The sequence below is a fragment of the Methylibium rhizosphaerae genome (assembly GCF_006386545.1).
Taxonomy (GTDB): domain Bacteria; phylum Pseudomonadota; class Gammaproteobacteria; order Burkholderiales; family Burkholderiaceae_C; genus Pseudorivibacter; species Pseudorivibacter rhizosphaerae.
The window spans coordinates 228,683-338,028 of sequence record NZ_SWAR01000004.1 but is presented as its reverse complement, the minus strand read 5'-3'; the positions used below and the strand labels follow the sequence as shown (position 1 = coordinate 338,028).

Below are 109,346 nucleotides of genomic sequence, written 5' to 3'. Positions count from 1 at the left end.
TCCAGCCCTGGCGTTTCAAGGCCCCGATCCGGCTGGCCGACGGCGACGGGCAGCCGGTGGAGGCTTCGGGCATCACGCTGGGCCCTTCGCAGCGTGCGGTCCAGGTCAACTTCGCGCTGCTCGACTACTCGGCCCCGGAGCGCACCCGCTACGCCTACCGGCTGGTGGGCCTGGAAGAGTCATGGACGGCGTCGAGCGCCGAATTGCGGGCGGCGCGCTACACCAACGTGCCGCCCGGCGAATACACGCTGGAAGTGAAGGCGGCGAACCGCTCCGGTGAATGGACCACTGCCCGCTGGCCGCTGCACGTGCAGCCGGCCTGGTTCGAGACCACGGCCTTCCGGGCCGCCATGCTGGCGCTGGCGCTGTTGCTGGTGGGCTCGCTCGTCCGCTTGCGCACGCGACTGCTGCAGCAGCGAGCCGCCGAGCTGCGCGAGCAGGTGTCGCGACGCACGCAGGAACTCGAATTGCGCACCGAGGAGCTCGATGCCTCGCGCAAGGCGCTGCGGGAGTTCGGTGCGCACAACGCCCGATCGCTCGAGGAGGAGCGCAAGCGGGTGGCGCGCGAACTGCACGACGAGCTGGGCCAGCAGCTCGCTGCCCTGCGCATGGAGGTGTCGGTGCTGCGCATCCGCACCGGTTCGGGGGAGGCACTGGCGCCGCAAAGCTGGCAGCAAATGCAGGAGCGGGTCGACCGGCTGGTGGCCACCGTGCGGGGCCTGGTGTCCGACCTCAGGCCGCCGGCGCTGGATGGCGGCCTCTCTGCCGCCATCGACTGGCTGGCCGCCGAGTTCACCCGCAGCACCGGCCTGCCGTGCGAGGTCGACGTCGACCCAGCGGCCAACGACTTGTGCCCCGACGTGGGCATCATGCTGTTCCGCATCACGCAGGAGTCGCTCACCAACGTGCGCAGGCATGCGCAGGCCACGCGTGCGAGCGTTGCCTTGCACGCGGAGGGTGACGAGTGGTGCCTCAGCGTGACTGACGACGGCGTGGGCTTCGATGCCAGCAGCCCGCGCACGGGCTACGGCCTGCTCGGGATGGAAGAGCGCGCCGGCCTGCTCGGCGGCACGCTGGACATCGACAGCGCGCCGGGCCGCGGCACGCGGGTGCGGGTGCGGGTGGGGCCGGCGGCAGGGCCGGCCGTCAGCCGGCCGCGGTGATCGCGCGCAGGCCGTCGACCAGCCGGTCCAGTTCGGCCAGCGTGGTGTGCAAGGCCGGCGTCACCCGCACGCACTGGCCGGCTGCCGGCCCTTCGCGCCGCACGGTGAGCACGCCGTGCTCGTCGCGCAGCCGTCGCACGAGGGCTTCGTTGTCGGTTTCCGACGTGCGCCCTGCCAGGCGGAACGAGGTGATGCCGCCGCAGGAGAGTGCGTCATCGGGCGTGAGGACCTGGACGCCCGGCAGCGTGCGGGCCCGCTGCACCCAGTGGTGGCGCAACGCGCGCAGCCGGGCTTCCTTGGTGGCTGCGCCGATGTGCCGGTGCAGCTGCAGCGCCGCCGGCAGTGTGAGCCAGGCGGCGAAGCTGGGCGAACCGGTGTGCATGCGGGAGCGCACGTCGTCTTCACCCCAGTCGCGGTCGCCGAACCAGCGGTCGATGCCGGCGACCGCCCCCCGCTTCACGTACAGGCAGCCGTTGCCCAGCGGCGCACCGGCCCACTTGTGCAGGTTGAAGCCCGCATACGGCGCGCCCAGGTCGGGCGCGTCGAAGTCGAGCTGGCCCCACGAGTGCGCCGCATCCACGATCACTTGCGCGCCCGCTTCGTGCGCGAGTGCAGACAGCTCCCGCACCGGCATCACGAGGCCGGTGCTGTGCGACAGGTGGGTGAGCAGCACGAGGCGGGTGCGCGGGTGCTGCGCCAGGGCCTGCGCATAGGCGGCGATGACCCCTTCGCGGCTGGCCGGCTCGGGCATGGTGATCTGCACCGGCACCACCCCGCGCCGCTCGCGCAGCCATGCCATCGCGTTGCGGGTGGCCGGGTAGTCGAGGTCGCAATACAGCACCGTGTCGCCCGGCGCCAGGCGGTTGAAGCCGCCGATCAGCGCGAACATCGCCTCCGAGGCACCGCGGGTGAGGGCGACCTCTTCCGTGGCGCAGCCCAGCGCCTGGGCCACCTGCTGCCGCACGCCTTCCTGCAGGGCGGGCCAGCGATCGCGCACGAGCAGCGTGTTCTCGCGGTTCACGCGATCCGTCCAGTGATGGAACATCGCCTTCACCGGTTCGGCCATCACGCCCCAGTAGCCTTGCTCCAGGTTGGCCGGCTCGCGCGCCACGTCGTACAGGCGGCGCACGAGGTCCCAGTAGTGCTCGTCATGGGCCACGGCCGCGCCCGGGGAGGGCGGCAGCTCGGCGAGGGCGGATTCGAAGGCGGGCAGGCGGAAGTCGAGGTCTTGCATGGCCGCCGACTTTAGCCGCCCCGCAGGCAGCCTCAGAACCGATAGCTGGCGTAGAGCAGCCCGCTCGTCTGCGACTTGTCGAACACCAGCGGGCTGTCGCCCGCGTCGCCCTGCAGGCGGCCGAACGACAGCCGCGCACCGAGGTTCCAGTGGGCGTCGAGCTGGTAGTTGAGCGTGCCGGACAGACGGACCAGGCCCACGCCGGCGCCCGGGTCGTACACCGCGCGGCCAGAGCGGGCCGACTGCTGCGCGTCGATCCCGAACACGGTGCGCATGTAGCGCTGGTTGCCCCAGGTGAGGCCCGGCCCCACGGCGAGCGACCAGCGGTCGGCCGGCTGGAACATCGCCTCGGCTTCCAGCGACACCAGCGTGCCGAGGTCCTTTCCGCCGATGTCGGGTGCCACGCCGGCGCTGAGCTTGTAGCGGCCGAAGCCGTAGCTGGCGAACAGGTGCGCCCGCTGCGTGCGTTCGATGTCGCCGAGCCCTGCCAGGCGCGGGTCGTCGTTTTCCTCGCGCAGCTTGCCGATGTCGGAGCTGATGGCGGCGCCCAGACGCAGGCCGCCGGCTTCGTAGAGCGTGGCACCGATGCCCAGCGGGCCGCCGCCAGGCACCGGACCGAGGAAGTAGCGGCCGTAGCTCGCGCTGAAGATCGGCACGGCGCGCGTCTTCTGCTGGTCGCTGCCGGGGAACTCGGGCACGCTGGCGACGGCGGCGCCGAGGCTGAAGCGCCATTCGTTCGAAGCCGGCTCCTGGGCCTGGACGGCGGGCGACACGGCGGCCGCAGCCAGCAGCAGGCGCGACAGGGTGGTAGCACGAGGCATGGGTGTTCTCTCCAATGGGTTGGATGCGGATGCGCTTGAGGGGGCAGCGCCCGCGAGCCGCGGACGCCGGCGCGCATGCTGGCCCGCGGTCGTTAAGCCGTCTTTAACGCCGCATCGAGGTCGAGCACCAGCGCCGGGTCGAACGCGCGGTTCTCCACTTCGCCATGCAGCACGTAGCCGCGCGGGTTGGCCACGACGCGGGTGCGGCCGATGCGGTAGTCGAAGCTGTCGTGGGTATGGCCGTGCAGCCACAGCACCGGCTGCCAGCGCAGGATCTGCGCCTCGAGATCGGACACGAAGCAGGTGTTGATGGGCGAGCCGGCAAAGCGCGGCGCAATGCTCCGGCGCGACGGCGCGAAATGCGTGACCACGACGGTGGGCCCGTCGTGCGGCTGCGCGAAGCGGGTCTCGAGCCAGGCCACCGAGCGGTCGAACAGCAATTGCGCCACCGCGGGCGAGAAGGGCTCCGGAAAGTCCGGTGCGATGCGGATGCGCGAGAAGTCGCGCATCAGCCGCATCGACATCGCCAGGCCCTCGTCGCGCTGCTGCGCCGATTCGAACAGGCGATGGTCCGACCACAAGGTGCAGCCGAGGAAGCGCACGCCCGCGTGATGCCACTCGTCCTGCTCCAGCACCCGCACCGGGCTGCCCTGCGCCAGATCGCGCAGCCGGTGCATCGCGCTCGCGAGGTCGCTGCCGTAGAACTCGTGGTTGCCGGCGACGAACAGCACCGGCCGGGCGCCATGCTGCTGCGCGCACTCGCGCGCCCAGGCGACGGCCGTGTCGGGGCGGCCCAGGTCGCCTGCCAGCACGACCACGTCGGCCGGCGTGGGCGCAAGTTCCAGCGGCTGCAGGGACAGGTGCAGGTCCGACAGCAGGGCGATCTTCATCGACGGCCACTTCTCCTGCTCGGTGCGACTCGCGCATTCTGGACCCGCCGGGGCCGCAAGCAGCAAGCCGCAAGGCATGGAGCTTGCCGAATCCCGGCATGCGACCCGATGCTTCTGATGTGGCGGTACCGGGCCGCGCAGCATGGCTGCGGGCTTTGGTGTGCGTGTGGTGCGCGGCAGTGCCGCTCCGCGCGCATGCGCAACAGGAGGCAGCCGGCGATGTGCCCGGCTGGATGCCTTCCACCGGCTTCGTGCAGTACGGCGAAACCGACACCGACACGCGCGCGTTCACCGCCGGCGTGACCTGGCCATGGCAGCGGCGCTGGTCGCTCTGGGGCGGTGAAGTGGGCGGCTACTGGGAGCTGGCCCTGGGCCACTGGAGCGCACCGGCGGCGCTGAACGGGCGCGAGTCGGCCGTCGTCACGCAGGTGGCGCTCACGCCGACCTTCCGCTGGCGTCCGAGCGGCGGCGCATCGCCCTGGTTCGCCGAAGCCGCCATCGGTCTCACTTTCACGATGCCGGTCTATGAAAGCCGCGACAAACGTTTCAGCACGGCTTTCAACTTTGCCGACCACATCGCCGTCGGCCGCAACTTCGGCCCGCAGGGGCGGCATGAACTGGCGCTGCGCTTCGAGCACTTCTCGAACGGCGGCATCAGCCACCCGAACCCCGGCGAGAACTTCCTGCAGCTGCGGTACTCGTTGCGCTGGCGCTGAAGCCCGCCGCCTCAGACGGCGCAGCCTGCCTCGATCGCATCGCCAGGGCCCACCGGCTCGGGGATGCTGTAGCCATACCGCACTGCGATCATCTCCGCGAGGATGGACACCGCGATCTCCGGTGGCGTGCGGGCGCCGTTCTTCAGGCCGATGGGGCCGTGCAGCCGTGCGAGCTGCTCATCGGTCACGTCGAAGTGTTCCTTCAGCCGAGCACGCCGCTTGGACTGGTTGACCCGCGAGCCGATGGCGCCGACGTAGAAGGCTTCGGACTTCAGCGCCTCCATCAGCGCCAGGTCGTCGAGCTTCGGGTCATGCGTCAGCGCCACGATGGCGGTGTGGCCGTCGGGCTTGAGTTCGGCCACGGTGTCGTCGGGCATGCTGCGCACGAGGCGGGCGCCGGGCACCGTCCAGCCGCTCGCGTATTCATCGCGCGGGTCGTTGATGATCACTTCGTAGTCGAGCGCCTGCGCCATCTGCGCGAGGTAGTGGGTCATCTGCCCTGCGCCGATGATGAGCAGGCGCCAGCGCGGCCCATGCGTGGTGATGAGCTGCGTCTCGCCGAGACGCACCAGGTCGCCGCCGTCCGGGGCGTCGAGCCGGACCGCGCCGGTCTTCAGGTCGAGCGTGCGCTTCACCAGCTCGCCCTGAGTGAGCCGCTCGAGCAGCGCCGGTACCAGCGACGATGCGGACAAGGGCTCCAGCACCAGCTCGAGCGTTCCGCCGCAGGGCAGCCCGAAACGGGTGGCCTCCTCGGCGCCCACGCCGTACACCACCACCTGGGGCGCAGCCAGCTGCAGGGCGCCGGCGCGCACCTTGGCGATGAGGTCGTCCTCGATGCAGCCGCCCGATACCGAACCCGCCACCTGGCCGTCGTCGCGGATCGCCATCACCGAGCCCACCGGCCGCGGCGCCGAGCCCCAGGTGCGGGTGATGGTGCCCAGCACCACGCGGTGCCCGGCGGCTTGCCACTGCACCACCTGGCGCAGGATGTTCAGATCGACGTTGTCCATGACGACAGGTGCCCCTCGCAGGCATGCGGCCGGTGCGCCAAAACGGAACAGGTGAGGCTGCAATGCCGGCCGAATTGTGGCCGCGCCTCGTCCAACCGGCGCCCGGGTAGGGGTTTTTGCGCGGCAGAACGGCGCAAGGCGGCGTCCTAGGATGGCTCGCGCTTCTCTTTCTTCTTGCGATCCGCTCCACAGCCAACAAGGCCGCGGTGAAACACGCTGCGGCCACAGCCACAGGAGACAAAGGCCATGGCCCTCACGCTCACGCTGCAGGTCAACGGCAAGACCGTCACCCGACAGGTCGAACCGCAGACCCTCTTGGTCACCTTCCTGCGCGAAGACCTGCGATTGACCGGCACCCACGTCGGCTGCGACACCGCGCAGTGCGGCGCCTGCACCGTGCACCTCGACGGCCATGCGGTGAAGTCCTGCAACATGCTCGCGGTGCAGGCGCAAGGCGCGCAGGTCACCACCATCGAAGGTCTGGCCGCCAACGGCGAGCTGCATCCGATGCAGGCCGCCTTCAAGGAGTGCCACGGGCTGCAGTGCGGCTTCTGCACGCCCGGCATGGTGATGAGCGCGGTGGACCTCGTGCAGCACCACCCGCATGCCACCGAGCAGCAGATCCGCGAAGGGCTGGACGGCAACTTCTGCCGTTGCACCGGCTACCAGAACATCGTCAAGGCGGTCCAGCAGGGCGCCCGGATGATGAAGTGACGACACCCCGACCGCCGGCGCGGCGATCGAGATGAGAGGACTTCCACCATGAACGCACCTCAACAAGGCCTCATCGGCCAGAGCGTCAAGCGCAAGGAAGATGCGCGCTTCCTGACCGGCCGCGGCCAGTACACCGACGACATCGTGCTGCCGGGGCAGACCCATGCCTGCTTCGTGCGCTCGCCCTATGCGCATGCGCGCATCAAGGGCGTGGACACGCAGGCCGCCGGCGCATTGCCCGGCGTGCTGGGCATCTACACCGGCGAGCATTTCCGCAGCGTGGGCGGGCTGCCGTGCGGCTGGCTCATCACCAGCACCGACAACACGCCGATGAAGGAGCCGAAGCACCCCATCCTGGCCGACGGCAAGGTGCGCTACGTGGGCGACCCGGTGGCGCTGGTGGTGGCCGAGACGCTCGACCAGGCGCGGGCCGCGGCCGCGCTGGTGGACGTGCACTACGACGAGCTGCCCGCGGTGGCCGACACGGCCGCCGCCAAGGGCGCGAAGGGTGCGGTGCATGACGAGGCGCCCGACAACGTCTGCTACACCTGGGCCATCGGCGACAAGGCCGGCGCCGATGCCGCCTTCGCCGCCGCGCCGCACGTCACGCGGCTCTCGTTCCGGAACAACCGGCTCATCCCGAATGCCATCGAGCCGCGCGCCGCCAACGCCAGCTACAACCCGGGCGACGACAGCTACACCCTCTACGTGGCCAACCAGAACCCGCACGTCGAGCGGCTGCTGATGTGCGCCTTCGTGCTGGGCATCCCCGAGCACAAGATGCGGGTGGTGGCGCCCGACGTCGGGGGCGGCTTCGGCTCGAAGATCTTTCTCTATGCCGAGGAAACCGCGATCACCTGGGCGAGCCGCCAGCTCGCGCGGCCGATCAAGTGGACCGCCGACCGCAGCGAAGCCTTCCTGGCCGACGCACATGGCCGCGACCACGTGACCACTGCCGAACTCGCATGCGGCGAGGACGGCAAGTTCCTCGCGATGCGGGTGCACACCACCGCCAACCTCGGCGCCTATCTCTCGACCTTCGCGTCCAGCGTGCCGACCATCCTGTACGCCACGCTGCTGGCCGGGCAGTACACCACGCCGAAGATCTTCTGCGAGGTGACCGGCGTCTTCACCAACACCGCGCCGGTGGATGCCTATCGCGGTGCCGGCCGGCCCGAGGCCACTTACGTGGTGGAGCGCCTGGTGGAAACCGCGGCGCACGAGCTCGGCATCGACCCGGCCGAGATCCGCCGCCGCAACTTCATCCACGAGTTCCCGTATGCGTCGCCGGTGGGCCTGACCTACGACACCGGCAACTACGAAGCCACGATGAGCCGCGCGATCGAGCTGGCCGACGTGAAGGGCTTCGCGGCCCGGCAGAAGGCCAGCGAAGGGAAGGGGCTCAGGCGCGGCATCGGCTATTCGGCCTACATCGAGGCCTGCGGGCTGGCGCCGAGCAACATCGCCGGGGCGCTGGGCGCTCGCGCGGGCCTGTTCGAGGCGGGCGAAGTGCGGGTGCACCCCACAGGCAAGGTGACCATCTTCACCGGCAGCCACAGCCACGGGCAGGGCCACGAAACCACCTTTGCCCAGGTCGTGGCCGACAAGCTGGGCATCGGCATCGACGACGTCGACATCCAGCACGGCGACACCGGCAAGATCCTGTTCGGCATGGGCACCTATGGCTCGCGCTCGCTGGCGGTGGGCGGCACCGCGATCGTGAAGGCGGTCGACAAGGTGATCGCCAAGGGCAAGAAGATCGCCGCCCACCTGATGGAAGCGGCCGACACCGACATCGAGTTCTCCGGCGGCGAGTTCAAGGTGGCGGGCACCGACAAGAAGGTGCCGTTCGCGCAGGTGGCGCTCACCGCCTACGTGCCGCACAACTACCCGCTCGACAAGCTGGAGCCGGGGCTGAACGAGAACGCCTTCTACGACCCCACCAATTTCACCTACCCGGCCGGCACCTACGTCTGCGAGGTGGAGGTGGACCCGGCCACCGGCGCGGTGAGGGTGGACCGCTTCACCGCCTGCGACGACTTCGGCAACGTGATCAACCCGATGATCGTGGAGGGCCAGGTGCACGGCGGGCTGGCGCAGGGCATCGGCCAGGCGCTGCTCGAGCACGGCGTGTACGACGGCGACACCGGCCAGCTGCTGAGCGGCAGCTACATGGACTACGCGATGCCGCGCGCCGACGATCTGCCGAGCTTCACCGTCGAGACGGTGAAGGGCACGCCGTGCACGCACAACCCGCTGGGCGTGAAGGGCTGCGGAGAGGCCGGAGCCATCGGTTCGCCGGCTGCGCTGATCAACGCGGTGTGCAACGCCATCGGCGTGAAGGACCTGCCGATGCCCGCGTCGCCGTACAACGTGTGGCGCGCCATCCAGGCATCCCGTTAAAGGAGGCTCGACATGCAAACCTTCGCCTATCAGACCCCCGCCAGCGTGGCGGATGCCGTGCGCCTGGCGCAGGGCGCCGATGCCAGGCTGATCGCCGGCGGCCAGTCGCTGCTGGGCTCGATGAAGCTGGGCCTCATCGAGCCGGCGTCGCTGGTGGACCTGGGCCGGATCGCCGAGCTCAAGGGCATCCGGCGCGACGGCGCCGCTCTGGTGATCGGCGCCATGACCACCCATGCCGAGGTGGCCGCGTCGAAGGACGTGATGCAGGCCGTGCCGGCGCTGGTGGCGGTCGCCGAAGGCATCGGCGACCGCCAGGTGCGCAACCGCGGCACCCTGGGCGGCAGCCTGGCCAACAGCGACCCGGCGGCCGACTGGCCGGCCGCCGCGCTGGGCCTGGGCGCCACCATCCAGACTGACCACCGCAGCATCGCGGCCGACGACTTCTTCAAGGGGCTGTACGAGACGGCGCTGCAGGAGGGCGAGGTGATCACCGCGGTACGCTTCCCGGCGGCCGACAAGGCGGCCTACGTCAAGTTCGCGCAGCCGGCCTCGCGTTTTGCGCTGGTGGGTGTGTTCGTGAGCAAGGGTCCGGCCGGCGTTCGGGTGGCGGTCACCGGCGCCGGGGCCTGCGTGTTCCGGGTGAAGGCGCTCGAAGACAAGCTGGCGGCGAAGTGGGCGCCCGAGTCGTGCGACGCGGTGGCCGTGCCGTCCAAGGACCTGAACAGCGACCTGCACGGCTCGGCGGATTACCGGGCTGCGCTGATTCCGGTGCTGGCGCGGCGCGCGGTCATCGCCGCAGGCTGACGCCGCAGCATGCTGCCGCCAGGAGCGCTGCCCGCCAGCATCGACGAAACGTCGCAGGCGCTGCTCGACCACGACTACGTGGCCGAGCGGTCGCTCGCGACGGCCCTGTTCCTGGCGCTCGAGCTGGCCCGTCCGCTGTTCCTCGAAGGCGAGCCCGGCACCGGCAAGACCGAGATCGCCAAGACGGTGGCCACGATGCTCGGCCGGCCGCTGATCCGCCTGCAATGCCACGAAGGGCTCGACCAGAGCGGCGCCGCCTACGAGTGGAACTACGCGCGGCAGATGATGGAAATTCGCCTGGCCGAGCGCGAGGGCCTGTCGCGCGAGGCGCTGGGCGAGCAGCTGTTCTCCGGGCGCTTCCTCATCAAGCGGGCGCTGCTGCAGGCCATCGATCCGGCGCAGCCGGTGCCGCCGGTGCTGCTGATCGACGAGCTCGACCGTGCCGACGAGCCGTTCGAGGCCTACCTGCTCGAAGTGCTGTCGGACTTCCAGATCACCATTCCCGAGTTCGGCACGGTGGCTGCGGCGCAGCCGCCGATCGTGGTGCTCACCTCCAACCGCACCCGCGAGATCCACGACGCCGTGAAGCGGCGCTGCCTCTACCACTGGGTGGGGTTCCCGGACGCCGCGCGCGAGCTGGCCATCCTGGGCCGCCGCGTGCCGGGAGCGGGAGCGGCGCTTTCGCGGCAGGTGGTGGCCTTCGTGCAGGGCCTGCGCCGCATGGAGCTCTACAAGCTGCCGGGCATCGCCGAGTCCATCGAATGGACGCGTGCGCTGCTGGCCCTGGATGCGCTGGTGCTGGACCCGGCGGTGGTGAACGACACCCTCGGCGTGCTGCTGAAGTACCAGGACGACATCGCCCGGGTGCAGGGCGGCGAGGCCGCGAGGCTGCTCGAAGAGGTGAGGCAGGCGATGGGCGCCTGACCAAGGGGGACGATGCACCAGCCGCCACAGCCCCCGGGCCGCCTGGCCGAGAACGTCCTCCATTTCGCGAGGGTGCTCAGGACCGCCGGCCTTCCGATCGGCACCGACCGCATCCAGCTCGCGCTGCAGGCGCTGCAGGTGGCCGGGCTGGAAAGCCGCCGCGACTTCCACGATGCCTTGCTGGCCTGCCTCATCGCCCGGGCCGAGCACCGCGCCCTGTTCGACCAGGCCTTCCACATCTTCTGGCGCGACCCGGACCTGCTGGGCCGCATGATGGCCATGCTGCTGCCGCGCGTCGAGGGCCGCGCCGCCGCCGCAAGGCCACCGCCCGAGAACCGCCGCCTGGCCGACGCCCTGTTCCCGCCGCGGCCGTCGCCGGCCGGCGCGCCGCCGCCACGACATGAACAGCTCGATCTCCAGGCCGAGATGACCTGGAGCGACCGCGAGGTGCTGCGCCATGCCGACTTCGAAACCATGAGCGCGGCCGAATGGCAGCAGGCCAAGAGAGCCGTCGCGCAGCTGCGGCCGTTCTTCGAGCGGCTGCCCACACGGCGCATGCGCCCGGCCGCGCAGGCGCGGCGCCCCGACTGGCGGGCCACGCTGCAGGCGATGGCGCGGCACGGCGGCGAGCTGTGGGACGTGCGTTGGCGTGCGCCGCGCGAACGCCACGCGCCGCTGGTGGTGCTGGCCGACATCTCCGGTTCGATGAGCCGCTACTCGCGTCTGCTGCTGCACTTCGCGCACGCGCTCGCGCTCCAGGGGCCGGCCGCCGACGTGCGGGTGTTCAGCTTCGTGTTCGGCACCCGCCTCACCCACACCACCCGCCTGCTGCGCACGCGCGACCCGGACGTGGCAGTGGCTCAGGTGACGCAGGCGGTGCCGGACTGGTCGGGCGGCACGCGCATCACCGAATGCCTGCGGGAGTTCAACCGGGTGTGGGCGCGGCGGGTGCTATCGGCAGGGCGCAGCACCGTGCTGCTGGTCACCGACGGCCTCGAACACGGCGACACCGCGCCGCTGCGCTTCGAGATGGAGCGCCTGCACAAGAGCTGCCGGCAGCTGGTGTGGCTCAACCCGCTGCTGCGTTATGCGGGTTTCGAGCCCCGCGCCGCGGGCATCCGGGCCATGCTGCCCCATGTCGACCAATTCGTGCCCGCGCACAACCTCGCCAGCCTGGAGCAGCTCGCGCGGCTGCTGGGCGGCCACGGCATCGCGAAGCCGCTTCGTTGAAGACTCTCCTGCACTCCAACCCACACCACCATGCAGATCACCAGCCAGCAAGTGCTCCCGGTCTCACAGCAACAGGCCTGGGACGCGCTCAACGACACCACGCTGCTGCAGACCGCCATTCCGGGCTGCGAATCGATCACGCCCGACGGGCAGGACGAATACGCGCTCGCGCTCACCGCGGCCATCGGGCCGGTGAAGGCGCGCTTCAAGGGCCGGCTCAAGCTGGCCGACCAGCAGCCGCCCGAGTCGTACACGCTGCAGTTCGAAGGGCAGGGCGGCGCCGCCGGCTTCGGCAAGGGCAAGGCCGCGGTACGTCTCGAACCGAGGGGCCCGCGCGAGACGGTGCTGCACTACGACGCCGACGCGCAGGTGGGCGGGCGGATCGCGCAGGTCGGCTCGCGGCTGGTGGACATGGCGGCACAGAAGATGGCCGCCGACTTCTTCGATGCGTTCAACGCGGCGTTGCGGGAGCGATACGCAGGGCCCCCCCCGAACGCGGGGGGCGCCGAACCCCCCGGTGAGGCCGGGGCCTGGGCCCGGCTGGCGCGGTGGTGGCGGTCGCTGTGGGCACGATGAGTGCCGCTATGCAACGCGCAGCCGCACTTTCCGGGACACCCGCGACCCGCCCGGGCCACGAGGTGGAAAAAGCTGCTGTAGGACTTATCCGACACCAAGCAACGTTGGCCACCGATCGCCAAGCATTCGCCCGCCATCTACGATTCAGGCGAGTGATGGAGCCTTGGGCGAAAGAGTCGGTGTGGTGGACGGGACAGCTGCTAAAGAAGGTTTGCGCGTCGTGCTGGTCGAGGATTCACTCGCCATCCGGGCTCGCCTCATTGCCATGATCGAAGCGGTGGACGACTGCCGCGTGGTGGCCTGCTACGACAGCGAACTCGATGCGCTGGCCTGGATGCAGGACCAACCCTTCGACCTGGCCGTCATCGACCTGGACCTGCGCGAAGGCTCGGGCTTCGGCATCCTGAAGGCGCTGCAGTCGCAGCCGGCGTCCCGCATGAACGGCACGCGACGCGTGGTGCTCACCAACCACGGGTCGCCGCGCGTTCGTGCCATCTGCCTGGGCCTGGGTGCCGACGCCTTCTTCGACAAGTCGTCCCAGATCGAGGAGCTGCTCGACTACATCGCCGAGCAGCCGAAGCACACCACCCAGTGAAGGACCGCCGGCGACCGGACCGGACTATTGAATGAGTCCGTGCTGCAGCGCGTAGTAGGTCAGGTCGCTGTTGGTGCGCAGGTTGAGCTTCTCGAGCACGCGAGCCCGGTAGGTGCTCACCGTCTTGATGCTCACGAACAGCGCCTCGGCGATCTCCGACACCGTCTCGCCCTTGGCCAGCCGCAGGAACACCTGCAGCTCCCGGTCCGACAGGCCTTCATGCGGCGGCGCATCGCCCACCTTGTTGAGCCCGCGGGCCAGCAGCTCGCCCACCTGGGGGCTGATGTAGCTGCGCCCGCGCGACACCACGCGAATGGCGTCGATCAGCTCGTCGGGCTCGCAGTCTTTCGACAGGTAGCCGTTGGCGCCCATCTTCAGGATGGTGGTGGCGTACTTGTCGGCCGGGAAGCTCGAAAGCATGAGCACCGGCAGGTCCGGCTGCGCCAGCCGGATGGCCCGCAGGATGTCGATGCCGTTCTGGTCGGGCATCGAGATGTCGAGCAGCAGCACATCGCACGCCTGCTTGCGGGCGAGGTCGAGCGCCTCGCGGCCGCTGGCGGCCTCGGCCACCACCCGCATGTCGACCTGCGCCGATATGAACTGCTTGAAGCCGGCTCGCACGATGCCGTGGTCGTCGGCGATGGCTACGTTGATCATCTTGCTGCGCGCTCAACAACGAACAAAAAGAAAAAAGCGGTGCCCGGAATCACCCGCTGCACCGCCGCGATTGTGTGCCCAGGGGGCTCGTCAAACCAGCAGGCTCGACAACTCCTCGGCGTGTTCCTCTTCCTGGGCCAGGATCTCTTCCATCATGCGCCGCGTGGTCGGATCGCGGTCGGCCAGGTAGCGGATCATTTCGGTGTAGCTCTCGATCGCAATGCGCTCGGCGATCAGATCTTCCTTGATCATCGTCTTGAGGTCCGGCCCCACCGCGTAGTCGGCATGCGAGCGCTTGGCCAGGCCGTCGGGCGCCAGCTCCGGTACGCCGCCCAGCTGCACGATGCGCTCGGCGATCCGGTCGGCGTGGGCTTCCTCTTCGAGCGCGTGCTGCTTGAACTCGGCCTTCACCGCCTCGGCATCGATGCCTTGCGCGACGAAGTAGTGCGCCTTGTAGCGCAGCACGCAGACCCACTCGGTGGCCAGCGCGTCGTTCAGCAGATGCAGCACCGTCTCGCGGTCGGCCTGGTAGCTGGATGTCATGGCACCTTCTTCGACATGGCGGCGGGCCCTGTCCCGTATCGCCTGCAAGTCCATGACGAACTGGCTCGGCTTTTCGACGGCCAATGTTGAAGAGGGGGTGTTCATGAATTGATCTCGTCGTGGAGCGGAGTGCCGGTCCGGGCCACCCTGGGGGGAGGGGCGGAGCGCAGGGCTTGCGGCCCGGACCGGTCACAACCTTTCTTTATTTCTTGGCGTCCTGGGCGGCGCCCTGGACCTTCTCCCCGACCTTCTCGACGTCCTTGCCCGCGCCTTCGATCGTGTTGCAGCCTGTCAGCGCCCCGAAGGCAAAGCAGGTCAGCAAGAGGACCAGACAGCGTTCCATGGCAACTCCTTGTCTTGTGGCCTTTCGCATTCGCGATCTCGTGGGCTAACTGTAGGGAGCGCAAGGGTCCGGCGCTGCCAGAGAAGGAGGCGGGTTCTTGTAAGACCACTCCGACAACGCACGGCATTTGCCTTGTAGAGGAGCAGCGCACGGTGCAGACTGTGGCCGCCGCACCTGCTCCCTGGTGCCGGAAGAGGAGAGTCCCCCGGATGATCAAAGGCTTGTTCCGCGACGTGCGCCGTCTGCCGCTGTTCCACTCCAAGCAGTCACTGGGCGCGTTCATCTGCGCCGTGGTGTCGCTGCTGGTGCTCGCTGTCTCGGAGATGGGGTACAGCGAACTCAAGCAGAGCTTCACCGCGGTGGAGGTGAACGACAAGCAGAAGGCCAACCTGCAGCAACTGCTCACGTTGCTGGTCGACGCCGAGACCGGCTCGCGGGGGTACCTGCTGACCGGCGATGCCAAATACCTCGACCCGTACCGCAAGGCGATGGAGTCGATCCCCAGGCTGCTCGATTCACTGCGCGACAACTACCACGCCGACCCGCAAATGGTGAAGGTGATCTCGGCGCTGGGCCGCAACGTCAACGCGAAGATCACTGAAATGGACATCACCGTGAGGTTGCGGCGCGACGGCATGATCGACGCCACCCGGGCGGTGGTGGAGTCCGACATCGGCCGCCAGCGCATGGAGCAGATCCGCAAGACGGTCGCCGATCTGAGCGAGCTCCAGCGCAGCGAGGACACAGGCACCCGCAACCAGTGGCTGCGCCAGGCGCTGTGGGTGCGCCTGGGCGTGGCGGTGACCACCGCGCTCAGCCTGCTCACGTTCTTCTACTACGCCCAGTACTACGGCCGCATGGCCGCCGAGAAGGAGCATGAGGCCAAGCTCATCGAGCTGGAGCGCGCCAAGCTCGAAAGCGAGGTGGAGCGCCGCACCGCCGACCTCACCGAGCTGGCCATCCACCTGCAGCGCGTGCGCGAGGACGAACGTGCCAAGCTCGCCCGCGAACTGCATGACGAGCTGGGCGCATTGCTCACGGCCGCCAAGCTCGACCTCACCGCGCTGCGCATGGAGCTGAAGCAGGCTCCGCCGTCCAGCCAGGAACGCATCAAGCAGCTGGCCGACACGCTCACCCAGGGGATCCAGCTCAAGCGCCGCATCATCGAGGACCTGCGTCCGTCGATCCTGAACCACTTGGGCCTGGTGGCCGCGCTGCAGAACCTGGCCGACGACTTTGCCGAGCGCAGCGGGCTCGACGTCGAGGCGCGGCTCGACCCGGCCGTGCGGGTGGATCCGCAGGCCGGCATTGCGCTGTACCGCATCGTGCAGGAGGCGCTCACCAACGTCGAGAAGTACTCGAAGGCGAAGCACATCCATATCGAGCTCGATGCGCGGCCGACCGACACGGTGCTGCGCGTGCACGACGACGGTGTGGGCTTCGATCCGGCCACGGCGGTGCGCAGCGGCGCCCATGGCCTGGCCGGCATGCGCCATCGCGCGCTGGCCCTGCGCGGCCAGTTGAGCATCCGCAGCCGGCCCGGCCGCGGGACGCTGGTCGAGGTGATACTTCCCGCCACCGACGCGGAGGTCGGCCAGGCCGGCAACCCGCCGGCGGCGTGGGGCGTGGCGCCACGCGAACCCGCCACCGACGCTCCGAAGCCGCAGCAGCCTGCGCCGCTGCTGGGGTGAAAGCAGGAAAGGGCCCGCAGGGCCCTTTCCTTTCTTTGGAGCGGTGGAGCCGCTCAATGCAGGGTTTTCAGCCAGTCGTCGACGTCGCGCTCTGCTTCGTCACGCTGCTTGCCGTAGCGCTCCTGGATCTTCCCCTGCAGCTGCTCGCGACGGCCATCGATGACGTCGATGTCGTCGTCGGTCAGCTCGCCCCACTTCTCGCGGAGCTTGCCCTTGAACTGCTGCCAGTTGCCTTCGACACGATCCCAGTTCATGGTTAATCCTTTCATCCGTTGACACGAGTTGTCTGCAGCGCGACCCTTCGCGTTCGCGAAAGGTGTCTCCTGCGCTGACGCACAAAGCCTAGGCTCCCACGCAGCCGGGCGGCGTCGGACGGCATGCAGATGCCCGAGCGGGCTGCTTCCCGATGCCGCGTCGGCTTGCGCTGACACGCGAGGCAAAGGCAGGGTTGTCAGCCGGCGCTGACAACGCTGTCAGCCGCTCACTACGCGCGGCTGAGGCAATGGCTTAAGGACTGCGATGAGCGATCTGCCTAGATTGATGCTGTCGGCCCAACCGAGCCGTGCTGACTTCAAGGAGTTCGCCATGCTGCATTACGCCGTTGTGTTCTTTGTGATTGCGCTGATCGCCGCCGTGTTCGGCTTCGGCGGCATTGCCGCCGGTGCTGCCGGTATCGCTCAGATCCTGTTCTTCATCTTCGTGGTCATGGCCGTCGTGACCTTCGTCCTGAGCCTCATCAAGAAGGGCTAGCTGCGGCGGCCGGTGACGGCCGCCTTCCCTGCGGGGCCGATCGTCAACGGCCCGCATGTCGTTACTCAACAACCTTGGTAGGAGTGCCACATGAACCCGACAACATCCACCGCCGCCGGCAATGGCGCCACGGCTGCCACCGGCAGCAACGTCCGCGGCCTGGTCGACGAGGCCCGTAGCACGATGCAGGACGTTTCTGCCGCCGCCAGCCGCGGCGCCCAGGGCGTGGCCGAGCAGACGCGCGTGTCGGCGAGCGAGATCGCTCACGACATCGAAGCGCTGGTGCGCAAGATCGGCCCTGCGGCCTCGGCCGAGGTGAAGGACCTCCTGGCCACCCTGAAGGAGCGCGCCTCCAACCTGACGCACTCGGTGCAGGACGTGGGCCTGCGCGCGCGCGACCAGGCCATGCACGGCGCCGAGAAGGCCCGCGACGTGGTGCGCGACCGGCCGCTGCAGTCGGTGGTGGCGGCGCTGCTGGCCGGCGCCGCGATCGGCATCCTGCTGTCGCGCAGCTATCACAACCACCACACCGACCAGTGAGTCCGTCCGCGCTCGACCCCGCCAAGAACAAGCACAAGGAGCGCGCATGGGCGAGATCCTCGGCTCGCTGAAGGAGTTGCTGGCCGCCGTGGTCGGGCATGCCGCCCTCTACGGCGACGCGGCCGCCCAGGCCGTGCAGGAGTGGAAGGTCCATTGGCTGCGGCGCGCCTTGTGGGCAGCCGCCGGCCTGCTGCTGCTGCATGCCGGGCTGATCGCCGGCGTGGGCCTGGCCGTGTTGTCGGCATGGCACCAGGCATGGCCCAGCGGATGGGCGTGGTTGTTGTTCGTGCTGCCTGCGTTCGCCGGAGCCGGCGCACTGTGGCATGCCTGGCGGCAGGAAACGCCGCGCAGCCTGCTCGCGGAAGTCGCAAGCGAAGACATGCTGTGGCTGCGTGCCATGGTCGAGCCGCCTGCAGCTGCCGCTGAGGGGCCTGCAGCGGTCGAAGGCCAGCAGCAGCGCAACGGCCACGACGGCCCGCCGCCGCACGTCACGACCGAGCCCCCAAGGGAGCCCGCCTATGACCCACGCCATTGACCTTCGCGGCGAGCCCGGCGACCTGGAGTTGAAGCGCGAGCTGCTGCGGCTGCGATTCGCGGTGTCGCGGCTGCGCGTGCAGACGGCGCTGGCCGACCTGCAGGGGGACGCCATGCATTCGGCGCCGGCACGGGCCATGGCCTGGGTGCGGGCGCCGTGGGTACGGCGCATCGCCTTCGCGGCGGCGGCCTGCCTGCTGATCGGGACCTTGTGGCGGTTCGGCTGGCGACGGCCGGTGCGGTGGGTGGCGCAGGGCTTGTCGCTCTGGCAGCTTGCCCGGCCGCTGCTGCACGACCTCGGCTTCGGCGCGGGTCAGGCCTCTTCGGGCCCGGCCGAAGGCGCCCCGGCGGCGGCCGGGCACGAAGCACAGCCGGCCGCGCCTTAGCGCCGCTTCAGGCGGCCTGGGCCAGCGCCTGCGTGCCGTACACCTGGCCGAACCGGTTGGCCAGGAAGGTGTCGAGCGACACCTCCTCCTGCCGCACGAAGCCCTGCTGCGGCAGCTGGCCCTGCGCGAGCAGGTCCAGCATCGCCGCGAGGCTCGAGGCGGTGGTGATCTGGATGGCGCTGCGCATCGTGCCGTGCAGCGTGTGGCTGTAGATCTTGCGGGCGTAGGTGTCCTGCAGGAAGCGCGGCTGGCCGCTTTCGTCCGCGCGGGTGCCGCTCACCGTCACGAAGACGATCACCACGTCCTGCATCGTCGCGGGCACGGCGTTCTCGAGGATGTCCTTGAGGAGCGCGCGGCGGTCGCGCAGGCGCAGGTCGTTCAGCAGCGCCTTCATGATCGCGGCGTGGCCGGGGTAGCGGATGGTGCGGTAGTTCAGCGTGCGAACCCGGCCCTCGAGGGTTTCGCACAGGGTGCCCAGGCCGCCCGAGGTGTTGAAGGCCTCGTACAGCACGCCGTCCAGCGAAAACTCCTCGCGCTCCTCGAGCGCCGGCACTTCGGTGGGCCGGCCATCGACGATGGCTTCGCAGGGCTCGCAGTATTCGTTGATGACGCCCTCGGTGCTCCACGTCAGGTTGTAGTTCAGCGCGTTGCTGGGGTAGGCGGGCAGGGCGCCGACGCGCATGCGCACCGAGTCGAGCGAATCGAAGCGCCGGGCGAGGTCGTGCGCCACGATCGAGATGAAGCCCGGGGCCAGGCCGCATTGCGGGATGAACGCCGTGCCGGCGCCTTCGGCCAGCTCGCGGATGCCCCGGGTGGCGGCCACGTCCTCGGTGAGGTCGAGGTAGTGGACGCCCAGCTCGCGTGCGGCGCGGGCCACCTGCAGCGTCAGCATGTAGGGCAGCGCAGAGAGCACCGCAAAGCGGCCGCGCAATGCGGTGCGCAGCAGCGCCGCATCGTTGACGTCGAGCACCAGGGTGTTGAGCTGGGGATGCCGGGGCAGCCCGGCCAGCAGCGCCTCCGAGCGGTCGGCCACCGTCACCTGGTAGTCGGGCCGGCCGCCCGTGGTCGCATGGGCCAGCAGGTCACCGACCACCGAGCCGATCTTGCCGCCGCCGAGCAGGAGGATGGATTTCATGTGCGTCTCCGAGCAGTTGTTGTCCGCCGCATGGCGAATGGGGCAAATTCTGTGCGTAGGTTGTGCAGAACGCAGCTCGACATTCGACGAAAGCACGGGGATACTTCGGCAAACTGCCGAAGTGTTTTCAACAGAATGACGAATTCGCTGGATGACACCGACCGGGCGCTGCTCGGCCTCCTGCGCGAGAACGCCCGCAGCCCCACCGCCGAGCTGGCGCGCCGGCTGGGGCTGTCGCGCACCACGGTGCAAAGCCGCATCGAGCGGCTGGAGCGTGCCCGGGTGATCACCGGCTACACCGTCAAGGTGGCCGACGAGATCGAGGCTGCGCTGGTGCGGGCCCACGTGATGATCACCGTGGCGCCCAAGCAGGCCGGCGCCATCGAGGCGGCCTTGCGCAAGATCGTCGCAGTGCGCAGCCTGCATTCGGTGAGCGGTGCCTTCGACCTGCTGGCGGTGGTGGCCGAACCTTCCATCGGCGAGCTCGACTCGCTGATCGACCACATCGGCGCGCTCGAGGGGGTGGAGCGCACCACCTCGGCCATCGTGCTGTCCACCCGGATCGAACGCTAGCTGCACGACATTTGGACGCCAATCGCAACGATTGGGAACGGAACGCTGCTTGCTTGGCGCTCTTTCGGTAGAGTTGCTCACCCACCGTTGGCGTTCGAGGAGGCCCTGCTCCATGTCGGCTCTCAATGCGATCGTGACGTCCAAGCTGTCGGCACTGCCGGTGCCGGCGGCGCTGGTCCTGCCGGGAGGGCAGCGGCTCGGGCATGCACAACCGCGGCTCACCCTGTCGGTACGCGACCACCGGCTGCTGGCTCAGCTGGCCGGCGGCGAAATAGGCCGGCTCGCCGAGGCCTACGTCGAAGGCCGACTCGAACTCGACGGCTCCATGCGCGACCTGATGGCCACCGCCGCGGCGCTGCTGCCGGCCGACCCGCGCCACCACGGCGCACCGCGCGGCGTGCTGGGCTGGTGGCAAGGGCTGATGCGCCACGGCAAGTCGCTGGCGCGCCATACCCGGGAGCGCGATGCGCAGCAGATCCAGTTCCACTACGACGTGTCCGACGAGTTCTATGCGCTGTGGCTCGACCCGCGACGCGTGTACTCGTGCGCCTACTTCGCCGACGCCGGGATGACGCTCGCGCAGGCGCAGGAGGCCAAGCTCGATCACATCTGCCGAAAGCTGATGCTGCAGCCGGGTGACCGCTTCCTCGACATCGGCGCCGGCTGGGGCGCGCTGCTGCTGTGGGCGGCCGAACACTACGGCGTGCAGGCGCATGGCGTCACGCTGTCGAAGAACCAGCATGCCTACGTGAACCGGCTCATCGCCGAAAAGGGCCTGCAGGGCCGGGTGCGCATGGAGCTGCGCGACTACCGCGAGATCCCGGAGGACGCACCCTACGACCGGATCGCCTCGGTGGGCATGTTCGAGCACGTGGGCCTGGCGCAACTGCCGGGCTACTTCGAGAAGATACGCCGCCTGCTCAGGCCGGGCGGGATGGTGATGAACCACGGCATCACCGCCGGCGGCGTGCGCAACGCACAGCTCGGCGCCGGCATGGGCGACTTCATCGACCGCTACATCTTCCCCGGCGGCGAGCTGGTGCACGTGTCGCGCGTGCTGCAGGCCATGGGCGAGTCCGGCCTCGAGGGGGTCGACGTCGAGAACCTGCGGCCCCACTACGCCCGCACGCTGTGGGCCTGGAGCGACGCGCTGGAGGCCCACCTGCCGCGTGCACGCCAGTTCACCCGCGAATCGGTCGTGCGCGCCTACCGGCTCTACCTCGCCGGCTGCGCGATGAGCTTCGAGCAGGGCTGGATCTCGCTGCACCAGATGCTGGCGTCGCGGCCCGACGGACAGCTGGCCACCGGCACGATGCGGGGCGCACAATCGGCCTACCCCTTCAACCGCGGCTACATGTACCGATGATCTACAAGTTCAAGTCCAAGGCCGCCGGCGACGTGATCATGCTGGGCCCCACCGGCGATCGCATCCTCGGAGCCATCGGCAAGGAGCCGGCAGCCAAGGGCATCATCGAAGTGGCCGACATGCCCGCAGCCATGAAGGCCGTCGAGGCCGCCATCGCCGCCGACGAAGCCGAGGCCCGGCGCATCGACGAGGAAGCGCGCGCCAACGGCCAGACGCCGCCGCCGCGCGGCATCACGCTGCGCCAGCGCGCCTGGCCGCTGGTCGAGATGATGAAGCTGGCCGAGCGCGACGGGCACGACATCGTCTGGGGCGTCTAGACCCGCTCACCCATCGGAAAGAGGAGAGGCCGCATGAAACTCACCAGCACCGGCTGGGCCGAAGGCCAGCGCATTCCCGCCCGTTACGCCGCGGGCAAGCCCGACGCTTCGGCCACCGTCACCTTTTCAGACAACCTGAATCCGCAGTTCGCCTGGAGCGACGTGCCTGCGGGCACTGCGAGCTTCGCGCTCATCTGCCACGACCCCGACGTGCCCAGCCGGGGCGACGACGTGAACCGCGCCGACCGCGAAGTGCCGGCCGACCTGCCGCGGGTGGACTTCTTCCACTGGGTGATGGTGGACCTGCCGCCGGTGCTGCGCAGCATCGACGAGGGCGAGTTCAGCCGCGGCTTCACCGCCCGAGGCAAGTCCGGCCCCGAAACGCTGCACGGCGCGCGGCACGGCCTGAACGACTACACCGGCTGGTTCGGCGGCGACACCGAAATGGCCGGCCAGTACTTCGGCTACGACGGCCCGTTCCCGCCGTTCAACGACTCCATCGTCCACCACTACGTCTTCACGCTCTACGCACTCGACGTACCGCGGCTGGCCGTCGATGGCGCCTTCACCGGCGCACAGGTGCGCGAAGCCCTGCGCGGCCACGTGCTGGCCGAGGCCCGCTACTCGGGCACCTACACGCTCAACCGGCGGATCGCCTGAACTTCCTTTCACCAGCCACAAGCAGTCTTTGATGTTGGACCGACAAGAACATGCGACCGAGCATGCCGCGGGAGGCGGCGCCTCGGTCGAGCCGACACGCGTGTTCGCTCTGCGGCATGGCGAAACCGCCTGGAACGTGGACTCGCGCATCCAGGGGCAGCTCGATGTGCCGCTCAACGAACTGGGGCGCTGGCAGGCGCGCAGGCTCGGGCGCGCGCTGGCCGACGAAGGCATCTCGGTGCTGTATGCCAGCGACCTCGGCCGGGCCCACGAGACGGCGCGGGCGGTGTCCGACGCCATCGGCGTGCCGGTGCTCGTCGAGCGCGGGCTGCGCGAGCGCGGCTTCGGCGTCTTCGAAGGCCAGACCTTCAAGGAGATCGAGGAGCGCTGGCCCGAACTGAGCCAGCGCTGGCGCAAGCGCGACCCGGAGTTCGGCCCCGAAGGCGGCGAAACCCTGCGCGACTTCTACCTGCGCTGCGTCGACGTCGCCACCCGGCTGGCGTCCCGCCACCCGGGCCAGACCATCGCGATGGTGGCCCACGGCGGCGTGCTCGACTGCCTGTACCGCGCCGCCGCGCACATCGACCTGCAAGGCGCACGCACCTGGCAGCTGGGCAATGCCAGCATCAACCGCCTGCTCTACACGCCAGGCGGCTTTTCGCTGGTGGGCTGGAGCGACAGCGCCCACCTCGAAGGCGAGATGCACGACGAGACCGGCGACGCCGGCCCTGCGGCCGCGGCCTGAACCTGGAGGGAGGGGATGAGAGCTTTTCCGCCGGCGCGCGTCGGCGACAGGATCGCCGCCGTCGAGTCGCCCGCACTGGTGGTGGACCTGGCCGCCATGGAGCGCAACCTCATGCGCATGTCCGGCTACGCGGCGTCCAAGGGGCTGCGGCTGCGCCCGCATGCCAAGACCCACAAGTGCGCCGCCATCGCCAGGCGGCAGATCGAACTCGGCGCGGTGGGCGTGTGCGTGCAGAAGCTCGACGAGGCGCTGGCGCTGGGTGCCTTCGGCATCGACAACATCCTCATCACCAACGAGATCGTCGCCCGGTCCAAGCTCGAACGGCTGGCCCAGCTGGCGCGCAACCTGCACCTCGGCGTGGCGGTCGATTCGGCACTGGGCGTGGAGCTGCTGGCCAAGGCCATGAAGGCGCAGCGGGCCCGCATCGACGTGTACGTGGAAGTCGACGTCGGCCAGGGCCGCTGCGGCGTCCCGCCGGAACAGGCCGGGCAGCTGGCCCGGCTGGTGAGCCAGTACAAGCCGCTGCGCTTCGCCGGGCTGCAGGCCTACCACGGCCGCGTGCAGCATCTGCGTTCGCACGAGGAACGCGATGCCACCGTGAGCGACGCCGCCCAGGCGGTGCAGCAGGCCAAGGACTCGGTGCGCGCCGAGGGGCTCGAGGTACCGCTGGTCACCGGCGGCGGTACCGGCGCCTTTGCGCTCGAAAGCGAATCGGGCCTGTGGGGCGAGCTGCAGGCGGGCAGCTACGTCTTCATGGACCGTGACTACGCCGACAACCTGCCCACGCCCCATGCGCCGCAGTTCGAGCACTCGCTGTTCATCAAGTCGCAGGTCATCAGCCGCGGCGCCGACCATGCCGTCATCGACGCCGGCCACAAGAGCCACGCGCTCGACTCCGGCCCGCCGCGGGTGTGGATGCGCCGGCTCGACTGGCGCAACGGCGGCGACGAGCACGGCATCCTCACCGCACGCGAAGGCGAGAGCCTGCCCGCGCTGGGCGACACGGTCTGGCTGGTGCCCGGCCATTGCGACCCCACGGTGAACCTGCATGACCACATCGTCGCGGTGCGCGGCGGGCTGCAGAAGGGGGCGGTGGAGGCGGTCTGGACCGTCGACGCCCGCGGCTGCCTGGCCTGAGGGCTGCCCCTCTACACATCGCCGGCGCCTGCGGCCATGATCGGCCCCCATGGAAGGCGCACAAGTCATCGTCCTCGCGACACCGGTGTTTCTCGGCCTGATCGCGATCGAGTTCATCGTCGGCTGGGTCCGCGGCCGCAACACTTACCGCCTGAACGACGCGCTCAACAGCATCGGCCTGGGCATGCTGAGCCAGGTGAGCGGCGTGTTCACCAAGCTGATGACGCTGGGGCTCTACACCATCGTGTGGCAGCACGCGTCGCTGTGGCAGCTGCCCGCCGATGCGCTGTGGGTCTGGGCGGTGGGCCTCGTGTTCTACGACTTCTGCTACTACTGGCTGCACCGCTTCGGCCATGAGAGCGCCGTGCTGTGGGCCGCGCACGTGGTGCACCACCAGAGCGAGGACTACAACCTGTCGACCGCGCTGCGGCAAACCAGCAGCGGCTGGCTGTTCGGCTGGCTCTTCTATCTGCCGATGGCGGTGCTCGGCTTCCCGCCACTGGTGTTCGCGGTGGTGGGCCTGATCGACCTGCTGTACCAGTACTGGGTGCACACGCAGCAGATCGGACGGCTGGGCTGGTTCGACCGCTGGTTCTGCGCGCCGTCGAACCACCGGGTGCACCATGCGGTGAACGACCGCTACCTCGACAAGAACTACGGCGGCATCCTCATCGTGTGGGACCGCCTGTTCGGCACCTTCGAGGAAGAGCGCGACGACGAGCCGTGCGTCTACGGCACCCGCGGGCCGCTGCGCAGCTGGAACCCGGTGTGGGCCAACCTGCAGGTCTACTGGGAGCTTGCGAAGGACAGCTGGCGCGCCGAGCGCTGGCCAGACAAGCTGCGCGTGTGGCTCAAGCCGCCCGGCTGGCGTCCGGCCGACGTGGCGGCCAGGTGGCCCAAGCCGGCCTTCGACATCAACCGCGTGCAGCGCTTCGACCCGCCGATGAGCCGTGCCGCCATGTGGGCCGCCGGGCTGCTGTTCCTCGCGCTCATGGGCGCCGTGCTGGGCTTCCTATGGGTGGCGCACACGCTCACGCTGGTGCAGCAGGTGGGCTGGGCGCTGGGCATCGTGGCGGGACTGTGGCTGGTGGGCCGCTTCAGCGGCTCGCAAGGCGCAACGAACGCAGCCGCGACGCACGAGACCACCGACGCGAGCGCGCCGGCCTGACAGCCGCAGCCACCGACAGCGGCGAAGACCTCGTCGCAGACGAGGTGGCGTTCGCCGCTCCTCTCAGGTGTAAGCAAGTCCGACGGCTTACACCTGCGCCGTTGATGTCTTCCTACATTGCTTTCGCGCAACGCGGAGCGCCGGTGGCCGCGGCGCGCGCAACGAAGGGAGACACACATGCCTCGTCCGAATGCGAACTCTCGCGCCCGCCTTGGCACCCGCGCATGGATCTGCGGGCTGGTCCTTGCGGCAGCACCGGCGGCGCAGGCGCTGGACCTGCCGGAAGGCTGGACGGCTGAGCCGATCCAGCTGGCGCCGGGCGTCACACGGATCAGCCTCCTCGACCTCAACAACCGTGGCGAGGTGATGGGCCAGGTCAGCATGGAGGGCAGCTCTTCCGGCGTGTATCTCTACAGCGGCGGGCGGATGTCGATCCTTCCGTCTCCGGCCGGTGCCGAGGGTCACCGCCTGTGGGTTTACAAGATGAACGACGTGGGGCAGGCGATCCTGACCGGCGGTGGTCAACGCTTCCTCTACGACAACGGGCGATTCCGCGACTTCTCCATCCCGGGGCAACCGGGGGCATCCCTGCAGGATGTCAACAACCGAGGCGACGTGCTGACGGATCGCTACGTGCTGAACGCCAATGGTCAGACACGATCCTTCGTCGACCCGAGTTTTTCCGCGCGCGCCATGACCGACAGCGGTCTCGTGGTCGGAACAGTCCAGGCGGCCGACGGCACCAGCTATACGGCCCTGGACGATGGCAGCAGTCTGACGAGGGTCGGCCCGCCTGGCATGTCCGTTGGAATGGTCAACGATGCCGGCGAGATGGCCGGCACCTTCAACAACACGGCTGTGTTCATCGACCGGCAGGGGCAGTTGACGGAGATCGGTCGTTTTGGCGGGTTGAGCAGCCGCGCCGTCGATATCACCGACCGGGGTGAAGTGATCGGCATGGCGGAATACACCCCGCCCGGGCTGAGGTACCCGACGTTCCATACCTTCGTGTACCACGACGGCGTGGCGAATGACATCACCGACGACTTCCGGTGGCAGGACAGATCTTCGTACTCGGCCTCGGTCATCGATTCGAATGACTTCGGGCAGATGCTCCTGGACGTTTGGTTCCGCATGGACGGGTGGCTCGCTCAGCGCATGTACCTGTGGGACCACGGCAAGATCACCGACCTGACCGCCATGGGCATCGGGGGACCTGGAGTGAGTTTTCCGATCCTCAACGAGGTCGGGCAGATCGCCTCGTATGTCTGGGTCGGCAACGAGCAGTGGCAGCCCTTCCTGCTGACGCCGGTGCCCGAACCGCAAGGCTTCGCGTTGCTGTCGGCCGGCCTGCTTGTGCTGGTGCTGCTGCGCCGGCGTGCCGGGACTGCAAGGCGTTGAATCAACCAAGGGAGACAGCAAATGCATCGTTTCACCGTGCGCGCATGGGCCTGCGGGCTCTTCGTGATGTGGACAGCATCGTCCCAGGCCCAGGCCCAGGCCCAGGCCCCCGCGTGGACCAGTACCGAGATCAACGTCCTGGCAGGTACTTCCAGCGTGTGGTTCGCGGACTTCAACAATCGCGGCGAACTCATCGGCCAGGCGTATGGCTCAGGCGTCTCGGGTTCGTTCTTCTACAGCGCGGGGCAGATGTCGCTCATCCCCGCCTTGCCGGGCAGCAGTTCCAGTGCCGATGCGATGCATCTGAACGACCTCGGCCAGGTCATCGGCCATCAATATGGCGCCGGCGGCTTTCTCTACCAGAACGGCCAGACCCGCAGTCTCACGGTGGACGGACAGCCCGCGGTGAGTGCGCTGGCGATCAACAACCGCGGCGATGTGCTGACCAGCCGCTACGTCTACAACAACGGGCGGGTGCGCGGCTACCTGGACCCGAGCTTCGTTCCCGCGAGCATCAACGAACAGGGCCACGTCGCCGGGACCATCAGCACTGCAGGCGGCCGCCAGGTGGCCATCGACACCGGCAGCAGCCTGCGTTCATTCGGGCCAGTGGCGACCGATGTGGCGGTGCGCGACATCGACGAAGCGGGGCGGGTGGCCGGCAGCATCAACCGTACCGCCACCGTTTTCGACGCCCAGGGCCAGGCCATCTCGATCGGCCGGCTGGGTGGACTCGACAGCAGCGCTGACAACATCACCCGCTGGGGCGACGTGATCGGCGAGGCGAACTACAGCGTGTCGGCAGACAAATACCCGACGAACCACATCTTCCTGTGGCGCGACGGTGCCGTGCACGACATCACTGCCGACTTCAACTTCGACGGCCGCAGCGCCTATTCCGCCTTCGTGATCGACTCGAACGAGATCGGACAGATGCTCGTGCAGGCCTGGTTCCGCATGGACGAATGGCTGGTCAATCAGGTCTACCTCTGGAACCACGGAGAGGTCACCGATCTCAGCAGCCTCATCCGCTCGGCGGGTGGGCCCTATCTCGGGCTGGCGCACGGCGCCCATGGCTCGCCGATCCTCAACGACGTCGGCCAGATCGCAGCACATGCGTGGACGGCCAGTGAAACCGTCGTGCCGATCATCCTGACGCCGGTGCCCGAGCCGCAGATGCTCGCCTTGCTGGGCGCCGGGCTGCTGGCGCTGGGCGTGCTGCAGCGCCGGCGCAGAGGCCTCGCTAGCCCTCGAACAGATCGCCCGGGCCTGCCGCAGCCGACGTGCGCGGCGGCGTGAGTCCCAGGTGCCGCCACGCGGCGAGCGTCGCGATGCGCCCGCGCGGCGTGCGCTGCAGATAGCCCTGCTGGATGAGGTAGGGCTCGATCACGTCCTCGATGGTGTCGCGTTCTTCGCCGATGGCGGCGGCGAGGTTGTCCAGTCCGACCGGGCCGCCGTCGAACTTGTGGATCACCGCCTCGAGCAGCTTGCGGTCCATGATGTCGAAACCTTGCGGGTCCACGTCGAGCATGGCCAGCGCCTTGTCGGCGATGGTCTTGCTGATGCGGCCGTCGCTCTTCACCTCGGCATAGTCGCGCACCCGCCGCAGCAGCCGGTTGGCAATGCGTGGCGTGCCGCGCGAGCGGCGCGCGATCTCGGTGGCACCTTCCGGGTCGATGGCGGCGTTGAGCAGCCCGGCCGAGCGGGTGACGATGCGCGAGAGCTCTTCGGCCGTGTAGAACTCCAGCCGCGCCACGATGCCGAAGCGGTCGCGCAGCGGGTTGGTCAGCATGCCGGCACGGGTGGTGGCACCCACCAGCGTGAAGGGCTGCAGGTCGAGCTTGATCGACCGGGCCGCAGGACCCTCGCCGATCATGATGTCGATCTGGTAGTCCTCGAGCGCCGGGTAGAGGATCTCCTCGACCACCGGCGAGAGGCGGTGGATCTCGTCGATGAAGAGGACGTCGTTGCGCTCGAGGTTGGTGAGGATGGCCGCGAGGTCCTTCGGCTTCTCGAGCACCGGGCCGGAGGTCTGGCGCAGGTTCACGCCCAGCTCGTGGGCAATGATGTGGCTGAGGGTCGTCTTGCCGAGGCCGGGCGGGCCGAACAGCAGCACATGGTCGAGCGCTTCGGCGCGCTTCTTCGCCGCGCCGATGAAGATCTCGAGCTGCTCGCGGGCCTTGGACTGGCCGACGTATTCGTCCAGCAGCTTGGGGCGCAGCGCGCGCTCCAGCGCCTCTTCGTTGGGCGAGGCGGGCGCAGCGCTCACCACGCGGCGCGGCGGCGGGGCGAAGTCGTCGGTCTGGATGGACATGGTGGTTGCGGATTATCCGGCGGCAGCCCAGGCGGCCTATCGGGCCAGCGACTTGAGCGCGAGCTTGATGCCGTCGCTTACGCCCACGTCCTTGGGCAGCGCCTTGAGTGCCAGTGCCGCTTCCTTCTCGGAATAGCCGAGCGCGATGAGCGCCTGCAGCACGTCGGCCTGCGCATCGCTGGCCACGCTGGCCGGCGTGGCGGAGAGTTCGGCGCCCAGCTTGCCCTTGAGTTCGAGCAGCAGGCGTTCGGCCGTCTTCTTGCCGATGCCCGGGATCTTCACCAGCCGGCCGGCTTCCTGCAGGCTCACCGCCTGCGCGAGCTCGGCGACCGACAGGCCCGAAAGGATGGACAGCGCGGTGCGCGGGCCGACGCCCGAGATCTTGATGAGCTGGCGGAAGGTGGCGCGCTCTTCGGTCGTGAGGAAGCCGAACAGGATCTGGGCATCCTCGCGCACGATGAAGTGCGTGAGCAGGGTGACGCGTTCGCCGAGGTTGGGCAGGTTGTAGAAGCTGCTCATCGGCACGTCGACTTCGTAGCCGACGCCGTTGACGTCGATGAGCACGAGCGGGGGCGTTTTTTCCGCGATGACGCCGGTGAGTCTGCCGATCATGGGGCGGGATTATCGGGTTGCGGCCGCCCCGGAAACAGCGACGCGCCCACGAGGGGCGCGCCGGGTCGCGGTCGTGCGCCGCCTTATCGGCGGAACAGGCCCAGCCGCTGCGCCTCCAGCGCCGCCTCGGCACGGGAGCTCACGTTGAGCTTGCGGTAGATCTGCTTCACGTAGTCGGCGATCGTGTGGCGCGACAGGTTCAGCTGCTGGCCGATCTCCGGCAGCGTGAAGCCCTTGGCCACCCGCAGCAGCACCTCGTTCTCGCGCTCGGTGAGCTGCACCGCGGGCAGGTCGTGCGGGCTCGGCGCCGCCGGCTGCTGGCGAGCGGCCTGCGAGGTGAAGTACTGGATCACGCGCCGCGCGATCGACGGCGACAGCGGCGGCTCGCCCTGGGCGATGCGCTGCAGCTGTTCGGCCAGCTGTTCACGGGCCTGTTCCTTCAGCAGGTAGCCGAAGGCGCCTGCCTGCAGCGCCGGGAACAGGTGGTCGTCGTCGTCGTGGATGGTGACCACCACCGACTGCGCTTCGGGCTGGGTCTCGCGCAACGCGGCCACCACGTCGACGCCGGACCCGTCGGGCAGGCCCAGGTCGATGAGCGCCACGTCGAATCGCATGGCGGAGATCATCGACAGCGCGTCGCTCACGCGGGCGCATTCGGAAATGCGGGCCTGGGGAAACACCTGCAGTGCCAGCGCCTTCAGCCAGGTGCGGATTTCGGGCAGGTCTTCGAGCAGCAGGATCTGTTTCATGATGGCGACCTCATTCTTGCCTTGCGGCTGCTCCCTGAGCGGCCATGGTAGCAGCGGCGTTTGGTACGGCGGATTGTGACTCTAGGGGTTACTACAGGGGAAGCGTGAGCCGGATCACGGTTCCGTAGCCCGGCCCGGACTCCACCAGGCACTGGCCGTGCAGCTGCTTGGCGCGCTGCTTCATGGTGGACATGCCGTGGCCCCGGTCGAGCTTGCCGTCGAGCTCGAGCGGGATGCCGTGGCCGTTGTCCTGCAGCACGAGCTGGAAGTCGTCGACGTCCACGCCGCAGTGCACGTTGCAGTGCGACGCGCCGCTGTGCTTGATCATGTTGCTGACGGCCTCGCGCACGATGCGGGTGGTCTGCACGTACGCCCGGGCGGCCAGCGTGCGGTCGCCGGTGTCGGGGAGCGAATCCCAGTCGACCTCGATGCCGGCCTGCCCGAGCCGCTGCACCACCTCGGCCCGCCAGTCGGCCAGCGCATCGGACAGCCGCACCGGCTTGCCGGTGATGCCGCGCACCGACAGCCGCATTTCCTCGAGCGCTTCGCGCGCCAGCGTGGAAATGCGCTCGTTGTCGCTGGTGTGCACGATGGTCAGCAGCTTGGCGCCCAGGTCGTCGTGCAGGTCGGCGGCGATGCGCTTGCGTTCCTTCTCGGCGATCTGCTCGCCGCGCTGGTCGGCCATCAGCGCGAAGTTGTGCTCCATCTCGGAGGTGACCTCGCGCACCCGCTGCTCCAGCGCCGCCTTGGCGCCCTCCGCGGCGCGCAGCGCCTGGGCGAAGGTCTGCACGAGACGCAGGCCCACCACGCAGAACAGCAGCGGCAGCATGAAGTGGATGACGTGGATCTGGGCCAGGTCGAGCAGCCGGTACTGGATGGCCAGCTCGGTGCCCACCAGCACCACCAGCACCCCCAGCAGGAAGCTCATCAGCCAGAACTCCTGCCGCTGCACCCGCCAGCTGGCCCACAGGAAGGCGGCCGCGGCGGCGGCGATCTGCAGGCCGAACAGCGTGTACCAGAGGGTGGACACCGAAAACACCCGGTTCGTGCCGCCCAGCGCAAAGCTCATCGGCACCAGCAGGCACTGCACCCACAGCAGCCGGTCGACCGTGCGGGTGCTGAACAGGCCGCCATAACGCAGCAGGAAGAGCACCGAGCACACCATCACCGGGGCCGACAGCACGCAGATCAGGATCTCGACGGCCACGTTCGACAGCCCCACGTCGGCCCACCACAGGCGCATGCCCAGCAGCGCGCCGCCGATCGCCACGAGGCCGAAGTACAGCAGGTAGCTCAGGCGCCGCACCCATGCCAGCGCCAGCAGCAGCACGCCCAGCACCACGAGCATCACCGCGATGATCTTGGGCACCGTGATGTTCCAGAACACCTGCCGCTCGTGCAGCGCCCGCATCGCCGGCAGCGAGCCGATGGTCACCGCCGACAGGCCGGCGGCGCGCTGGCGGGCGCTCACGCGGTTCAGGGGCGACCCGGCCACCTGCACGTCCAGGCGGTTGTCCTGCGCCTTCAGCAGGCCGTTGGGCAGCGTGACCAGCTGCGAGTGGTAGCAGTTGCGGGTCACCGGATCGCGCATGCGGCCGCCGCTGTAGATGAGGTGGCCGTTCAGGTGCACTTCGGCGTTGGAACACGCCCGCTCGATGTAGGCCGCCAGCAGCGGCGCATGCAGCCGGGTGGTGTCGAAGCGCAGCCGGTACCACACCGAGCCCTCGTAGCCGGGCCGGGTTTGCGCCCAGTAGTCGGGCAGCGTCACCGACAGCGTGGGCTGGTCGGCCGGGAAGGTCTCGGCTGCGCTGGTGACCGCCAGCGCCTGCGCCACCGTGACCGACTCCTGCGCGTCGGCGGCCACCGTGGCGGTGCAGGCCGAAAGGCCCGCGAGCGCGGCCAGGGCCAGCAGCATCGCCAGACCGCGGCGCAGCAGGCTGGCCGGGCCAGGCAGGGCAGGTGGCAGGGACGGGCGCGGCATAGGGGCAGGATTGTGCAGGATGCCTGCGCCGCGACCTACCCAGGCGACAATGCCGGCTTCGCCTCCTGCCGGTGCCTTGCCAGTGATCCTGCGCCACGCCTTCATCCCGCTCGACAACAACCGCCTCGCCCACCTGTGCGGCACGCTGGACGAGAACCTGCGCGCCATCGAGGCCGGGCTCAACGTCGCCATCACCCGGCGCAACGAGTCGTTCCGCATCGAAGGGGCCAAGCGCCCTGCCGAGCGCGCGGTGGCGCTGATGCAAAGCCTGTACGACCGCGCACGCCGGCCCATCAAGGCCGAGGACTTCCAGCTGGCGCTGCTCGAGGCGCAGCAGGGCGCCGCCGATCCGTCCGCGGCGGCCGCAGCGGCAGACGGCGAGGGCGACGAGATCGTGCTGCGCACGCGCCGGGCCGACCTGGCCGGGCGCACGCCCAACCAGCAGGTCTACCTGCGCAACATCCTCGGCCACGACATCACCTTCGGCATCGGCCCGGCCGGCACCGGCAAGACCTTCCTCGCGGTGGCCTGCGCCATCGACGCGCTGGAGCGCAGCAGCGTGCAGCGCATCATCCTCACCCGCCCCGCGGTCGAGGCCGGCGAGCGCCTGGGCTTCCTGCCCGGCGACCTCACGCAGAAGGTGGACCCCTACCTGCGCCCGTTGTACGACGCGCTCTACGACCTGATGGGCTTCGACCGCGTGACCAAGGCCTTCGAGAAGGGCACGCTCGAGATCGCGCCGCTGGCCTTCATGCGCGGGCGCACGCTCAACCATGCCTTCGTGATCCTCGACGAGGCGCAGAACACCACGCCCGAGCAGATGAAGATGTTCCTCACCCGCATCGGCTTCGGCTCCAAGGCCGTGGTCACCGGCGACGTGAGCCAGATCGACCTGCCCAAGGGCCAGAAGAGCGGGCTGATCGACGCCGAGCGGGTGCTGCGCCGGGTGCGCGGCATCGCGATGACGCGGTTCACCTCAGCCGACGTGGTGCGCCACCCGCTGGTGGCGCGCATCGTCGAGGCCTACGACGCGGCGGGCCGGCGGGAAGACTGATGGCGAAGCCCGAGCTTTCGCTGTCGCTGCAGTTCGCCGACGCCAGCCACCGCGAGCACCTGCCGCGTCACAAGGTGATGCGCTGGATCCGCGCCGCGCTCGAAGCGCCGGCCGAACTCACGGTGCGCATCGTCGGCGCCGAAGAGGGCCAGGTGCTGAACCGCGACTACCGCCAGAAGGACTACGCCACCAACGTGCTCACCTTCGACTACGCGCACGAGCCGGTGGTGGTGGCCGATCTCATCATCTGCGCGCCGGTGGTGGCCAAGGAAGCCCGGGCCGAGAGGAAGACGCTCGAAGCCCATTACGCCCACCTGCTGGTGCACGGCACGCTGCATGCGCAGGGCTACGACCACGAAGCCGACGACGAGGCCGAGGTGATGGAAGCGCGCGAAACCGAGGTGATGCTGGCGCTCGGGTTCAAGGACCCGTACCGGCGCTGAGCCGGCATCGGGGGCTTCGATACCTCAGCCCGAACGGACGCAGAGGCAGGCGTGCGATCTGTGCAGATGCACCCTGACGGCAGACCACGGACGGTATGAAGGTGAAGGACGCGGGCCGCCGCGCCGGGCCGCCCCAAGCAAGGCCCGCCCCCTCTTGGAGGGGTGGCCGGTGTACCCGCCGGCCGGGGTGCCAACATCACCGCTTGATCAGCATCAACCCCTTCAGGTATTCGCCTTCCGGGAAGTTGACCGTGGTCGGATGGTCGGGTGCCGCCTCGAGGCGGCGCACCAGGTAGGCATCCACGCCCGCATCGAGCCCGGCGCCGGCCACGATCTTGTGGAACAGCTCGGCGCCGATGCCGCCGGAACACGAGAACGTGAGCAGCACGCCGCCCGGCGCCAGCAGCTTGAAGGCCAGGCGGTTGATGTCCTTGTAGGCGCGCGACGCGCGTTCGGCATGCGCGGCGGTCGGCGCGAACTTCGGCGGGTCGAGCACGATGGCGTCGAACTGCTGCTCTTCCTTCAGCAGGCGGCGCAGCGTGCCGTTCACGTCGGCGTCGAGCGCTTCGTGGCGGCTCGGGTCCAGGCCGTTGCGCAGCACGTGCTCGCTGGCCCGCGCCAGCGCCGGCGCCGACGAATCCACGCTCACCACCCGCTCGGCGCCGCCGGCCAGCGCCGCCACCGAGAAGCCGCCGGTGTAGCTGTAGCAGTTGAGCGCGGACTTCACGCCGAAGTGCTTCACCACGTCGGCGAACAGCTTGCGGTTGTCACGCTGGTCGAGGTAGTAGCCGGTCTTGTGGCCCTCGGCAACGTCGAGCCCCAGCTGCCAGCCGTGCTCGCGGATGGTGAGCTCGGTGGCGCCTTCGCCGCGCAGCCAGCCGGCGCGCGGCTCCAGCCCTTCGAGGCCGCGCACGCCGGAGTCGGAGCGCTCGTACAGCCGGGTGAGACCGGTGGCGGCCAGCAACGCGTCGGCGATCACGTCCTTCCAGCGCTCGGTGCCGGCCGAGAGGAACTGCGCCGACAGCGTGTCGCCGTACCGGTCGACGATGAGCCCCGGCAGCCCGTCGGCCTCGCCGTGGATGAGCCGCACCGCGTCGCTGGGCACCGCCAGGCGCTTGCGGAAGGCCAGCGCCTCCTCGATGCGGCGGGCGAAGAAACCGGCATCGATGCGCTCGGCCTCGTCGAAGCTCCAGGCCCGCACGCGGATCATCGAGGTCGGGCTGAACGCCGCCCAGGCGAGGAAACGGCCGTCGGCGGCCTCCACCCGCACGGTTTCGCCGGCGTCGCCGCCGCCCTTGGCGATGCTGCCCTGGAACACCCATGGATGGCGCCGCAGCAGCGAGCGCTCCTTGCCTTCACGCAGTCGGATCACTTTCATGGCCAGGATTGTCGCCGCCCGGCTTCGATACGCTTCTGGCAGGAGTTCGGGTAATTCCTAGCCGGCCTGCGCAAAGAAGTATCGAACTGGCTGGCTCGCATATCAAACGATGCATGGCGTGACCGCTACCTTTGAGCCACGTTGCAACGCGTGCCTTCCATTCGTTTCGCAGAAATCAACGACAGGAGACAGACACCATGACGCCGAAGCTGAACCAGGCTTCCCGATTCGCTCCCCTCTTCGTGCTCGCGGCGCTGGCCGCGGCCGGCCTGCCGGCCCATGCCGCCACCGAGCTGGTGATCGCCACCGTGAACAACGGCCACATGATCACGATGCAGAAGATGACCCGGCACTTCGAGCAGGCCAACCCCGACATCAAGGTGAAGTGGGTGACGCTCGAGGAAGGCGTGCTGCGCCAGCGCGTCACCACCGACATCGCCACCAAGGGCGGGCAGTTCGACGTGATGACCATCGGCATGTACGAGACGCCGATCTGGGGCAAGAAGGGCTGGCTGAAGGAGATCGCGCCCGATGCCGGCTATGACGTCGACGACCTGCTGCCGGCCATGCGCGGCGGCCTGTCGGTGGACGGCAAGCTGTACGCATCGCCCTTCTATGGCGAAAGCTCCATGACCATGTACCGCGCCGACCTGGTGAAGGCGGCAGGCGCCACCATGCCCGAGCGGCCCACCTGGGAGCAGCTGCGCGACATCGCCGCGAAGATCCACAACCCCGGCAAGGGCGTCTACGGCCTGTGCCTGCGCGGCAAGCCGGGCTGGGGCGACAACATGGCCTTCCTGTCGACCATGGTCAACACCTTCGGCGGCCAGTGGTTCGACATGAGCTGGAAGCCGCAGATCAACACCAAGCCCTGGAAGGACGCGGTGGGTTTCTACGTCGACGCGATGAAGAAGTACGGCCCACCCGGCGCCTCGGCCAACAGCTTCAACGAGAACCTCGCCCTCTTCAACGAGGGCAAGTGCGGCATGTGGATCGACGCCACCATCGCTGCCTCGTTCGTGAGCGACCCGAAGCAGAGCAAGGTGGCCGACAAGGTGGCGTTCGCGCAGGCGCCCACGGCCGTCACGCCCAAGGGTGCCAACTGGCTGTGGGCCTGGGCGCTGGCCATCCCGGCCGGCTCGCAGAAGGTGGACGCGGCGCAGAAGTTCGTGAAGTGGGCCACCTCCAAGGACTACGTCAAGCTGGTGGCCAAGGAAGAGGGCTGGGGCGCGGTGCCCACCGGGACCCGCAAGTCCACCTATGCCACGCCGGAGTTCCTGAAGGCGGCGAAGTTCGCCGAGGCCGAGAAGAAGGCGATCGACACCGCCAACCCGAACGACTCCACGCTGCCGAAGAGCCCGTACGTCGGCGTGCAGTTCGCCGCCATTCCGGAGTTCCAGGCCATCGGCATCGCGGTGGGTCAGCAGATGAGCGCGGCGTTGGCCGGCAAGGTCACCGTCGATCAGGCACTCGCCACCTCGCAGACCGCGGCCGAGCGCGAAATGAAGAAGGCTGGCTACTACAAGTAGTGACTGGTGACTTGTGACTGGTGACTGGTGACTGGTGACTGGTGACTGGTGACTTGTGGTCCTCTGGGCGCCGCGGACGCGGCGCCCGTTGACGGAGCTTTCGATGCCTACCACCCTTCGTTTGTCGGGCGCTGAAGACGTGCTGCCCGTGGCCGACCCGCGCCCGCAAGCCGCGCCGCGCGAGGCGGCACGGCCGAACCGCATGCTGCAGCGCCTGCTGCTCGCGCCGGCGGTGGTCACGCTCTTCCTGTGGATGATCGTGCCGCTGGTGATGACGCTGTACTTCTCGGTGGTCCGCTACAACCTCATGCAGCCGGGCGAGCGCGACTTCATCGGGCTGGCCAACATCGAGTTCTTCGTCACCGACCCGGACTTCGGCCCGGCCGTCTTCAACACGCTGCTGCTGCTGGGCAGCGTGATCGCGATCACCGTGGTGCTGGGCGTCCTGCTCGCGCTGCTGGTGAACGAGCCCTTCCCGGGGCGCGGCATCGTGCGGGTGCTGCTCATCTCGCCGTTTTTCGTGATGCCCACGGTGAACGCGCTGCTGTGGAAGCACATGATGATGAACCCCATCTACGGCGTGCTTGCGCAGGTGTGGCAGTTCTTCGGCGCGCAGCCGGTCGACTGGCTCACCGACCACCCGCTGTTCTCGGTGATCGTGATGGTGGCGTGGCAGTGGCTGCCGTTCGCCTGCCTGATCTTCATCACCTCGCTGCAGTCGCTCGATCGAGAGCAGATGGAAGCCGCACGCATGGACGGCGCCAATGCGCTGCAGCGCTTCTGGTACCTGGTGCTGCCGCACCTGGGCCGGCCGATCGCGGTGGTCATCATGATCGAGATGATCTTCCTGATGAGCGTGTTCGCGGAGATCTTCACCACCACCGGCGGCGGCCCGGGCAATGAAAGCACCAACGTCGCCTTCCTGATCTTCAAGCAGGCGCTGATGAACTTCGACGTCGGCGTGGCCTCGGCCGGCGCGCTGTTCGCGGTGGTGCTGGCCAACATCGCGGCGGCCTTCCTGATTCGCCTGATCGGCAAGAACCTGGACCGATAGGGCGGTGAGATGACCCCGCCCCTCACCCCAACCCTCTCCCCTTCGGGGCGAGGGAGTCGCCCCCTCTCCCGCGAGCGGGAGAGGGCTGGGGTGAGGGGTGCCACATCGCGGAGACCTCGATATGAATGAAAAGCTGCCCCTCGTCGCCCGCACCGTCACCGCCTGGGCCGTCACGCTGCTGATCTTCTTCCCGCTCGGCTGGCTGGTGCTCACCGCGTTCAAGACCGAACTGCAGGCCATCCACGTGCCGCCGCTGGTGGTGTTCGAGCCGACGCTCGCCAACTTCACCTAAGTGCAGGAGCGCAGCGACTACCTGCTGTTCGCGAAGAACTCGCTCATCACCAGCGTGCTGTCCACCGTGCTGGGCCTGCTGATCGCCGCGCCGGCGGCGTATTCGATGGCCTTCTTCCGCACGCGCCGCACCCGCGACCTGCTGATGTGGATGCTGTCCACCAAGATGATGCCGGCCGTGGGCGCGCTGATCCCGGTGTACGTGATGGCGCAGACCGCCGGCATGCTGGACTCGATCGCGGCGCTCACCATCGTCTTCACGCTGAGCAACCTGCCGATCATGGTGTGGATGCTGTATTCGGGCTTCAAGGACATCCCGCCCGACATCCTCGAAGCCGCGCGCATGGACGGCGCGAACGTGTGGAGCGAGTTCCGCTACGTGGTGTTCCCGCTCGGCGTGGGCGTGCTCGCCTCCACCGGCCTGCTGTGCCTGGTGCTGAGCTGGAACGAGGCCTTCTGGTCGCTCAACCTCACCTCGGCCAAGGCCGGCACGCTGGCGGTGCTGATCGCCTCGTATTCCAGCCCCGAGGGCCTGTTCTGGGCCAAGTTGTCGGCCGCCTCGCTGCTGGCCATCGCCCCCATCGTCGTGTTCGGCTGGTTCAGCCAGAAGCAACTGGTCCAGGGCCTCACCTTCGGGGCCGTGAAGTGAAACCGCCCCCTTACACGCCTGCTGCTGACCTACTGAAGGGAAGGTATTGACCATGGCATTCCTCGAACTCCACGGTGTCGAGAAGTACTTCGGCGAACACCGCGCCATCAAGGGCATCGACCTGTCCATCGAAAAGGGCCAGTTCGTCGTGTTCGTCGGCCCCTCGGGCTGCGGCAAATCCACGCTGCTGCGGCTGATCGCCGGGCTCGAGGGCATCGACGGCGGCAAGCTCCTGCTCGACGGGCGCGACATCACCCGGCTGCCCTCGGCGAAGCGCGACCTCGCGATGGTGTTCCAGAGCTACGCGCTGTACCCGCACATGAGCGTGTTCGACAACATGTCGTTCGCGCTCAAGCTGGCCGGCGTCGAAAAGGCGGTGATCCGCCAGAAGGTGGAGCGCGCGGCCGAGATCCTGAACCTCGGGCCCTACCTGCAGCGCACGCCGCGCGAGCTGTCGGGCGGCCAGCGCCAGCGGGTGGCCATCGGTCGCGCCATCGTGCGCTCGCCCAAGGTGTTCCTGTTCGACGAGCCCCTGTCGAACCTGGACGCCGCGCTGCGCGGGCAGACCCGTGTGGAGATCGCAAAGCTGCACCGCGAGCTGGGCGCCACCACCATCTACGTCACGCACGACCAGATCGAGGCGATGACGCTGGCCGACCGCGTGGTGGTGCTGCGCGACGGCGCGGTCGAGCAGGTCGGCTCGCCGCTGGAGCTGTACGACCGGCCGGCCAACCAGTTCGTCGCGCAGTTCATCGGCATGCCGTCGATGAACGTGCTGCCCGCGGCGGCGCTGCCGGCGTTCTCGTCGCTCACCGGCGGCCGGCTGCCCGGCGACGGCTTCCTGGGCGTGCGGCCCGAGGGCGTGCATGTGCGGCCGGCAGGCCAGGGCACGGTGCAGGGCCGCGTCGAACTGATCGAGGCGCTGGGCGCCGACACGCTGATCTACGTGGACGTGGGCGGCGTGTCGCTGGTGGCGCGCCAGAGCGAGCGCACGCCGCTGGCGCGAGGTGACGCCGTCGGGGTCGAGCTCGACCCGGCGGTGCTGCATCTGTTCAACCATGAGGGCCGCGTCGTCGCGCCCGCCTGACCAACGTGACCCACACCGACCCCCGACCCGGCCTGGTGATGCTGCACCTGGGCCTCGGCTCCTTCCACCGCGCCCACCAGGCGGTGTACCTGCAAAGGCTCATCGACGCCGGCGACACGCGCTGGTCGCTGGCCGGCGGCAACCTGCGGCCCGACATGCCCGAGACCATCGCCGCGCTGCAGCGCCAGGCCGGGCAATACCTGCTCGAGACGGTGTCGCCCGACGGCGAGCGGCGCTACGAGCACATCGGCTCGATCCGCCGCGTGGTGCCCTACGAGCCCGGCCTGGCCGGGCTGGCGGCGATCGCGGCGTCGCCGGCCACACGCATCATCTCGTTCACCGTCACCGAGGCGGGCTACTACCTCGACGCGAAGAACCACCTCGACCTCGGGTACGCCGACCTCGCGGCCGACCTGGACCGGGCGCGCCGCGGCGAGGCCGGGCAGACGCTATACGGCGCCCTGTTCACGCTGCTGCGCGCACGCCGTGACGCCGACGCCGGCCAGGTGACGCTGCTCAACTGCGACAACCTGCGCCACAACGGCGAACGCTTCAACCTGGGGCTGCAGCAGTTCATCGAGCTGGCCGGCGACGCCGCGCTGCTCGACTGGGTGCAGGTCAACACCACCGCGCCCAACGCGATGGTCGATCGCATCACGCCGCGCCCGGCGCCCGAGGTGCGCCAGCGGGTGAAGGCCGCCACCGGCGTGGACGACGAGGCGGCGCTCATGGCCGAGAGCTTCATCCAGTGGGTGATCGAAGACGACTTCTGCAACGGCCGGCCCGAATGGGAAAGGGTGGGCGTGCAGATGGTCGAATCGGTGGTGCCGTACGAGGAGGCCAAGATCCGCATCCTCAACGCGAGCCACAGCTGCATCGCCTGGGCCGGCACCTTGCTGGGCCTGCGGTTCATCCACGAGGGCACGCGGCACGAGGCGGTGCGCCGGCTGGCGTTCGACTACGTGACCGACGACGTGATCCCCTGCCTGCACACACCCGAGCGGCCGAGCCCCATCGACCTGGCGGCCTACCGCGACGTGGTGCTCGACCGCTTCTCGAACCCGGCCATCTGCGACACCAACCAGCGGGTGGCGATGGACGGCTTCGCCAAGATCCCGGGCTTCATCGCGCCCACCGTGCGCGAGCGCCTCGGGCGCGCCGAGGGCATCGCCAGCGTGGCCATGCTGCCGGCGCTGTTCCTGGCCTTCCTGCAGGCCTGGCATCGCGGCGAGCTGCCCTACGAGTACCAGGACCAGGGCATGGATCCGGCCGTGGGCCATGCCATCTGCAGCTCGGGCGACCCGGTGGCGGCCCTGTGCGCCGATGCGGTGCTGTGGGGGCCGCTGGCAGGCGACCCGAGGCTGGTTGCTGCCGTGCGCCATGCCACAGGACGGGTGGCCAACTTCATGAAGGAGCATCGACGATGAGCGGACGACTGCAGGGCCGGCATGCCCTGCTCACCGGCGCGGGCGGCGGCATCGGCCTGGCCGTGGCCGAGGCCTACCTGCGCGAAGGCGCGCGCTGCACCATTGCCGACCTGGCCGGCGAGCCGAATGCCGCCGTGCAGGCCCTGGCCGCGCGCCATGACGGCGCCCTGCGCTATGCACGCGCCGACGTGGCCCGCAGCGGCGACGTGGCGGCACTGGTCGCGTCGGCCGCCGCGGCCTTCGGGCCGGTGGACGTGCTGTTCAACAACGCGGCCGTCTTCGACATGGCGCCGCTGCTCGACAGCGACGAGGCCATGTACGAGCGCCTCTTCGCCGTCAACGTGAAAGGCATGTTCTTCACGATGCAGGCGGTGCTGCGGCAGATGGTCGAAGCCGGCGTCAAGGGGGCGGTGGTCAACCTCGCCTCGCAGGCCGGCCGCCGGGGCGAGGCGCTGGTGTCGCACTACTGCGCCACCAAGGCGGCGGTGATCAGCTACACGCAGAGCGCGGCGCTGGCGATGGCGCCGCACGGCATCCGGGTCAACGCCATCGCGCCGGGCGTGATCGACACGCCGATGTGGCGGGACGTCGATGCGCTGTTCGCGCGCTACGAGGGCCTCGCGCCCGGCGAGAAGAAGGTGGCGGTCGGCAAGGCCGTGCCGCTGGGCTACATGGGCGCCCCGCAGGACATCGCCGGCGCGGCAGTGTTCCTGGCCAGCGCCGAGGCCTCGTACATCACCGCACAGACGTTGAACGTCGACGGCGGTAATGTCATGAGCTGATGGCCTCCGCCCGCGATCGTCACCTGCCGCGCCAGCGCCAGCCCGAGCTGGAGCACGACTACGCGCGCTCGACCTCGCTGGGCTACGAGGCGCCCGAGACCGGCGTCGTGCGCTGCCTCTCGCACGGCTTCCCGACGCCGCTGGCGCGCTGGCACTTCCACGACGAATACGAGCTGCACCTCATCGTGGCCACTTCCGGCAAGGCCTTCGTGGGCGACTGGATCGGCCCCTTCCAGCCCGGCCACCTGGTGCTCACCGGCCCGCGCCTGCCGCACAACTGGATCTCGATGGACCTGCCCGAGGCGGGCGTGGCAGAGCGCGACCTGGTGATCCAGTTCGCCCATGAGCCGATCGAGCGGGCGGCCGAGCAGATCCCGGAACTGGCCGAGGTGCTGCCGATGCTGGAGCGGGCGAAACACGGCATCGAGTTCTTCGGGCTGTCGCAGCGGGCGCACGAGCACTGGCAGCGGGTCAAGGCGGCGCGCGGCATCCAGCGCTTCGGCGCGTTCTGCGAATACCTGGCCGACCTGGCTCGCTGCACCGACTACCGGCTGCTGTCGGCGGTGCAGATGCAGGGCGCCGACGACGACGCCCAGATGGACCAGATCAACGCCATCGTGAGCCGCATCACCGAGCACATCGCCCAGCCGGTGTCGCTGGCCGACGTGGCGGCCGAGCTGGGCATGAGCGAAAGCCGCTTCTCGCGCTTCTTTCGCCGTGCCACCGGCAACAACTTCACCGACTTCGTGAACCGGGTGCGCATCAACCGCGCCTGCCAGCTGCTGATGGAAACCGACCGCTACGTCACCCACATCTGCTACGAGGTGGGCTTCAACAACGTGGCCAACTTCAACCGGCGCTTCCTCGAGATCAAGGGCATGACGCCGAGCGAGTTCCGGCGCCAGGCCGACCACCGGTTCGGCGGCGGTGGAGCCGCGCCCGGCTGACGCAGCCGTCAGGACGACCGCTTGGCCCTCGGATGGGCCGCGTCGTACACCTTGGACAGGTGGCCGAAGTCGAGCTTGGTGTAGACCTGGGTGGTCGAGATGTGGGCATGGCCCAGCAGCTCCTGCACCGCACGCAGGTCGCCGCTGGACTGCAGCAGGTGGGTGGCGAACGAGTGCCGCAGCATGTGCGGGTGCACGTGCGTGGGCAGCCCGGCGGCCAGTGCGCGGCGCTTCAGGCGCGAGCGCACCTGCGAGGCGGTGAGCCGGGTGCCGCGGTTGCTGACGAAAAGCGCCGGCTCCCCGGGCAGTGCGAGCTGCTCGCGCACCGAGAGCCAGGCGTCGAGCGCCTCGAGCGCGGCCTTGCCGGCGGGCACGCTGCGGCGCTTGCTGCCCTTGCCGAGCACATGGGCGTCACCGCTGTCGCGGTCGATCCAGCCGGCGGCGCGGTCGCTCGCATGCACGTCGAGCGCCACCAGTTCGCCCACCCGCAGGCCGCCGCCGTACAGCAGCTCGACCATGCAGCGGTCGCGGGCGTCGAGCAGCGGGTCGGTTTCCTGGTCGTGGTGGTCGGCCAGCAGCATCGAGTGCTCCACCGACAGCGCCTTCGGCAGGGGCTTGCCCGCCTTGGGCGCGCGCACGCCGTCCACCGGGTTGAGCTTGACGGCGCCTTGCCGGCCGAGCCAGCGGTACAGCCCGCGCCAGGCGGCCAGGTGCAAGGCGATGCTGCGCGGCGACAGGCCCGCGCCATGCAGCTGGGCGGCCCAGCGGCGCACGTGGTGCACCTGCACCTCGCGCAGCGGCACGCGCGCTTCTGCGGCGTGGGTTTCGAGCCGGGCCAGCGCGTCGCCGTAGATCGCCAGCGTGCGCTCGGCGAGCCGCCGCTCGACCTTCAGGTGCTGCAGGAAGCAGCCGCTGTCCGGGTCGGCGGGCGGCTTCGTCATCACACGGGCAGCAGCCGGTTCAGGCCGGCGCTGGCGATCTCGCCGATGCGCATCAGGAACTCGGTACCCATGTCCGCCGTGTAGCGGGTCGGGTCGGGCGAGCCCAGCACCAGCAGGCCGAAGGCCGGCATGCCGACCGCGTTGCGCAGCGGAATGAGCGCGAGCGACATCACCGTGCCGGGGTCGTCGAGCCAGGCGGCGGCTTCGAAGCCGGAATTCACGCCGCAGTACGGCAGGCCCAGGCTGGAGGTGAAGCTCTTGACGTCGTCGCTCACCGCCTGGGCGAACGGCAGCTTGTCGAAGGCGTCGGCCGCGCCCCACACCCGGATGCCGGCCTGCGGGATGAGGAACTGGTGCTTCAGCTCATTCACCAGCACCTGCGGCAGGTCGCTCGGGTTGGCGGTGAGCATCATCGCGCGCGTCCAGCGGTGCAGCTTGTCGGCAATGGCCATGTTCTCCTGGCCGTTGCGGATCATCTCGACGATCTTGAGCTCCAGCCCGCGGATCTTCTCGCGCAGCATCTCCATCTGCCGCTCCTGCAGCGACACGGCCCGGTTGCCGTGCGGGCTGGTGAGCTGCACGCTGGCCAGCAGCTCGGCATGGCGCTCGAAGAAGCCGGGCGTGTTGGCCAGGAAGCTGGCGATGTCGTCTTCGGTGATACCTTGGATGGTCATGTGTCGGGTCAGGGGTTCAGAGGTTCGCGGGCAGCTCGATCTCGCCGTCGAAGACGCGCACCGCCGGGCCGGTCATGAGGACGGGCGCCTCGCCGCCGGCCCATTCGATGGACAGGCGGCCGCCGCGGGTGTCGACGTCCACCTGGGCGTCGAGCCAGCCGAGCCGGATGCCGCTCACCACCGCCGCGCAGGCGCCGGTGCCGCAGGCCAGCGTTTCGCCGGCGCCGCGCTCGTAGACGCGCAGCTTCACGTGGCGGCGGGTGAGCACCTGCAGGAAGCCGGCGTTGACCTTCTTCGGGAAGCGGCTGTGGCCTTCGATGGCCGGGCCCAGCTCGGCGACTGCGGCGGTCTCGACGTCGTCGACCCGCTTGACCGCATGCGGGTTGCCCATCGACACCACGGCGATCTCGACCGCACGGCCGGCCACCGCCAGCGGCCACAGCTGAAAGTCGTTGACCACGCGCGGGTGCAGGCCGCGGGCGTCGAAAGGGATGCGCTGCGGCTCGAAGATCGGCGCCCCCATGTCGACCGTGACGCGTCCGTCGCCCTGCAGGCGCGGCTCGATCACGCCGCTCAGGGTCTGCACGCGGATGGTGTCCTTGTCGGTGAGACCGGCATCACGCACGAAGCGCACGAAGCAGCGTGCGCCGTTGCCGCATTGCTCGACCTCGCTGCCGTCGGCGTTGACGATGCGGTAGCTGAAGTCGAGGCCCGGCGCAGGAGAGGGCCCCACGATGAGCACCTGGTCGGCGCCGATGCCGAAACGGCGGTCGGCCAGGAAGCGGTATTGCGCCGGGCTCAGCTCGAGCGCCTGTCGCGTGGCGTCGAGCACGACGAAGTCGTTGCCGGCGCCTTGCATCTTGGTGAAGCGCAGTTTCATGGGGCTGGATTATCGTCGTTGGGGCCTGGAAGCCGCGCTCAGTACAGGCTGGGTTCGCCGGCCGGGCGCGTCTTGAAACGCTTGTGCACCCACAGGTACTGCGCCGGGTGCTCGCGGATCTCCTTTTCGATCCAGCGGTTCATCTGGGCGGTGTCTGCCACCGGGTCGTCGGTCGGAAAGTGATCCCACGGCTCCAGGAAACGGATGCGGTAGCCGCGGCCGCCCGGCAGGATCTCGCCCACCACCGGCTGCACCGTCATGTTGAGCGCACGCGCCATGCGCGAGGGCGCCAGCAGCGTGGCGGCCGGCACGCCGAAGAACGGCACGAAGGCGGCGTCGCGCTCGCCGAAGTCCATGTCGGGCAGGTTGAAGAAGCCGGCGCCGGCGCGGATGGCGCGCATCAGCGGCCGCGCGGTTTCGTTGCGGGCAAAGATCTCGGCATTGCCGAAGCGCAGCCGGCCGCTGCGCATGGCCGCGTCGAACACCGGGTCGCTCTGAGCCTGGTAGATCGAGGCCCCCGGCCGCCTGATGTAGAGCTGCACGGCAGCACCCACCACGTCGAGCGCCATGAAGTGCGGACACAGCCACATCACGGCGCCGTTGTGCCGGTCGGCGAAGCTCACCGAGCCTTCCACATGGATCAGCCGCTTCAGCCGCTCGGGCGAGGCGTACCAGAGCAGCCCGCGCTCCAGGATGCTGCGGCCCAGCAGCTTGAAGTGTTCGCGCGCAAGCGCCTTGCGCTCCTCGGCGGGCAGCTCGGGCAGGCACAGCTCCAGGTTGCGCAGCGCGATCCGGCGGCGCGAACGGCCCAGCCGCCACAGCAGCGCGCCCAGTCCCCGGCCTACTGCCGCCTGCACCGAGAGCGGCAGCCAGTGGAACAGCCACAGCAGCCCGAGCACCAGGCGGCTGGTCATGAGGTCGCATCCGCCGCGGGCAGCGAGCGCGGCGCCTTGTAGCGGTGGTAGCCCCACAGGTATTGCTGCGGCGACTGCAGGATGAGCTGTTCCATGGCGCGGTTGATCACGGCGGCGGATTGTGCCGGGTCCGCGTCGGCCCCCGGCAGCGGCTCGGCCAGCGGCGAGACATGGATGACGTAGCCGCGCCCGTTGGGCAGCCGTTCGGCGCGCAGCAGCAGCAAGGCGGCGCCGGTCTGTTGCACCAGCCGCGACGCCAGCGTCATGGTGTAGGCCGGCTTGCCGAAAAACGGCGCCCACACGCCCAGGCCGTCCGGGGGCACCTGGTCGGGAAGCAGGCCCACGGTTTCGCCGCTGCGCAATGCGCGGATCATCTGGCGCACGCCGGCCAGGGTGGCAGGCGCGGTCTTGAGCCCGGGGCGGTTGCGCGACTCGTCCATCAGCGGGCGCAGCCAGGCCTTGCGCGCCGGGCGGTACAGCGCCGTCATCGGGCCGAACCGCGGGCTGAAGCGCTCGGCATAGGCCTGCGCGGCCACCTCGAAGCAGCCCAGGTGCGGCGTCAGCAGCACCAGCCCGCGGCCGCCGGCGTGGGCCTGCTCGATCAGTTCGGGTTGGCGCCACCGGGCCCGTTCACCCAGAGGTTCGCCCTGGGGGCGCATCCACAGGTAGGGCAGCTCGGTCACCATGCGGCCGGCCGCGCCGATGGCGCCGCGGGCCTGCCGCCACGGCACGCCGGCCTGTGCGACGTTGGCCTTGAAGCGCTGCCGGTAGGTGGGGGACAGCCAGTAGGTGAGCCAGCCCATCGGGGTGCCCAGTGCGTGCAGCAGCCAGAGCGGGCAACGGGCAATCAGACGTAAGACGTGCATCTTTGGGGGTAACGATTGCGGGCAGGCCGGTACAATGCCGCGCTACATCGCCGAGTTAAGGAACAACTTGCGGGGCGATTCACAAATGCTGCTAAAGCGTTCGCCGCTCCCGGAAGGTTCAAGGCTCGGCGACACGCAGATCGACCGACAACCTGCTGGAGTTTATTGAAGTGGCGAACGACTTTCTCTTCACGTCCGAATCCGTGTCCGAGGGCCACCCTGACAAAGTGGCCGACCAGATCTCCGACGCGATCCTCGACGCGATCTTCACGGTGGACCCGCGCTCGCGCGTGGCGGCAGAAACCCTGTGCAACACCGGCCTCGTGGTGCTGGCCGGCGAGATCACGACCAATGCGCACGTCGACTACATCCAGGTCGCGCGCGACACCATCAAGCGCATCGGCTACGACAACACCGAATACGGCATCGACTACAAGGGCTGCGCCGTGCTCGTGGCCTACGACAAGCAGAGCAACGACATCGCCCAGGGCGTGGACCACGCCTCCGACGACTACCTCAACATGGGTGCGGGCGACCAGGGCCTGATGTTCGGCTACGCCTGCGACGAAACGCCCGAGCTGATGCCCGCGCCCATCTACTACGCCCACCGCCTGGTCGAGCGCCAGGCCCAGCTGCGCAAGGATGGCCGTCTGCCCTGGCTGCGCCCCGACGCCAAGAGCCAGGTGACGATGCGCTATGTCGACGGCAAGCCGCACAGCATCGACACCGTGGTGCTGTCCACCCAGCATGCCCCCGAGATGGAGCAGAAGGCCATCCACGAGGCGGTGGTCGAGGAAATCATCAAGCCGGTGCTGCCCAAGGACTGGCTGCAGAACACCCGCTACCTGGTCAACCCGACCGGTCGCTTCGTCATCGGCGGCCCGCAGGGCGATTGCGGCCTGACCGGCCGCAAGATCATCGTCGACACCTACGGCGGCGCCTGCCCGCACGGCGGCGGCGCCTTCTCGGGCAAGGACCCGTCGAAGGTGGACCGCTCGGCTGCCTATGCCGCGCGCTACGTGGCCAAGAACATCGTCGCGGCCGGCCTGGCGCGCCAGTGCCAGATCCAGGTGGCCTATGCCATCGGCGTGGCCAAGCCGATGAACGTGACGGTCTACACCGAAGGCACCGGCGTGATCTCGGACGAGAAGATCGCCCACCTGGTGAGCGAGTTCTTCGACCTGCGCCCGAAGGGCATCATCCAGATGCTCGACCTGCTGCGTCCGATCTATTCCAAGACGGCGGCTTACGGGCACTTCGGCCGCGAAGAGCCGGAGTTCAGCTGGGAGAGGACTGACAAGGCTGCCGCGCTGCGTGCAGCGGCCGGCCTGTAAGGCCGGCCGGAGCCACAAGGCTGCGTGCACAGAGAACAAGGCGGCTTCGGCCGCCTTTGTCGTTTGTGACGGTCACCGTGACGCGTGGCGATCTGGCAGCATCGCGGCCCATGCAGAACTCCCTTTCCACGCTGTCTCCCCGCTCCCTCTGGCTCTACGCTGCCACCACCCTCGCCCTGCTGGTGTGGTCCGGCATCGGCGCCTACGAACTGCCCACCTGGGCCATGGAAGTCGCGCCGGTCGTCATCGCGCTGCCCATCCTGCTCGCCACCCACCGGCGCTTTCCGCTCACCACGCTGCTCTACGCGCTGATCCTGCTGCATTTCGCTGTGCTGATGCTCGGCGGCCACTACACCTATGCGCGCGTGCCACTGGGCTTCTGGATGCAGGAATGGTTCGGCTTCGAGCGCAACCACTACGACCGCATCGGCCACCTGATGCAGGGCTTCGTGCCGGCCATCGTGGCGCGCGAACTGCTGCTTCGCCTCACGCCACTGCAGCGAGGCGGTTGGCTGTTCACGCTGGTCACCGCCACCTGCCTGGCCATCAGCGCGCTCTACGAACTGATCGAATGGGGCGCCGCGGTGGCGCTGGGCTCGGGCGCCGATGAATTCCTGGGCACCCAGGGCGACCCCTGGGACACGCAGAAGGACATGTTCATGGCCTGGCTGGGCGCCATGGCGGCGCAGCTGCTGCTGGCCCGATGGCACGACCGGCAGATCGCCCGGCTGGCACGGCCATGAGCCGGATTCCTTCGCTGGACGACCTGCGCCGCTATGCCGTGGCGCGCACGCTCTTCGCCCCCACCACGCTGGGGCGCGCGATCGGGCGGCTCGGTTTCGTGCAGGCCGACCCGATCCGCGCACCGGCGCGGGCGCAGGACCTCACGCTGCGCCACCGGGTGAAGGACTACCGGGCCGGCGACCTGGAGCGTCGCTATCCGAAGCTTCCGATCGAGGAGGACTTCTTCGTCAACTACGGCTTCCTGCCGCGCGAGCACCTGGCGCTGATGCATCCGCGCACCGCGCACCGCGTGTGGGATGCGGCCACCCGCCGCCGGGCGGCCGACGTGCTGGCCTTCATTCGCGAGCACGGGCCGAGCCACCCGAAAGCGGTGCAGGCTGCGTTCGACCACGGCCGCACCACCAACTACTGGGGCGGCTCTTCGAATGCCACCACCCACCTGCTCGACGGCATGCACTACCGCGGCATGCTGCGGGTGGTGCGGCGCGAGGCGGGCATCCGGGTGTACGACGTGGTGACGCATGCGGGTGACGAGCGCTCGCCTCAGCAGAAGGCCCAGGCCCTGCTCGAGCTGGTGGTGGCCAAGTACGCGCCGCTGCCCTCGCGCAGCCTGGGCCAGCTGGCCTACCACCTGGGCGGCGGCGCCCCGCAGCTGGAGCCCGAGCTCAAGCGGGCGCTGGCGGCGGCGCGAGCGAGCCTGCCGCAGGCGAGCATCGACGGCGTGACCTGGCTGTGGACGCCCGGCGAGAACCCGAAGTCCGTCCGACACGAGCCGGACGAGGGCATCCGCCTGCTGGCGCCCTTCGACCCGATCGTGTGGGACCGGCTGCGTTTCGAGCTGCTGTGGGGCTGGGCCTACCGCTTCGAGGCGTACACGCCGGCACCCAAGCGCAAGCTCGGCTACTACGCGCTGCCGCTGCTGTGGCGCGACCGGGTCATCGGCTGGGCCAACATCACCGCCAAACACGGCGTCGAGAAGGCGGGCTTCGGGTATGTGTCGGGCCGGGCGCCTCGCGACGCGGCCTTCCGCCGCGAGCTCGGGGCCGAGCTCGAGCGCATGCACGGCTTTCTCGGCCACGACACCGAGTGAGCCGGCCTCAGCCCGAGGTGCGCGCAGCCAGCACGGCGCGCGCCACCTCGGCAAAGCCGGCGCCGCGTTCGGCGTCGGTCAGGTAGGCCGGCCACACGGTCAGCTGGTCGGCGAACCGCCGCAGGTTGGCCACACCCACGCTCAGCGGGAAGTGGGCGAACATGGCCTGGTCGTTGGTCGAGTCGCCCACGTAGACCCATGACGACGTCTCGTTCTCGAGGTCGCGGCCCAGCAGCCGCTGCACGATCCAGCGCGCACCCGACAGCTTGTTATGGCTGCCGTACCAGCCGTTGATGTGGATGGAGCTCACGGTGGCGTTCATGCCGGCCGCCTGCATCAGCGCCACCACCTGCTGTATCGCCTCGGGCGACAGGTGCGAGAACTCGCTGTGGTCGATGGCGATGTCGGTCACGCGGCCGGCGCTGTCGCGCGCCAGCGTGGCGCCGGGCACTTCGGCCAGGATGCGCCGGGCGGTGGCCTGCAGCCGCTGCGCATTGGTGGCCCGTGTGGCCTCGTCCTGCTCGTATTCGGTGACCAGCGTGCCGCCCTCCCGGAACAGCGCCACCGCACCGTTCTCGGCCACCACCGCGTCGATCGTCGTGTCGCGCGCCACCGGCACGCTCCAGCCCATCGGCCTGCCGGTGATGGCGATCACCGGCAGGCCGGCCTGGTGCAGCGCCGAAAGCGCGAGCAGCGCCTCGGGGCTGATCACGCCTTCGGTGGTGAGCGTGTCGTCGATGTCGGTGAGCACGCCGCGCACGCCGCGCAGCGCGGCGGCGGGGCAGGCGTGCCAGGGGTGGGCGAGTTTCGGCATGGCCGGCAGTCTGTCACGGAAAGCGAGCACCCCGGCCGGCGGGTACGCCGGCCACCCCTCCGCGAGGGGCGGGCCTTGCTTGGGGCGGCCCGGCGCGGCGGCCCGGGTGACATCCATCGGGACCCCACGCGGGTGAGGCGCCCGGCTACAATACGCGCCTTTCCGAGGAGCGTTGCAACCCCATCTGCGGGCCAGGCTCGGAACCTCATCTGCAACCGCGCTCACCCGCCGTGTGTCCTGCGTGGGTGAGTCTCCACAGAACTCCCTGCAGCAGCATCGGCGGCTTCAACACCTGAAGTGGAGCACCGACGACCATGAACGCTGCCGTTCTGAAACCGCAACAAGACCACGCCATCGCCGACCTGTCGCTGGCAGCGTGGGGCCGCAAGGAAATCCGGATCGCCGAGACCGAGATGCCCGGCCTCATGGCCATTCGCGAGGAGTTCGCGAAGGCGCAGCCGCTCAAGGGCGCGCGCATCACCGGCTCGCTGCACATGACGATCCAGACCGCCGTGCTGGTGGAAACGCTGCAGGCGCTGGGCGCCCAGGTGCGCTGGGCCTCGTGCAACATCTTCTCGACCCAGGACCATGCGGCCGCGGCGCTGGTGGCCGAAGGCACGCCGGTGTTCGCCTACAAGGGCGAGTCGCTCAAGGACTACTGGGACTACACCCACCGCATCTTCGACTTCGGCCCCAAGGGCTCGGAGGCCGAAGGCCCGAACATGATCCTGGACGACGGCGGCGACGCGACGCTGCTGATGCACCTGGGCCAGAAGGCCGAGAAGGATGCCTCGGTGATCGCCAACCCGACCAGCGAGGAAGAGCGTGAGCTGTTCGCCGCCATCAGGGCCAAGCTGGCCGAAGACGCCACCTGGTACACCCGCAAGAGCGCGCAGATCATCGGCGTCACCGAAGAAACCACGACCGGCGTGCACCGCCTGAAGGAGATGAGCGCCAAGGGCACGCTGCTGTTCCGCGCCATCAACGTGAACGACTCGGTCACCAAGAGCAAGTTCGACAACCTGTACGGCTGCCGCGAGAGCCTGGTCGACGGCATCAAGCGCGCGACCGACGTGATGATCGCCGGCAAGGTGGCCGTGGTGTGCGGCTACGGCGACGTGGGCAAGGGCTCCGCCCAGGCGCTGCGTGCCCTGTCCGCGCAGGTGTGGGTCACCGAGATCGACCCCATCAACGCGCTGCAGGCCGCGATGGAAGGCTACCGCGTCGTCACCATGGAATACGCCGCCGACAAGGCCGACATCTTCGTCACCACCACCGGCAACAAGCGCGTCATCACGCATGACCACATGCTGGCGATGAAGGACCAGGCCATCGTCTGCAACATCGGCCACTTCGACAACGAGATCGACATCGCCTCGATCGAGAAGTACCAGTGGGAAGAGATCAAGCCGCAGGTCGACCATGTGATCTTCCCGACCGGCCGCCGCATCATCCTGCTGGCCAAGGGCCGCCTGGTGAACCTGGGCTGCGGCACGGGCCACCCGAGCTACGTCATGTCGTCGAGCTTCGCCAACCAGACCATTGCGCAGATCGAGCTGTTCACCAAGCCGAACGACTACAAGGCCGGCCAGGTGTACGTGCTGCCCAAGCACCTCGACGAGAAGGTGGCCCGCCTGCAGCTGAGCAAGCTGGGCGCGATGCTGACCGAGCTGACCGACGAGCAGGCCGCCTACATCGGCGTGCCGAAGGAAGGCCCGTACAAGCCCGACACGTATCGGTATTGACCATCCCCGCAGCGGCTTCGCCGCTCCCCCTCGAGGGGGCGACGCCAGCGGACCGGCGGAGCCGGATCCGCGGCGTCTGCTGGGTTGGCCCTGGCGCTTGGAATTGGTGATGCGCATCGACCAGTTGCTCGTTCAACGTGGGTTGGCACCGTCGCGGTCGGCTGCACAGCGGCTGATCGAGAGCGGTGCAGTGCAGTGGCTCGGCCCCAGGGGTTGGGCTGGCCTGCGCAAGGCCGGCGAAGACCTGCCCGAGGCGGCCGAGCTGCGGGTGACCGACGATGCCGAGCTGCGCTACGTGTCGCGCGGCGGGCTCAAGCTCGAAGGTGCGCTGGCGCGCAGCGGGCTGAAGGTGGCCGGTTGGACCTGCCTCGACGTGGGCCAGAGCACCGGCGGCTTCACCGACGTGCTGCTGCAGCAGGGGGCTGCCCGCGTGGTCGGTTTCGACGTGGGCCACGGGCAGCTGCATGAGCGGTTGCGGAGCGACCCGCGGGTGGTGGCGCTCGAAGGACAGCACGTGCGCGAACTGGCGGGCTCGGCCTTGCAGACGCATGCGCCGGCCGGCGGCTTCGACCTCGTGGTGGCCGACCTGTCGTTCATCTCGCTCACCGGCGTGCTGCCGCACCTGGCGCCCTGGCTCAAGCCCGGCGGGCATGCGCTGCTGCTGGTCAAGCCGCAGTTCGAGGTCGGGCCGCAGCATGTGGGCAAGGGCGGGCTGGTGAAGGACGCCACGCTGTATCCGAAGGTCGAGGCCGCGGTGCGCGAGGGTTGCGCCGCGCTGCGCTGGGCGGTGCGCGACTACTTTTCGAGCGCCATCGCCGGTGGTGATGGCAACCAGGAATTCTTTGTCTGGGCCCAGGGTCCGGAAACGAAAGCGTGAGAGCGATGAACGACAACACCGCGGGCCGCCTGCCCATCAGCATCGAGTTCTTTCCGCCGAAGACGCCGGAGGGCGTCGAGAAGCTGCGCGGCGTGCGCCAGCAGCTCTACGTGCTCAAACCGGAGTTCTGCTCGGTGACCTATGGCGCCGGAGGCTCCACCCAGAGCGGCACGCTCGCCACGGTGCGCGAGATCATTGCCGAGGGCGTGGCGGGCGCACCGCACTTCTCGTGCATCGGCGCGAGCCGCGACAGCATCCGCGAGCAGCTGGCGGGCTTTCGCACCGCCGGCATCCGCCGCATCGTCGCGCTGCGCGGCGACCTGCCCTCCGGCTACGGCGGCTTCGGCGAGTTCCGCTATGCGAGCGACCTCGTCGCCTTCATCCGTGCCGAGACCGGCGACCACTTCCACATCGAGGTGGCCGCCTACCCCGAAGTGCACCCGCAGGCCCGCTCGCCGGAGGCCGACCTGAAGGCCTTCGTCACCAAGGTCAGGGCCGGTGCCAGCTCGGCCATCACCCAGTACTTCTTCAACAGCGACGCCTTCTTCCGCTTCGTGGACGACGCCCGCAAGGCCGGCGTCGAGGTGCCGATCGTGCCGGGCATCATGCCCATCACCAACTCGTCGCAGCTGATCCGCTTTTCAGAAGCCTGCGGCGCCGAGATCCCGCGCTGGATCCGCCTGCGGCTCGAGAGCTTCGGCGACGACAAGGCGTCGATCCAGGCCTTCGGCCTGGACGTGGTGAGCCAGCTGTGCGAGAAGCTGCGTGCGGCGGGCGTGCCGGGGATCCACTTCTACGCGATGAACCAAGCCACGGCCACGATCGAGATCTGCAAGCGGCTGGGGTGGTAGCCCGTCACGGGCCCTCACGCTCCCAGGCCACCCCCTCCTCGGTAAGCATGGCGTCCAGCGGCACGTCATGCACCTCAGCCTCCAGCCACGGCACATAGCCGTGCGCATAGCCCACGCCCACCGTGTAGGGCCGCGGGGTCAGCGCCGCCAGCGTGCGGTCGTAGAAGCCGCCGCCATAGCCCAGCCGCACGCCCTTCGGCCCGAAGCCCACGCACGGCACCAGCAGCAGCGTGGGCAGCAGCACGTCGGTGCCCTTGGGCTTGGGAATGTCGAAGGCATCGTTTTCCATCGGGCAGCCGGGGTACCAGGCGTGGAACCGCAACTGCCTGGTCTCGCGGTTGATCACCGGCAGCCCGATGCGCCGGGGCGGGCCGGCGCCTTCTTCACCCTTGCCGGCGCCCTCGGTCCAGCGGTAGAGCGCCGGCAGCGGATCGAATTCGCCCTTGATGGGCCAGTAGGCGCCCACGGTGACGTCGGGCCGTGACGCCAGCCAGATGCGCAGCACGTCCTGCAGCTGGTCGGCGCGGTGCAGCCGGTCCATCATCGACTGGCGTTCGGCCTGCAGCAGCTTGCGCATCGTGGCCTTGTCGCGGGTCGGCTTGGTGGGGTCGAACGGCAGGGTCATCGCGGTTCCGGTGGTCTCGATACGCAGGCACGGGTGACGGCGCGGCAGTGCTGCGCCGCGCCATTGTGCCCGCGCTGCCCGCCAAAGAGTTCATAAACATGGCCGCGCAGCATGCGGGCTCCGGTGCCAACCCGAGCCGACCGCCATGAAGAACCTGCTGCGCCCGCCTGCACTCATCCGCTCGACGCTGGCCGCTGGGCTCGCCTGCCTGCAGGTGGCCTGCGCCTCGCCCGGCGACCGCTGGCAGAACCCCGAGGGCAGCCCGCCCGACCAGTCGAGCTGGCGGGACGTGGCGTCGCTGTGGTGGGGGTTCATCACCGCCAGTCGCGAGCAGACGCAGCCGCCGGCGCCGGCCGGGCATGTGGTGCCGCGCGAAGCGGCGCTGGCGGGCCTGTCGGCGCAGCAGCGCGATGCCCGCGACAGCCTCACCTGGCTCGGACACGCCTCGTTCCTGTTGCGCGTGGGCGGCAAGGTGGTGCTGACCGATCCGTTCCTGAGCGAGGCCGCATCGCCGTTCTCCAGCATCGGGCCGAAACGGTTTGCCGGCCCCGGCCTCGCAGCCGAGGACCTGCCGCCGGTCGACGTGGTGGTGATCTCGCACAACCACTACGACCACCTCGACCTGCGCACCCTGCAGCGCCTGCCGGGCAAGGACTCGGCACGGCTGGTCGTGCCCAGCGGCGTGGGGCCGTTGGTGCGCGGCCTGGGCTTCCTGGAGGTGCACGAGCTGCGCTGGGGCGAGTCGCTGGAGGTCGGAGCCTTGCGCGTGGCGGCGGCGCCTGTGGTCCATTTCTCCGGCCGCGGGCTGTTCGATCACGACACCACGCTGTGGGCCGGCTATGTGCTGGAGGCACCCTCGCAGCGCATCTTCTTTGCCGGCGACACGGCCTACCACCCCACCGCCTTCAAGGCGCTGCGCGAAAGCATCGGGCCGGTGGACGTGGCGCTGGTGCCGATCGGCGCCTATGAACCTCGGCAGATGATGGGCCACGTGCACGTGAACCCGGAAGAGGCGGTGGCGATCGCCCGCGATTTGCAGGCCCGCCGGGCGGTGGCCATGCATTGGGGCACCATCGTGCTGAGCACCGAGCCGCCCTTCGAGCCGCCGCAGCGATTCCGCGCAGCCGGGCGCGCTGCCGGGCTCGAAGACGACGGCATGTGGGTGATGGCGATCGGCGAGACGAGACCACTCGACGCGGCGGGCGCGGCAGTTGCCGCAACGCGGGCGTCCACCGGAAACCCGAGATAACGCGATGGCACGACGTCTGATTCAAAGCCTGGCCCTGCTGGCGCTGGTCTGCGGCACCGGGCTTGCGGCGGCCCAGCAGGCCACGCCGCCGACAGCGGCGCGCGAGATCTCTGCGCTGCTCGGCCACATCGAGCGTTCAGGCTGCAGCTTCGAGCGCAACGGGCAATGGCACGAGGCGCCGGCGGCACGGGCTCACATCGAGCGCAAGTACCGCGCGCTCGCCGAGCGCGGGCTGGTGCCCAGCGCCGAGAGCTTCATCGAGCTTGCCGCTACGCGCAGCAGCACGACCGGCCGGCCCTACCAGGTGCGTTGCGGCCAGGCGCCCGCGGTGGCGAGCGGGCCCTGGCTCATGCAGGCGCTGGGCCGGCTGCGGGAGTGATCCGCGAGCCCTACTTGTCGCTGCGGATCGGCGAGTAGTCCACCGGAACCCACGCAAAGCCGCGACCTTCGGCGCGCAGGTGGCCGAGGCCCGGGAAGCTCACGTGCGCGCCCGCCAGCAGCCACTTCTCCTTGGCGGCCTGGGCCCACACCGTCTTGCGCGAAGCAATGGCCGGCTGGTTGTCGGTGTCGAAGGCCATCGCCACCTCGGGCCGTGCGAACTGCACCGCGCCGATGTGCACCATGTCGCCCAGCACCAGCATCTTCTGGCCCTTGGACTCGAACAGGTAGCTGCTGTGGCCGGGCGTGTGGCCGGTGGCCACCGCCTTCACGCCGGGGGCGATCTGCTCGTTGGGGGCGAACAGCTTCACGCGGCCGGCTGCCTGGTAGGGCGCCACCGCCGTCTTGGCCATCTGGAAGAAGCCCTGCATCTCCTTCGGCGCAGCCTGCATCTTTGCGTCGCTCAGCCAGAAGTCGGCCTCCGGCTGGGTGACCATGACCTGCGCCTTGGGGAACAGCGGCTGGCCGTCGGCTGCCAGCACGCCGCCCACGTGGTCGGCATGCAGGTGGGTGATCAGCACGAGGTCGACCTGGGCCGGGTCGTAGCCGGCGGCCTTGAGGTTGTCGGCCAGCTTGCCCAGCGTGGGGCCGAACATCTGCTGCGCACCGGCGTCCACCAGGATCAGTTGCTGGCCGGTGTTGACGAGGTAGCCGTTGACCGAGGTCTGGATGGTCTTGCCGGAAAGAAAGTTGCGGTCCATGCCGCGCCGGATCTCGCCGGGCCTCGTGAACTTGAGCAGTGCGGCCGGGTCGAGGTCGATGTAGCCGTCGTACAGCGCGGTCACCTCGAAGTCGCCCACCATCGTGCGATACCAGCCGGGCACCTGGGTCTTCTGCTGGGGGGCTTCGGCGATCGCCGTGCCGGCGGCGGCCAGCAGGCACGCGGCGACAGCGCCGCGCGTCCAGGACATGAGTCGTTCGTGCAGCATGATCCCTCTCCTTGTTGTTGATACGGGGTTCGTTGGGGGGCGCTACGTTACGGCCGCTGGCAGCGGCTTGCCGGTGGGCCGCGCAAGACCGCGGCGGCGCAGGGGCAGCACCGCAGCGGGTCGCGCTGTGGTATCAAGCGCGCCCATGAGCCTCGCACCACCGCGCCGTGATGAATTCGCTGCCTACTGCCTGGAGCTGCTCGCGCCTCTCGGGCCGTGCAGCGCGCGCCGCATGTTCGGCGGCCACGGCATCTATCTCGACGGCGTGATGATCGGCCTCATCGCCTATGAGCGGCTCTACCTGAAGACCGATGAACAAAGCCTGCCCCGCTGGCGCGAGGCAGGCTGCGAGCCCTTCGTCTACGACGGCAAGGGCAAGCCGGTGACGATGAGCTACTGGACGCCGCCGCAGGAGGCCATGGAGTCGCCCGCCCTGATGCAGCCTTGGGCGAGGCTGGCGCTCGAAGCCGCGGTGCGGGCGCGCTCCGCGAAGGCGGCCAGGAAGCCGCCGGCCAGGCGGCCGGCCGCACGCAAGGCGAAGTAGTGCCGGCGGGTGGCCGGTGCAGCCTCCAGCACCTGGAAGCTGGCCTGCGGCCAACCCTCGAGCACGGCTTCCACGCCGGCCGGGACTTCCAGCACCTGGCCGGGCAGCACCCAGGCGTCGTCGGGCACGGCGCCGCCGAGGCGGCCGTTGGCGGTGACCCACAACCGGCCCTCGCTCACACGCAGCCAGCGGGTGCGGGAAGCTGCCCGCAGGGTGCTTGACCGGCCCGGCGCCAGTTGCCACACTGCGCCGCTCGATTGTTGCAATTCGTTCATGGACGTGGTGCTCATCTCGATCTCCTGGTTGCTGCGTTGTTGTATGGGTGAATCTTCGGCGAGGGGCGGGCTGCGGTCCAATGAGATCGGGGCGACGAATTGATGAGCATTGAGCATGAGTGAGAGGGGCTGGGGGTGAACAACACAGTGCGCAGGCGTCCGCTGGACGTCGGGCCGATCCGCGCCTTCGAGGCGGTGGCTCGGCTGCTCAACTTCCGTGCGGCGGCTGAAGAGCTGAGCCTCACGCAGTCGGCCATCAGCCGGCAGATCAAGAGCCTGGAAGACGAACTCGGCGCGCCGCTGTTTTCGCGCGGCACCCGGCATGTCGAACTCACCGGCCCGGGAGAGGCGCTGCTGCGGGCGGTGGTGCCGGCGCTCGACCGGCTGGACGCGTCCGTGCGCCAGATCCGCCAGGCGCGGGGGCGGCGTGTGGTCAACGTCACCACCTTCGCCTCGTTCGGCTCGTTGTGGCTCATTCCGCGGCTCGAGGCGTTCCAGCGCGCCCACCCCGACATCGACATCCGGGTGGCCGCGAGCGACCAGCTGGTGGCGCTCGACGACCCGGAGGTCGACATCGCCCTGCGCTACACCAGCCCGCTGAAGGCGCCCGAGGGAGCGATCCGGCTGTTCGGCGAAACGCTCACCCCGGCCATCAGCCCCTGGCTCGCCGCGCAGGCGGCCGCGGGGCAGGTGCCGGCACTGCAGCGACCGGCGGACCTCGCCCGCCACACGCTGCTCGAGGAGGACGACCACCGGCCGGGAGCCGAATTCCTGAGCTGGCGGCACTGGCTGGCCAAGCAGGGCGAGGCGCAGCTGGAGCCGCGCAGCTGGATCTACCTCAACTTCACCTACCAGCAGGTGCAAAGCGCGCTGGCCGGGCAGGGCGTGGCGCTCGCCCGTGTGGGCCTGGTGGCCGAGCAGCTGCAGCGCGGCGAGCTGGTGGAGCCGTTCGGTATCGACGGCCGCATCCACAGCCCTTTCGCGTATTGGCTCGTGGTGACCCAGCACAGTCGCCACCGGCCGGAGGTGTGCCAGTTCGCCGAATGGGTGAGGGAACAGGGCGCGCTGACGCGGGCGGCCGTGGGCGAGCTGGTCGAGCCCGAAGGTCCGGGCGAGGAAGACTGAAAAAAAGGGCGGCTCGCTCTCCGCAGCCGCCCCTGAAGCTAGACCCGATGGGTAGGGGTCTATCGATCAACCTTCGTTCGATCCCGGCTCAATCGGAACGCTTCGAGGCCATCAGCGGCTGGCCCTCGAACTGGCCGCCGGCTGCCAGGGCCACGTCGCCGCGCGAGGCGCGGATCTCGACGGGCGGCAGCTGCACCACGCGTTGAGACTTCGACGCCGGGGCGGCGGCCGGTTCGGTCAGTCGCTTGCCGGCAATTTCCACCAGCGGCGGGTCGATGGTGCGCACCTGGTCGAGCGAACGGCCGGCGTCCAGGGTCTGCGGCGCCTGAATGGCAGGCGCCAAGGCCAGTGCCAGGGTGGCCAGCGTCAGGGCCACGGCAAACAAGGCGTTGAGCGTGCGGTTCATGGTGTCGTCCTTTCTGGTGTTGCAGCCGTTGGGCTTGTCGATGGAGTGAACTTTAGGCAGCGGTCCGGGCTCCTGCGAGTTGATTGCGATGAACTGCGGGCGGTGCCGGATGAACTGCGGCTGCGCAGGATGAAAGGTTGTGCAACGACCGACTTCACCCGGCGGAACAGACGCGGTGCAGGAGTAAATTCGACGCCAACGGTCGTACGCCCGTGGCACCGCGGTGAGGCGGGCAGACGACGAAGAATCAGGAAGTGACGATGTCAGGAAACAACAAGGCCTTGCGGCCCTGCGCATGGGCCGGGGCTCTGGCCGGTGCGGTGCTGCTCATGGCGTCCGCCGGCGCGCCGGTACCCGCCTGGGCGCAGGCCCCCGGCAGCGCTGCGGTCGCGGGGGCCGACGTGGTGCTCGAGGCGCGCGACGCGCTTCGCCGGCGCGACAGGAACCGCCTCGCGGCGGCCCGCGCCGCGGCTGCCGCTGCGCGCAGCCCGCTGGCCTCCTGGGTGGACTACTGGGAGCTCGGCAACCGCCTGGGCGAAGCCAGCCAGAGCGACCTCAACGAGTTCTATTCGCGCTGGGGCGGCACCTATGTCGAAGACCGGCTGCGCAACGACTGGCTGCTCGAGCTGGGCCGCCGGCGCGACTGGCGCGGTGTTGCGCAGGAATACCCGCGCTTTCGCATGAACGACGATCGCGAGGTCACCTGCTATGCGCTGCTGGCGCGCCACGAGGCCGGCGACGACGTGACGAAGGAGGCGCGCGCCGCCTGGATGGCCCAGCGCGACCTCGACGACGGCTGCACGCTGATGGCCACCACGCTGTATGCAGCGCAGCGCCTGGGGCCGGGCGACGTGTGGCGCAAGGCCCGCGCGGCCACCGAGAACAACCGTCCCCGCGCGGCGCGGCATGCCGCCGGCCTGGTGGACGAAGAGGCCGCCAAGGCGGTGGACGAGCTGTTCGAAAGCCCGCCGCGCTATCTGGTGCGCAAGGCGCATGCGCGCAACCGCACCGCGGCCGAGCTGGCGGCACTGGCGCTGATCCGCCTGGGCGCCAGCGACCCGGACGGCGCCGCGGTGCAGCTCGAGAGCCACTGGGCCGAGACACTGCAGGCGCGCCTCGGCCCGGCGGCGGTGGCCTGGGTCTGGCACAGCGTGGCCAAGCAGGCGGCGATGAAGCTGCTGCCCAGCGCCGACGGCTACTACCAGCGCGCGGCCACCACGCGGCGCGGCGCCGAAGAAGACGTCGAAGGGCCGGAGGACATGCTGGCCTGGAAGGCGCGCTCGGGCCTGCGCGCCAACAACGGCGCCGGCCGGTGGCAGCAGGTGATGCAGGCCATCAACGCGATGGGCCCTCAGGAGCAGCGCGAACCGGCCTGGGTGTACTGGAAGGCCAGGGCGCTGCTGGCACTGGCACGCGACTCGCAAGAGGGCGACGCCCTCAGGCAGCAGGCGCGCGAGCTTCTCTCGCCGCTGGCGCGCCAGGTCAACTTCTACGGCAAGCTCGCCGCCGAAGAGCTGGGCCAGCCTTTCGTGCTGCCGCCCAGGCCCGCGCCGCTGACCGAGGAAGAACGCAACGGGGCGCTTGCAACCCCCGGGCTGGCGCGGGCGCTCGCGCTCATTTCGCTGGGCCTGCGCAACGAAGGCGTGCGCGAATGGAACTTCACGCTGCGCGGCATGAACGACCGCGAGCTGCGGGCCGCCGCGCAGCTGGCCTGCGAGCGCGAGGTCTGGGACCGCTGCATCAACACCAGCGAGCGCACGCAGCAGGAGGTGGACGTCGAGCAGCGCTTCCCCACGCCTTTCCGGCGCGACGTGCTGAGTGCCGCGCGCGATGCGGGGCTCGACGCCGCCTTCGTGTACGGGCTCATCCGCCAGGAATCGCGCTTCGCGATCGATGCCCGCTCGGCCGTGGGCGCGTCCGGCCTGATGCAGCTGATGCCGGCCACCGCGCAATGGACGGCCCGCAAGGTCGGCATGGCCTACAGCCCCGGCCAGATCACCGACCCCGGCACCAACCTGCGGCTGGGCACGAGCTACCTGCGACTCGTGCTCGACGACTTCGGCGGCTCGCAGCCGCTGGCCACCGCGGCCTACAACGCTGGCCCCGCCCGCTCGCGCCGCTGGCGCGACGGCCCGCCGCTGGAGCCGGCGGCGTGGGCCGAGAACATCCCGTTCTCCGAAACCCGCGACTACGTGAAGAAGGTGCTGTCCAACGCGACCGTGTACTCGGCCCTGCTGACCGGCAGCGCCCAGTCGCTGAAGGCCCGGCTGGGCCCGGCGATTGCTCCCCGTGCGGAGACGGCGCCCGCACCGGACGCCAGCCTGCCCTGAACGGGCATCTCCTCACCCCACGGGAGGCCGACGCATGCATGAGCGAAAACTCCTGATCCTGGGCGGCAGCGGCTTCGTCGGCCGCAGCCTGTGCGCCCAGCTGGTGGCCCGCGAGGGCGGCGCGGCCGACGGCGGCATCACGGTGCCGACGCGGCACCTGGCGCGTGCCCGGGGCTTGAACACCCTGCCGGGCGTCACGCTGGTCGCGGCCGACGTGCATGACGATGCGCAGCTGCGCGCGCTCGTGCGCGACTGCGATGCGGTGGTCAACCTGGTGGCCATCCTGCACGGCAGCGAGGCCGGGTTCGAGCATGTGCATGTCGAGCTGCCGCGCCGGCTGGTGGCCGCCTGCCGGGCCGCCGGCGTGCGCCGCGTGGTGCATGTGAGCGCGCTGGGGGCGGCCGCAGACGCGCCGTCGCGCTACCTGCGCAGCAAGGCGGCCGGCGAGGCGGTGCTGCAGTCGGCCTGGCTCGACCTCACGCTGCTGCGGCCGAGCGTCATGTTCGGCGAGGCCGACCGCTTCCTCAACCTGTTCGCCCGTCTGCAGGCGGCCTTTCCGCTGGTGCCGCTGGCCGGTGCGCATGCGAAGTTCCAGCCGGTGTGGGTGGAAGACGTGGCCGCGGCCATTGCCGCCTGCCTCGACGCCCCGCGAACCATCGGACTCACCCTCGAATGCGCCGGCCCGCGGGTCTACGAGCTGCACGAACTGGTGAAGCTTGCGGGCCGCTGGTCGGGTCATCCGCGGCGGGTAGTCGGCCTGCCTGACGGGCTGGCACGGGTGCAGGCCGCCCTGCTCGGCCTGCTGCCCGGCGAGCCGCTTATCACGGGTGACAACCTCGACTCGATGAAGGTGCCCAACGTGGCGAGCGGCCGGCTGCCCGGGCTGCAGAGCCTGGGTATCGCGCCCAAGGCGCTGGAGGCGGTGGCGCCTGCCTACCTGGGGGCGGCGCCCAACCAGTCGCACCTCGACCACTGGCGTTCGCTCGCCCACCATTGAGCACGGCGGCCCGCGACCGCAGTACTTGCTTCGCGCGCATCAATCCCATGCGCCGATCTCACCGGTGCCTGTGGCGACCGCCCTTAGCATCACGCGTCCTACAACACAACACAGGAGGCCGCACATGCAGCTCTACATCGGCAACAAGAACTATTCGTCCTGGTCCATGCGCCCCTGGGTGCTGATGACCCATGCAGGCATCGCCTTCGAGGAGGTGAAGCTGCGCCTGTCGTTCGACGACGGCTCCGCGTTCAAGAAGGCGCTGTCCGCCGTGACGCCGGCCGGCCGCGTGCCGGTGCTGGTGGACCGCGACCTGTCGGTCTGGGACACCCTGGCCATCTCCGAATACCTGGCCGAGCGCTTTCCGGAGCGCAGGCTGTGGCCTGACGACGTGAAGCAGCGCGCCGTGGCACGCAGCGTCTGCGCCGAGATGCATGCGGGCTTCTCGGCACTGCGCACCCACTGCCCGATGAACATCGAGGCCTCGCTGCCCGAGGTCGGCCAGCGCGTGCTGGCCGAGCAGCCGCAAGTGAAGAAGGACGTCGAGCGCATCGTGCAGATGTGGAGCCAGCTGCTCGAGCAGCATGGCGGCCCGTTCCTGTTCGGCCGCTTCACCATCGCCGATGCCTACTATGCGCCGGTGTGCATGCGCCTGCGCACCTATGGCCTGCCGGTGCCGTCGCACATCAGCGCCTACCTGCAGCGCGTCTGCGAGGTGCCGGCGGTGCAGGCCTGGGTGAAGGACGCCCTGGCCGAGCAGGACTTCCTCGACTTCGACGAGCCGTACCGCACCTCGCGCGACTGAGTCGGCAGTGAACCGTGACTGGCGACTGTTCACCAGTCACCGGTCACCAGTCACTGATCACTACACTCGGGCGCATGCAGGTCTACAAAGTCGGCGGCGCGGTGCGCGACGCCTTGCTCGGGTTGCCGGTCCAGGACAACGACTGGGTGGTCGTGGGCGCCACGCCCGAACAGATGATGGAGTCGGGCTACCTGCCGGTGGGCCGTGACTTCCCGGTGTTCCTGCACCCGCGCACGCGAGAGGAATACGCGCTCGCGCGCACCGAGCGCAAGACCGCCCGCGGCTACCACGGCTTTTCCTTCGTGACCGCGCCCGACGTGACGCTCGAGCAGGACCTCGCGCGCCGCGACCTCACCATCAACGCCATTGCCGAAGACGAGCGCGGCCTGCTGATCGACCCCTACGGCGGCCAGCGCGACCTCGACCAGCGCGTGCTGCGCCACGTGTCCGAGGCCTTCGTCGAGGACCCGGTGCGCATCCTGCGGCTGGCCCGGTTCGCCGCGCGGTTCGCCGACTTCCGCGTGGCTCCCGAAACCATGGCGCTGATGCGCCGCATGGTGGCCGACGGCGAGGTGGACCATCTGGTGCCCGAGCGCGTGTGGCAGGAGCTCGCTCGCGGCCTGATGGAGCAGCGCCCGTCGCGCCTGTTCGAGGTGCTGCGCGAATGCGGCGCGCTCGCACGCCTGCTGCCCGAGGTCGACCGCCTCTGGGGCGTGCCGCAGCGTGCCGAATACCACCCCGAGGTCGACACCGGCGTGCACCTGATGATGGTGCTCGACCAGTGCGCGTGGGCGCAGGCGCCGTTGCCGGTGCGCTTCGCCTGTCTGTGCCACGACCTGGGCAAGGGCACCACGCCGGCCGAGGTGCTGCCGCGCCACCATGGCCATGAGGGCCGCAGCGCCGAACTGCTGCAGGCGGTGAGCGAGCGGCTGCGCGTGCCGGCGGAATGCCGGGAGCTGGCCGAGGTGGTGGCGCGCGAGCACGGCAACGTGCATCGCAGTGAAGAGCTCGGGCCGGCGGCCACCGTGCGGCTGCTGGAGCGCTGCGATGCGTTCCGCAAGCCGAAGCGGTTCGACGAAGTGCTGCTGGCCTGCGAGTGCGACGCGCGCGGGCGCCTGGGCCTGGAGGGGCGGCCGTATCCGCAGCGGGCCCGCCTGCAGCAGGCGCTGGCGACTGCCCAGCGCGTGAGCACGGCCGAGGTGGCCCGCCATGCGCAGGAGCGCGGGCTGGCGGGCGAACAGATCGCGCAGGCCATCCACCAAGCGCGGGTGCTGGCGCTGGCCGACCGGGCGGGCGACGGCCGCGACGCGGAAGACTGAGTCCGTCGGCACCCCCTCTTCTTGGGGTGTTGCGTTTGCATCGCGCCGCTGCGCTGCCAAGCGCCTGCCCCTAAACTGCGCCGCGCCGTGATGCGGGCCGCCGAGGGGGCGGCCGCCGCGAGCGCCCTGCGCATTGCGTGCGCAGCCAGTGAGGAGAGGGCTCATGAACAAGGGTGTTGCCGTCGGCCTGGGGGCCGTGGCGGTGGTGGGGGCTGCCTACGTGGGCGCCTCCGTCTGGGCCGGGCAGCAGGTCAAGCGGCACTACGAGACGCAAAGCGACACGCTGGCCCGTCAGATGCCGTTCCTGAAGGCGGCGCAGGAGAGCCATGAGGGCGGCGTGTTTTCGTCGACCCACACGATGACGTGGCGCCTGGGCTGCCTGCCGCAGCGCCAGCCCGATGGGAGCGTGAAGCGCGGCGAGCCGCTGCAGTTCACCGTGGTCGACCGCATCCAGCATGGCCCGCTGCCGGGGTTCAGGCGGCTGGGCGCGGCGGCCATCGACAGCGAACTCGTGCTGGCGGAGACGACGCGGCAGGCGCTCGCCGAGGTGTTCGGCGAAGGCAAGCAGCCGCTGGCGGCGCGCACGCTGGTGGGTTTCGACGGGCGCTATGTCAGCACCATCAGCAGCCCGGCGGCGAGCATCGCGGCCACCGAGAAAAGCCCGCAGCTCAACTGGGGCGGCATCCAGGCCACGGTCCACGGCGACACCTCGGGCCGGTCGGCCACCTATGACTTCAGCCTGCCCGGCTTCGAGGTCATCGATGCCAGGCAGGGTGTGACGCTCAAGCTCACCGGCTTCACCATGCGCGGCGAGGCCGGCGGCGACGGCGCGTCGTCGCTGCTGCTGGCGGGCAAGAGCCAAGGCAGCCTCGCAGGCATGGAAATGAGCGTGCGCCCGCCCGAAGGCGCGGCCAGCGAGCCGTTCCGCATGAGCCTGGGGCCGCTCAAGTTCGACGGCAAGGCCACGGTCGACAAGGAACTCCTCAGCAGCACCAGTTCCATGACCGGCAGCGGCCAGATCGGCGCCACCCGGCTCGACAAGATCGAGATGACGGCTTCGATGAAGCGCCTGCATGTGCCGAGCTACCTGGCGATGATCGGCACGCTGCTGGACGGCAGCATGAGCTGCCAGGCCGACAAGCCCGAACCCGACCCTCAGGTTGTCATGGAGGCCATGCAGAAGAGCCTTGCGGCGCTGCTGCCCCACAACCCCGAGTACTCGCTGGACAAGCTGGCCGTCGAGACCGGCGGCAAGCGCGGCGAGCTGTCGTATGCCATTGCCGTGGCGGGCGTCACCGAGGCCGACCTGCAACTGCCTGCGCCGATGCTGCTCATGACCAAGGGCGAGCTCAAGGCCGACGTGAAGCTTCCGGTGGGCTGGATCGAGCAGTTGCTGATGTCGCTGCCCGGCAAGGCGCAGGCCGCGGCCCCGCAGCCGGAGATGGTCAACGTCATGCTCGACCAGTTCTCGGCCCAAGGCCTGGTGGTGCGGGAGGGCGAGTTCGTGTCCGCCAGCCTGCGCTTCAAGAACGGGCAGGCCGAGGTCAACGGCAAGCCGCTGCAGCTGGGCCGCCCGCCGCAGCAGTAGCCGCAGCAGTCGCTGTAGCGGCGAGCGCCGCTACAGCAGCTTCGCGATCAGCATCGCGATGAAGCTCAGCAGCACCGTGGTGGCGATCGGCAGCTCGAACTCGCGGCCGCGCAGCTTGAAGTGCAGGTCGCCGGGCAGGCGGCCGAGCCCGAGCTTGCGCAGCCACGGCAGCAGGCTGTTGAAGACGACCAGCGTGATGAGCACGACGATGAGCCAGCGGATCATGGCGGCGCCTCAGAGCGTGTGGCTGCGGTCGCCATGGGCGAAGCCGAGGGCGTCGAACGGCTCGACCCCCTTGCTGAAGCCCACCACCTTGAACAGCTCGCCCATCTCGTGCTCGTGGAAGAGCTTCTGCGCCAGCGTGCGCTCGCGCAGGCCGGCGCCTTCCAGGTCGGCCAGCAGGCCGCAGTTGAACAGGAAGTGCGCCTGCGTCGTGTAGCCGAGCACGTCGAGGCCGGCGTCCTGCCCGGCCAGCGCCACGCCGGTGAAGTTGACGTGGGCGGTGATGTCCTTGTCGCCCGCATCTGACAGCGGGTCGGGGTCGGCCAGGTGGCCGCGGTGGCACATCAGCGTGCCGCCGGTGCGCTGCGGGTGGTAGTACTCGGCCTCGGGGAAACCGTAGTCGATGAAAAACGCCGCGCCGCGCTGCAGGGTGCCGGCCAGCGTACCGATGAAGGCTTCTGCCTGCCGGTGCAGCTCGGTCGTGGTGCCGGGCACCGCGCCTGCGTCGAGCGGCGGCCGCAGGGCGGTGGGGCGGTCGACCCAGGCGAAACGGCCGTCGTCCATGGCCACCCCGCGTTCATGCCACTGCCGCCCGTCGAAGTGGAGCAGGGCCACCGGCATGGCGTCGAGCACCTCGTTGCCCACCACCACGCCTTCGAGGCTTTCGGGCAGGGCATCGACCCAGCGCACGCGGCCGGCGAAGGCCGCCAGCGTCTGCTGCTGGCGCGAGCGCAACGCGCCGGACAGGTCCACGATGGTGTAGCGCTCCACCTGCTCGCCCAAAGCGCCCAGCAGTTGCGCCGCCAGCGCGCCCGAGCCGGCGCCGAATTCCCAGACCTCGCGAGTGCCGGTGGCCTGCAGGGCCTGTTCCACCTGGCGGGCGAGCGCCCGCCCGAACAGCGGGCTCATCTCGGGGGCGGTGACGAAGTCGCTGCCGCCGCCGGGCCCGCCCGGCAGGTGGCCGAACTGGCGGTCTCCGCGGGCGTAGTAGCCCAGGCCCGGCGTGTAGAGCGCGAGCTCCATGTAGCGCTCGAAGCCGATCCAGCCGCCGGCGCCCATGATTTCACGGCGGATGTGCGCGGCGAGCGCACCTGCGCTGTCGGGGCCGGGGGGGCTGGCTACACTCTTTGGTTCTTGTGACACCCGACGATTGTAGGAAGCGCGATGGCAAGCAAGGCCACCCCTGACAAGCCCGTGGCGCTGGTGACCGGCGCCGCGCGCCGGCTCGGCCGCGACATCGCGCTGGACCTTGCCGCCCACGGCTGGGACATCGCGCTCCACTATCGCAACTCGGCGGCCGATGCTCAGGCCACCCTGGCCGAGCTGCGGGCTGCCGGCGCCGGGGCCGAGGCTTTCGACGCCGACCTGGCCGACGAGGCGCAATGCCGCGCGCTGCTGCCGCGGGTGGTGCAGGCCATGGGCCGCGCGGATGCGGTGGTCAACAACGCCTCGCATTTCGAATACGACAGCGTCGACACCTTCGGCTATGCGGCCATGGAAACCCACTGGCGAGCCAACACCGCGCCGGCCATCGTGCTGGCGCAGGCGCTGCACGGGCACCTGGCACCGCTGGGCCGCCAGGGCTGCGTGGTCAACCTGCTCGACCAGAAGCTGTGGAATCCGAACCCCGACTACCTGTCGTACACGCTGTCGAAAGCCGCACTCGAAGCCGCCAGCACGCTGCTGGCCCAGGCGCTGGCGCCGGTGCTGCGGGTGGCCGGCGTGGCGCCCGGCGTCACGCTGCTGTCGGGGCCGATGAATGCCCAGGAATTCGCCGCCTCGCACCGCATGACGCCGCTGGGCCGCTCGTCCACCCCGGCCGACGTGGCGCGCACCGTGCGCTTCCTGCTCGAGTCGCCGGCCATCACCGGCACCACGCTGCTGGTCGACGGTGGCCAGCACCTCACGGGGCAGCCGCGCGACGTGCTGTTCCTTGCCTCCATGAAGGACCGATGACATGCACAGCATGCTGAACAACCCGCAACTGCTGGACTGCCGCCGGCTCTTCCTGAAGGACTACGAGGTCTGGATCAACATCGGCGTGCACGACTTCGAGAAGAAGGGCGAGCAGCGGGTGCTCATCAACGTGGACCTGTACGTGCCGCTGGCCGCCACCACCCCGCAGCACGACCAGCTGCAGGAGGTGGTCGACTACGATTTCATGCGCCGCACCATCTCGCAGCGGGTCAAGCAGGGTCATGTGCACCTGCAGGAGACCCTGTGCGACGACGTGGCCCGGCTCATGCTCGAGCACCCGCTGGTGAAGGCCGTGCGGGTGTCGACCGAAAAGCCCGACGTCTACCCCGACTGCGAGTCGGTGGGCGTCGAGGTCTTCCGCATCAAGGACGAGAAGTGAATACCGCAACCATGGACACGCCGGCCGCCAGCGAAAAGAAGGCCGCGTTCGAGGCCAACAAGCTGAGCAAGCGGCTGCACCGCCTGGTAGGCCAGGCGATCGGCGACTTCAACATGATCGAGCCGGGCGACAAGGTCATGGTGTGCCTGTCGGGCGGCAAGGACAGCTACTCGCTGCTCGACATCCTGCTCAACCTGCGCAAGCGTGCGCCGGTGCACTTCGACATCGTGGCGGTCAACCTCGACCAGAAGCAGCCCGGGTTCCCCGAGCATGTGCTGCCCGAGTACCTCACGAAGCTGGGCGTGCCCTTCCACATCGAGAACCAGGACACCTATTCCATCGTCAAGCGGCTCGTTCCCGAGGGCAAGACGATGTGCAGCCTGTGCTCGCGGCTGCGCCGCGGCATCCTCTACCGGGTGGCGAGCGAGCTGGGCGCCAGCAAGATCGCGCTGGGCCACCACCGCGACGACATGCTGCAGACCTTCTTCCTCAACATGTTCTTCGGCGCCAAGCTGAAGGGCATGCCGCCGAAGCTGGTGTCCGACGATGGCCGCCACGTGGTGATCCGCCCGCTGGCCTACGTGCCTGAGCAGGACCTCGAGGCCTGGTCCGAACACCGGCAGTTCCCCATCATCCCGTGCACCCTGTGCGGCAGCCAGGAGAACCTGCAGCGCAAGCAGATCAGGAACATGCTGCGCGACTGGGAGAAGAAGTATCCCGGCCGGGTGGAGAACATGTTCTCGGCCCTGCAGACGGTGGTGCCCTCGCACCTGATGGACCGGAACCTGTATCCGTTCGCCGGCCTCCAACCGACCGGCGTGGCCGACCCCGCCGGGGACAAGGCCTTCGACGAAGACGAGGATGACTGCGCCACGCCGAGCGGCGCCCAGCCGCAGCCGATCCGGCTGCACGGCCTGGGCTGAGTCCACCGGCACCGGGCGTTCCGCGTTCTGGTGAGACAAGCCAAAAGGAGACCGACCATGTTGTTGCGACGCAGTGTGTTGATCGGCGGCCTGGCCGGCACCGGCCTGGCTCTCGCGGGGTGCGCCAGCATGCGCACGCTGACCACCCAGGTGAGCAGCTATGGCTCCTGGCCGGCCTCGCGCAAGCCCGCCACCTATGCCTTCGACCGCCTGCCTTCGCAGATGGCTCAACCGATGGAGCAGGACCGCATCGAGGCGGCCGCGGTGCCGTCGCTCGAGGCGGCCGGCTTCAAGCAGGTGGCGCGCGACGAGGCCGACGTGCTGGTGCAGGTGGCGGCCCATGTGGTGGAAACCAACGAGCGCTGGCGCGACCCGTTCTACTGGCGCGCCGACTGGTGGTACTACCGCCGCCACCCGTTCTTCCACCCGGGGTTCGGCATGTACTACGACGCCCCGCAATACCAGCGGGAGGTCGGTGTGCTGATCCGCGACAGGCGCAGCAACGAGGCGCTGTACGAGACCCACGCGTGCTACAGCAGCACCTGGACGTCGGACGCCATCCTGCCGGCGATGTTCGAGGCGGCCCTGAAGGACTTTCCGCAGCCGGCGGTGAGCCCGCGGCAGGTGGTCGTCTCGCTGCAGCCCAAGAGCTGAACGCCGGCTGACCGGGCGCTCAGGTCCCGTTGCTCACCAGCGCCCGCAGGTCCGCCTCCCACCCCTTGAGCTTGCCCGCGGCCGTGCGGCGCTGGGCGGGCGTCGTGGCGTTGTGCAGCTGCGCCGCGAACTCGCAGTTGTAGGCGGTCAGCTGCGCCATGTAGCGCCGGTACGACTCGTCCGGCGATTCCACCAGGCGCTGGGCCAATGCACGCAGCACCGGCTGCGCCTGCTGTGCCGTGGCCTTGCCGGCCTGCAGTTGCCGCAGGGTCTGCAGCACGTCCTGCTGGCGCCGGCGCCGCTCGTTGTACCAGCGCTGCGGATCGAAGGGCGAGCCGGCCAGCTGCCGCTCGATGAGCTCGCGCTGGCTGCCTTCGATGCGGCCGTAGAGGATCTCGCTGCGGTCGATCACCCGCTTGACGGCCGCCTCGCGGCGATCCTGCGGGTCTTCCTGCAGGTATTCCTTGCGGAAGTCCTTGTTGGACTTGGCGTAGCGCTCCTCGATGTTCTCGAACTGCTCGGGCTTGAGCGTCAGGGCCACCGGCGTGAGCCGCAGCGTGGCCTGGTCGAGCAGCAGGTCGCGGCGCTTCTCGATCTCGTCCCACCAGCGGCACACCTGCGCGGCCGTGGTGGGCTGCTGCACCTCGGCCTGGAGCTTGACCAGCAGCGTGGCGTAGTCGGGCAGCTGCGTGTTGCGGTGCCATTCGAACCACTGGTTGACGGCCCCCCGTGCAGGGGGGGCCTGTTCGCCGTCGAAATCGACATAACCGTCGAGCCGCCAGTACACCAGCTCGGGCGCCTGGTTGTAGGCGAAGCGGACCGCGCTGCAGCCGGCCAGCAGCAGCATCAGCACCCCGATAATCAGACCCCGGTTCAGGAAAGACAGACGCATGGCACTCGACATCGTGATCATGGCCGCAGGCAAGGGCACCCGCATGAAGTCCAGCCGCCCCAAGGTGCTTCACACCCTGGCGGGGCGGCCCCTATTGCAGCATGTGCTCACCACCGCCGCCAAGCTGGGCGCGAACAAGCTCGTCACCATCACCGGCCACGGCGCTGATGAGGTAGAACAAGCCATGCAAGGCTTGTTCCCGCAACAGCGGTTGGTGTTTGTACGGCAGCAGCCCCAGCTGGGAACCGGCCATGCGGTGCAGCAGGCGGCGCCGCAGCTGGCCGACGACGGCACCACGCTCATCCTCAACGGCGACGTGCCGCTGATCGATGCCGGTACGGTGGGCGAGCTCATCGCGGCCAGCGGCGGCGAGAAGCTGGCGCTTTTGACCATCGAGCTCGAGGACCCCACCGGCTACGGCCGCATCGTGCGCAAGGGCGATGCGGTGCTGGCCATCGTCGAGCACAAGGATGCGAGCCCCGAGCTGCGGCAGATCCGCGAGGGCTACACCGGTGTGATGGCGGCGCCCACCGCGCACCTGAAGCGCTGGCTGGCCGCGCTGCGCAACGACAACGCCCAGGGTGAGTACTACCTGACCGACATCGTGGCGATGGCGGTGCATGACGGCGTGCCCGTGGTGGCCACCCGGGCGCACAACGAAACCGAGGTCCTGGGCATCAACAGCCCTTCGCAGCTGGCCGACCTCGAGCGTCGCTACCAGCGCGCGCAGGCCGAGGCCCTCATGGAGCAGGGCGTGCGGTTTGCCGACCCGGCACGGTTCGACGTGCGCGGCGAGCTGGTGTGCGGCACCGACGTCGAGATCGACGTGAACTGCGTGTTCGAGGGCCGTGTGGTGCTGGGCGACGGCGTGAAGATCGGCGCGAACTGCGTGCTGCGCAACACCGGGATCGCCGCCGGTGCGACGCTGCTGCCGTTCACCCATGCCGACGGCGAGAAGCTCGGGGTGTCGATCGGCGCCGGTGCGATCGTCGGCCCGTTCTCGCGGCTGCGGCCGGGCGCGGTGCTGGGCGAGGAGGTGCACATCGGCAACTTCGTCGAGGTGAAGAACTCCACGCTGGGCAAGGGCGCCAAGGCAAACCACCTGGCCTACCTGGGCGATGCCGACGTGGGCGAGAAGGTGAACTACGGCGCCGGCAGCATCACCGCCAACTACGACGGTGCCAACAAGCACCGCACGGTGATCGGCGCGAACGTGCACGTGGGCTCGAACTGCGTGCTGGTGGCGCCGGTGGCGGTGGGCGAGGGAGCCACCATCGGCGCGGGCAGCACCGTGAGCAAGAACGCGCCGGCCGGTGAGCTGACGGTGGCGCGTGCCAAGCAGGTGAGCATCTCCGGCTGGGTGCGGCCGACCAAGAAGAAGGCCTGAAGAAGGCCTGAAGAACGCCGCAGGGCGAAGGCCCTTTCGCATCAACGAGCCGCGGAGGGGGCGGCTTCGCATGACCGCAAATCGCAGCCACGTGCTGATGCTGCTGTGCCTGGCGCCGGCCGCAGCGGCCTGGGCACAGGCCCAGTCGGACGACAGCGGCGCATCGCCGCAGGAGCCGGCGCCGCGCGCGCTGGAGCGCGTCACCGTCAGCGGACGCGCGTCGTTGATGCAGCGCTTCTTCGCTTCCGGCTCGCTGGTGCGGGTGGACCGGCAGGACATCGAGCAGATGGGCGCCGACTCGGTGAGCGACGTGCTGCGCCAGCTGCCCGGCGTGCAGGTGAACACCGGCGCCAGCGGCAACCTCGAGATCCGCATGCGCGGCATGGGCCCGGAAGGCACGCGCATCCTGGTCGACGGCGAGCCGGTGAGTTCGCGCCGCGGCGGACAACTGCCGCTCGACCAGCTGCCGGCCGACGTGATCGAGCGCATCGAGGTGGTGCGCGCGCCCAGCGCAGAGTTCTCGGGCGCCAGCGGCGGCACCATCAACATCGTGCTGCGCCATGCGACCGCCAAGCGCGAAACCAACTTGCGGGTGACCGACCAGCATGTGTGGGGCCACAACGGGCTGCAGGCGTTTTTCTCGCGCACCGGCCCACTCACGGAGCCCCAACCGGCCGAAGACGGCGAGGCGCAGGTGCCCTGGGTCTATTTCGTCGCGGCCTCGGCCTCCACACGGCTGGCCGGCAGCGACACCGAACGCCACAGCAGCACCCGCGGGCAGGCGCCTGCCGAGAGCCTGGCGCACGAGAAGGCCCGCTTCCGCACCACCGAATACACCGTCATGCCGCGCCTCAGCGGCCGGCTCGGCAGCCGCGACCAGGTGTCCGTGCGGGCCTTCCTGCTGTCGGGCGAAGGCCGCGGCGACTTCACCAGTGCCGCCGCCGGCAGCAACAGCGCCGGTGCCACCACCAGCCGCGTGGCCGAGCACTCCGAAAGCGATCGCACGCTCGTGCAGCTGCGCGGCGAATGGTCGCGGCGGTTCTCGGGCAGCAAGCTCGAAACCACCTTGTCGGCCCAGCGCAGCCGCGAAGACATCGAACGCGACCGCGACCGCAGCTTCGCTGCTGCCGGCGGCGCCGGCAGCAGCGAAAGCCTGCTGCTCGACGCCCGCCGGGAACGGGTCTACTGGCTGAGCAGCAAGCTTTCGGGCACCGAAGACGCGTTGCTGTGGATGGCGGGCGGCGAATACGAAGATCGCGACCTCGAGGTGAACTCGGTGCAGACCGCCTCACCGCCGCCGTCGAGCGCAGACCTGGGCGTCAGCACCCGGCTGCGCCGTGCCGTGGTGTGGGGCCAGAACGAGTGGGCGCTGCCGGCCAGCACCACGCTCACGGTGGGTATGCGGGCCGAGCGCATTGCCACCCGCAGCCGGTATGCGGGGCAGCAGGCCGAGTTGACCGACACCTTCTGGCAGCCTTCGCTGCACACGCGCACGCCCATCGGCACCGACATGCAGTGGCGTTTCAACCTCGCGCGCCTGACCCGCAAGCCTTTGCTGGCCGACCTGCTCGACCGCCGGCTGCCGGGCCAGGGCGACAACTCGCCCAACAACCCCGACGTCGTCGGCAATCCGCAGCTGCGGCCCGAAACCACCACCACCGTCGATGCAGGCTTCGAGCGCAACCTGTCGCAAGACGGCCAGTTCGGGTTGAACCTGTTCCTGCGCGAAGTGAGCGACGTGGTGGCGCGCCGCGTGACGCTGGACTCCGGCGGGCGCTGGGTGCAGCAGCCCGTCAACGTGGGCGATGCCAGCGTCTGGGGTGTCGAGGCGGACCTGCGCAGCGGCCTTTCATGGCTGGGGCTGGGCCGCGAATGGTCGTTGTCGGCGAACGCGAGCCTGCTGCAGTCGCGCATGCGCAGCGGCGACATGCGTGGCGAGCGCATCCCCGGCCAGGCACGCTACGTGGTGAACCTCAACGTTGCCAAGCCCTTGCCGCCGCGCGGCGGCTGGTTCTGCGGCGCCTCCGTCACGCTCAACGGCGCAGCCGACCTGATGACGTCGCCCGGCACCTCGGGCCGCGAGGCTTCGTATGCCAGCGCCGATGCCTATGTGGGCCGCGTGGTGGCCGGACTTGGCTATTGGCGCGTGGGCGTCTACAACCTCACCGACAGCAAGCGCACACGCGAACGGGTGAGCACCGACGCTGCCGGCAACACCTACGCCGACCGCTCGACCATGCAGCTCACGCCGCGTCTGTTCATCACCCTGGGGACTCGGTTTTGACAGCAGAGGCATCTGCCAACGTCGACCCCGCACGCTGCCCGTTGTGCGGCGGCGGCAATGCCTGCGCGATGGCCTGCGAGAACCCGCAGGCGCGGGGCGGCCCGTGCTGGTGTACGGCGGCGCGCTTTACGCCTGAGTTGCTGGCGCGCGTGCCGCCCGCCCTGCGGCACAAAGCCTGCATCTGCGCTGCCTGCGCGCGGGCGGCGGCTCAGGCCGAACGCGACGCCTGCTGAGGCAGCGCCAGCGCCGGCGCGAATTTGCTGCGCTTGACCGAGAAGTAGCTCTTCACGTTGCGCACGTTCGCGTCGCTGGTGAACAGCCGCTGCACCAGCGCGTGGTAGGCATCCATGTCGCGCACCTGCACCACGAGCACGAAGTCCGGCCCGCTCGAGGTGCGGTAGCACTGTTGCACCGCGGGCTCGGCGATGACCCGTTCCTCGAAGCCGGCCAGCCGCTCGGCGGCCTGGTGGTCGAGCGTGATCTCCACCACCGCGGTGAGGCCGGCCCCGATGGCGTCGGGCGACAGCAGCGCCACACGGCGCTCGATCACGCCGCAGTCCACCAGCCGCTTCACCCGCCGCAGGCAGGTGGCCGGCGACACGTGCACCCGCTCGGCCAGGGCCTGGTTGCTGAGGGAGGCGTCGGTCTGGAGCTGGTCGAGGATGCGCCAGTCCAGGGCATCCAGTTGGGGGGTCATCATGGATGAATTCTTTCATAACCGGCACACAAATGAAGCGTTCGTTCATTCGAGCCTTGTGATGATTGATTCACTCATTGGTGTGTGAATATCGCAAGAAAATTTCCTTGGCGCCTGCCTACCATCGCCGCCATTCCCGTTCAAGAAAGGCCTTCGTCATGTGCGGCATCGTCGGTGCAGTCAGCCAACGCAACATCGTTCCCATCCTCATCGAAGGCCTGAAGCGGCTCGAATACCGCGGCTATGACTCCTGCGGCGTGGCGGTACACCAGGCCGGCGGCCTGCGCCGGGCGCGCAGCACCTCGCGGGTGGCCGAGCTCGACGCACAGGTGGCTCAGGAAGAAGTGCAGGGCGGCACCGGCATCGCCCACACCCGCTGGGCGACGCACGGCGCGCCGGCGGTGCACAACGCCCACCCGCACTTTTCGCACGGCACCGGCGCCGACGCGTTCAAGGCCAAGCCGGGCCGCATTGCGCTGGTGCACAACGGCATCATCGAGAACCACGACGAGCTGCGCGACGAGCTGAAGGCCCGCGGCTACCTCTTCACCAGCCAGACCGACACAGAGGTCATCGCGCACCTGGTCGACTCGCTCTACGACGGCGACCTGTTCGACGCGGTGAAGCGAGCCACGCTGCGCCTGAAGGGCGCCTATGCGATCGCGGTGTTCTGCCGCGACGAACCGCACCGCGTGGTGGGCGCCCGCGAAGGTTCGCCGCTGGTGCTGGGCGTGGGCGTGCAATCGGGCGAGAACTTCCTGGCTTCGGACGCGATGGCACTGGCCGGCGTGACCGACCAGATCATCTACCTCGAAGAAGGCGACGTGGTCGACCTGCAGCTCGGCAAGTACTGGATCGAGGCGCGTGATGCGAGCAACGGCAACGCCGAGCGCTTCGTGCGCGTCGAGCGTCCGGTGCGCACCGTGCATGCCCACACCGGCGCGGCCGAGCTGGGCCCGTATCGCCACTACATGCAGAAGGAAATCTTCGAGCAGCCGCGCGCTATTTCGGACACGCTCGACGGCGTGGTGAGCATCACGCCGGAGCTTTTCGGCGACGGCGCCTACAAGGTGTTCAAGGACGTGGAGCAGGTGCTCATCCTGGCCTGCGGCACCAGCTACTACTCAGGCTCCACTGCCAAGTACTGGCTGGAGTCGATTGCCGGGATCCCCACCAACGTCGAGATCGCCAGCGAGTACCGCTACCGCGACAGCGTGCCCAACCCCAAGACGCTGGTGGTCACCATCAGCCAGAGCGGTGAAACGGCCGACACGCTGGCGGCGCTGAAGCATGCGCGCTCGCTCGGCATGCCGCACACGCTGACCATCTGCAACGTCGCCACAAGCGCGATGGTGCGCGAGTGCGAGCTGGCCTACATCACGCGCGCCGGCGTCGAGATCGGCGTGGCCTCCACCAAGGCCTTCACCACGCAGCTGGCGGGCCTGTTCCTGCTCACGCTGGCGCTGGCCCAGGTGCGCGGCCGCCTCAACGAAGCGCAGGAAGCCGAACACCTGAAGGCTATGCGGCACCTGCCGGTGGCGCTGCAGAGCGTGCTGGCGCTGGAGCCGCAGGTCATCGGCTGGGCCGAGGCCTTCGCCCGCAAGGAAAACGCGCTCTTCCTCGGCCGCGGCCTGCACTACCCCATTGCCCTCGAAGGCGCGCTCAAGCTCAAGGAGATCAGCTACATCCACGCCGAGGCCTACCCGGCCGGCGAGCTGAAGCACGGCCCGCTGGCGCTGGTGACGAGCGAAATGCCGGTGGTGACCGTGGCGCCCAACGACACCCTGCTCGAAAAGCTCAAGAGCAACATCCAGGAAGTGCGCGCCCGCGGCGGCCAGCTCTACGTGTTTGCCGACGCCGACACCCGCATCGAAAGCAGCGAGGGCGTGCACGTGATCCGCATGCCGGAACATTACGGCGCACTGTCGCCCATCCTGCACGTGGTGCCGCTGCAGCTGCTGGCGTATCACACGGCCTGCGCACGCGGGACGGACGTGGACAAGCCTCGGAATCTGGCGAAGAGCGTGACGGTGGAGTGAGGGGGGCGCCGGCGGCCTCTGCTCCCTCTCTCTGTTGTGTCGATGCAAATTAAAAGGGGCGCCCGAAGGCGCCCCTTGAAGATGCGATGGCAAGGTTCAATGAGACCTCTTCCCGAGCTACCGACCTTGAAGCCGGGCAGGACTCGAACCCACGACGACGAAGCAGACGCCAGCCGATCCTTCAGCCCTTCACACACAGCACCTGCTTGAGTGTGTGCTCCACGCTCACCAGATCGCTCTGCGCCGCCATCACCGCGTCGATGTCCTTGTAGGCGCCGGGAATCTCGTCGAGCACGCCTTCGTCCTTGCGGCACTCGACACCGGAGGTCTGGGCAGCGAGCGCGTCGAGGTCGAAGAGGCGTTTTGCCGCACCCCGTGAGTGGCGGCGACCCGCACCGTGCGAGCACGAGCAGTACGCCAAGGGGTTGCCCTTGCCGCGCACGATGTACGACTTGGCACCCATCGAGCCGGGGATGATCCCGAGTTGGCCTACGCGCGCGCTCACCGCGCCCTTGCGGGTGATCCACACCTTCGACCCGAAGTGCTCTTCGACGGTCGCGTAGTTGTGATGACAGTTGATCGCTGCCTTGGTGGAGCCGATCTCCCGGCCCATCGTGTCGCGGATCGCGCGCATCACGCGGAACAGCATCAGGTCACGGTTCAGCGCCGCGTAGTCCTGCGCCCATTGCAAGGCTTCGACGTACTGGTGGAACTCGGGCGAGCCTTCGTTCAACCAGGCGAGGTCGCGGTCAGGCAATGCGACGCCGGCCTTCATGGCGGCTTCGCGGGCCATGCCGATCGCCGCTTCACCGATCGTCTTGCCGATGTTGCGCGAACCCGAGTGCAGCATCACCCACACCGCGCCGGCCTCGTCGAGGCACAGCTCGATGAAGTGGTTGCCGCCGCCCAGCGTGCCGAGCTGCTTCCAGATCTTGCGGGCGTCGACCGAGCCGAGCACCTGCAGGATCGAGAGCTTCTCGAAGCGCGCGTAGAGCGCGTCCATGCGCTGCTTCAGCACGCGCCCATGCGCCGCTTCGTGCGTCGGGTTCAGCTCCTTGTCGTGGATCGAGAAGCCGACGGGCACCAGCGATTCGATCGCCGAGCGCATCGCCGACAGGCTGGTGGGCAGGTCGCCGGCGCTCAGGTCGGTGCGCACCGCGCACATGCCGCAACCGATGTCCACGCCGACAGCCGCCGGGATGATCGCGCCGCGGGTCGGGATTACCGAGCCCACGGTCGCGCCCTTGCCCAGGTGCACGTCCGGCATGATCGCCACGTGCCCGGCCACGATGGGCAGGCCCGCGATGTTGCGGATCTGGTTCAGCGCCTGGTGGTCCACCTCGACGCCTTCTGTCCATCCCTGGACGTTCTTCATCAGCTCCATGGCTGTTCTCCTTGTGATGGTGGTGCGCCCGGGTGGCATGAACCAGCCGCGTGTGGCGTCCCGTACGGGAATCGAACCCGTGTTTCGACCTTGAAAGGGTCGTGTCCTTGCCGTTAGACGAACGGGACGGCAACAAGATGGCGGAGAGCACAGGACTCGAACCTGTGCGGCGCTTGCGCACCGGCTTCGGCGTAGCAAGCCGACCCCTTACCGCTCGGGCAGCTCTCCATCGGGTTTGTGGTCCGAGGTGCGAACGATCCACTGACCTGCGCCTTGTGAGGGCGCTTCTCTGCCGCTGAGCTACCGGACCGAAGGCAACGTCATTCGCGGTGGTAGTCGTCGCGCTTGCCCTTCGTCTCAGACGGGAAGCCCTTGCGGCGCTTGCTCGTCACTTCGAAAACAGAACTGCTGGTCCAGCTGGATCTCTGCGCCACACCAGAAAGAAATTGGTCCTCGCGGATGGGAACGCACCTTTGGTTGGTACCTCGTGCACGACTCGAACGTGCGACCTCCGGCTTCGTAGACCGGCGCTCTGGAATCCTGCTGAGCTAACGAGGTTCTGTTGCTGGTGCCGAGAGAGGGCTTGCTCGCTTCGCTCGGCCTTCGGCCCGCGCCTGCGGCGCGTCCAACGCCTGCGGCATTGAGCGATCCCCCGACGCACGCGCCTTCAACGCGCCGCTCTACCAACTGAGCTATCTCGGCAATGATCTGGCGCCCCGTGCGGGGGTCGAACCCGCGGCTTCCGGCTAGACAGGCCGGCACTCTGGCCACTGAGTTAACGGAGCGTTATGAAGGTCATGGTGGAGGTGATAGGGATCGAACCTGCAGCCTGCAAGGCGGCTGCTATTCCTGCTGAGCACCATGGGCTTCGATCTCATTGCGGTTGTGCTCCAGCGCGAGCGCGGTGCCCCGCTGTGATGTGCTCTCGCTGCGCGAGCGCAAGGGTCCCTGCGCCGCACATTCCGGCCGCCCCTGCACGTCGAGGGACGCATGCCCGGCCGTTGTGCCGGAACACACCCGCAATGAGATGTCTTGGAGCGGATACCGGGCATCGAACCCGGGGCCTCGGCCATGGCGTGGCCGCGCTCTCCCTGCTGAGCTATATCCGCTTGGGTAGCGAACGCGCGCCGCACCCAGTTGTGCAGGCGTGTTCGCGGCAACTTGTCAAAGAGCGATCCGCCAGCGCCAACGCGAAGGCGGTGCGTCCCTGTGGGGCGCGAAGGTGAGCTGGCTGCCAACCGGCTCGGCAAAAACAAAAAGGCCCGGATCCTTTCGGAATCCGGGCCTCGACTTGTGATCGAGTGGAGGGGACGCGCCTTATGCGCCTCCCTTGCCCGGATGCATCCAATCCTCGTAACCAAGCGACCCGACGGGGCGCTGGCTCTTGACGGGATGCCGTTCATTCATCGTGACGACCGCGGTCTTGCCGAAGGCGGCGCGCACGAACGCACACTGGCCCTTCAGGGGCAGCGAGCGATTTGCGGTGTGGTCTTGGCGTAGCACGATGAACTCTTCGGTGTTGGGTTTCAGTTGATCGGATCTCGATGCCGTTGTCGGCAGCGAGGAGGCGGACTGTAAAGACTCTTCACTTCGTCGTCAAGCGAGTGCGACAATCTTTTTTTGACGCCGCGTTTCATCGACCACGAGAAAGAGCGAGAGATGAGCGAACCATTCAAGAGCGGATGCGCTTGCGTCAGTACGCAGGCGCATCCGATCGATCCCGCAGTGAGGCAAGAGATCCTGCGCAAGCTGCAGGCCGTGGAAGCCGAGCACGACGTGCGCGTTCTCTATGCGTGCGAGTCGGGCAGCCGGGGCTGGGGCTTCGCCTCGCCGGATTCCGACTACGACGTTCGCTTCGTCTTCGTGCGGCCCGCGAAGGAATACCTGCGGGTGACTCCGATGCGGGACGTGATCGAGGAAGTGCCTGGCCCGGTCTTCGACGTGAATGGCTGGGACGTGCGCAAGGCGCTGCAACTGCTCGCCAAGGGCAACGCCACGTTGGTGGAATGGCTCAGCTCGCCGGTGGTGTACCGGCAGGACGATCGCTTCGTGCAGCGCCTGCGGGACGTGGCTTCGGCGGTGTACCAGCCGGTGCGCTCGTTCCATCACTACTTCGCGATGGGGCGCGGCAATTTTCGCGAGTACCTTCAAGGCGAGCAGGTGCTCGCCAAGAAGTACCTCTACGTTCTGCGGCCCCTTCTTGCGGCGAAGTGGGTTCTGGAACGGCCTGAAGCGCCACCGATGGCATTCGAGTCGCTCATGCGCGAGTTGGTGGGCGATCCTGCCGTGCGTCAGGACATCGAGGAGCTTCTGGCCCTGAAACGCCGCAGCGGCGAGAAGGAGTGGCTGCCGGCTCGCCCCCTGTTGAACAGGTACCTGAGCGGGCTGCTGGCTGAGCTGGCCGAAGCCTCTCCAGGGGATGGCATGCCCGACATGACGCTCCTCGACGAGTTGCTGGCCGAGACGGTGCTTGCCGGGCGTGCATAACCAGGGGCGGCGTCTAGGCTGCCTTTGCCGGGGCCGATGCAGCACTTCGCTGCGTCGCGCATGCCTTCCGGCCGCACATGGCGGCTTGGCGTGCCCCCGACACACTGCTTCGAGAGAGGGTCCTCCGCATCCCAAGAGCATCGCTCGGTAGGTATCTGCACGCCTTCGTTGTTTGAACTCGCGCTCCGGTACCTGCCTCATGCCCAAGATCCCTTCGCGCCCGACCAACAGCGCGCTCCTGTTGCCCGGCATGGGCAACACGACGGCGCACACCGGCGAGGCCGGTGCCAAGCTCTACACGCTCGACCCGCTGGTGGCGCGCAACGAAGTGCTGTCTGCCCAGGCTGACCCTCTGGCGCGGGCCCGGACCCTGACTGCCGAGCCCGTTGCCGAAAGCACGCCACCGCCGACGATGGTGCCGCGCCTCGCGCTGGGCAAGCTGCTGCACGGCGCTGCGAGGGTCATGGGCTTCGCGCGCGGCGAGCCGGTGGCGCACGAACATCTGCTGCGCTACGCCGGCACGAAGCTCGAGCCCGGCGCGCCGGCTGGCGAAGCGGAAGGCGGCTTGCAAAAGACGCTGTCGTCGTTCATCTCCAAGCTGGCCGCCGAGCAGCGCGCCATGGACGCGCGCATCGCCGTCAACCAGGTCGCCGCCGCCACTGAGGTGGTGGCCGGCCACCTGGAACGCACCGAAGGCGAGATGGCGCTGTTTGCGCGGCGCGTGGGCACGCTGTCCGACCGCGCCCATCAACTTTCCCGGCAAGGTGTCGCGCTTGCCGCCGAGCTCGCCACCACGCGAGAAGAGATCGCCTTGACCCGTGATGTGCTGACGTTGACCCGCGACATGATGGCGCAGGAGCGGCAGGCGCTCGCAGCGATGCGCGATGCACCGCTGCCAGGGCAGAGCCCGATCGCGGGCACCGGCATGTCACCGTTGCGCGACCTGTTGAGCTCGGAGCGCGAGCATGCGCAGCGCAGCTCGAACCTCGCGGCGCTGGAGGAAGTGCATGCCCGCAAGAGCGAGGTGCTGTCCGGCTTGCAGGCCAGGGCCCTCGCCCTCGAGCAGCGCCAGCAGGGACTGCAGGCGCAGACCCTCGACGCCCAGCGGATCGCCGGCGCCAGCGAGCGGGACCTGTGGGACAGCGATCGCGCCGCCGACCAGCTGCGCTCGCATCAGGCGCCGCTGCAGCGCGTGGGCGAGGCGCGCGAAGGCGTGAAGGCGACGGCCGATGCGCAGGCCCTCGAGGCGGTGCAGTCGTTTGCCGCGCTCGAGGCAGCCCGCTGCCGTGAGTTGCTCGAAGCCTGCCCCGGCTTCGCGCAGACAGCCAACCTGCAGCCCTTGCGCGATGCGGTGCAGGGCTGGAGCCGGTCGCTGCCGGAGCGGCTGGCCCGCTTCGGCGGTGAGGCGCTGCCCATGAGCCTGGCCATCAACATGGCGTTCGAGGCGCTGAGCGTGGCCACGGGTGGCCATGCGTTGCACGCCGCCGAGCTCGTGCATGAACTGCAGGCCCTGCCGCTTGCCGCCTTGGTTTCACAGCCGGGCGGCGAGGTGGCCGCCAGCGCCTTCGCACAACGCCTGGCCCGGCTGCTGGCCGACGAAGGCGCGGGGCTGCAGATGCTCGAGCTGCTGCTCGGGCCCGCGCAGGCGCCGCTGGGCAAGGCGCAGGCCGAGGCCGCCCGCCTGTACCTGCTGGCCGACGAGGTGCGCCTGAATCTGCCTGAAGCCGACGCTGCGCAACGCGAGTGGGTCGCCGCAGCGCAACGCGCGGCCCGCAGCGTCACGCATGCGGCCGAAGCGGACAAGGCGCTGGCGGCTTGTTCGCCGGACGAGCGCGCGGCCTATCGCGCCTTCCGCAACGGCTACGACAGCACCGCACCGGGCTCGGACTATGACAAGGCCAACCAGCATCTCAAGAAGCCGCTGCAGTGGCTCACCGAACGCGCCGCATCGCAGGGCAGCCCTGCGGTGCTCGCGCCCTCCAACCCGTTGAACGCGCTGCGGCAGGCCATGGCCGTGGGCGCTGCGACGGCGCTCCCCACGCCCGCGCGGCAAGCGGCCAAAGCATTGGAAGAGGCCGCTGCGCACCTCAACGCCTACCTGGCCGCGCGCGCCCATCAGTTGCCCGCCGGGCACATGCCGTCGCAGGGCGAGCTGGCGTGGCAGGCCATTGCGTACCACGTGCAGTGGCGCCCCGAGGGCAGCGACCTCACCACGATGAAGCTCGACACGAAGGCGTTGCAATCCATCGAGCAGCACCGTCGCGACCTGCAGCAGTTCTTCGAGCGTGAAGCCCGTGCCAGGAGCGGTGGGCAGCCCATCGTTGCCGGACTCACCCTGGACTCGACCTGGCAGGAGCTGCGCACCGGCAGGTACACGGTGCTGCAAGCCATGAACATGCTGCAGGGGCACCTGCCCTCTGCCGCCTCGCCCGGCGACGAAGTACGCGTGCACGACGCGGTGGCCCGCGCCAACCGGCTGCTGCGCGACGGCAACCCCACGAGGGTCACGTCGGCCAGGGCGCTGTTCGACATGACGCGCGACATGATCGAGAACCTCGAATGGCGCGACCGGCTGCGTATCACCGGCCAGAAGGTCTGGGGCGCGAACACCGGCCCGCTCTCGGGCGCGGTGGCCGCGGCCAGCCTGCCCACCGGTGTGGGCCTCAAGCTCAATGCCAGCGTGCAGCACAACAGCGACCAGGTGATGGAGATCTACATGGGGCGCACCGGCCTGTACCTGCAGCTGGGCGAGCAGCAGACCCTGCAAGGGCAGCTGGGGGCGGGGGCGAACTTCGGCTACGTGTGGTCCATCGGCGACGAGGCACATGGCGCCCGAGCCGGTCTCGGCGGCGCAGCCGACTGGAAGGCCAGGGGCGAGACAGGCCTCGAAAGCGGCGTGCAGCTGCGCGTGCTGCGCTTGAGCAAGGGCCAGGAGCCCGAGCTGATGGCCAGGTTCATGGACGTGTACGAACACCTGATGGATCTCACCGACCGCGCGCAGCGCGGCGAGCCCGTGCCGGACGACTGGATGCACGAGCTGCTGGCCTGCCACGACAACCTGAACATCGGCCTCATCGACAACGCAGTGCGCAACACGGTCGGCACCGAAACCAACGGCACGTTCTTCGCAGGTGCGCGGCTGGGCGAAGTGGACGACCGCCCGCGGCGCGTCAACCTCTCGGTCTCCGGGGGCTTCAAGGCCAGGCAGGACAAGACCCGTACCGAAACCAAGGTGGCCGGCTACATGACCACGCTGTACCGCGACTCCACCGCGCAGACCAAGGTCGAGGGCAATGTGCGCGCCACCGCCGGCGTGATGCTCAAGCAGTGGAGCGAGCCGGACGACAAGGGCCGCCTGCAGCCCAAGGGCAGCCTCAGTGCGGCGGGGGCCGACCTGGCCTATGCGGCAGAGGTGCGCGCAGAAGGCATCACGCGCTTTTGCACGCTGTTCACCATCGACAAGAAGATCGACCCCGTGCGCAGCGACTGCGCGATGGACTTTCTGGACTTCGCCGCTTTCGAGCGCGAGGTGCGGCGCGACTGGAACACCTGGGTGAACTACGGCACCGGCAAGCTGCCCGCCGACATGAGCGAAGGCATGCGCTACGCCGTGGCCGAGCGACAGCTCGAGGACTTGCTGGAGCAGGGGCGCAGCTTCGCCGCGCACAACAAGTTCGCCACCGTCTACATGGACAAGGCGCTGAAGGCCGAGGCCGCACCCGTGCTCGACGGCCTGCGCGCACTGGCGGGCCTGCAGCGCAAGGGCGGGCGCGAAGCAGAGGCGCAGCGCACCGAGCGCCTGTTCGACGACGTGATCGCCCAGCCGGCGATGTGGGAGCCCACCATCTTGTTGCTGCGCGAAAAGACCAAGGCCGAGGCCGACCGCGGGCTCGACTTCGTGCTCAAGTGGCAGAACAACCGTATTGCCGAGGCGATGCGCACCGTGGGTCAGTGGCCGCTGTACGAGCCGGTGCCGCGCGCCGAGCCGGGGAAGAAGCCGGATCCGGCGCGCGCTTGGCGGGGCCGTTGATGGCCAGAGACTCAGCCGGCACCACTCGCGATGAGGTGCGCAAGATCGTCCGCCGCCAGGCCGTCGATGGGGCGATCCACACGCTTGCGCCCCCCTTCCAGGATGACGACGCGGCTGGCGAGTGCCGCGACATCGCGCATGTTGTGGCTGACGAGCACGACGGTGCGCCCGTCCTCCTTGAGCCTGCGGATCAGGTCGAGGACGACAGCCGACTCCTTGACGCCCAGTGATGCCGTCGGCTCGTCCATCACGATGATCTCGGCCTGCCAGCGCAGTGCGCGCGAAATGGCGACGGCCTGTCGCTGCCCGCCGGAGAGCCGTTCGACTTGCGTGGACATGTCGTCGACGACAACGGACAGCCGTGCGAGGTAGCGGCGCGCCTCTTCGGCCATGCGCTTCTTGTCCAGCACGCGCAGGAAGGGCAGCACGAAAGGTCGGGTGAGCTCCGAGCCCATGAAGACATTCGCCGGGATCGACAGGCGCGGCGCCAGCGCGAGATCCTGGTAGATGGTCGCAACGCCGTGCTCGAGCGCATCATGTGGCGACGAGAAGCGAGCCTGTTCGCCGCGTACCGTCATGGTGCCCGAGGTCAGGTCTTCGGCGCCCGAGATGATCTTCACCAGGCTGGACTTGCCGGCGCCGTTGCTGCCGCAGATCGCCACCAGTTCGCCCGGCGCGATGTCGAGGTCGACCTGCCGCAGTGCGACGACCGCGCCGTAGCGCTTGTCGACGCCGCGCAGCGAGAGGATGGGCGCCGGCCCGGCCTGCTTCATCTATCGCAGGTACTCGTGCACGTTCGTCTTGTCGACGAGCACGGCATCGCGGAAGAGATAGGGGCCCTTCGTCACCGTCTCCTTCGGCTTCTTTTCGACGACGATCGTCTGGATCGCGTCGACAGCCTGCCTGCCCATCTCCTCGAACGGGATCGCCACGGTGGCCAGGAGCGTCGAGTTCGGGTCGGCGATGCGGGCATAGGTCTCCTTGCCGCCGTCCACCGAAACGAACGGGATCTGGCCCTTCTTGATTCCCTGCGCCTTGAGCAGGTCGTCGATGACGTAGGCCTGGCCGTCGAAGGAGGCCCAGATGCCGTTGATCCTGCCCTGGTGCTGGAGCAGGAGCGCCTGCATCCCGGCGCGGACGTCGTCGCGCCAGCTTTGTGTCCGCGACATCGAGAACTTGCCGATTTCCTTGATGGCCTGGTTTTCGGACAGGACCGCATCGAGCACCTTGCCGCGAATCCGGGTTGCCACGTTGAGGTCAAAGCGGCTGGTCACGATGTTCCCTCTGTACCCGAGCTGGCCGAGCAGGTAGAGCCCCGCCTCGGCACCGACCTTGTATTCGTTGGTCTGGATGTCGAACAGCGTGTGCGGGCTCGATCCGGACATCACGGTGACGATCGGTATGCCCTTGTCCTGCGCCGACTTGAGTTTGGCTTCGGCCTCGGTGGGCTTGCCCATCGCGATGATGATGGCGTCGACCTTCTTGACGACCAGCGCGTCGATCTGCTCGGCATGCTTGGGCAGGGATCCTTCCGAGTTCAACACGGTGACGACCCAGCCTTTCGCCTTGGCGGCTGCGGTTGCGGCGTTGACCACACGAGCGTGCGTCTCCGACGAGAACTGGAACCCGATGATGCCGACCTCGAGGGCCTGCGCGGACGCCGCCGTGAACCACAAGAGCGTTGCCGCGGTGGCGCCGGCGAAGTACCTGCTGAAACCGATCATGAAATGTCCTCCGTTGGTGTGATGAGTTGTTCAGACCTTGAATGCCGCCTTCTTCATGATTCCGGCGGACCATGCGACTGAGCCGACGATGACAGCGCCGAGCACGATGTCCTGCATGTAGTAGGGCGCGCCGAACAGCACCAGGCCGTTGCCCAGCGCCTTGAGCACGAAGGCCGCAAAGGCGGTGCCTGCGATGTTCGGCTTTCCTGGTTCGAACATCGTCATGCCCAGAAGCGCGGAAGCGATCGCATACAGCAGATAGTCTCCCGCCATGCTGGGAGCGGCTGAAGACAGGTTCGCGGCCAGGAGCACTGCCATCACGCTGGCAAGCAACCCCGACAGGGCCATGCCGGCGAGCTTCATTCGCGCGGTCGCGATCCCCGACCGGCGAGCCGCTTCGTCCGCCTCGCCGGTGGCCGACATGTGGGCCCCGATGCGAGTCCAGTTGACGAGCACGTAGGCAAACAGCGTGACAGCGGCCAGCCAGATCAGCAGATTGGGCACGCCGAACACCGCGCCCCGCGCCAGCCCGGTGAAGCTGGTGGGCCAGCTGCCCACGAATGCAACGCCCTGTGTGACCTTGTAGGCCAGGCCCTTGGCGATGGCCGCCATGCCGAGGGTCATGATCAATGAGGGGACGCGCAGTACCGTGACGCCCCAGCCGTTGACCAGGCCGAGGAGGCAGCCGGTCGCCAGCGCCGAACCTGCCGCGACGAGAGCCGGCTGGCCAAGCTGAATCAGCCAGCCGCAGATGACCGCCGCCAGGCTCGCCACCTCCGCAATGGACAGGTCGATCTCGGCCACCGTGAACGAAAGCGTGAAGCCGATCGCGAGGATGGCGAGGAAGGCCGTGTCGTTGAGCACGTTCACGAGGTTGGCCGCCGAAGCGAAGTTCGGCGCCAACGCAGCGAAGAACAGGATGAGGCCCAGGCCGGCGATGGCGGTCCCGAAGCGGCCGACGATCGTACGGAGTGGCATCAGTGGCATCTCGCGATCGCTCAGTCCTCGGCCGGGAGCGCAACGAGGCCGTGCGAAATTTCGGCCAGGCTTGCCTCGCTGCGGCGATAGAGATCGAACAAGCGCCGGTATCTTGCGGCCCGGGCCGGATCAGGCTCATGGCGGGCGGCCACCTCGACGAGTTCGTCTTGCGCCTGCTCCAGCGAATCGAACCGGCCAAGCCCCGTCCACGCCACGAGTGCCGCTCCCAGGGCTCCGGGTTGCGAACAGGCACCCACGACGACAGGCCGCTCGCAGACGTCGGCCTTGATCTGGCGCCAGGCCGTGTTGGATGCCGCGCCACCGCCGAAGCGGATCTCGGTGACGGCCTGACCGAGTGCCGCCTCGGCGCGCTCCAGCACGACGCGGTTCAGGTAGGCAACACCCTCGAGCACTGCGTAGGCCAGGTCGGTGGCTTGATGCTGGCGACCCAGACCGATGAATGCGCCGCGCAGATCCGCATCCCAGTAGGGCGTTCGCTCGCCCTGCAGATAGGGCAGGAACAGCAGTGCCTGGGGATGGCGCGGGCGCGCGAGCAGGGCCTCCACGGCAAGGCCAGTCGAAGCGTCGTCGCTTGTTGCGTCGCGTCCGAGCAGCGAGAGCAGCCAGCGGACGGTGTCGGCGCCGTTCTGGCTCGGCCCGCCGAGCTGGAACAGGCCGCCCCAATCGACCGAGAGCAGGCCGTCTGCGAGGGCATGGTGCCTGCTCATCACGCCCAGGACCTCGGTCGTCCCCGAGATGTTGAACGCGACGCCCGGCTTCAGCGCACCGAGGCCGGCCGCCGCGGCCCAGGTGTCGATGGAACAGCAGAAGACAGGAATGCCGCTGAGCCGGTCGAGGGGCGCCGCATGGCCGGCAACGATGGTGCCGACCGCGTCGCACGGGTCGAGAACCGGCGGCAGGACGCCTGCCGATGAGCCGACCCTGCTCATGAGGTCCGTGCCGTGCGTCGGCGTTGCACAGGCGAGCAGGCGCGCCATGGAAATGGCGTCGCCGGCCTGTCGGCCCGTGAGGCGGAAGTTCAGGTAGTCCTTCGGCTCCAGCACGGCGGCGAGCTTGCGAAACGTCGTCTCCTCCTCGTCACGCAGCCAGGCCAGGCGTGCAAGGGGATGAAAGGCGCTGACGTTCGCCGATTCGGGGTGCTCCTTCGGAAGTTCGGCAGCCAGGCGGGCGGCGGATCGCGCCGACCGGGAGTCGTTCCACATGATGGCGCCTCGCAATGGCTCGCCGTCGCCTCCAAGGAAGACCTGGCTGCGTGTGACGCCGCAGATGGCCACCGCCTGAACGGCGTCGAACAGTGCCGGCGCGGCCGCGGCCAGACTGGCGCTGGCTTCGACCAGCGTCTGCCACCACGCATGCGGATCCACTTCCGACCAGCCGGAGCGGACGAAGGTGGCCGGGCTCGGGACGACGCTTTCCGCGCGGATCCTGCCTCGGGCATCGACGAGCGTGGCGCGAAAGCTCGTCCCGCCGAGGTCACAGGCGAGGACGCAAGTCATTCGAAGCTTCCGGTGAGCTGGTGAGTGGCATTTCCATTGGCTGAGCCCGGCGGACTTTATTCCACAGCGACGATCGAAGCGTTAAGAGAAGGCATGTTCCGACAGGAGACCTGTCCAAAGCGACCCGCGTTGCCTGGTCAGGCTGGCGGGCCGGGATCGTCAGCGCAGCTTGGCGCCACCGCTCTTGTCGTAGCCCTGCGTGCGGCCGAAGAGATAGCCACCGTCGGTTTCCGGCGTCGTCTGAGGCGTGTCACCGGAGCCGAAGAATACGCCGACCACATGCGCATCAGCCACCTTGTCCAGGTTGCCGAAGACGTAGTCCACCTTGTTGTCCTGCCAGTGCTGGTCGGTGTTGTTCTGCTGCCAGTTGCCAACCGGAATTTGCCACATGACGGTAGGCCTGCCGACGGTTTCAGCCAGCTTCTTGCTCCATGCCAAGTAGGTGGCAAAGCGCGGGTCGTTCCAGAAGGTGTCCATGCCCTTGGCGGCCCTGTACCAGCCTGCATCGCGGTCCGACGGATCGGTGCTCACGAAGTCGCCGGTGCCTGCGCCGAGGTCCAGCATGTAGTTGCCGATCTCCTCGGCGTTGCCGCTTTCGGTGTGGTTCCACGACGAAGCTGTAGGGACCGCTGGCGGCACTCCACTGGGCGACGCCGGCACCGTCCTTGTCGGACCGGGCGGACACTTCCAACGGCAGGCCGCTGCCTTCGTTGACGAGGTAGTACTTCTTGCCGCTGACCGGTGCGTCGGCACAGTTGGCGGCACTCGCCACGCCTGCGACGCCAACGCTGGCGGCGAACACGGCAAGGTGCCGCACCAGGGCGTTTCTGCAACGGCGCCGGGATTGATTCGTTTGGAACATGAGCTCCTCGTTCTCTGAATCGGGGTCGGTTGAGCGAACTGCATGCGGTTTCGCGAACCTCGCCGTCACTGCGACGCATTGCAAGCGCGAAGGCTACTGGGGACTGGTCGTCGAACCATGAACAAGGCATGACCAAGGGATTGCGGTAACCCGGTTGTTGCAACGGGTTGAAAACGCGGGGCTCGCGCCGATGACCTGCCCAGGACAAACCTGTGGCTGCCGGACTACGTCCCGGGGATGAAGGCGCTGTCGTCGCAGTGCCCGCGCTACGGCTACAAGCCGCACGCGCGTGCGTCGATCAACGGCTAGCTCAGAGTGGCTGCAAGTGCTTTCGCGTAGCTCGTGGAAACGTTCTTCCAGTCACTTCTCAGTTCGTCGAACGCATACTCCACCACGCGCAGCAGCCGCTGCCTGCTCGGCTGCTCGCCGCCGCTCTGCGCCGCCAGTACGGCTTCGGCAATCGTCCTGAACAGACCATCCGAGCGTGTCCGCTCGATAACGAAGCCCGTGCCGCCTATGTACTTCGACACCTGCCTCAAGAAGTCGTGGCAGTCTGCAAGGGCGTCAACCGCGAGAAGCTCATGTGCTTGCCGCAGCAAGTCGTGACGCAAGCCTTGTTCAGCGAGCCTGCGCTTCTTCAGGGTTTTCAGCACCTCAGAAAGAGCTGCGTCCGAGGTGACGGCTTCCTTTGCCTCTTGAAGAAGGTCGAGATAATCCTTGTGAACATCATGGAGCGCTTCGAACATCGGCTTCACCACCGCGTTGAAGCGCTGCTCGCGCTTCTGTTCACGACGGCGGCCCAGTTCAACGAGCTTCTCAGCTACCTGGACAAGACTCTCGATCATTCGGCTCTCCCGTCATCCCGCCGGCCTCGATCTGAACATGGTAGCGAGCGCCACGAGGTAGACAAGGCGCCCAAGGGCCGGTCTTGCGCGCGGACTGCCGCACGGTGCAGGGCTTCCACGGTCGGGCCGGGCAAGCCGTCAAGACGGTCATGTAGAACACAAGACCGCACGAAGTCTTCCGGCCGCCGAGGTGCCCGACGCGCAAGACTGTGCCCAGGATTCATCGTCGCCAACTTTGTGGATGTCCCGGCCGCCGAGGTGCCACTACATTGGCAGTGAAGGAGGGCTTCGCCATGTTGCGCGCGACCGGACCAATGACTTGCATGCTTTGCCTCGCGCTCACGGCGACAGGCTGCGCGCAACTCACCACGTACAACAGCCCGATAGGAATCACCAGCCGGGCCGTGGCACTCGACATGAAGACACGTGTGGTGTTCACCAGCGAAAGCAATGTGACCTGCGCCGAGCCGAGTCCTGACGCGCTCACCGTTATCGGCGTCAGCGGCGGCCTGGCCGGCCAGGTCAGCACAGCCGAGCGGCAGGCGGCCGCCAACGCAGCCTTCGGACTGTCGGAGTCGGGCGCTTTCGTAGGGCTCCGCACGCAGAGCATCCAGCTGTTGCGCGACGCGATGTACCGCGCTTGCGAGGGCCTGGCCAGCGGCAAGCTGAGTGACATGGACTATCGCTCGCTGCACCGGCGTTACCAGGCGACCATGCTCGCGCTGCTGGCCATCGAGCAAGTGACGCAGCCGGTCGTCGCGGGACAAGCGATGCTGTTGAACTCCACCTCGGCGGGTGGCGAAGACAGGAACGATGCCGAACTCGAGAAGGCGCAGACCGCACTCGAAAGCAAGAAGTCGGCGCGACTGACCGCCGAACAGGAGCTGGACGAGGCTCGGACCGCACACCGCCGGGCAGACGAGGCGCTTGCGGCCGAGAAGGGCAAGGAGGCAGACAAGCAGGACGCCGCGGAGCTGGCGCGTCTGAAGGGCGATCTGGAGGACAAGGCCAACACAGTGCGCGACAAGGAGCGGCGCCTGTCGGAGGCTCGCAAGGACGAATCGGAAGCGCGGCTGGCCGTGATAACGCAGCGCGGCAAGGCACAGGCCTCCACCACCGGGCGCGGGGAGCTCGGTTCATCGAGGGGCGTGCCGTACGCTGCGGCGACCCAGCACGTCGCGCAGGCTGTGCTGGGTATCGTCGACGAGGCCTACGACACATTCAAGGATGAGTCGTGCATGGACTTCGTCAAGCAGCTGCTGAATCCGAATGCCGACATCTCCTACGACAAGCTGGAGAAGCGCCGGGCGGACGCGAATGTGCCGCGCAGCGGCGACCCACGCAATCCCTCCAGTTCGGCTGATGCGGCGACGTTCGTCATGCAACGCTGTATGGACCGGGTGGCGCGCCAGAAGCCTGAGGCGCCGCCGAAGAAGCCAACCACTGAGGAAGCGGTCGCCATGCTCAAGGCGATGGTCAACGACATGAATCACCTCAAGGCCTCGCTGGAACCGCCCGTCCCGGCCGACAAGGCCAAGGCAAAGCCCTGAGGGAACTGCCCGAAGTCGTCGATATCGGGCTTGATCTTTACGGGCATGGCACGCCGAGCCTGCAGGCCATGAGCGGGAAGGGCGGATCGGAGGCGGGAGAACACGGGCCTGGCGATGTCGATCCTCAAGGGCCCGTCCTGCCGTTCTCAGTGGGCGGCGCTGGCGCCTTACTTCGCAACCCGCGCCTTCATACCCCGCATCGCCTCCGCCAACCCCGCGTCCCCCCGCGCCTCCAGCCCGCGCATCACTCCTTCCCGGTCAGCCTGCGAGTACTGCTGGCTCAGCTTGCGTTTGCCTTCCAGCCGGGTGAGGCGGACCTCGATGCCCACGAGGTGCGTGAGCAGTTCGTCGATGTAGTCGGCCGGCGCCTCGCTCATCTTCCAGGGGCGCGGCTCTTTCGCCTCGTGCTGGCGGGTGAGCCGCGCCAGCACGCCGCGCAGGAACCTCTCGTCGTCGCGGATGTGCAGCGTGCCGTGGGCATGCACCACCTCGTAGTTCCAGGTGGGGACGCGCCGGTGCGTCTCCTGCTTGCCCGGGTACCAGTTGGGCGTGATGTAGCCCTGCGCACCCCTGAACACCACCAGCACCGGGCTGCCCTCGGCCGCTTCGCGCCACAGCGGGTTGGCCCGGGCCACGTGGGCCTGCAGCACGCCGCACTCGCCTTGTGCGGGGTCGAACAGGAAGGGCAGGTGGTGCGCGTCGAGGCCTGACGCCGCCTGCGTGACCAGCATGCCCAGGGCGTGGTCTCGCATGATGCGGTGCAGCTCCTGCGGGCGGGGTTCGGCGAATTGCGGGGGGATGTACATGGCGCCACTGTGCAGCCGATCCGGCCGGATGAAAATGGCCAGTTCCGAACCATTTCGCCAGACCAGTTGAGTTGACCGCCATGCCCCGCAGCAGCGAGCCCGTGCGCCGCCACCTCGGCCGCGCCCTGTACGACGAGATCCGCGCGCGCATCGCCGACGGCACCTATGCCGCCGGCGCGCCGCTGCCGTCCACCCGCTCGCTGGCATTGGAGCGGGGGCTTTCGCGGGCCACCGTGTCGCTGGTCTACGAGCAGCTCGCGGCCGACGGCTTCATCGAGTCGCGTGCCGGCGCGGTGAGCCGCGTGGCCGCCGGTGCGGCACTGCCTGAAGACAGGGCGCGCGGCAGCCGGCGGCGCGGCGGCCCGGCGCCCGCGTCCCGGGGGCGGTTCGCCGGTCGCGTTTCCGACTTCGCGGCCCGCATCGACGGCCTGGCCCTTCAGGACGCACGGCCGTCCGCCGGCAACGAGATCGACTTCGTCTACGGCCCGCTGGCCGGGCGCGACTTTCCCACCCGGGCCTGGCTCAAGGCGCTTCGCGCCGTCGAGCGGCAGCGCGCACCCCGCCTGGCCTATGAAGACCCGCGCGGCAACCTCGAGCTGCGCCGGGCGCTGCAGCGGCACTTGAGCCAGACGCGCGGGCTCTCGTGCACGGTCGAGCAATTGATGATCGTGAACGGCTCGCAGCAGGCGCTCGACCTGTGTGCACGGCTCCTGCTCGACCCGGGCGACCCGGTGGTGGTCGAGAACCCGGGCTACCGCATGGCACACCATGTCTTCGAGGCCCACGGCGCCGAGCTGCGGTGCGTCGGCGTGGATGAGCACGGGTTGCAGACCGACCGGCTGGCCGACGTGGACCGGGCGCAGATGGTCTACGTCACGCCGACCCACCAGTTCCCGCTGGGCGCCTTTCTCCCGATCGCGCGGCGGCGTGCACTGCTCGCCTGGGCGGCCGAGCAGCGGGCCTGGGTCATCGAGGACGACTACGACGGCGAGTACCGCTATGCAGTGCGCCCCGAGCCCACGCTGCTGTCGCTCGACACCCACGGCTGCGTCATCCACGTCGGTACCTTCTCCAAGACGCTGTCGCCGCAGCTGCGCCTGGGCTACGTGGTGGTGCCGGAGCGCCTGGTGGACACCTTCGCCGCAGCCAAGCGGCTGGCCGACCGGCATGCCGCGACGGGCGTCCAGCGCGCGCTGGCGCTGTTGCTGGAAGACGGCAGCTACGACCGCCACGTGCGCCGGATCCGTCGTCTGCAGCATGCGCGCCAGCAGGCCCTGGTCAGTGCGCTCGAGGCGCGGCTCGGCAGGCAGGTGGAGGTGCAAGGCGCCGCCAGCGGGCTGCACCTCGTTGCGCGATTTCCGGGGGTGCCGTCCGCGGCCGAGGACGCGCTGGTCGAAGCGGCACGAAGGGCCGGCGTGCGCGTGTATCCCCTCGGCCCGCTGTTCCACCCGCGCGCGCGGGCGGCGCGGTCGGCCCGGCCGGCCGCGCTGGTCATGGGCTATGCGCTGCTGGAGCCCCAGGCCATCGTCGAGGGCGTGCGGCGCCTGGCGCAGGCCTTAGAGTCCAGGCCATGGACCCGATCAGACTTCGCGTAGGGCGGCCGATCACGCCGGAGCAGTTCGACGAACTCTCGGACGAACAGCTCGCCAGGCTCGTCCCCAAGGCCTACCGGGAGTTCTTTCCCGGCAAGGACTTCTGCGCGGACGGCCATTTCTATCTGCACGACGGGACGGCCTGGTGCTTCTTTCGCGGCGGCTTCCTCGATGAGTAGCCGGCCGCTCAAGCCTTGAACGTGACCCACGGGCGCAGGCGTGCAACAGGGCAGATCAGGCCAGCCTCTTCCTGTGCTTCGATGACCGGACCGATGGGCTTGTAGGCCTCTGGTGCCTCCTCGATGCGGCGTTCCTCGCGCAAGGTGATGCACTCCCACCCGGCGTGCTGAGGGGCGCTGAACTTTCGCGCCCGCGCTTCCTGTCGCCGCACCCTGCGGCCGGCGCCATGGCTGCAGGACCAAAGCCAGCGGGCATTGCCCATGCCCTTTGCGATGAACGAGTGATCCCCCATGGAGCCCGGTATCAATGCAAGGTCCCCTTCCCGCGCCGGTGTTGCGCCCTTGCGATGGATGTTCATGCCGCCCTCATGCAGGACCACGTTGTGCGGAACGTCGACCACCAGGCGGGAGCGGTCCACGGCAAACACATCTTCAAGGGCACCGCGAACCAGTTCAGCCAGGACGACACGGTTGAGCCACGCATAGCGCGCGGCCACGCCCATGGCTTCCATGTATTCGCTTGCCAATGGGCCAGTGAGCGCGTACAGCTTGCTCTCGGGATGCCGGACGCCACGCGGCCAGGAGTCGCGGGCGCGGTCCATCCATCGCGCGCCGACATGGAAGCCGAGGTCGCGCGAGCCGCTGTGAATCATGACCACGACCTCGCCCACCTTCAGGCCGGCGGCGTAGGCCGCGTGGCGGTCGAACACCGCGTCGACCACCTGCAGCTCGACGAAGTGGTTGCCCGATCCCGGCGTGCCGAGGCAAGGGTCGCGGTACGTCTGCCGCCCTCGTACGAATGCATCGGGTGCATGTCGTGAGTGAGCCCGGAACTCGTCGAGGCCGATCGAGTTGCGGATCTCATCGGTGATCCGGCCGCGGTCTGCCCGTGCCCAAAGGCCGTGAGGCACGATCGAGTCCACGAAGGCTTCGGGGCCGACGTCGAACAGTGCCTTGAAGGCGGATGTGGCCACCGGCACGTCGCGCTCGTTGTCCAGCAGGACCGACTTCAGGCGGTTGACCAGCCGAGTCTTGTCTGGAGCCAGTGCGGCCAGCGACAACCCGGTCGACAGCAGCCGCATGCCGCAGTTGATGTCCGTGCCGATGGCTGCCGGGATGACGGCGTCACCCTCCGTGGCGACGATGGAGCCGACGGGGGCGACGGATCCGGGGTGGAAATCCGGCGTAGCACAGGCCGCGCACACGACGGGCTCGCCCTCGGGCGAGCGGACGGAGGCGAACGCGAGCAGCTGGCGCACTGCCTTGTCCTCCAGCGGCAAGGAGGCAGGCAACAGGATGGAGGCGTCGGCGACGTCGTCGCGGACGTGATAGACGCCGCCCTCATAGCGAAGGTCGATGCGCGAGCGCGCGAAGGCTCGCTGGAGTCGATTCAGGTGAGACATGATGCTGCGATCTCGGCGGCAGGTACCGCCAACCCGGCAGCGCGCCGGGCGGAAAGGATTGCGCCCCGAAGCAAGCCGGAGCGGTGAGCCTCTTGTCGCAGCAGCAGTCGAAAAGAGAGGGCGCGAGTGTAGGGGCTCGCGCGCCTCCTGCCAAGCGGGGCTTGACGCTTCCCGCTGCGTGCCTATGATTCGCGCCTTCTCATGAACCGACGCAACCGCAGACCCATGTCCCAGTGCCATCGCCCGATGCACTGACCGTTGCGCCAATGCCTGGCGCGCGACGGTCGATGTGCTGATCACCGTTGAACACGCGCTGAAGGCCCGAAGATCCTTCGCCTCCTGAACGCCCGGGCCCGCCGCTGCCGGGCGCGGCGCGTTGCAGATGCCAGGCGTTCCAGAGTGTTGAAGGAGGCCCCCCATGGGCACTCGAAAGACCTCGCGCAGCCGCCAAGGAGATGGCCATGCGTGAGGACATGAGCAAGGTGCTGGTCGATGAACCGCGCCACGGGCGCGCACAGGCGCGCGCCATTCAGGGCAGCCGCCGCAAGCGGTGGAACCAGGTCGACCCGGACGGAGAGGGCGCGCGCAGCCACCTGGGCATGAAGCGCGATGGCCTCGCCTGGAAACACTTCGGCGAACACCTGGGGCCGCTTTACCGCTACCTGCGCCAGCAGGTCGACCGTCCGTGGCGCCTGGTGTATGGCGAGCTCTGTGCCGGGCTGGACCGTCGCAACGTCGTGCAGAACCACCTGTTCCAGCACATCGGCGACCGCGTGGCACTGGAGACGGTGCTGGTGGACGGCGAAGTGCGGGTGCGCAGCTGGCGCGGCACCGAGTCGCTGGCGGACTCGCGGTACGAGATGTACGTGCATCCACGCACCGGCCTGCTGCTGGTCAACCGGGCACGCGAGAAGGCGGCGCAGCAGCTCAGGCTCGAACGCGCGGCCAAGGCCCGGCAAGGCCATCCCGATCGCCGAATCGGCGTGGCGGGGCTCGGCCACGACCGGCAATGGCATCGCATCGAGGGCATTTGGTACGAGGTGCTGCTGCAACCGCTGCAAGGCGATGCACCGGTGTACGACGTCGTGCTCCGGCGGCCGGTGAGCGTGGCAAACCGTGAGTTGCTGGCGCAGGCCTACGGGCGCGGCGACGCCGCGGCCGTGGCCAAGCGCCAGCTCGACGGCCGGACGCTGGCCCGCCACGGCCTGCGTTGAAGCCGCGCTCGCGGCAAAGAAGAAGGGGGCGCCGAATTCGGCGCCCCCTTCTTGCTTCGGGTCGGTTCTCGCTCAACCCAGCCGCGAACCCTTCGGCAGCCGCGCGGCCAGCCACTCGTGCACGTCAGCACGGATGTGGCGGCCTTCGAGCAGGAAGTCCTCGAAGCGGCTGGGCACGTAGGGCAGGTAGACGAGCGGCATGCCCGCTTCGTCCGGCGTGCGGTCGGCCTTGCGGCCGTTGCACGCGGCGCAGGCGGTGACGAGGTTCATCCACGTCCAGCCGCCGCCACGCGACTCGGGCACGATGTGTTCGCATTGCAGGTCCCGTTCGTGAAACTGCAGGCTGCAGTACGCGCAGGTGAAGCGGTCGCGGCGAAACAGCTTGTGCTTCGCGAACGACGGCGTCACGTCGAACAGGTTGATGCGCGACGCGCCTCGCAGGGCGATGATGGGGTGGACTTCGATGCGCGACGGGCGACCGGTGGCCGCGTTGATGCCGCCGCGCAGCGTGTGCAGCGGCGCCTCGCCTTCGACCCAGGCCACCGTGTCGGTGGCGTAGTGCAGGGCAGCCTGTTCCAGCGTGATCCAACGCTGCGGCGTGCCCTGGATGTCGAGTTGCAGGACGTGCTGGTGTGGCGTGTGCTGGTGCATCGTGGGTGCCTCCTCTCTTCCTTCGGCGTCATGGCGCTGAGCTACGGCCACACCTGAACGCACACGAACTGGTCTCGGCGGTCCGGATCGAACGGACGACCTCATGCTCCCAAGGCATGCGCGCTACCCACTGCGCTACACCGAGATGGACTCCGGAACTGGATTTGAACCAGCAGGCTGATGGTTTCCGGTGACGGGTTCCGGAGCCGCCCATTCGTTGCGGCCGGTTTCCGCCCTCGAAGCGTGAGCTCGACGAGGGCTTCGTTCTTTCTGGGCTTCTGAATCTCGATCCCATTGCGGTTGTGCTCCGGCGCGAGCGCGAAGGCGGTCCTTCACTCAGCGCTGTCTCGCTGCACGATGCGGGCGTCCCCGCAGCGCACATACCGGCCGCTCCTGCGCTTGCGGAGCATGTATCCGTCCGTTGTGCCAAGCACACCCGCAATGAGATGTGGCAGGCGAGCCCGCCTTGCACCCAGTCGTGCGTGCGGCTCGCGTCGTGTTCCTGGGAACACGCAAAACAAAAAGGCCCGGATCCTTGCGGAACCGGGCCTCGACATGTGTGTTCGAGTGGAGGTGCGCTGCCTACGCGCCTCCCTTGCCCGGATGCAACCCATCCTCGTCACCCAGCGACGCGACCGGTCGCTGGCTCTTGCCGAAATGCAGTGCGTTCGACCCGTGAAGGCACGCACGCACGAACGCACACCGACCCCGTGGGGACAGCGAGCGGTGGGTGATGTGGCCTTGGGTTTTCACGATGAGCTTTCGGTCGGGTGTGGGTTGCTTCGGTTCGGATTCGTTGCACTGAGGCGAGTGCGCCTCAGCGAGGATGCGGACTGTAAAGACTCTTCACTTCGGCGTCAAGCGGGTGCGACAATATTTTCTTCAACCCGTTTTTCAGACCCCGCATCCGTGCCCGACAACATCACCGTCAATCGACGACAGAACGTCCTGAGCCTCTTCCAGCTGTATGCCGAAGAGCAGATGCGCGCTGGTGTGCCGCCCAAGGGCATGGAGCAGTCGTTTGCGCAGAAGCTGCAGATGAGCCCGAGCATGTGGAGCCAGATCAAGAGCAGCCGGCCCATCGGCGACAAGCTGGCGCGGCAGGTCGAGTCGGCCTGCGGCAAGCCGAGCGGCTGGCTCGATGCTGCACGCGAGCAGCAAGGCCTGGGTGCGGCCGAACAGCAGTTCCTGGCCCTTGCGCTGAAGGCCTGGCGGGCCACCAACGCCGAAGGGCGCAAGCGGCTGAAGCTCGCGATGAAGGACGTGATCGAAGGCGCGTGATGCGCGTGATGCGCCTTCAGCGCTGCACGCCCCAGCGCCGCACGGTGAGCCGCTCGACGTTGTCGAACACGAGGTGCTCGACGAGCAGCCCGATCAGGATCACCGCCGCCAGGCCGGCGAACACCCGGTCGGTGTAGAGCTCGTTGCGGTTCTGGAAGATGTACCACCCCAGGCCGCCCCGGCCCGACGACGCGCCGAAGAACAGCTCGGCGGCGATCAGCGTGCGCCAGGCAAACGCCCAGCCGATGCGCAGGCCGGCCAGGATGGCCGGCAGCGCCGAGGGCACCAGGATGGCCAGCACGTAGCGCAGGCCGCGCAGGCCGTAGTTGCGTCCGGCCATGCGCAGCGTTTCAGGCACGGCCTGGAAGCCGGCGTATGTGTTGAGCGCCAGCGGCCACAGCACCGAATGCACCAGCACGAAAACGAGGCTGGCCTTGCCGAGGCCGAACCACAGCAGCGCCAGCGGCAGCAGCGCAATGGCCGGCAGGGGGTTGAACATCGAGGTCAGCGTGGCCAGCAGGTCTCGGCCCAGCTGGGTGGATACCGCCAGCGTGGTGAGCACGAACGCCGCCGCGATGCCCAGGCCGTAGCCCTGCAGCAGCAGGCCCAGCGAGATGCCGGCCTTGGCGGGCAGCTCGCCGCTGGCGATGCCCTGCGCAAAGGCACGTGCGGTCTGGGTGAAGGCGGGCAGCAGCAGGTCGTTGGCGGCCCAGCGCGCCACTGCCTCCCACAGCAGCGCCAGCAGCGCGACGATGAGCGCCTTGCGCAGCGTTGCGTGGCCCCACCAGCGCTGCCAGCGCGAGCGCGGGCGCTCCACGGCCAGTTCGTCTTCGAGCGGCGGCAGCGTGCGCTCGAACTCGTCGCGCACGGGCGGCAGCACGGCACTCATCCCGCCACCTCCTTTTCGTCCCCTTCGTGTTCTTCGAACAGCAGCGAATGGATGCGTTGCGCCTGCGCCTGGAAGGCAGGGCTGCCGAGGCTGCCGGCGTGGAACTGGTGGCTGTTCAGTTCGGCCCGCACCCGGCCCGGGTGCGCCGACAGCAGCAGGATGCGGCTGCCCACCACCAGCGCCTCCTCGATCGAGTGCGTGACGAACAGCAGCGTGAAGCGCACGTCGTCCCACAGCGAGAGCAGCTCTTCCTGCATGCGCCGGCGCGTCAGCGCGTCGAGCGCCGCAAACGGCTCGTCCATCAGCAGCACCTTCGGCTGCATGGCGAGCGCGCGGGCAATGGCCACCCGCTGCTTCATGCCGCCGGACAGCTGGTGGGGGTAGGCCTGCGCAAAACTCGCCAGCCCCACCCGCGCCAGGGCGTCGAGCGCGCGTTCGCGCGCCTCGCCTCGCGGCAGCCGGCGGCTGGCCAGCAGCGGGAACATCACGTTGGCGAGCACCGTCTTCCACGGCGGCAGCTGGTCGAACTCCTGGAACACGACGATGCGGTCCGGTCCCGGCTCCCGCACGGCCTGGCCTTCGAGGCGGATCTCGCCTTCGCGCGGTTCGATGAAGCCGGCCACCGCCTTGAGCAGCGACGACTTGCCGCAGCCCGAGGGGCCGAGCAGCACGAAGCGGTCGGCACGGTGCACGTCGAAGCTCACCCGGTGGGTGGCCCGCACCAGCCGCTCGGCCGTGGCGTATTCGAGCGTCAGGCCGTCTGCCTGCAGCAAGGGCGCATGCGCGGGGTGTGAAGCGGCTCGGGCGGCAGCCGCCGACGGTTGTGGCCGCAACAGCGGGGGCAGTTCGCCTTCATGGCCGCGCAGCACGGCACCGGGAACGATCGCCATCGTCAGCTGCCTTGCGCGTTGTGCGCGTCGTCGAAGAAGTAGTCTTTCACCGACGCGGGCTTGTTCCTGATCGCACCCACCCGGAACATGAAGGCGGCCAGCGCCTGCGTGTTCTGCGGCGTCAGCTTGAACTCGACCTCGGGGTTGCGAATGATGGACAGGAGCAGCTTGCGATCGACGTTCGAGTGGTTGGTGCGAATGAAGATGTCGGCCGCGGCCTCCGGGTTGGCGCGCACGAACTGCGCCGCTTCGGCCAGCGCGCTCACGAAGGCCTTGTAGGTCTTCGGGCTTTCGTTGCGGAACTTCTCGGTGGCATAGAGCACCGTGGCCGACGACGGGCCGCCCAGCACGTCGTAGCTCTTCAGCACGATGCGGGCGTTCGGGTTGCCGGCCAGGCCCTGCTCCTGGAACGGCGGGTTGCCGAAGTGGCCGGTGATCTCGGTGCCGCCCTTGATGATGGCGGCGGTGGCTTCGGGATGCGGCAGCGCGACGGTGATCTTGTCGAGCCGGTTGTACTGGGCATCGCCCCACAGCCGCGCCGAGGCGAGCTGCAGGATGCGCGACTGCACCGACACGCCAACCGCCGGCAGGGCGATGCGGTCCTTGTCGGTGAAGTCGGCGATCGTCTTCACCGCCGGGTTGTTGCTGGTGAGGTAGTACGGAAAGTTTCCGAGCGAGGCGACACCCTTCACGTTCTGTTTGCCGAGCGTTCGGTCCCACAGGGTGAGCAGCGGGCCCACGCCGGCTCCCGCAATGTCGATGGAGCCTGCCAGCAAGGCCTCGTTGACGGCCGCGCCGCCCGAGAGCTTGACGAACTCCACCTCCACCGGCTGGCCGAGCGCCTTGCCATGCTTTTCGATGAGCTTCTGCTCCTGCGCCACGTTGAGCAGCAGGTACACGATGCCGAACTGTTCGGCGATGCGCAGCTTGCCTTCTTCGGCCCGGGCAGGCAGCGAGGTGCCGAGCAGGCCGGCGGCCAGCAGGCTGAAGGAGACGGCGAGGGTCGCGATGCGGCGCGATGCGCGTGATGCTGGTTTGTTCATGAGGAGGCCATGTCAGAAGGGCACGTCGCCTTCGATGGTGGTGCGGTGGAGTCTGCGTCGCAGGTGCCCGGGGCAGCCGGTGGCCAGGTGGGTGACCGAACGGTTGTCCCAGAACACCATGTCGTGCGGCTGCCAGCGGTGGCGGTACACGTGCTCCGGTCGGGTGGTGTGCTCGAAAAGCCGCGCGAGCAGCTCTGCGCTTTCGTCTTCAGGCAGGCCGACGATGCGGGTGGTGAAGTGCTCGCTGACGAACAGCGCCTTGCGGCCGGTCTCCGGGTGGGTGCGCACCACCGGGTGCACCACCGGCTTCACCTCGTCGATCTGCTGCTGGGTGAGCTTCGGCCGCCAGGGGCTGCGCTGGCGCAGCGCTTCGTACTTCGCAAGGTAGGAGTGTTCTGCGCGCCGGCCTTCCACCGCCCGCTTCAGGTAGGCCGGCAGCTTCTCCCAGGCGAGGTGCTGGTTCGCGAACAGGGTGTCGCCGCCTTCGGCCGGCAGCTCCTGGGCATGCAGCATGGAGCCGAGGCTGGGCTTGTCCTTGTACGACAGGTCCGAATGCCAGTAGTGGCCGGCGTCGCCCAGGCCGAGCGGCTTGCCGTCCTCGACCACGTTGGACACGACCAGGATCTCCGGGTGGCCCGGCAGCTGGAACTGGTGCAGCACATGGATCTGCAGCGGCCCGAAGCGGCGGCTGAATTCGATCTGCTGCTGCGGCGTGATGCGCAGGTCGCGGAACACCAGGACGTGATGGTCCAGGTGCGCGCGATGGATGCGGCGAAAGGTCTCGTCGGACACCGGGCGCGACAGGTCTAGGCCGAGCACTTCGGCGCCGAGCGGCGCCTCTTCGAATCGGCGTATCGCCACGGCGGGCGGGGCGAGGGTGGTACTGCTCATGGCTTGGGGTGAATGGGTGAGCAGCCAGTCTAGGAATCGGCCTGCACGGAAGGAACGACGCATTGCGCATGCCGTTCCTTGCGCAGCGCATGAGACTCATCGCCGCCGCCATAGGGCTCGGGCGATGCGTTGGGCAGCAGCCCGTGCCGCTTGAGCAGCGTGCGCATCGTGTTGCGGGTGATGCCGAGCGCCCGCGCCGAGTGCACCTGGTTTTCGCCGGTGTGCGAAAACGCCGCGCGCACCAGGGCTGCTTCCACCAGTTCGAACAGCTGCGGCGCACGCTGGCCGAGCAGCGTGCCGAACAGGTCGGCCAGCCGCTCCACGGCCGAACGCTCGGCCGGCGGCGCGGGCGTCGGTGCCGGCGGGACCGCACCGGCCGCTGCCGCGCGCGGCGAAAGCACCGGGATCAGCTTCAGGTCGCGCGCATGGATGAGCCCGTCGCGGCTCACGATCAGCGCGAAGTGGATGACGTTCTCGAGCTCGCGGATGTTGCCGGGCCACGCATAGCCGAGCAGCGCGTGCTCGGCGTCGGGCGCCAGCACCGTGTCGTCGTTGCCCAGGCGCGCCCCGTACACGCCGATGAAGTGGCGCGCCAGCGGCAGGATGTCGCCCGTGCGTTCGCGCAGCGGCGGCAGCGCGAGCGTGGCCACGCTCAGCCGGTAGTAGAGGTCGGCGCGAAAGTGCTGCGCTTCCACCGCCTGCCGCAGGTCGATGTTGGTGGCGGCCACCAGGCGCACGTCCAGTGGAATGCTCTTACGAGAGCCCAGGCGCACCACGGTGCGCTCCTGAAGCACGCGCAGCAGTTTCACCTGCAGCGGCTGCGGCAGGTCGCCGATCTCGTCGAGGAACAGCGTGCCGCCATTGGCCGCCTCGAACCAGCCGGCACGCGCCTGCTGTGCGCCGGTGAAGGCGCCGGTCTCATGGCCGAACAGCTCGGCATCGATCAGCGACTCGCTGAAGGCGCCGCAGTTCACTGCGAGAAAAGGGCCGCGGCGGCCGCTCTTCTTGTGCAGGTGGCGGGCGATCAGCTCCTTGCCGGTGCCGGTCTCGCCGATGAGCAGCACCGAGGCGTCGCTGCGCGCCACACGCTCGACCTGCTCCAGCAGGCCGGCCGATTGGGGGTCGTGGAACAGCAGCGCCTTGGCGCGGATCGACAGGGCGCTGCCCGGTGCGTCGGGCAGCGTCAGGATCGAAGGGCTGGAAGAGCTCGCGGGGTCGGTCATCTTGTGGGCTTGTGGTGGGGGCTCGACAACAGCCCGTGCACGATAGGAGACAGCCGCTTTGGCACGAACGCAGCATTTCGCGCTTGCATATTCGATGCGCTTCATGGAGGGCGCCGCGCTGCCCCCACGCGCTCCATGTGCGCATATCCATCTGCAAAAGTCTTTCTTCTTGCGCACCAGACGCTCCAGCAGACTGAGCACACCACGCAACCTGCACACACCACACACAACGATGAAGCACAGCCTCTTCGCCAACGTCCGGCGCCTTGCCGTTGCCGCAACCGCCCTCGCAGCGGCCGCACTGGCTCGCGCACAGGCTGCGGCACCGGCCGCCACCGTGAGCAACCCCTATGGCCTCGAAGCGCTGTGGGTGCAGAGCGATTTCGTCGCCAAGGGCGTACTCGTGATCCTCGCGGTGATGAGCCTGGGTAGCTGGTACATCATCCTCACCAAGCTCATCGAGCAGGCGCGCCTGGGCCGCCAGGGCAAGGACGCAACGCAGAACTTCTGGAGCGCGGGCACCGTGCGCCAGGGTGCCGACGTGCTGAAGCCCGACAGCGCGTATCGCTACATCGCCGAGGCCGGCATCGATGCGACAGGCAAGCATGAAGGCCTGCTCAAGCACATCGCGCTCAACGAATGGGTGACGCTGGGCATCCACCGCGCCATCGAGCGGGTGCAGACCTCGCTGCAGAACGGCCTCGCCTTCCTGGCCACGGTGGGCTCCACCGCGCCGTTCGTCGGGCTGTTCGGCACCGTGTGGGGCATCTATCACGCCCTCACCGCCATCGGCGTGGCGGGGCAGGCCAGCATCGACAAGGTGGCGGGGCCGGTGGGCGAGGCGCTCATCATGACCGCCATCGGCCTGGCGGTGGCCGTGCCGGCGGTGCTGGGCTACAACTGGCTGCTGCGCCGGAACAAGGCTGCGCTCGACGCGGTGCGCGCCTTCGGCAACGACCTGCACTCGGTGCTGCTGGCCCAGTCGGCTGGCCGCTGAGGAGCGCGTCGAAATGGCCATCAACCTGCCTGCAAGCGGCGACGAAGACGAGGTCGTCTCGGCCATCAACACCACGCCGCTGGTGGACGTGATGCTGGTGCTGCTGATCATCTTCCTCATCACCATTCCGGTCGTGAACTACTCGGTGCCGGTGGATCTGCCGAAAGAACGCAACGAGGTGCGCGAGAGCAAGCCCGAGAACGTGGTGATCAGCGTCGATGCGCAAGGCGCGCTGTACTGGCACGACGCACGCGTCGCCGACTCCGCGGCGCTGGTGGACAAGCTCAAGAAGCTCTCCACGCAACAACCGCAGCCCGAGGTGCACATCCGCGGCGACCTGCGGGCCGACTTCGAATCGGTGGGCCGGATCGTCTACGCCTGCCAGCGCGCGGGCATCGCGAAGGTGGGCTTCATCACCGAGCCTGCGCCGCGCGGATGAAGCGCGGCTGAACGGAGATCACGCATGGGCATGCAAGTGGGCGCTGCCGCCAGCGGCAACGCGGACCCCGAACCGATCATGGACATCAACACCACGCCGCTCATCGACGTGATGCTGGTGCTGCTGGTGATGCTGATCATCACCATCCCCATCCAGCTGCACGCGGTGAACCTGAACCTGCCGGTGGCAAACCCACCGCCGGCCGACGTGAAGCCCGAGGTCGTGAAGATCGACATCGACGGCACCAGCTCCCTCTACTGGAACGGCACGCCCATCGAAGGCCACGCAGACCTGCTGGGCAAGGTGCGGGCGGCCGCGGCGCTGCCGGTGCAGCCGGAGGTGCACGTGCGGCCCGACAAGCACGCGAAGTACGACCGCTTCGTGGAGGTGATGGTCGCGCTCAACCAGGCCGGGCTGCACAAGATGGGTGTCGTGGGGAGCGAGCAATACATCGAGAAATGAGGTCACGAACATGAGTGCCGTACTTCCCCCGCAGGGCATCTTTTCGCTGCCTGCCCCGCCGCGCCCCGGCGCGCTGCCCCAGCCGCCGGCACCGCTCGGTTCGAGCCGCGGCACCGGCCTGGCGGTCGTGGTCGGGCTGCACGTGCTGGTCGGCTGGGCGCTGGCCTCGGGCCTCGCACGCGAGGCGGTCGAGATCGTCAAGAAGCCGATCGAGATGGCGGTGATCCCCGAGGTCGCGCCGCCGCCGCCACCGCCGCCACCACCGCCGCCCAAGGCCGAGAAGATCCGCGAAGTGGCCAAGACACCGCCGCCGCCGGCCTACGTGCCGCCGCCCGAGGTGGTGCCTGCCGCGCCGCCGCCCGAGCCGGTGATCCAGGCTGTGCAGGCCGAGCCGCCGAAGGCGCCGCCGGTCATCGAGCCGCCGGCCCCGCCCGCACCGCCGCCTGCGCCGGTGACGGTGAAGCAGGAGATCAGCGTGGCCTGCCCCGGCTACCAGGCGGTGCTGGCACAGGCGCTCGAAGAGGCGGTCGATCGCGTGGGCATCGTCGGCACGGTGCGCACCGTCATCAAGGTGCGCGGTTCACAGGTGGTTGACGTGGTACCGCAGTCCGGCCCCAAGGAGTACTACAAGTACCTGCAGACCGCCATCAAGCGCATGCGCTGCTCGGCGGGTGGGGCGGAGGAGGTGCTGGTGAGCCTGGACGTCTCGTTCAAGCAGTGAGGGCATTCGGCCGGGAGAGGCCGGAGCTCAGCGCGCGAGTGATCGAAAGCGGCCGGGGGTCGCGCCGACGTGCCGCGCGAAGGTGCGCGTCAACTGGCTTTGATCGCTGAAGCCACACTGCACCGCGACCTCGGCGAGCGGCAGGCCCTGG

The 109,346-nt window shown here is 68.9% G+C and carries 107 protein-coding genes, 8 tRNA genes, 3 pseudogenes and 1 riboswitch (2 of these 119 running past the window's edge); of the genes and pseudogenes, 66 read left to right on the top strand and 52 right to left on the bottom strand.

All coding sequences use genetic code 11. From position 1 onward, the window contains the following. Positions 1–1,163, top strand: partial view of a sensor histidine kinase gene (locus tag E8D38_RS05195; protein WP_181178934.1) — the 3' end only. It extends 2,020 nt beyond the left edge of the window; 1,163 of the gene's 3,183 nt are visible here — the last part of the coding sequence; its start codon lies off the left edge, out of view; the stop codon is at positions 1,161–1,163. Here E8D38_RS05195 and E8D38_RS05190 read toward each other — a convergent pair. The 3 genes from E8D38_RS05190 to E8D38_RS05180 all read right to left on the bottom strand — a co-directional run bounded on the left by E8D38_RS05190 (position 1,147) and on the right by E8D38_RS05180 (position 4,108). Beyond that, the gene (locus E8D38_RS05190) at positions 1,147–2,397 is read right to left on the bottom strand and encodes an aminotransferase class V-fold PLP-dependent enzyme (protein WP_140626655.1); all 1,251 of its coding nucleotides are present in this window, start codon (positions 2,395–2,397) and stop codon (positions 1,147–1,149) included. The genes E8D38_RS05195 and E8D38_RS05190 overlap by 17 nt on opposite strands. Before the next feature lie 32 nt (positions 2,398–2,429). Beyond that, the gene (locus E8D38_RS05185; protein ID WP_140626654.1) at positions 2,430–3,218 is read right to left on the bottom strand and encodes a MipA/OmpV family protein; all 789 of its coding nucleotides are present in this window, start codon (positions 3,216–3,218) and stop codon (positions 2,430–2,432) included. Positions 3,219–3,310: 92 nt separating this feature from the next. Beyond that, positions 3,311–4,108: a metallophosphoesterase gene (locus E8D38_RS05180; protein WP_140626653.1), complete on the bottom strand. Its 798-nt coding sequence runs from the start codon at positions 4,106–4,108 to the stop codon at positions 3,311–3,313. 179 nt (positions 4,109–4,287) lie between these two features. Here E8D38_RS05180 and E8D38_RS05175 point away from each other — a divergent pair, with 179 nt between their 5' ends. Beyond that, entirely contained in the window at positions 4,288–4,824 is a 537-nt protein-coding gene (locus E8D38_RS05175) for an acyloxyacyl hydrolase (protein ID WP_181178933.1), read from the top strand. Between the two features lie 11 nt (positions 4,825–4,835). Here E8D38_RS05175 and E8D38_RS05170 read toward each other — a convergent pair whose 3' ends face one another. After that, complete coding sequence (locus tag E8D38_RS05170) at positions 4,836–5,834, bottom strand: XdhC family protein (RefSeq protein WP_140626651.1); 999 nt, start codon at positions 5,832–5,834, stop codon at positions 4,836–4,838. Positions 5,835–6,080: 246 nt separating this feature from the next. On the opposite strand from E8D38_RS05170, the gene E8D38_RS05165 reads away from it, so the two are divergent. The 7 genes from E8D38_RS05165 (at position 6,081) to E8D38_RS28190 (ending at position 13,080) form a co-directional block, all read left to right on the top strand. Continuing rightward, entirely contained in the window at positions 6,081–6,548 is a 468-nt protein-coding gene (locus tag E8D38_RS05165) for a (2Fe-2S)-binding protein (protein ID WP_140626650.1), read from the top strand. A gap of 48 nt (positions 6,549–6,596) precedes the next feature. After that, positions 6,597–8,951 carry a xanthine dehydrogenase family protein molybdopterin-binding subunit gene (locus tag E8D38_RS05160; protein WP_140626649.1) on the top strand — a complete coding sequence of 785 codons (2,355 nt, stop codon included), beginning with the start codon at positions 6,597–6,599 and terminating at the stop codon, positions 8,949–8,951. Positions 8,952–8,963: 12 nt separating this feature from the next. Beyond that, entirely contained in the window at positions 8,964–9,755 is a 792-nt protein-coding gene (locus E8D38_RS05155) for an FAD binding domain-containing protein (protein ID WP_140626648.1), read from the top strand. 9 nt (positions 9,756–9,764) lie between these two features. Beyond that, complete coding sequence (locus E8D38_RS05150) at positions 9,765–10,679, top strand: AAA family ATPase (protein WP_140626647.1); 915 nt, start codon at positions 9,765–9,767, stop codon at positions 10,677–10,679. 12 nt (positions 10,680–10,691) lie between these two features. Beyond that, on the top strand, positions 10,692–11,909 hold the full coding sequence (locus tag E8D38_RS05145) for a vWA domain-containing protein (protein ID WP_140626646.1): 1,218 nt from the start codon (positions 10,692–10,694) through the stop codon (positions 11,907–11,909). 30 nt (positions 11,910–11,939) lie between these two features. Then, positions 11,940–12,485 (top strand): SRPBCC family protein, encoded by a 546-nt coding sequence (locus tag E8D38_RS05140; RefSeq protein ID WP_140626645.1) that lies wholly within the window; start codon positions 11,940–11,942, stop codon positions 12,483–12,485. Between the two features lie 184 nt (positions 12,486–12,669). After that, entirely contained in the window at positions 12,670–13,080 is a 411-nt protein-coding gene (locus E8D38_RS28190; protein WP_181178932.1) for a response regulator, read from the top strand. A gap of 24 nt (positions 13,081–13,104) precedes the next feature. Here the strand turns inward: E8D38_RS28190 and E8D38_RS05130 are convergent, their stop codons facing one another. From E8D38_RS05130 to E8D38_RS05120, 3 genes are all read right to left on the bottom strand, one after another. Continuing rightward, positions 13,105–13,737, bottom strand: coding sequence for a response regulator (locus tag E8D38_RS05130; RefSeq protein ID WP_140626643.1), 633 nt, complete (start codon positions 13,735–13,737; stop codon positions 13,105–13,107). Between the two features lie 90 nt (positions 13,738–13,827). Next, the gene (locus E8D38_RS05125) at positions 13,828–14,334 is read right to left on the bottom strand and encodes a ferritin-like domain-containing protein (RefSeq protein ID WP_425462751.1); all 507 of its coding nucleotides are present in this window, start codon (positions 14,332–14,334) and stop codon (positions 13,828–13,830) included. Positions 14,335–14,482: 148 nt separating this feature from the next. Then, positions 14,483–14,623 carry an entericidin A/B family lipoprotein gene (locus E8D38_RS05120; RefSeq protein WP_140626641.1) on the bottom strand — a complete coding sequence of 47 codons (141 nt, stop codon included), beginning with the start codon at positions 14,621–14,623 and terminating at the stop codon, positions 14,483–14,485. 209 nt (positions 14,624–14,832) lie between these two features. Here E8D38_RS05120 and E8D38_RS05115 point away from each other — a divergent pair, with 209 nt between their 5' ends. After that, positions 14,833–16,314, top strand: coding sequence for a CHASE3 domain-containing protein (locus tag E8D38_RS05115; protein ID WP_140626640.1), 1,482 nt, complete (start codon positions 14,833–14,835; stop codon positions 16,312–16,314). Positions 16,315–16,367: 53 nt separating this feature from the next. Here the strand turns inward: E8D38_RS05115 and E8D38_RS05110 are convergent, their stop codons facing one another. Further along, complete coding sequence (locus E8D38_RS05110; RefSeq protein WP_140626639.1) at positions 16,368–16,568, bottom strand: CsbD family protein; 201 nt, start codon at positions 16,566–16,568, stop codon at positions 16,368–16,370. 331 nt (positions 16,569–16,899) lie between these two features. Between E8D38_RS05110 and E8D38_RS05105 the strand changes: the two genes are divergently transcribed. The 4 genes from E8D38_RS05105 to E8D38_RS05090 all read left to right on the top strand — a co-directional run bounded on the left by E8D38_RS05105 (position 16,900) and on the right by E8D38_RS05090 (position 18,524). Continuing rightward, a complete protein-coding gene (locus E8D38_RS05105) occupies positions 16,900–17,064 on the top strand; it encodes a DUF1328 domain-containing protein (protein WP_140626734.1) in 165 nt (54 codons plus the stop codon). Positions 17,065–17,154: 90 nt separating this feature from the next. Continuing rightward, on the top strand, positions 17,155–17,604 hold the full coding sequence (locus E8D38_RS05100; RefSeq protein ID WP_140626638.1) for an AvrE-family type 3 secretion system effector: 450 nt from the start codon (positions 17,155–17,157) through the stop codon (positions 17,602–17,604). Between the two features lie 46 nt (positions 17,605–17,650). Beyond that, positions 17,651–18,139, top strand: a complete 489-nt coding sequence (locus E8D38_RS05095; protein ID WP_140626637.1) for a hypothetical protein — start codon at positions 17,651–17,653, stop codon at positions 18,137–18,139. Then, on the top strand, positions 18,123–18,524 hold the full coding sequence (locus tag E8D38_RS05090) for a hypothetical protein (protein ID WP_140626636.1): 402 nt from the start codon (positions 18,123–18,125) through the stop codon (positions 18,522–18,524). Before E8D38_RS05095 ends, E8D38_RS05090 begins: the two co-directional genes overlap by 17 nt. A 7-nt stretch (positions 18,525–18,531) precedes the next feature. Here the strand turns inward: E8D38_RS05090 and E8D38_RS05085 are convergent, their stop codons facing one another. Then, on the bottom strand, positions 18,532–19,659 hold the full coding sequence (locus tag E8D38_RS05085) for a saccharopine dehydrogenase family protein (protein WP_140626635.1): 1,128 nt from the start codon (positions 19,657–19,659) through the stop codon (positions 18,532–18,534). A gap of 135 nt (positions 19,660–19,794) precedes the next feature. Between E8D38_RS05085 and E8D38_RS05080 the strand changes: the two genes are divergently transcribed. The 9 genes and pseudogenes from E8D38_RS05080 (at position 19,795) to E8D38_RS05040 (ending at position 28,325) form a co-directional block, all read left to right on the top strand. Further along, entirely contained in the window at positions 19,795–20,232 is a 438-nt protein-coding gene (locus tag E8D38_RS05080) for an Lrp/AsnC family transcriptional regulator (protein ID WP_140626634.1), read from the top strand. 112 nt (positions 20,233–20,344) lie between these two features. After that, positions 20,345–21,598 carry a class I SAM-dependent methyltransferase gene (locus E8D38_RS05075; RefSeq protein ID WP_140626633.1) on the top strand — a complete coding sequence of 418 codons (1,254 nt, stop codon included), beginning with the start codon at positions 20,345–20,347 and terminating at the stop codon, positions 21,596–21,598. Further along, positions 21,595–21,915 carry a DUF1840 domain-containing protein gene (locus tag E8D38_RS05070; protein ID WP_140626632.1) on the top strand — a complete coding sequence of 107 codons (321 nt, stop codon included), beginning with the start codon at positions 21,595–21,597 and terminating at the stop codon, positions 21,913–21,915. Before E8D38_RS05075 ends, E8D38_RS05070 begins: the two co-directional genes overlap by 4 nt. Positions 21,916–21,948: 33 nt before the next feature. Next, positions 21,949–22,575, top strand: a complete 627-nt coding sequence (locus E8D38_RS05065) for a YbhB/YbcL family Raf kinase inhibitor-like protein (protein ID WP_140626631.1) — start codon at positions 21,949–21,951, stop codon at positions 22,573–22,575. A 31-nt stretch (positions 22,576–22,606) separates the two neighbouring features. Then, on the top strand, positions 22,607–23,320 hold the full coding sequence (locus tag E8D38_RS05060; RefSeq protein WP_140626630.1) for a histidine phosphatase family protein: 714 nt from the start codon (positions 22,607–22,609) through the stop codon (positions 23,318–23,320). Between the two features lie 15 nt (positions 23,321–23,335). Beyond that, entirely contained in the window at positions 23,336–24,457 is a 1,122-nt protein-coding gene (locus E8D38_RS05055) for a DSD1 family PLP-dependent enzyme (protein ID WP_140626629.1), read from the top strand. Between the two features lie 49 nt (positions 24,458–24,506). Further along, a pseudogene (locus E8D38_RS05050) lies at positions 24,507–25,550 on the top strand (sterol desaturase family protein); the annotation flags it as partial. Positions 25,551–25,802: 252 nt separating this feature from the next. After that, a complete protein-coding gene (locus tag E8D38_RS05045) occupies positions 25,803–27,026 on the top strand; it encodes a hypothetical protein (RefSeq protein WP_140626627.1) in 1,224 nt (407 codons plus the stop codon). Positions 27,027–27,047: 21 nt separating this feature from the next. After that, complete coding sequence (locus E8D38_RS05040) at positions 27,048–28,325, top strand: PEP-CTERM sorting domain-containing protein (protein WP_140626626.1); 1,278 nt, start codon at positions 27,048–27,050, stop codon at positions 28,323–28,325. Here E8D38_RS05040 and ruvB read toward each other — a convergent pair. From ruvB to E8D38_RS05020, 4 genes are all read right to left on the bottom strand, one after another. Continuing rightward, the gene (ruvB, locus tag E8D38_RS05035) at positions 28,270–29,340 is read right to left on the bottom strand and encodes a Holliday junction branch migration DNA helicase RuvB (protein WP_140626625.1); all 1,071 of its coding nucleotides are present in this window, start codon (positions 29,338–29,340) and stop codon (positions 28,270–28,272) included. The two genes, E8D38_RS05040 and ruvB, sit on opposite strands and share 56 nt — an antisense overlap. A 36-nt stretch (positions 29,341–29,376) precedes the next feature. Beyond that, on the bottom strand, positions 29,377–29,952 hold the full coding sequence (ruvA, locus tag E8D38_RS05030; RefSeq protein WP_140626624.1) for a Holliday junction branch migration protein RuvA: 576 nt from the start codon (positions 29,950–29,952) through the stop codon (positions 29,377–29,379). 83 nt (positions 29,953–30,035) lie between these two features. Further along, positions 30,036–30,701 (bottom strand): response regulator, encoded by a 666-nt coding sequence (locus tag E8D38_RS05025; RefSeq protein ID WP_140626623.1) that lies wholly within the window; start codon positions 30,699–30,701, stop codon positions 30,036–30,038. Between the two features lie 91 nt (positions 30,702–30,792). After that, positions 30,793–32,682, bottom strand: coding sequence for a sensor histidine kinase (locus E8D38_RS05020; protein ID WP_181178931.1), 1,890 nt, complete (start codon positions 32,680–32,682; stop codon positions 30,793–30,795). 82 nt (positions 32,683–32,764) lie between these two features. Between E8D38_RS05020 and E8D38_RS05015 the strand changes: the two genes are divergently transcribed. Together E8D38_RS05015 and ybeY are read left to right on the top strand one after the other, a co-directional pair. Next, complete coding sequence (locus tag E8D38_RS05015) at positions 32,765–33,736, top strand: PhoH family protein (RefSeq protein ID WP_140626732.1); 972 nt, start codon at positions 32,765–32,767, stop codon at positions 33,734–33,736. Then, the gene (gene ybeY, locus E8D38_RS05010; protein ID WP_140626622.1) at positions 33,736–34,179 is read left to right on the top strand and encodes an rRNA maturation RNase YbeY; all 444 of its coding nucleotides are present in this window, start codon (positions 33,736–33,738) and stop codon (positions 34,177–34,179) included. Before E8D38_RS05015 ends, ybeY begins: the two co-directional genes overlap by 1 nt. A gap of 196 nt (positions 34,180–34,375) precedes the next feature. On the opposite strand, the gene E8D38_RS05005 is transcribed toward ybeY, so the two are convergent. Further along, positions 34,376–35,557 carry a class I SAM-dependent rRNA methyltransferase gene (locus E8D38_RS05005; protein WP_140626621.1) on the bottom strand — a complete coding sequence of 394 codons (1,182 nt, stop codon included), beginning with the start codon at positions 35,555–35,557 and terminating at the stop codon, positions 34,376–34,378. Between the two features lie 197 nt (positions 35,558–35,754). Here E8D38_RS05005 and E8D38_RS05000 point away from each other — a divergent pair, with 197 nt between their 5' ends. The 7 genes and pseudogenes from E8D38_RS05000 (at position 35,755) to E8D38_RS04970 (ending at position 43,323) form a co-directional block, all read left to right on the top strand. Beyond that, positions 35,755–37,086 carry an ABC transporter substrate-binding protein gene (locus E8D38_RS05000; RefSeq protein WP_140626620.1) on the top strand — a complete coding sequence of 444 codons (1,332 nt, stop codon included), beginning with the start codon at positions 35,755–35,757 and terminating at the stop codon, positions 37,084–37,086. 202 nt (positions 37,087–37,288) lie between these two features. Further along, on the top strand, positions 37,289–38,140 hold the full coding sequence (locus E8D38_RS04995; RefSeq protein WP_140626731.1) for a carbohydrate ABC transporter permease: 852 nt from the start codon (positions 37,289–37,291) through the stop codon (positions 38,138–38,140). 121 nt (positions 38,141–38,261) lie between these two features. Continuing rightward, positions 38,262–39,080, top strand: a pseudogene (locus tag E8D38_RS04990) (carbohydrate ABC transporter permease). Positions 39,081–39,132: 52 nt separating this feature from the next. Continuing rightward, entirely contained in the window at positions 39,133–40,167 is a 1,035-nt protein-coding gene (locus E8D38_RS04985; RefSeq protein ID WP_140626619.1) for an ABC transporter ATP-binding protein, read from the top strand. A 38-nt stretch (positions 40,168–40,205) separates the two neighbouring features. Beyond that, a complete protein-coding gene (gene dalD / locus E8D38_RS04980; RefSeq protein WP_140626730.1) occupies positions 40,206–41,594 on the top strand; it encodes a D-arabinitol 4-dehydrogenase in 1,389 nt (462 codons plus the stop codon). Further along, positions 41,591–42,376 (top strand): L-iditol 2-dehydrogenase, encoded by a 786-nt coding sequence (locus E8D38_RS04975; protein ID WP_140626618.1) that lies wholly within the window; start codon positions 41,591–41,593, stop codon positions 42,374–42,376. Before dalD ends, E8D38_RS04975 begins: the two co-directional genes overlap by 4 nt. After that, positions 42,376–43,323, top strand: a complete 948-nt coding sequence (locus E8D38_RS04970) for an AraC family transcriptional regulator (RefSeq protein WP_140626617.1) — start codon at positions 42,376–42,378, stop codon at positions 43,321–43,323. Before E8D38_RS04975 ends, E8D38_RS04970 begins: the two co-directional genes overlap by 1 nt. An 8-nt stretch (positions 43,324–43,331) precedes the next feature. Here the strand turns inward: E8D38_RS04970 and E8D38_RS04965 are convergent, their stop codons facing one another. From E8D38_RS04965 to E8D38_RS04945, 5 genes are read right to left on the bottom strand one after another with little or no spacing between them, the layout of a single operon-like run. Next, positions 43,332–44,264, bottom strand: a complete 933-nt coding sequence (locus tag E8D38_RS04965; protein ID WP_140626616.1) for a tyrosine recombinase XerC — start codon at positions 44,262–44,264, stop codon at positions 43,332–43,334. Further along, complete coding sequence (locus tag E8D38_RS04960; RefSeq protein WP_140626615.1) at positions 44,264–44,938, bottom strand: DUF484 family protein; 675 nt, start codon at positions 44,936–44,938, stop codon at positions 44,264–44,266. The genes E8D38_RS04965 and E8D38_RS04960 overlap by 1 nt, the downstream gene beginning before the upstream one ends. Positions 44,939–44,954: 16 nt before the next feature. Continuing rightward, complete coding sequence (dapF, locus tag E8D38_RS04955) at positions 44,955–45,818, bottom strand: diaminopimelate epimerase (protein WP_140626614.1); 864 nt, start codon at positions 45,816–45,818, stop codon at positions 44,955–44,957. Positions 45,819–45,856: 38 nt separating this feature from the next. Further along, positions 45,857–46,732 (bottom strand): LpxL/LpxP family acyltransferase, encoded by an 876-nt coding sequence (locus tag E8D38_RS04950; RefSeq protein ID WP_140626613.1) that lies wholly within the window; start codon positions 46,730–46,732, stop codon positions 45,857–45,859. Next, entirely contained in the window at positions 46,729–47,598 is an 870-nt protein-coding gene (locus E8D38_RS04945; protein WP_140626612.1) for a lysophospholipid acyltransferase family protein, read from the bottom strand. The genes E8D38_RS04950 and E8D38_RS04945 overlap by 4 nt, the downstream gene beginning before the upstream one ends. Before the next feature lie 170 nt (positions 47,599–47,768). Here E8D38_RS04945 and metK point away from each other — a divergent pair, with 170 nt between their 5' ends. From metK to E8D38_RS04930, 3 genes are all read left to right on the top strand, one after another. After that, positions 47,769–48,932: a methionine adenosyltransferase gene (gene metK, locus E8D38_RS04940; protein ID WP_140626611.1), complete on the top strand. Its 1,164-nt coding sequence runs from the start codon at positions 47,769–47,771 to the stop codon at positions 48,930–48,932. A gap of 110 nt (positions 48,933–49,042) precedes the next feature. Beyond that, a complete protein-coding gene (locus E8D38_RS04935; protein ID WP_140626610.1) occupies positions 49,043–49,675 on the top strand; it encodes a DUF2238 domain-containing protein in 633 nt (210 codons plus the stop codon). Continuing rightward, the gene (locus E8D38_RS04930; protein WP_140626609.1) at positions 49,672–50,766 is read left to right on the top strand and encodes a DNA glycosylase AlkZ-like family protein; all 1,095 of its coding nucleotides are present in this window, start codon (positions 49,672–49,674) and stop codon (positions 50,764–50,766) included. Before E8D38_RS04935 ends, E8D38_RS04930 begins: the two co-directional genes overlap by 4 nt. A 7-nt stretch (positions 50,767–50,773) precedes the next feature. Here E8D38_RS04930 and E8D38_RS04925 read toward each other — a convergent pair whose 3' ends face one another. Next, complete coding sequence (locus E8D38_RS04925) at positions 50,774–51,580, bottom strand: HAD-IIB family hydrolase (protein ID WP_140626608.1); 807 nt, start codon at positions 51,578–51,580, stop codon at positions 50,774–50,776. A 158-nt stretch (positions 51,581–51,738) separates the two neighbouring features. After that, a riboswitch (S-adenosyl-L-homocysteine riboswitch) is annotated at positions 51,739–51,810 on the top strand. 84 nt (positions 51,811–51,894) lie between these two features. Between E8D38_RS04925 and ahcY the strand changes: the two genes are divergently transcribed. Genes ahcY through metF form a run of 3 tightly spaced genes read left to right on the top strand, consistent with a single transcriptional unit; the run spans position 51,895 to position 55,053 of the window. Then, positions 51,895–53,325 carry an adenosylhomocysteinase gene (ahcY, locus tag E8D38_RS04920; RefSeq protein ID WP_140626607.1) on the top strand — a complete coding sequence of 477 codons (1,431 nt, stop codon included), beginning with the start codon at positions 51,895–51,897 and terminating at the stop codon, positions 53,323–53,325. Continuing rightward, positions 53,321–54,202, top strand: a complete 882-nt coding sequence (locus E8D38_RS04915; RefSeq protein WP_425462750.1) for a TlyA family RNA methyltransferase — start codon at positions 53,321–53,323, stop codon at positions 54,200–54,202. Before ahcY ends, E8D38_RS04915 begins: the two co-directional genes overlap by 5 nt. A gap of 5 nt (positions 54,203–54,207) precedes the next feature. Then, complete coding sequence (metF, locus tag E8D38_RS04910) at positions 54,208–55,053, top strand: methylenetetrahydrofolate reductase [NAD(P)H] (RefSeq protein WP_140626605.1); 846 nt, start codon at positions 54,208–54,210, stop codon at positions 55,051–55,053. 4 nt (positions 55,054–55,057) lie between these two features. Here the strand turns inward: metF and E8D38_RS04905 are convergent, their stop codons facing one another. Continuing rightward, the gene (locus E8D38_RS04905; protein ID WP_140626604.1) at positions 55,058–55,678 is read right to left on the bottom strand and encodes a 5-formyltetrahydrofolate cyclo-ligase; all 621 of its coding nucleotides are present in this window, start codon (positions 55,676–55,678) and stop codon (positions 55,058–55,060) included. Between the two features lie 145 nt (positions 55,679–55,823). On the opposite strand from E8D38_RS04905, the gene E8D38_RS04900 reads away from it, so the two are divergent. Both E8D38_RS04900 and E8D38_RS04895 read left to right on the top strand, forming a co-directional pair. Next, positions 55,824–56,927 (top strand): MBL fold metallo-hydrolase, encoded by a 1,104-nt coding sequence (locus E8D38_RS04900; protein WP_140626603.1) that lies wholly within the window; start codon positions 55,824–55,826, stop codon positions 56,925–56,927. 4 nt (positions 56,928–56,931) lie between these two features. Beyond that, on the top strand, positions 56,932–57,306 hold the full coding sequence (locus E8D38_RS04895; RefSeq protein WP_140626602.1) for a YfeK family protein: 375 nt from the start codon (positions 56,932–56,934) through the stop codon (positions 57,304–57,306). A gap of 10 nt (positions 57,307–57,316) precedes the next feature. Here E8D38_RS04895 and E8D38_RS04890 read toward each other — a convergent pair whose 3' ends face one another. Further along, the gene (locus E8D38_RS04890) at positions 57,317–58,294 is read right to left on the bottom strand and encodes an MBL fold metallo-hydrolase (RefSeq protein ID WP_140626601.1); all 978 of its coding nucleotides are present in this window, start codon (positions 58,292–58,294) and stop codon (positions 57,317–57,319) included. Positions 58,295–58,439: 145 nt separating this feature from the next. Here E8D38_RS04890 and E8D38_RS04885 point away from each other — a divergent pair, with 145 nt between their 5' ends. Beyond that, positions 58,440–58,838: a TfoX/Sxy family protein gene (locus E8D38_RS04885; protein WP_140626600.1), complete on the top strand. Its 399-nt coding sequence runs from the start codon at positions 58,440–58,442 to the stop codon at positions 58,836–58,838. 59 nt (positions 58,839–58,897) lie between these two features. On the opposite strand, the pseudogene E8D38_RS28795 reads toward E8D38_RS04885, so the two are convergent. Next, positions 58,898–59,113, bottom strand: a pseudogene (locus E8D38_RS28795) (DUF2917 domain-containing protein); the annotation flags it as partial. A gap of 135 nt (positions 59,114–59,248) precedes the next feature. Here E8D38_RS28795 and E8D38_RS04875 point away from each other — a divergent pair. Then, the gene (locus E8D38_RS04875; RefSeq protein ID WP_181178929.1) at positions 59,249–60,238 is read left to right on the top strand and encodes a LysR substrate-binding domain-containing protein; all 990 of its coding nucleotides are present in this window, start codon (positions 59,249–59,251) and stop codon (positions 60,236–60,238) included. Positions 60,239–60,326: 88 nt separating this feature from the next. On the opposite strand, the gene E8D38_RS04870 is transcribed toward E8D38_RS04875, so the two are convergent. Continuing rightward, on the bottom strand, positions 60,327–60,644 hold the full coding sequence (locus E8D38_RS04870) for a hypothetical protein (RefSeq protein WP_140626597.1): 318 nt from the start codon (positions 60,642–60,644) through the stop codon (positions 60,327–60,329). A 260-nt stretch (positions 60,645–60,904) separates the two neighbouring features. Here E8D38_RS04870 and E8D38_RS04865 point away from each other — a divergent pair, with 260 nt between their 5' ends. From E8D38_RS04865 to E8D38_RS04845, 5 genes are all read left to right on the top strand, one after another. Further along, on the top strand, positions 60,905–62,974 hold the full coding sequence (locus tag E8D38_RS04865; RefSeq protein ID WP_140626596.1) for a lytic transglycosylase domain-containing protein: 2,070 nt from the start codon (positions 60,905–60,907) through the stop codon (positions 62,972–62,974). A gap of 34 nt (positions 62,975–63,008) precedes the next feature. Next, positions 63,009–63,971: a complex I NDUFA9 subunit family protein gene (locus E8D38_RS04860; RefSeq protein ID WP_140626595.1), complete on the top strand. Its 963-nt coding sequence runs from the start codon at positions 63,009–63,011 to the stop codon at positions 63,969–63,971. Between the two features lie 124 nt (positions 63,972–64,095). Continuing rightward, positions 64,096–64,776: a glutathione S-transferase family protein gene (locus tag E8D38_RS04855; RefSeq protein ID WP_140626594.1), complete on the top strand. Its 681-nt coding sequence runs from the start codon at positions 64,096–64,098 to the stop codon at positions 64,774–64,776. A gap of 74 nt (positions 64,777–64,850) precedes the next feature. Beyond that, a complete protein-coding gene (locus E8D38_RS04850; RefSeq protein ID WP_140626593.1) occupies positions 64,851–66,095 on the top strand; it encodes a multifunctional CCA addition/repair protein in 1,245 nt (414 codons plus the stop codon). Between the two features lie 163 nt (positions 66,096–66,258). Continuing rightward, complete coding sequence (locus E8D38_RS04845; RefSeq protein WP_140626592.1) at positions 66,259–67,683, top strand: YdgA family protein; 1,425 nt, start codon at positions 66,259–66,261, stop codon at positions 67,681–67,683. Between the two features lie 30 nt (positions 67,684–67,713). Here the strand turns inward: E8D38_RS04845 and E8D38_RS04840 are convergent, their stop codons facing one another. After that, on the bottom strand, positions 67,714–67,908 hold the full coding sequence (locus E8D38_RS04840; protein ID WP_140626591.1) for a DUF2905 domain-containing protein: 195 nt from the start codon (positions 67,906–67,908) through the stop codon (positions 67,714–67,716). Positions 67,909–67,917: 9 nt separating this feature from the next. Further along, positions 67,918–68,964, bottom strand: coding sequence for a class I SAM-dependent methyltransferase (locus tag E8D38_RS04835; RefSeq protein ID WP_140626590.1), 1,047 nt, complete (start codon positions 68,962–68,964; stop codon positions 67,918–67,920). 105 nt (positions 68,965–69,069) lie between these two features. Between E8D38_RS04835 and E8D38_RS04830 the strand changes: the two genes are divergently transcribed. The 4 genes from E8D38_RS04830 to E8D38_RS04815 are packed head-to-tail and all read left to right on the top strand — an operon-like array spanning position 69,070 to position 71,838. Then, the gene (locus E8D38_RS04830) at positions 69,070–69,861 is read left to right on the top strand and encodes an SDR family oxidoreductase (protein WP_140626589.1); all 792 of its coding nucleotides are present in this window, start codon (positions 69,070–69,072) and stop codon (positions 69,859–69,861) included. Between the two features lies 1 nt (position 69,862). Next, positions 69,863–70,261 (top strand): dihydroneopterin aldolase, encoded by a 399-nt coding sequence (locus tag E8D38_RS04825; protein ID WP_140626588.1) that lies wholly within the window; start codon positions 69,863–69,865, stop codon positions 70,259–70,261. An 11-nt stretch (positions 70,262–70,272) separates the two neighbouring features. Further along, entirely contained in the window at positions 70,273–71,184 is a 912-nt protein-coding gene (gene ttcA, locus E8D38_RS04820; protein ID WP_140626729.1) for a tRNA 2-thiocytidine(32) synthetase TtcA, read from the top strand. Between the two features lie 57 nt (positions 71,185–71,241). Beyond that, the gene (locus E8D38_RS04815) at positions 71,242–71,838 is read left to right on the top strand and encodes a DUF4136 domain-containing protein (RefSeq protein WP_140626587.1); all 597 of its coding nucleotides are present in this window, start codon (positions 71,242–71,244) and stop codon (positions 71,836–71,838) included. A 19-nt stretch (positions 71,839–71,857) separates the two neighbouring features. Here E8D38_RS04815 and E8D38_RS04810 read toward each other — a convergent pair whose 3' ends face one another. Continuing rightward, on the bottom strand, positions 71,858–72,730 hold the full coding sequence (locus tag E8D38_RS04810) for a DUF6279 family lipoprotein (RefSeq protein ID WP_140626586.1): 873 nt from the start codon (positions 72,728–72,730) through the stop codon (positions 71,858–71,860). Here E8D38_RS04810 and glmU point away from each other — a divergent pair. The 3 genes from glmU (at position 72,729) to E8D38_RS04795 (ending at position 76,634) form a co-directional block, all read left to right on the top strand. After that, on the top strand, positions 72,729–74,117 hold the full coding sequence (gene glmU, locus E8D38_RS04805; protein WP_140626585.1) for a bifunctional UDP-N-acetylglucosamine diphosphorylase/glucosamine-1-phosphate N-acetyltransferase GlmU: 1,389 nt from the start codon (positions 72,729–72,731) through the stop codon (positions 74,115–74,117). The two genes, E8D38_RS04810 and glmU, sit on opposite strands and share 2 nt — an antisense overlap. A 70-nt stretch (positions 74,118–74,187) precedes the next feature. Beyond that, positions 74,188–76,401, top strand: coding sequence for a TonB-dependent receptor plug domain-containing protein (locus E8D38_RS04800; RefSeq protein ID WP_140626584.1), 2,214 nt, complete (start codon positions 74,188–74,190; stop codon positions 76,399–76,401). Beyond that, positions 76,398–76,634, top strand: a complete 237-nt coding sequence (locus tag E8D38_RS04795; RefSeq protein ID WP_140626583.1) for a cysteine-rich CWC family protein — start codon at positions 76,398–76,400, stop codon at positions 76,632–76,634. Before E8D38_RS04800 ends, E8D38_RS04795 begins: the two co-directional genes overlap by 4 nt. On the opposite strand, the gene E8D38_RS04790 is transcribed toward E8D38_RS04795, so the two are convergent. Beyond that, positions 76,610–77,101: an Lrp/AsnC family transcriptional regulator gene (locus E8D38_RS04790; RefSeq protein ID WP_425462748.1), complete on the bottom strand. Its 492-nt coding sequence runs from the start codon at positions 77,099–77,101 to the stop codon at positions 76,610–76,612. The two genes, E8D38_RS04795 and E8D38_RS04790, sit on opposite strands and share 25 nt — an antisense overlap. A 155-nt stretch (positions 77,102–77,256) precedes the next feature. Here E8D38_RS04790 and glmS point away from each other — a divergent pair, with 155 nt between their 5' ends. Beyond that, positions 77,257–79,137 (top strand): glutamine--fructose-6-phosphate transaminase (isomerizing), encoded by a 1,881-nt coding sequence (glmS, locus tag E8D38_RS04785; protein WP_140626582.1) that lies wholly within the window; start codon positions 77,257–77,259, stop codon positions 79,135–79,137. A 181-nt stretch (positions 79,138–79,318) separates the two neighbouring features. Here the strand turns inward: glmS and E8D38_RS04780 are convergent, their stop codons facing one another. The 8 genes from E8D38_RS04780 to E8D38_RS04750 form a co-directional block, all read right to left on the bottom strand. Beyond that, positions 79,319–80,521: an RtcB family protein gene (locus E8D38_RS04780; RefSeq protein WP_140626581.1), complete on the bottom strand. Its 1,203-nt coding sequence runs from the start codon at positions 80,519–80,521 to the stop codon at positions 79,319–79,321. A gap of 53 nt (positions 80,522–80,574) precedes the next feature. Further along, positions 80,575–80,649: transfer RNA gene (locus tag E8D38_RS04775), tRNA-Glu, on the bottom strand. A 10-nt stretch (positions 80,650–80,659) separates the two neighbouring features. Beyond that, a tRNA-Ser gene (locus E8D38_RS04770) sits at positions 80,660–80,749 on the bottom strand. A 10-nt stretch (positions 80,750–80,759) separates the two neighbouring features. Next, positions 80,760–80,831, bottom strand: a tRNA-Val gene (locus E8D38_RS04765). Positions 80,832–80,999: 168 nt separating this feature from the next. Continuing rightward, positions 81,000–81,079 (bottom strand) — tRNA-Arg (locus tag E8D38_RS04760). Between the two features lie 8 nt (positions 81,080–81,087). Continuing rightward, a tRNA-Phe gene (locus E8D38_RS28185) sits at positions 81,088–81,223 on the bottom strand. Between the two features lie 7 nt (positions 81,224–81,230). Beyond that, positions 81,231–81,306 (bottom strand) — tRNA-Asp (locus E8D38_RS04755). 248 nt (positions 81,307–81,554) lie between these two features. Continuing rightward, positions 81,555–81,630, bottom strand: a tRNA-Gly gene (locus E8D38_RS04750). A 550-nt stretch (positions 81,631–82,180) separates the two neighbouring features. Here E8D38_RS04750 and E8D38_RS04745 point away from each other — a divergent pair. Then, entirely contained in the window at positions 82,181–83,008 is an 828-nt protein-coding gene (locus E8D38_RS04745; protein ID WP_140626580.1) for a nucleotidyltransferase domain-containing protein, read from the top strand. 199 nt (positions 83,009–83,207) lie between these two features. Then, on the top strand, positions 83,208–87,038 hold the full coding sequence (xopZ, locus tag E8D38_RS04740) for a XopZ family type III secretion system effector (RefSeq protein WP_140626579.1): 3,831 nt from the start codon (positions 83,208–83,210) through the stop codon (positions 87,036–87,038). Between the two features lie 11 nt (positions 87,039–87,049). Here the strand turns inward: xopZ and E8D38_RS04735 are convergent, their stop codons facing one another. From E8D38_RS04735 to E8D38_RS04710, 6 genes are all read right to left on the bottom strand, one after another. Next, a complete protein-coding gene (locus E8D38_RS04735; protein ID WP_140626578.1) occupies positions 87,050–87,811 on the bottom strand; it encodes an ATP-binding cassette domain-containing protein in 762 nt (253 codons plus the stop codon). Beyond that, positions 87,812–88,762: a sugar ABC transporter substrate-binding protein gene (locus tag E8D38_RS04730; RefSeq protein WP_140626577.1), complete on the bottom strand. Its 951-nt coding sequence runs from the start codon at positions 88,760–88,762 to the stop codon at positions 87,812–87,814. A gap of 30 nt (positions 88,763–88,792) precedes the next feature. Beyond that, positions 88,793–89,749, bottom strand: coding sequence for an ABC transporter permease (locus tag E8D38_RS04725; protein ID WP_246099359.1), 957 nt, complete (start codon positions 89,747–89,749; stop codon positions 88,793–88,795). Positions 89,750–89,760: 11 nt separating this feature from the next. Further along, the gene (locus E8D38_RS04720; protein ID WP_140626576.1) at positions 89,761–91,257 is read right to left on the bottom strand and encodes a xylulokinase; all 1,497 of its coding nucleotides are present in this window, start codon (positions 91,255–91,257) and stop codon (positions 89,761–89,763) included. A 159-nt stretch (positions 91,258–91,416) separates the two neighbouring features. Next, positions 91,417–91,896, bottom strand: a complete 480-nt coding sequence (locus tag E8D38_RS04715; protein WP_219851651.1) for a hypothetical protein — start codon at positions 91,894–91,896, stop codon at positions 91,417–91,419. A gap of 528 nt (positions 91,897–92,424) precedes the next feature. Beyond that, positions 92,425–92,964, bottom strand: a complete 540-nt coding sequence (locus tag E8D38_RS04710; protein ID WP_140626575.1) for a hypothetical protein — start codon at positions 92,962–92,964, stop codon at positions 92,425–92,427. Positions 92,965–93,257: 293 nt separating this feature from the next. On the opposite strand from E8D38_RS04710, the gene E8D38_RS04705 reads away from it, so the two are divergent. Continuing rightward, positions 93,258–94,514 (top strand): hypothetical protein, encoded by a 1,257-nt coding sequence (locus E8D38_RS04705; protein WP_140626574.1) that lies wholly within the window; start codon positions 93,258–93,260, stop codon positions 94,512–94,514. A gap of 167 nt (positions 94,515–94,681) precedes the next feature. Here E8D38_RS04705 and E8D38_RS04700 read toward each other — a convergent pair whose 3' ends face one another. Continuing rightward, entirely contained in the window at positions 94,682–95,320 is a 639-nt protein-coding gene (locus tag E8D38_RS04700) for an FMN-binding negative transcriptional regulator (RefSeq protein ID WP_140626573.1), read from the bottom strand. An 80-nt stretch (positions 95,321–95,400) separates the two neighbouring features. On the opposite strand from E8D38_RS04700, the gene pdxR reads away from it, so the two are divergent. Together pdxR and E8D38_RS04690 are read left to right on the top strand one after the other, a co-directional pair. Next, on the top strand, positions 95,401–96,915 hold the full coding sequence (gene pdxR / locus E8D38_RS04695) for a MocR-like pyridoxine biosynthesis transcription factor PdxR (protein WP_140626572.1): 1,515 nt from the start codon (positions 95,401–95,403) through the stop codon (positions 96,913–96,915). After that, positions 96,891–97,091, top strand: a complete 201-nt coding sequence (locus E8D38_RS04690; protein ID WP_140626571.1) for a hypothetical protein — start codon at positions 96,891–96,893, stop codon at positions 97,089–97,091. The genes pdxR and E8D38_RS04690 overlap by 25 nt, the downstream gene beginning before the upstream one ends. Positions 97,092–97,099: 8 nt before the next feature. Here the strand turns inward: E8D38_RS04690 and E8D38_RS04685 are convergent, their stop codons facing one another. After that, positions 97,100–98,494: an RtcB family protein gene (locus tag E8D38_RS04685; protein WP_140626570.1), complete on the bottom strand. Its 1,395-nt coding sequence runs from the start codon at positions 98,492–98,494 to the stop codon at positions 97,100–97,102. Positions 98,495–98,955: 461 nt separating this feature from the next. Between E8D38_RS04685 and E8D38_RS04680 the strand changes: the two genes are divergently transcribed. Continuing rightward, positions 98,956–99,708, top strand: coding sequence for a hypothetical protein (locus E8D38_RS04680; RefSeq protein ID WP_140626569.1), 753 nt, complete (start codon positions 98,956–98,958; stop codon positions 99,706–99,708). A 72-nt stretch (positions 99,709–99,780) separates the two neighbouring features. On the opposite strand, the gene E8D38_RS04675 is transcribed toward E8D38_RS04680, so the two are convergent. Together E8D38_RS04675 and E8D38_RS04670 are read right to left on the bottom strand one after the other, a co-directional pair. Beyond that, positions 99,781–100,359, bottom strand: a complete 579-nt coding sequence (locus tag E8D38_RS04675) for an HNH endonuclease (RefSeq protein WP_140626568.1) — start codon at positions 100,357–100,359, stop codon at positions 99,781–99,783. Between the two features lie 69 nt (positions 100,360–100,428). Further along, a tRNA-Pro gene (locus tag E8D38_RS04670) sits at positions 100,429–100,504 on the bottom strand. A gap of 764 nt (positions 100,505–101,268) precedes the next feature. On the opposite strand from E8D38_RS04670, the gene E8D38_RS04665 reads away from it, so the two are divergent. Continuing rightward, positions 101,269–101,640, top strand: coding sequence for a hypothetical protein (locus E8D38_RS04665; RefSeq protein ID WP_140626567.1), 372 nt, complete (start codon positions 101,269–101,271; stop codon positions 101,638–101,640). Between the two features lie 16 nt (positions 101,641–101,656). Here E8D38_RS04665 and E8D38_RS04660 read toward each other — a convergent pair whose 3' ends face one another. Genes E8D38_RS04660 through E8D38_RS04640 form a run of 5 tightly spaced genes read right to left on the bottom strand, consistent with a single transcriptional unit; the run spans position 101,657 to position 106,576 of the window. After that, positions 101,657–102,529: an ABC transporter permease gene (locus tag E8D38_RS04660; protein WP_140626566.1), complete on the bottom strand. Its 873-nt coding sequence runs from the start codon at positions 102,527–102,529 to the stop codon at positions 101,657–101,659. Beyond that, positions 102,526–103,419, bottom strand: coding sequence for an ABC transporter ATP-binding protein (locus E8D38_RS04655; RefSeq protein ID WP_140626565.1), 894 nt, complete (start codon positions 103,417–103,419; stop codon positions 102,526–102,528). The genes E8D38_RS04660 and E8D38_RS04655 overlap by 4 nt, the downstream gene beginning before the upstream one ends. Positions 103,420–103,421: 2 nt before the next feature. Then, positions 103,422–104,462 (bottom strand): ABC transporter substrate-binding protein, encoded by a 1,041-nt coding sequence (locus E8D38_RS04650; RefSeq protein WP_140626564.1) that lies wholly within the window; start codon positions 104,460–104,462, stop codon positions 103,422–103,424. Between the two features lie 12 nt (positions 104,463–104,474). Then, positions 104,475–105,353 (bottom strand): TauD/TfdA dioxygenase family protein, encoded by an 879-nt coding sequence (locus E8D38_RS04645; protein ID WP_140626563.1) that lies wholly within the window; start codon positions 105,351–105,353, stop codon positions 104,475–104,477. A gap of 29 nt (positions 105,354–105,382) precedes the next feature. Further along, positions 105,383–106,576 (bottom strand): sigma-54 interaction domain-containing protein, encoded by a 1,194-nt coding sequence (locus E8D38_RS04640; protein ID WP_140626562.1) that lies wholly within the window; start codon positions 106,574–106,576, stop codon positions 105,383–105,385. Between the two features lie 232 nt (positions 106,577–106,808). Here E8D38_RS04640 and E8D38_RS04635 point away from each other — a divergent pair, with 232 nt between their 5' ends. Genes E8D38_RS04635 through E8D38_RS29265 form a run of 4 tightly spaced genes read left to right on the top strand, consistent with a single transcriptional unit; the run spans position 106,809 to position 109,195 of the window. Beyond that, the gene (locus tag E8D38_RS04635) at positions 106,809–107,573 is read left to right on the top strand and encodes a MotA/TolQ/ExbB proton channel family protein (RefSeq protein WP_140626561.1); all 765 of its coding nucleotides are present in this window, start codon (positions 106,809–106,811) and stop codon (positions 107,571–107,573) included. Positions 107,574–107,586: 13 nt separating this feature from the next. Then, positions 107,587–108,012: an ExbD/TolR family protein gene (locus E8D38_RS04630; protein WP_140626560.1), complete on the top strand. Its 426-nt coding sequence runs from the start codon at positions 107,587–107,589 to the stop codon at positions 108,010–108,012. 24 nt (positions 108,013–108,036) lie between these two features. Beyond that, positions 108,037–108,474: an ExbD/TolR family protein gene (locus tag E8D38_RS04625; protein WP_140626559.1), complete on the top strand. Its 438-nt coding sequence runs from the start codon at positions 108,037–108,039 to the stop codon at positions 108,472–108,474. Between the two features lie 10 nt (positions 108,475–108,484). Beyond that, positions 108,485–109,195 (top strand): energy transducer TonB, encoded by a 711-nt coding sequence (locus E8D38_RS29265; RefSeq protein WP_219851649.1) that lies wholly within the window; start codon positions 108,485–108,487, stop codon positions 109,193–109,195. Between the two features lie 27 nt (positions 109,196–109,222). On the opposite strand, the gene E8D38_RS04615 is transcribed toward E8D38_RS29265, so the two are convergent. Then, positions 109,223–109,346, bottom strand: partial view of an AraC family transcriptional regulator gene (locus E8D38_RS04615; protein ID WP_181178928.1) — the final stretch only. 671 nt of this gene lie beyond the right edge of the window; 124 of the gene's 795 nt are visible here — the last part of the coding sequence; the start codon falls outside the window, past its right edge — the gene reads right to left on this strand; it ends in the stop codon at positions 109,223–109,225.

Excerpts from the sequence above, each read along its gene's own strand:
- E8D38_RS05000 (WP_140626620.1), top strand. The coding sequence starts at position 35,755 with ATGACGCCGAAGCTGAACCAGGCTTCCCGATTCGCTCCCCTCTTCGTG.
- E8D38_RS04950 (WP_140626613.1), bottom strand. The coding sequence starts at position 46,732 with ATGACCAGCCGCCTGGTGCTCGGGCTGCTGTGGCTGTTCCACTGGCTG.
- E8D38_RS05060 (WP_140626630.1), top strand. The coding sequence starts at position 22,607 with ATGTTGGACCGACAAGAACATGCGACCGAGCATGCCGCGGGAGGCGGC.
- glmS (WP_140626582.1), top strand. The coding sequence starts at position 77,257 with ATGTGCGGCATCGTCGGTGCAGTCAGCCAACGCAACATCGTTCCCATC.
- E8D38_RS04850 (WP_140626593.1), top strand. The coding sequence starts at position 64,851 with ATGCAGGTCTACAAAGTCGGCGGCGCGGTGCGCGACGCCTTGCTCGGG.
- E8D38_RS05140 (WP_140626645.1), top strand. The coding sequence starts at position 11,940 with ATGCAGATCACCAGCCAGCAAGTGCTCCCGGTCTCACAGCAACAGGCC.
- E8D38_RS04655 (WP_140626565.1), bottom strand. The coding sequence starts at position 103,419 with ATGGCGATCGTTCCCGGTGCCGTGCTGCGCGGCCATGAAGGCGAACTG.
- E8D38_RS04930 (WP_140626609.1), top strand. The coding sequence starts at position 49,672 with ATGAGCCGGATTCCTTCGCTGGACGACCTGCGCCGCTATGCCGTGGCG.
- E8D38_RS05145 (WP_140626646.1), top strand. The coding sequence starts at position 10,692 with ATGCACCAGCCGCCACAGCCCCCGGGCCGCCTGGCCGAGAACGTCCTC.
- E8D38_RS05005 (WP_140626621.1), bottom strand. The coding sequence starts at position 35,557 with ATGAAAGTGATCCGACTGCGTGAAGGCAAGGAGCGCTCGCTGCTGCGG.
- E8D38_RS04890 (WP_140626601.1), bottom strand. The coding sequence starts at position 58,294 with ATGCTGCACGAACGACTCATGTCCTGGACGCGCGGCGCTGTCGCCGCG.
- E8D38_RS04790 (WP_425462748.1), bottom strand. The coding sequence starts at position 77,101 with ATGATGACCCCCCAACTGGATGCCCTGGACTGGCGCATCCTCGACCAG.
- E8D38_RS04860 (WP_140626595.1), top strand. The coding sequence starts at position 63,009 with ATGCATGAGCGAAAACTCCTGATCCTGGGCGGCAGCGGCTTCGTCGGC.
- E8D38_RS04640 (WP_140626562.1), bottom strand. The coding sequence starts at position 106,576 with ATGACCGACCCCGCGAGCTCTTCCAGCCCTTCGATCCTGACGCTGCCC.
- E8D38_RS04725 (WP_246099359.1), bottom strand. The coding sequence starts at position 89,749 with ATGCCACTGATGCCACTCCGTACGATCGTCGGCCGCTTCGGGACCGCC.
- E8D38_RS04970 (WP_140626617.1), top strand. The coding sequence starts at position 42,376 with ATGGCCTCCGCCCGCGATCGTCACCTGCCGCGCCAGCGCCAGCCCGAG.
- E8D38_RS05155 (WP_140626648.1), top strand. The coding sequence starts at position 8,964 with ATGCAAACCTTCGCCTATCAGACCCCCGCCAGCGTGGCGGATGCCGTG.
- E8D38_RS05170 (WP_140626651.1), bottom strand. The coding sequence starts at position 5,834 with ATGGACAACGTCGATCTGAACATCCTGCGCCAGGTGGTGCAGTGGCAA.
- E8D38_RS04865 (WP_140626596.1), top strand. The coding sequence starts at position 60,905 with ATGTCAGGAAACAACAAGGCCTTGCGGCCCTGCGCATGGGCCGGGGCT.
- E8D38_RS05070 (WP_140626632.1), top strand. The coding sequence starts at position 21,595 with ATGATCTACAAGTTCAAGTCCAAGGCCGCCGGCGACGTGATCATGCTG.
- E8D38_RS04985 (WP_140626619.1), top strand. The coding sequence starts at position 39,133 with ATGGCATTCCTCGAACTCCACGGTGTCGAGAAGTACTTCGGCGAACAC.
- E8D38_RS04690 (WP_140626571.1), top strand. The coding sequence starts at position 96,891 with ATGGACCCGATCAGACTTCGCGTAGGGCGGCCGATCACGCCGGAGCAG.
- E8D38_RS04645 (WP_140626563.1), bottom strand. The coding sequence starts at position 105,353 with ATGAGCAGTACCACCCTCGCCCCGCCCGCCGTGGCGATACGCCGATTC.
- E8D38_RS04895 (WP_140626602.1), top strand. The coding sequence starts at position 56,932 with ATGGCACGACGTCTGATTCAAAGCCTGGCCCTGCTGGCGCTGGTCTGC.
- E8D38_RS04965 (WP_140626616.1), bottom strand. The coding sequence starts at position 44,264 with ATGACGAAGCCGCCCGCCGACCCGGACAGCGGCTGCTTCCTGCAGCAC.
- E8D38_RS04975 (WP_140626618.1), top strand. The coding sequence starts at position 41,591 with ATGAGCGGACGACTGCAGGGCCGGCATGCCCTGCTCACCGGCGCGGGC.
- ttcA (WP_140626729.1), top strand. The coding sequence starts at position 70,273 with ATGGACACGCCGGCCGCCAGCGAAAAGAAGGCCGCGTTCGAGGCCAAC.
- ahcY (WP_140626607.1), top strand. The coding sequence starts at position 51,895 with ATGAACGCTGCCGTTCTGAAACCGCAACAAGACCACGCCATCGCCGAC.
- E8D38_RS05025 (WP_140626623.1), bottom strand. The coding sequence starts at position 30,701 with ATGAAACAGATCCTGCTGCTCGAAGACCTGCCCGAAATCCGCACCTGG.
- xopZ (WP_140626579.1), top strand. The coding sequence starts at position 83,208 with ATGCCCAAGATCCCTTCGCGCCCGACCAACAGCGCGCTCCTGTTGCCC.
- E8D38_RS04720 (WP_140626576.1), bottom strand. The coding sequence starts at position 91,257 with ATGACTTGCGTCCTCGCCTGTGACCTCGGCGGGACGAGCTTTCGCGCC.
- E8D38_RS05080 (WP_140626634.1), top strand. The coding sequence starts at position 19,795 with ATGACGAATTCGCTGGATGACACCGACCGGGCGCTGCTCGGCCTCCTG.
- E8D38_RS04685 (WP_140626570.1), bottom strand. The coding sequence starts at position 98,494 with ATGTCTCACCTGAATCGACTCCAGCGAGCCTTCGCGCGCTCGCGCATC.
- E8D38_RS05020 (WP_181178931.1), bottom strand. The coding sequence starts at position 32,682 with ATGCCGCGCCCGTCCCTGCCACCTGCCCTGCCTGGCCCGGCCAGCCTG.
- E8D38_RS04635 (WP_140626561.1), top strand. The coding sequence starts at position 106,809 with ATGAAGCACAGCCTCTTCGCCAACGTCCGGCGCCTTGCCGTTGCCGCA.
- pdxR (WP_140626572.1), top strand. The coding sequence starts at position 95,401 with ATGCCCCGCAGCAGCGAGCCCGTGCGCCGCCACCTCGGCCGCGCCCTG.
- E8D38_RS05180 (WP_140626653.1), bottom strand. The coding sequence starts at position 4,108 with ATGAAGATCGCCCTGCTGTCGGACCTGCACCTGTCCCTGCAGCCGCTG.
- E8D38_RS04995 (WP_140626731.1), top strand. The coding sequence starts at position 37,289 with ATGCTGCAGCGCCTGCTGCTCGCGCCGGCGGTGGTCACGCTCTTCCTG.
- E8D38_RS04680 (WP_140626569.1), top strand. The coding sequence starts at position 98,956 with ATGCGTGAGGACATGAGCAAGGTGCTGGTCGATGAACCGCGCCACGGG.
- E8D38_RS05150 (WP_140626647.1), top strand. The coding sequence starts at position 9,765 with ATGCTGCCGCCAGGAGCGCTGCCCGCCAGCATCGACGAAACGTCGCAG.
- metF (WP_140626605.1), top strand. The coding sequence starts at position 54,208 with ATGAACGACAACACCGCGGGCCGCCTGCCCATCAGCATCGAGTTCTTT.
- E8D38_RS04825 (WP_140626588.1), top strand. The coding sequence starts at position 69,863 with ATGCACAGCATGCTGAACAACCCGCAACTGCTGGACTGCCGCCGGCTC.
- dalD (WP_140626730.1), top strand. The coding sequence starts at position 40,206 with ATGCTGCACCTGGGCCTCGGCTCCTTCCACCGCGCCCACCAGGCGGTG.
- E8D38_RS05125 (WP_425462751.1), bottom strand. The coding sequence starts at position 14,334 with ATGGACTTGCAGGCGATACGGGACAGGGCCCGCCGCCATGTCGAAGAA.
- glmU (WP_140626585.1), top strand. The coding sequence starts at position 72,729 with ATGGCACTCGACATCGTGATCATGGCCGCAGGCAAGGGCACCCGCATG.
- E8D38_RS04660 (WP_140626566.1), bottom strand. The coding sequence starts at position 102,529 with ATGAGTGCCGTGCTGCCGCCCGTGCGCGACGAGTTCGAGCGCACGCTG.
- E8D38_RS05160 (WP_140626649.1), top strand. The coding sequence starts at position 6,597 with ATGAACGCACCTCAACAAGGCCTCATCGGCCAGAGCGTCAAGCGCAAG.
- E8D38_RS04745 (WP_140626580.1), top strand. The coding sequence starts at position 82,181 with ATGAGCGAACCATTCAAGAGCGGATGCGCTTGCGTCAGTACGCAGGCG.
- E8D38_RS04870 (WP_140626597.1), bottom strand. The coding sequence starts at position 60,644 with ATGAACCGCACGCTCAACGCCTTGTTTGCCGTGGCCCTGACGCTGGCC.
- E8D38_RS04675 (WP_140626568.1), bottom strand. The coding sequence starts at position 100,359 with ATGCACCAGCACACGCCACACCAGCACGTCCTGCAACTCGACATCCAG.
- E8D38_RS05085 (WP_140626635.1), bottom strand. The coding sequence starts at position 19,659 with ATGAAATCCATCCTCCTGCTCGGCGGCGGCAAGATCGGCTCGGTGGTC.
- E8D38_RS04630 (WP_140626560.1), top strand. The coding sequence starts at position 107,587 with ATGGCCATCAACCTGCCTGCAAGCGGCGACGAAGACGAGGTCGTCTCG.
- E8D38_RS05090 (WP_140626636.1), top strand. The coding sequence starts at position 18,123 with ATGACCCACGCCATTGACCTTCGCGGCGAGCCCGGCGACCTGGAGTTG.
- ruvB (WP_140626625.1), bottom strand. The coding sequence starts at position 29,340 with ATGTCCATCCAGACCGACGACTTCGCCCCGCCGCCGCGCCGCGTGGTG.
- E8D38_RS05110 (WP_140626639.1), bottom strand. The coding sequence starts at position 16,568 with ATGAACTGGGATCGTGTCGAAGGCAACTGGCAGCAGTTCAAGGGCAAG.
- E8D38_RS05075 (WP_140626633.1), top strand. The coding sequence starts at position 20,345 with ATGTCGGCTCTCAATGCGATCGTGACGTCCAAGCTGTCGGCACTGCCG.
- E8D38_RS04710 (WP_140626575.1), bottom strand. The coding sequence starts at position 92,964 with ATGATCGAGAGTCTTGTCCAGGTAGCTGAGAAGCTCGTTGAACTGGGC.
- E8D38_RS04800 (WP_140626584.1), top strand. The coding sequence starts at position 74,188 with ATGACCGCAAATCGCAGCCACGTGCTGATGCTGCTGTGCCTGGCGCCG.
- E8D38_RS04900 (WP_140626603.1), top strand. The coding sequence starts at position 55,824 with ATGAAGAACCTGCTGCGCCCGCCTGCACTCATCCGCTCGACGCTGGCC.
- E8D38_RS04830 (WP_140626589.1), top strand. The coding sequence starts at position 69,070 with ATGGCAAGCAAGGCCACCCCTGACAAGCCCGTGGCGCTGGTGACCGGC.
- E8D38_RS04650 (WP_140626564.1), bottom strand. The coding sequence starts at position 104,462 with ATGAACAAACCAGCATCACGCGCATCGCGCCGCATCGCGACCCTCGCC.
- E8D38_RS04835 (WP_140626590.1), bottom strand. The coding sequence starts at position 68,964 with ATGGGCGCCGGCGGCTGGATCGGCTTCGAGCGCTACATGGAGCTCGCG.
- E8D38_RS05105 (WP_140626734.1), top strand. The coding sequence starts at position 16,900 with ATGCTGCATTACGCCGTTGTGTTCTTTGTGATTGCGCTGATCGCCGCC.
- E8D38_RS04815 (WP_140626587.1), top strand. The coding sequence starts at position 71,242 with ATGTTGTTGCGACGCAGTGTGTTGATCGGCGGCCTGGCCGGCACCGGC.
- E8D38_RS04700 (WP_140626573.1), bottom strand. The coding sequence starts at position 95,320 with ATGTACATCCCCCCGCAATTCGCCGAACCCCGCCCGCAGGAGCTGCAC.
- E8D38_RS05115 (WP_140626640.1), top strand. The coding sequence starts at position 14,833 with ATGATCAAAGGCTTGTTCCGCGACGTGCGCCGTCTGCCGCTGTTCCAC.
- ybeY (WP_140626622.1), top strand. The coding sequence starts at position 33,736 with ATGGCGAAGCCCGAGCTTTCGCTGTCGCTGCAGTTCGCCGACGCCAGC.
- E8D38_RS04780 (WP_140626581.1), bottom strand. The coding sequence starts at position 80,521 with ATGGAGCTGATGAAGAACGTCCAGGGATGGACAGAAGGCGTCGAGGTG.
- E8D38_RS05095 (WP_140626637.1), top strand. The coding sequence starts at position 17,651 with ATGGGCGAGATCCTCGGCTCGCTGAAGGAGTTGCTGGCCGCCGTGGTC.
- dapF (WP_140626614.1), bottom strand. The coding sequence starts at position 45,818 with ATGAAACTGCGCTTCACCAAGATGCAAGGCGCCGGCAACGACTTCGTC.
- E8D38_RS05185 (WP_140626654.1), bottom strand. The coding sequence starts at position 3,218 with ATGCCTCGTGCTACCACCCTGTCGCGCCTGCTGCTGGCTGCGGCCGCC.
- E8D38_RS04855 (WP_140626594.1), top strand. The coding sequence starts at position 64,096 with ATGCAGCTCTACATCGGCAACAAGAACTATTCGTCCTGGTCCATGCGC.
- E8D38_RS04730 (WP_140626577.1), bottom strand. The coding sequence starts at position 88,762 with ATGATCGGTTTCAGCAGGTACTTCGCCGGCGCCACCGCGGCAACGCTC.
- E8D38_RS05055 (WP_140626629.1), top strand. The coding sequence starts at position 23,336 with ATGAGAGCTTTTCCGCCGGCGCGCGTCGGCGACAGGATCGCCGCCGTC.
- E8D38_RS04885 (WP_140626600.1), top strand. The coding sequence starts at position 58,440 with ATGAGCCTCGCACCACCGCGCCGTGATGAATTCGCTGCCTACTGCCTG.
- E8D38_RS05120 (WP_140626641.1), bottom strand. The coding sequence starts at position 14,623 with ATGGAACGCTGTCTGGTCCTCTTGCTGACCTGCTTTGCCTTCGGGGCG.
- E8D38_RS29265 (WP_219851649.1), top strand. The coding sequence starts at position 108,485 with ATGAGTGCCGTACTTCCCCCGCAGGGCATCTTTTCGCTGCCTGCCCCG.
- E8D38_RS05065 (WP_140626631.1), top strand. The coding sequence starts at position 21,949 with ATGAAACTCACCAGCACCGGCTGGGCCGAAGGCCAGCGCATTCCCGCC.
- E8D38_RS04960 (WP_140626615.1), bottom strand. The coding sequence starts at position 44,938 with ATGACCATCCAAGGTATCACCGAAGACGACATCGCCAGCTTCCTGGCC.
- E8D38_RS04925 (WP_140626608.1), bottom strand. The coding sequence starts at position 51,580 with ATGCCGAAACTCGCCCACCCCTGGCACGCCTGCCCCGCCGCCGCGCTG.
- ruvA (WP_140626624.1), bottom strand. The coding sequence starts at position 29,952 with ATGATCGGCAGACTCACCGGCGTCATCGCGGAAAAAACGCCCCCGCTC.
- E8D38_RS04810 (WP_140626586.1), bottom strand. The coding sequence starts at position 72,730 with ATGCGTCTGTCTTTCCTGAACCGGGGTCTGATTATCGGGGTGCTGATG.
- E8D38_RS04840 (WP_140626591.1), bottom strand. The coding sequence starts at position 67,908 with ATGATCCGCTGGCTCATCGTCGTGCTCATCACGCTGGTCGTCTTCAAC.
- E8D38_RS05045 (WP_140626627.1), top strand. The coding sequence starts at position 25,803 with ATGCCTCGTCCGAATGCGAACTCTCGCGCCCGCCTTGGCACCCGCGCA.
- E8D38_RS05130 (WP_140626643.1), bottom strand. The coding sequence starts at position 13,737 with ATGATCAACGTAGCCATCGCCGACGACCACGGCATCGTGCGAGCCGGC.
- E8D38_RS04935 (WP_140626610.1), top strand. The coding sequence starts at position 49,043 with ATGCAGAACTCCCTTTCCACGCTGTCTCCCCGCTCCCTCTGGCTCTAC.
- E8D38_RS04945 (WP_140626612.1), bottom strand. The coding sequence starts at position 47,598 with ATGCACGTCTTACGTCTGATTGCCCGTTGCCCGCTCTGGCTGCTGCAC.
- E8D38_RS05165 (WP_140626650.1), top strand. The coding sequence starts at position 6,081 with ATGGCCCTCACGCTCACGCTGCAGGTCAACGGCAAGACCGTCACCCGA.
- E8D38_RS04625 (WP_140626559.1), top strand. The coding sequence starts at position 108,037 with ATGGGCATGCAAGTGGGCGCTGCCGCCAGCGGCAACGCGGACCCCGAA.
- E8D38_RS05040 (WP_140626626.1), top strand. The coding sequence starts at position 27,048 with ATGCATCGTTTCACCGTGCGCGCATGGGCCTGCGGGCTCTTCGTGATG.
- E8D38_RS05190 (WP_140626655.1), bottom strand. The coding sequence starts at position 2,397 with ATGCAAGACCTCGACTTCCGCCTGCCCGCCTTCGAATCCGCCCTCGCC.
- E8D38_RS04705 (WP_140626574.1), top strand. The coding sequence starts at position 93,258 with ATGTTGCGCGCGACCGGACCAATGACTTGCATGCTTTGCCTCGCGCTC.
- E8D38_RS05100 (WP_140626638.1), top strand. The coding sequence starts at position 17,155 with ATGAACCCGACAACATCCACCGCCGCCGGCAATGGCGCCACGGCTGCC.
- E8D38_RS04905 (WP_140626604.1), bottom strand. The coding sequence starts at position 55,678 with ATGACCCTGCCGTTCGACCCCACCAAGCCGACCCGCGACAAGGCCACG.
- E8D38_RS04845 (WP_140626592.1), top strand. The coding sequence starts at position 66,259 with ATGAACAAGGGTGTTGCCGTCGGCCTGGGGGCCGTGGCGGTGGTGGGG.
- E8D38_RS04735 (WP_140626578.1), bottom strand. The coding sequence starts at position 87,811 with ATGAAGCAGGCCGGGCCGGCGCCCATCCTCTCGCTGCGCGGCGTCGAC.